Source organism: Streptomyces sp. NBC_01006 (assembly GCF_045162725.1).
In the GTDB taxonomy this organism is placed as follows: domain Bacteria; phylum Actinomycetota; class Actinomycetes; order Streptomycetales; family Streptomycetaceae; genus Streptomyces.
The window spans coordinates 7,409,663-7,523,266 of record NZ_CP108700.1; the positions used below are offsets into that span (position 1 = coordinate 7,409,663).

General features: G+C 70.5%; 104 protein-coding genes and 7 pseudogenes (2 of these 111 only partly in view). 65 read left to right on the forward strand and 46 right to left on the reverse strand.

What is annotated here, in order from left to right; all coding sequences use genetic code 11:
• The 7 genes from OG509_RS33745 to OG509_RS33775 form a co-directional block, all read right to left on the reverse strand.
• Window positions 1-302 carry the 5' end (the start) of a CBS domain-containing protein gene (locus OG509_RS33745; RefSeq protein WP_406186374.1) on the reverse strand. Its footprint begins 355 nt before the window's first position, so only the first 302 of its 657 coding nucleotides appear in the window; the start codon lies at window positions 300-302; its stop codon lies beyond the left edge, outside the window.
• A gap of 9 nt (window positions 303-311) precedes the next feature.
• Window positions 312-938 (reverse strand): CBS domain-containing protein, encoded by a 627-nt coding sequence (locus OG509_RS33750; protein WP_406186375.1) that lies wholly within the window; start codon window positions 936-938, stop codon window positions 312-314.
• 12 nt (window positions 939-950) lie between these two features.
• Window positions 951-1,556: a CBS domain-containing protein gene (locus tag OG509_RS33755; protein WP_406186376.1), complete on the reverse strand. Its 606-nt coding sequence runs from the start codon at window positions 1,554-1,556 to the stop codon at window positions 951-953.
• 249 nt (window positions 1,557-1,805) lie between these two features.
• Window positions 1,806-2,465 carry a CBS domain-containing protein gene (locus OG509_RS33760; protein WP_406186377.1) on the reverse strand — a complete coding sequence of 220 codons (660 nt, stop codon included), beginning with the start codon at window positions 2,463-2,465 and terminating at the stop codon, window positions 1,806-1,808.
• Window positions 2,466-2,519: 54 nt separating this feature from the next.
• Window positions 2,520-3,389 (reverse strand): universal stress protein, encoded by an 870-nt coding sequence (locus tag OG509_RS33765; RefSeq protein WP_406186378.1) that lies wholly within the window; start codon window positions 3,387-3,389, stop codon window positions 2,520-2,522.
• A 345-nt stretch (window positions 3,390-3,734) separates the two neighbouring features.
• Window positions 3,735-4,169 (reverse strand): CBS domain-containing protein, encoded by a 435-nt coding sequence (locus OG509_RS33770; RefSeq protein ID WP_008734963.1) that lies wholly within the window; start codon window positions 4,167-4,169, stop codon window positions 3,735-3,737.
• A 53-nt stretch (window positions 4,170-4,222) separates the two neighbouring features.
• A complete protein-coding gene (locus OG509_RS33775; RefSeq protein WP_406186379.1) occupies window positions 4,223-4,423 on the reverse strand; it encodes a hypothetical protein in 201 nt (66 codons plus the stop codon).
• Window positions 4,424-5,010: 587 nt separating this feature from the next.
• Here OG509_RS33775 and OG509_RS33780 point away from each other — a divergent pair.
• From OG509_RS33780 to OG509_RS33790, 3 genes are all read left to right on the forward strand, one after another.
• Entirely contained in the window at window positions 5,011-5,430 is a 420-nt protein-coding gene (locus OG509_RS33780; RefSeq protein WP_229334671.1) for a CBS domain-containing protein, read from the forward strand.
• A 948-nt stretch (window positions 5,431-6,378) separates the two neighbouring features.
• The gene (locus tag OG509_RS33785) at window positions 6,379-7,296 is read left to right on the forward strand and encodes an ABC transporter ATP-binding protein (protein ID WP_406186380.1); all 918 of its coding nucleotides are present in this window, start codon (window positions 6,379-6,381) and stop codon (window positions 7,294-7,296) included.
• A 47-nt stretch (window positions 7,297-7,343) separates the two neighbouring features.
• Window positions 7,344-8,114, forward strand: a complete 771-nt coding sequence (locus OG509_RS33790) for an ABC transporter permease subunit (RefSeq protein WP_406186381.1) — start codon at window positions 7,344-7,346, stop codon at window positions 8,112-8,114.
• Between the two features lie 65 nt (window positions 8,115-8,179).
• On the opposite strand, the pseudogene OG509_RS33795 reads toward OG509_RS33790, so the two are convergent.
• From OG509_RS33795 to OG509_RS33805, 3 genes and pseudogenes are all read right to left on the reverse strand, one after another.
• A pseudogene (locus OG509_RS33795) lies at window positions 8,180-8,803 on the reverse strand (transposase family protein); the annotation flags it as partial.
• A gap of 77 nt (window positions 8,804-8,880) precedes the next feature.
• Window positions 8,881-9,606, reverse strand: coding sequence for a hypothetical protein (locus OG509_RS33800; RefSeq protein ID WP_406186382.1), 726 nt, complete (start codon window positions 9,604-9,606; stop codon window positions 8,881-8,883).
• 173 nt (window positions 9,607-9,779) lie between these two features.
• Window positions 9,780-10,448, reverse strand: coding sequence for a CBS domain-containing protein (locus OG509_RS33805; RefSeq protein ID WP_373914497.1), 669 nt, complete (start codon window positions 10,446-10,448; stop codon window positions 9,780-9,782).
• On the opposite strand from OG509_RS33805, the gene OG509_RS33810 reads away from it, so the two are divergent.
• A complete protein-coding gene (locus OG509_RS33810) occupies window positions 10,447-10,680 on the forward strand; it encodes a hypothetical protein (RefSeq protein ID WP_406186383.1) in 234 nt (77 codons plus the stop codon). The two genes, OG509_RS33805 and OG509_RS33810, sit on opposite strands and share 2 nt — an antisense overlap.
• 345 nt (window positions 10,681-11,025) lie before the next feature.
• On the opposite strand, the gene OG509_RS33815 is transcribed toward OG509_RS33810, so the two are convergent.
• A complete protein-coding gene (locus OG509_RS33815; protein ID WP_406186384.1) occupies window positions 11,026-12,453 on the reverse strand; it encodes an MBL fold metallo-hydrolase RNA specificity domain-containing protein in 1,428 nt (475 codons plus the stop codon).
• A 178-nt stretch (window positions 12,454-12,631) separates the two neighbouring features.
• On the opposite strand from OG509_RS33815, the gene OG509_RS33820 reads away from it, so the two are divergent.
• The 5 genes from OG509_RS33820 (at window position 12,632) to OG509_RS33840 (ending at window position 19,181) form a co-directional block, all read left to right on the forward strand.
• A complete protein-coding gene (locus OG509_RS33820; RefSeq protein ID WP_406186385.1) occupies window positions 12,632-13,720 on the forward strand; it encodes a zinc-dependent alcohol dehydrogenase family protein in 1,089 nt (362 codons plus the stop codon).
• Entirely contained in the window at window positions 13,720-14,406 is a 687-nt protein-coding gene (locus OG509_RS33825) for a helix-turn-helix domain-containing protein (RefSeq protein WP_406186386.1), read from the forward strand. The genes OG509_RS33820 and OG509_RS33825 overlap by 1 nt, the downstream gene beginning before the upstream one ends.
• Window positions 14,403-15,155 (forward strand): HAD family hydrolase, encoded by a 753-nt coding sequence (locus OG509_RS33830; RefSeq protein WP_406186387.1) that lies wholly within the window; start codon window positions 14,403-14,405, stop codon window positions 15,153-15,155. Before OG509_RS33825 ends, OG509_RS33830 begins: the two co-directional genes overlap by 4 nt.
• The gene (locus tag OG509_RS33835; protein ID WP_406186388.1) at window positions 15,152-17,554 is read left to right on the forward strand and encodes a glycoside hydrolase family 65 protein; all 2,403 of its coding nucleotides are present in this window, start codon (window positions 15,152-15,154) and stop codon (window positions 17,552-17,554) included. The genes OG509_RS33830 and OG509_RS33835 overlap by 4 nt, the downstream gene beginning before the upstream one ends.
• Before the next feature lie 145 nt (window positions 17,555-17,699).
• Window positions 17,700-19,181: an ATP-binding protein gene (locus tag OG509_RS33840; protein ID WP_406186389.1), complete on the forward strand. Its 1,482-nt coding sequence runs from the start codon at window positions 17,700-17,702 to the stop codon at window positions 19,179-19,181.
• Here OG509_RS33840 and OG509_RS33845 read toward each other — a convergent pair.
• Window positions 19,147-20,502: a nicotinate phosphoribosyltransferase gene (locus OG509_RS33845; RefSeq protein WP_406186390.1), complete on the reverse strand. Its 1,356-nt coding sequence runs from the start codon at window positions 20,500-20,502 to the stop codon at window positions 19,147-19,149. The genes OG509_RS33840 and OG509_RS33845 overlap by 35 nt on opposite strands.
• Window positions 20,503-20,982: 480 nt before the next feature.
• Between OG509_RS33845 and ppsA the strand changes: the two genes are divergently transcribed.
• The 5 genes from ppsA (at window position 20,983) to OG509_RS33870 (ending at window position 27,659) form a co-directional block, all read left to right on the forward strand.
• On the forward strand, window positions 20,983-23,424 hold the full coding sequence (gene ppsA / locus OG509_RS33850) for a phosphoenolpyruvate synthase (RefSeq protein WP_406186391.1): 2,442 nt from the start codon (window positions 20,983-20,985) through the stop codon (window positions 23,422-23,424).
• A gap of 74 nt (window positions 23,425-23,498) precedes the next feature.
• Window positions 23,499-24,002 carry a flavodoxin domain-containing protein gene (locus OG509_RS33855; protein ID WP_406186392.1) on the forward strand — a complete coding sequence of 168 codons (504 nt, stop codon included), beginning with the start codon at window positions 23,499-23,501 and terminating at the stop codon, window positions 24,000-24,002.
• A 34-nt stretch (window positions 24,003-24,036) separates the two neighbouring features.
• Window positions 24,037-24,660 (forward strand): hypothetical protein, encoded by a 624-nt coding sequence (locus OG509_RS33860; protein WP_406186393.1) that lies wholly within the window; start codon window positions 24,037-24,039, stop codon window positions 24,658-24,660.
• The gene (locus OG509_RS33865; protein WP_406186394.1) at window positions 24,653-27,334 is read left to right on the forward strand and encodes a cation-translocating P-type ATPase; all 2,682 of its coding nucleotides are present in this window, start codon (window positions 24,653-24,655) and stop codon (window positions 27,332-27,334) included. The genes OG509_RS33860 and OG509_RS33865 overlap by 8 nt, the downstream gene beginning before the upstream one ends.
• A gap of 22 nt (window positions 27,335-27,356) precedes the next feature.
• On the forward strand, window positions 27,357-27,659 hold the full coding sequence (locus OG509_RS33870; protein WP_406186395.1) for a DUF1876 domain-containing protein: 303 nt from the start codon (window positions 27,357-27,359) through the stop codon (window positions 27,657-27,659).
• A gap of 327 nt (window positions 27,660-27,986) precedes the next feature.
• Here OG509_RS33870 and OG509_RS33875 read toward each other — a convergent pair whose 3' ends face one another.
• From OG509_RS33875 to OG509_RS33945, 15 genes and pseudogenes are all read right to left on the reverse strand, one after another.
• Window positions 27,987-28,982 (reverse strand): Acg family FMN-binding oxidoreductase, encoded by a 996-nt coding sequence (locus OG509_RS33875; protein WP_406186396.1) that lies wholly within the window; start codon window positions 28,980-28,982, stop codon window positions 27,987-27,989.
• A gap of 27 nt (window positions 28,983-29,009) precedes the next feature.
• A complete protein-coding gene (locus tag OG509_RS33880) occupies window positions 29,010-29,885 on the reverse strand; it encodes a universal stress protein (protein WP_406186397.1) in 876 nt (291 codons plus the stop codon).
• A gap of 54 nt (window positions 29,886-29,939) precedes the next feature.
• Window positions 29,940-30,827, reverse strand: coding sequence for a universal stress protein (locus OG509_RS33885; protein WP_406186398.1), 888 nt, complete (start codon window positions 30,825-30,827; stop codon window positions 29,940-29,942).
• 2 nt (window positions 30,828-30,829) lie between these two features.
• Window positions 30,830-31,498: a DUF4389 domain-containing protein gene (locus OG509_RS33890; protein WP_406186399.1), complete on the reverse strand. Its 669-nt coding sequence runs from the start codon at window positions 31,496-31,498 to the stop codon at window positions 30,830-30,832.
• Between the two features lie 13 nt (window positions 31,499-31,511).
• A complete protein-coding gene (locus OG509_RS33895; RefSeq protein ID WP_406186400.1) occupies window positions 31,512-32,168 on the reverse strand; it encodes a CBS domain-containing protein in 657 nt (218 codons plus the stop codon).
• Between the two features lie 9 nt (window positions 32,169-32,177).
• On the reverse strand, window positions 32,178-32,807 hold the full coding sequence (locus OG509_RS33900; RefSeq protein ID WP_406186401.1) for a CBS domain-containing protein: 630 nt from the start codon (window positions 32,805-32,807) through the stop codon (window positions 32,178-32,180).
• A gap of 11 nt (window positions 32,808-32,818) precedes the next feature.
• On the reverse strand, window positions 32,819-33,421 hold the full coding sequence (locus OG509_RS33905; protein WP_406186402.1) for a CBS domain-containing protein: 603 nt from the start codon (window positions 33,419-33,421) through the stop codon (window positions 32,819-32,821).
• Window positions 33,422-33,812: 391 nt separating this feature from the next.
• The gene (locus tag OG509_RS33910; RefSeq protein WP_406186403.1) at window positions 33,813-34,682 is read right to left on the reverse strand and encodes a universal stress protein; all 870 of its coding nucleotides are present in this window, start codon (window positions 34,680-34,682) and stop codon (window positions 33,813-33,815) included.
• A 110-nt stretch (window positions 34,683-34,792) separates the two neighbouring features.
• Entirely contained in the window at window positions 34,793-35,044 is a 252-nt protein-coding gene (locus OG509_RS33915) for an acyl carrier protein (RefSeq protein WP_373914477.1), read from the reverse strand.
• Entirely contained in the window at window positions 35,041-35,604 is a 564-nt protein-coding gene (locus OG509_RS33920; protein ID WP_406187762.1) for a 2-oxo acid dehydrogenase subunit E2, read from the reverse strand. Before OG509_RS33920 ends, OG509_RS33915 begins: the two co-directional genes overlap by 4 nt.
• A 229-nt stretch (window positions 35,605-35,833) precedes the next feature.
• Window positions 35,834-36,370 (reverse strand): annotated as a pseudogene (locus tag OG509_RS33925) (E3 binding domain-containing protein); the annotation flags it as partial.
• Between the two features lies 1 nt (window position 36,371).
• Window positions 36,372-37,376, reverse strand: coding sequence for an alpha-ketoacid dehydrogenase subunit beta (locus OG509_RS33930; RefSeq protein ID WP_406186404.1), 1,005 nt, complete (start codon window positions 37,374-37,376; stop codon window positions 36,372-36,374).
• Window positions 37,373-38,452: a pyruvate dehydrogenase (acetyl-transferring) E1 component subunit alpha gene (gene pdhA / locus OG509_RS33935; RefSeq protein WP_406186405.1), complete on the reverse strand. Its 1,080-nt coding sequence runs from the start codon at window positions 38,450-38,452 to the stop codon at window positions 37,373-37,375. Before pdhA ends, OG509_RS33930 begins: the two co-directional genes overlap by 4 nt.
• Before the next feature lie 25 nt (window positions 38,453-38,477).
• Window positions 38,478-40,271 (reverse strand): acetate--CoA ligase, encoded by a 1,794-nt coding sequence (gene acsA / locus OG509_RS33940; RefSeq protein ID WP_406186406.1) that lies wholly within the window; start codon window positions 40,269-40,271, stop codon window positions 38,478-38,480.
• 121 nt (window positions 40,272-40,392) lie between these two features.
• Window positions 40,393-41,079, reverse strand: coding sequence for a CBS domain-containing protein (locus OG509_RS33945; protein ID WP_406186407.1), 687 nt, complete (start codon window positions 41,077-41,079; stop codon window positions 40,393-40,395).
• 268 nt (window positions 41,080-41,347) lie between these two features.
• On the opposite strand from OG509_RS33945, the gene OG509_RS33950 reads away from it, so the two are divergent.
• From OG509_RS33950 to OG509_RS33975, 6 genes and pseudogenes are all read left to right on the forward strand, one after another.
• Complete coding sequence (locus tag OG509_RS33950) at window positions 41,348-42,250, forward strand: universal stress protein (RefSeq protein WP_406186408.1); 903 nt, start codon at window positions 41,348-41,350, stop codon at window positions 42,248-42,250.
• Complete coding sequence (locus OG509_RS33955; protein ID WP_406186409.1) at window positions 42,247-43,107, forward strand: universal stress protein; 861 nt, start codon at window positions 42,247-42,249, stop codon at window positions 43,105-43,107. Before OG509_RS33950 ends, OG509_RS33955 begins: the two co-directional genes overlap by 4 nt.
• Window positions 43,108-43,121: 14 nt before the next feature.
• Window positions 43,122-44,498: pseudogene (locus OG509_RS33960) on the forward strand (HAD-IC family P-type ATPase); the annotation flags it as partial.
• Between the two features lie 46 nt (window positions 44,499-44,544).
• Complete coding sequence (locus tag OG509_RS33965) at window positions 44,545-44,862, forward strand: cation transporting ATPase C-terminal domain-containing protein (RefSeq protein ID WP_406187763.1); 318 nt, start codon at window positions 44,545-44,547, stop codon at window positions 44,860-44,862.
• A gap of 38 nt (window positions 44,863-44,900) precedes the next feature.
• A pseudogene (locus tag OG509_RS33970) lies at window positions 44,901-45,134 on the forward strand (DUF1918 domain-containing protein); the annotation flags it as partial.
• A 69-nt stretch (window positions 45,135-45,203) separates the two neighbouring features.
• Window positions 45,204-46,937, forward strand: a complete 1,734-nt coding sequence (locus OG509_RS33975) for a GAF domain-containing protein (RefSeq protein WP_406186410.1) — start codon at window positions 45,204-45,206, stop codon at window positions 46,935-46,937.
• Between the two features lie 14 nt (window positions 46,938-46,951).
• On the opposite strand, the gene OG509_RS33980 is transcribed toward OG509_RS33975, so the two are convergent.
• The 3 genes from OG509_RS33980 to OG509_RS33990 all read right to left on the reverse strand — a co-directional run bounded on the left by OG509_RS33980 (window position 46,952) and on the right by OG509_RS33990 (window position 48,869).
• A complete protein-coding gene (locus OG509_RS33980) occupies window positions 46,952-47,644 on the reverse strand; it encodes a response regulator (RefSeq protein WP_406186411.1) in 693 nt (230 codons plus the stop codon).
• 75 nt (window positions 47,645-47,719) lie between these two features.
• The gene (locus tag OG509_RS33985) at window positions 47,720-48,364 is read right to left on the reverse strand and encodes a CBS domain-containing protein (RefSeq protein ID WP_406186412.1); all 645 of its coding nucleotides are present in this window, start codon (window positions 48,362-48,364) and stop codon (window positions 47,720-47,722) included.
• Window positions 48,365-48,404: 40 nt separating this feature from the next.
• Window positions 48,405-48,869 (reverse strand): Crp/Fnr family transcriptional regulator, encoded by a 465-nt coding sequence (locus OG509_RS33990; RefSeq protein ID WP_406186413.1) that lies wholly within the window; start codon window positions 48,867-48,869, stop codon window positions 48,405-48,407.
• 182 nt (window positions 48,870-49,051) lie between these two features.
• Between OG509_RS33990 and OG509_RS33995 the strand changes: the two genes are divergently transcribed.
• From OG509_RS33995 to OG509_RS34005, 3 genes and pseudogenes are all read left to right on the forward strand, one after another.
• Window positions 49,052-49,336, forward strand: coding sequence for an SHOCT domain-containing protein (locus OG509_RS33995; protein ID WP_267838611.1), 285 nt, complete (start codon window positions 49,052-49,054; stop codon window positions 49,334-49,336).
• A gap of 156 nt (window positions 49,337-49,492) precedes the next feature.
• Window positions 49,493-49,897, forward strand: a complete 405-nt coding sequence (locus tag OG509_RS34000) for a pyridoxamine 5'-phosphate oxidase family protein (RefSeq protein ID WP_406186414.1) — start codon at window positions 49,493-49,495, stop codon at window positions 49,895-49,897.
• A gap of 126 nt (window positions 49,898-50,023) precedes the next feature.
• Window positions 50,024-50,155 (forward strand): annotated as a pseudogene (locus OG509_RS34005) (hypothetical protein); the annotation flags it as partial.
• Window positions 50,156-50,328: 173 nt separating this feature from the next.
• Here the strand turns inward: OG509_RS34005 and OG509_RS34010 are convergent.
• Window positions 50,329-51,483 carry a tyrosine-type recombinase/integrase gene (locus tag OG509_RS34010; protein ID WP_406186415.1) on the reverse strand — a complete coding sequence of 385 codons (1,155 nt, stop codon included), beginning with the start codon at window positions 51,481-51,483 and terminating at the stop codon, window positions 50,329-50,331.
• A gap of 93 nt (window positions 51,484-51,576) precedes the next feature.
• Between OG509_RS34010 and OG509_RS34015 the strand changes: the two are divergent.
• Window positions 51,577-51,745: pseudogene (locus tag OG509_RS34015) on the forward strand (pirin family protein); the annotation flags it as partial.
• A gap of 98 nt (window positions 51,746-51,843) precedes the next feature.
• Here OG509_RS34015 and OG509_RS34020 read toward each other — a convergent pair.
• Window positions 51,844-52,497: a DUF1326 domain-containing protein gene (locus OG509_RS34020; protein ID WP_406186416.1), complete on the reverse strand. Its 654-nt coding sequence runs from the start codon at window positions 52,495-52,497 to the stop codon at window positions 51,844-51,846.
• A 190-nt stretch (window positions 52,498-52,687) separates the two neighbouring features.
• Complete coding sequence (locus OG509_RS34025; protein ID WP_406186417.1) at window positions 52,688-53,518, reverse strand: DUF2182 domain-containing protein; 831 nt, start codon at window positions 53,516-53,518, stop codon at window positions 52,688-52,690.
• A 307-nt stretch (window positions 53,519-53,825) separates the two neighbouring features.
• On the opposite strand from OG509_RS34025, the gene OG509_RS34030 reads away from it, so the two are divergent.
• A complete protein-coding gene (locus OG509_RS34030; protein ID WP_406186418.1) occupies window positions 53,826-54,557 on the forward strand; it encodes a DUF899 domain-containing protein in 732 nt (243 codons plus the stop codon).
• 305 nt (window positions 54,558-54,862) lie between these two features.
• On the opposite strand, the gene OG509_RS34035 is transcribed toward OG509_RS34030, so the two are convergent.
• A complete protein-coding gene (locus OG509_RS34035) occupies window positions 54,863-55,798 on the reverse strand; it encodes an FAD-dependent monooxygenase (RefSeq protein WP_406186419.1) in 936 nt (311 codons plus the stop codon).
• A 190-nt stretch (window positions 55,799-55,988) separates the two neighbouring features.
• Here OG509_RS34035 and OG509_RS34040 point away from each other — a divergent pair, with 190 nt between their 5' ends.
• The 4 genes from OG509_RS34040 to OG509_RS34055 all read left to right on the forward strand — a co-directional run bounded on the left by OG509_RS34040 (window position 55,989) and on the right by OG509_RS34055 (window position 60,294).
• The gene (locus OG509_RS34040; RefSeq protein ID WP_406186420.1) at window positions 55,989-56,552 is read left to right on the forward strand and encodes an alpha/beta hydrolase; all 564 of its coding nucleotides are present in this window, start codon (window positions 55,989-55,991) and stop codon (window positions 56,550-56,552) included.
• A 146-nt stretch (window positions 56,553-56,698) separates the two neighbouring features.
• Window positions 56,699-57,265, forward strand: a complete 567-nt coding sequence (locus OG509_RS34045) for a TetR/AcrR family transcriptional regulator (protein WP_406186421.1) — start codon at window positions 56,699-56,701, stop codon at window positions 57,263-57,265.
• A 108-nt stretch (window positions 57,266-57,373) separates the two neighbouring features.
• Window positions 57,374-58,831, forward strand: coding sequence for an MFS transporter (locus tag OG509_RS34050; protein ID WP_406186422.1), 1,458 nt, complete (start codon window positions 57,374-57,376; stop codon window positions 58,829-58,831).
• A 98-nt stretch (window positions 58,832-58,929) separates the two neighbouring features.
• Window positions 58,930-60,294, forward strand: a complete 1,365-nt coding sequence (locus OG509_RS34055) for a carotenoid oxygenase family protein (protein ID WP_406186423.1) — start codon at window positions 58,930-58,932, stop codon at window positions 60,292-60,294.
• Window positions 60,295-60,584: 290 nt separating this feature from the next.
• Here the strand turns inward: OG509_RS34055 and OG509_RS34060 are convergent, their stop codons facing one another.
• Entirely contained in the window at window positions 60,585-61,229 is a 645-nt protein-coding gene (locus OG509_RS34060) for an isochorismatase family protein (protein ID WP_406186424.1), read from the reverse strand.
• A gap of 53 nt (window positions 61,230-61,282) precedes the next feature.
• Between OG509_RS34060 and OG509_RS34065 the strand changes: the two genes are divergently transcribed.
• On the forward strand, window positions 61,283-61,900 hold the full coding sequence (locus OG509_RS34065) for a TetR family transcriptional regulator (RefSeq protein WP_406186425.1): 618 nt from the start codon (window positions 61,283-61,285) through the stop codon (window positions 61,898-61,900).
• A gap of 38 nt (window positions 61,901-61,938) precedes the next feature.
• Here OG509_RS34065 and OG509_RS34070 read toward each other — a convergent pair whose 3' ends face one another.
• The gene (locus OG509_RS34070; protein WP_406186426.1) at window positions 61,939-63,333 is read right to left on the reverse strand and encodes an MFS transporter; all 1,395 of its coding nucleotides are present in this window, start codon (window positions 63,331-63,333) and stop codon (window positions 61,939-61,941) included.
• Window positions 63,334-63,557: 224 nt separating this feature from the next.
• Between OG509_RS34070 and OG509_RS34075 the strand changes: the two genes are divergently transcribed.
• The 11 genes from OG509_RS34075 (at window position 63,558) to OG509_RS34125 (ending at window position 76,840) form a co-directional block, all read left to right on the forward strand.
• Window positions 63,558-64,778 carry a DUF2254 family protein gene (locus tag OG509_RS34075; protein WP_406186427.1) on the forward strand — a complete coding sequence of 407 codons (1,221 nt, stop codon included), beginning with the start codon at window positions 63,558-63,560 and terminating at the stop codon, window positions 64,776-64,778.
• Window positions 64,779-64,916: 138 nt separating this feature from the next.
• On the forward strand, window positions 64,917-65,345 hold the full coding sequence (locus OG509_RS34080; RefSeq protein WP_406186428.1) for a DUF6325 family protein: 429 nt from the start codon (window positions 64,917-64,919) through the stop codon (window positions 65,343-65,345).
• 98 nt (window positions 65,346-65,443) lie between these two features.
• A complete protein-coding gene (locus OG509_RS34085; RefSeq protein WP_406186429.1) occupies window positions 65,444-65,734 on the forward strand; it encodes an SHOCT domain-containing protein in 291 nt (96 codons plus the stop codon).
• Window positions 65,735-65,768: 34 nt separating this feature from the next.
• Complete coding sequence (locus tag OG509_RS34090; RefSeq protein ID WP_406186430.1) at window positions 65,769-67,148, forward strand: chloride channel protein; 1,380 nt, start codon at window positions 65,769-65,771, stop codon at window positions 67,146-67,148.
• Between the two features lie 10 nt (window positions 67,149-67,158).
• On the forward strand, window positions 67,159-68,721 hold the full coding sequence (locus OG509_RS34095; protein ID WP_406186431.1) for a gluconokinase, GntK/IdnK-type: 1,563 nt from the start codon (window positions 67,159-67,161) through the stop codon (window positions 68,719-68,721).
• A gap of 32 nt (window positions 68,722-68,753) precedes the next feature.
• Entirely contained in the window at window positions 68,754-69,677 is a 924-nt protein-coding gene (locus OG509_RS34100) for a cyclase family protein (protein WP_406186432.1), read from the forward strand.
• A 161-nt stretch (window positions 69,678-69,838) separates the two neighbouring features.
• Entirely contained in the window at window positions 69,839-71,419 is a 1,581-nt protein-coding gene (locus tag OG509_RS34105) for a GMC oxidoreductase (RefSeq protein WP_406186433.1), read from the forward strand.
• Between the two features lie 160 nt (window positions 71,420-71,579).
• The gene (locus tag OG509_RS34110) at window positions 71,580-72,419 is read left to right on the forward strand and encodes an SDR family oxidoreductase (RefSeq protein ID WP_406186434.1); all 840 of its coding nucleotides are present in this window, start codon (window positions 71,580-71,582) and stop codon (window positions 72,417-72,419) included.
• 39 nt (window positions 72,420-72,458) lie between these two features.
• Entirely contained in the window at window positions 72,459-73,943 is a 1,485-nt protein-coding gene (locus tag OG509_RS34115) for a cytochrome ubiquinol oxidase subunit I (protein WP_406186435.1), read from the forward strand.
• On the forward strand, window positions 73,943-74,995 hold the full coding sequence (locus tag OG509_RS34120; protein ID WP_406186436.1) for a cytochrome d ubiquinol oxidase subunit II: 1,053 nt from the start codon (window positions 73,943-73,945) through the stop codon (window positions 74,993-74,995). Before OG509_RS34115 ends, OG509_RS34120 begins: the two co-directional genes overlap by 1 nt.
• 78 nt (window positions 74,996-75,073) lie before the next feature.
• The gene (locus tag OG509_RS34125; protein ID WP_406186437.1) at window positions 75,074-76,840 is read left to right on the forward strand and encodes a cation:proton antiporter; all 1,767 of its coding nucleotides are present in this window, start codon (window positions 75,074-75,076) and stop codon (window positions 76,838-76,840) included.
• Here the strand turns inward: OG509_RS34125 and OG509_RS34130 are convergent.
• The gene (locus tag OG509_RS34130; RefSeq protein ID WP_406186438.1) at window positions 76,837-78,684 is read right to left on the reverse strand and encodes a glycoside hydrolase family 15 protein; all 1,848 of its coding nucleotides are present in this window, start codon (window positions 78,682-78,684) and stop codon (window positions 76,837-76,839) included. The genes OG509_RS34125 and OG509_RS34130 overlap by 4 nt on opposite strands.
• Window positions 78,685-78,796: 112 nt before the next feature.
• Here OG509_RS34130 and OG509_RS34135 point away from each other — a divergent pair, with 112 nt between their 5' ends.
• Entirely contained in the window at window positions 78,797-80,089 is a 1,293-nt protein-coding gene (locus OG509_RS34135; protein WP_406186439.1) for a DUF2254 domain-containing protein, read from the forward strand.
• 97 nt (window positions 80,090-80,186) lie between these two features.
• Window positions 80,187-81,521, forward strand: coding sequence for a hypothetical protein (locus OG509_RS34140; RefSeq protein ID WP_406186440.1), 1,335 nt, complete (start codon window positions 80,187-80,189; stop codon window positions 81,519-81,521).
• Here the strand turns inward: OG509_RS34140 and OG509_RS34145 are convergent, their stop codons facing one another.
• A complete protein-coding gene (locus tag OG509_RS34145; RefSeq protein WP_406186441.1) occupies window positions 81,522-81,980 on the reverse strand; it encodes a MarR family winged helix-turn-helix transcriptional regulator in 459 nt (152 codons plus the stop codon).
• Between the two features lie 213 nt (window positions 81,981-82,193).
• On the opposite strand from OG509_RS34145, the gene OG509_RS34150 reads away from it, so the two are divergent.
• Entirely contained in the window at window positions 82,194-83,159 is a 966-nt protein-coding gene (locus OG509_RS34150) for an alpha/beta hydrolase (RefSeq protein ID WP_406186442.1), read from the forward strand.
• Between the two features lie 85 nt (window positions 83,160-83,244).
• On the opposite strand, the gene OG509_RS34155 is transcribed toward OG509_RS34150, so the two are convergent.
• On the reverse strand, window positions 83,245-84,051 hold the full coding sequence (locus OG509_RS34155) for an SDR family NAD(P)-dependent oxidoreductase (RefSeq protein ID WP_406186443.1): 807 nt from the start codon (window positions 84,049-84,051) through the stop codon (window positions 83,245-83,247).
• 361 nt (window positions 84,052-84,412) lie between these two features.
• Here OG509_RS34155 and OG509_RS34160 point away from each other — a divergent pair, with 361 nt between their 5' ends.
• From OG509_RS34160 to OG509_RS34175, 4 genes are all read left to right on the forward strand, one after another.
• On the forward strand, window positions 84,413-85,417 hold the full coding sequence (locus OG509_RS34160) for a HEAT repeat domain-containing protein (RefSeq protein WP_406186444.1): 1,005 nt from the start codon (window positions 84,413-84,415) through the stop codon (window positions 85,415-85,417).
• A gap of 318 nt (window positions 85,418-85,735) precedes the next feature.
• Window positions 85,736-86,161, forward strand: a complete 426-nt coding sequence (locus tag OG509_RS34165; RefSeq protein ID WP_406186445.1) for a subtilase-type protease inhibitor — start codon at window positions 85,736-85,738, stop codon at window positions 86,159-86,161.
• Window positions 86,162-86,457: 296 nt separating this feature from the next.
• The gene (locus OG509_RS34170) at window positions 86,458-86,655 is read left to right on the forward strand and encodes a CsbD family protein (protein WP_406186446.1); all 198 of its coding nucleotides are present in this window, start codon (window positions 86,458-86,460) and stop codon (window positions 86,653-86,655) included.
• A gap of 215 nt (window positions 86,656-86,870) precedes the next feature.
• Complete coding sequence (locus tag OG509_RS34175) at window positions 86,871-87,431, forward strand: hypothetical protein (protein WP_406186447.1); 561 nt, start codon at window positions 86,871-86,873, stop codon at window positions 87,429-87,431.
• On the opposite strand, the gene OG509_RS34180 is transcribed toward OG509_RS34175, so the two are convergent.
• On the reverse strand, window positions 87,418-88,353 hold the full coding sequence (locus OG509_RS34180) for a helix-turn-helix domain-containing protein (RefSeq protein ID WP_406186448.1): 936 nt from the start codon (window positions 88,351-88,353) through the stop codon (window positions 87,418-87,420). The genes OG509_RS34175 and OG509_RS34180 overlap by 14 nt on opposite strands.
• A 361-nt stretch (window positions 88,354-88,714) precedes the next feature.
• Here OG509_RS34180 and OG509_RS34185 point away from each other — a divergent pair, with 361 nt between their 5' ends.
• From OG509_RS34185 to OG509_RS34200, 4 genes are all read left to right on the forward strand, one after another.
• Entirely contained in the window at window positions 88,715-90,079 is a 1,365-nt protein-coding gene (locus OG509_RS34185) for a lamin tail domain-containing protein (RefSeq protein WP_406187764.1), read from the forward strand.
• 120 nt (window positions 90,080-90,199) lie between these two features.
• Window positions 90,200-90,622, forward strand: a complete 423-nt coding sequence (locus OG509_RS34190) for a GNAT family N-acetyltransferase (RefSeq protein WP_406186449.1) — start codon at window positions 90,200-90,202, stop codon at window positions 90,620-90,622.
• 73 nt (window positions 90,623-90,695) lie between these two features.
• The gene (locus OG509_RS34195) at window positions 90,696-91,094 is read left to right on the forward strand and encodes a VOC family protein (protein ID WP_406186450.1); all 399 of its coding nucleotides are present in this window, start codon (window positions 90,696-90,698) and stop codon (window positions 91,092-91,094) included.
• A 92-nt stretch (window positions 91,095-91,186) separates the two neighbouring features.
• Window positions 91,187-92,158 (forward strand): arylamine N-acetyltransferase, encoded by a 972-nt coding sequence (locus OG509_RS34200; protein ID WP_406186451.1) that lies wholly within the window; start codon window positions 91,187-91,189, stop codon window positions 92,156-92,158.
• Here the strand turns inward: OG509_RS34200 and OG509_RS34205 are convergent.
• Window positions 92,151-92,798, reverse strand: coding sequence for a TetR/AcrR family transcriptional regulator (locus OG509_RS34205; RefSeq protein WP_406186452.1), 648 nt, complete (start codon window positions 92,796-92,798; stop codon window positions 92,151-92,153). The two genes, OG509_RS34200 and OG509_RS34205, sit on opposite strands and share 8 nt — an antisense overlap.
• Window positions 92,799-92,854: 56 nt before the next feature.
• On the reverse strand, window positions 92,855-93,526 hold the full coding sequence (locus tag OG509_RS34210) for a DUF998 domain-containing protein (RefSeq protein ID WP_406186453.1): 672 nt from the start codon (window positions 93,524-93,526) through the stop codon (window positions 92,855-92,857).
• Between the two features lie 139 nt (window positions 93,527-93,665).
• On the opposite strand from OG509_RS34210, the gene OG509_RS34215 reads away from it, so the two are divergent.
• The 3 genes and pseudogenes from OG509_RS34215 to OG509_RS34225 all read left to right on the forward strand — a co-directional run.
• Window positions 93,666-94,154: a MarR family winged helix-turn-helix transcriptional regulator gene (locus OG509_RS34215; RefSeq protein ID WP_406186454.1), complete on the forward strand. Its 489-nt coding sequence runs from the start codon at window positions 93,666-93,668 to the stop codon at window positions 94,152-94,154.
• Complete coding sequence (locus tag OG509_RS34220) at window positions 94,151-95,662, forward strand: MFS transporter (protein ID WP_406186455.1); 1,512 nt, start codon at window positions 94,151-94,153, stop codon at window positions 95,660-95,662. The genes OG509_RS34215 and OG509_RS34220 overlap by 4 nt, the downstream gene beginning before the upstream one ends.
• Window positions 95,663-95,702: 40 nt before the next feature.
• A pseudogene (locus tag OG509_RS34225) lies at window positions 95,703-96,107 on the forward strand (cysteine hydrolase family protein); the annotation flags it as partial.
• Between the two features lie 72 nt (window positions 96,108-96,179).
• Here the strand turns inward: OG509_RS34225 and OG509_RS34230 are convergent.
• The gene (locus OG509_RS34230) at window positions 96,180-97,214 is read right to left on the reverse strand and encodes a medium chain dehydrogenase/reductase family protein (RefSeq protein WP_406186456.1); all 1,035 of its coding nucleotides are present in this window, start codon (window positions 97,212-97,214) and stop codon (window positions 96,180-96,182) included.
• 175 nt (window positions 97,215-97,389) lie between these two features.
• Between OG509_RS34230 and OG509_RS34235 the strand changes: the two genes are divergently transcribed.
• From OG509_RS34235 to OG509_RS34265, 7 genes are all read left to right on the forward strand, one after another.
• Entirely contained in the window at window positions 97,390-98,067 is a 678-nt protein-coding gene (locus tag OG509_RS34235) for a TetR/AcrR family transcriptional regulator (RefSeq protein ID WP_406186457.1), read from the forward strand.
• A 135-nt stretch (window positions 98,068-98,202) separates the two neighbouring features.
• Window positions 98,203-99,720, forward strand: coding sequence for a peptidoglycan DD-metalloendopeptidase family protein (locus OG509_RS34240; RefSeq protein WP_406186458.1), 1,518 nt, complete (start codon window positions 98,203-98,205; stop codon window positions 99,718-99,720).
• A gap of 46 nt (window positions 99,721-99,766) precedes the next feature.
• Window positions 99,767-101,263: a hypothetical protein gene (locus tag OG509_RS34245; protein ID WP_406186459.1), complete on the forward strand. Its 1,497-nt coding sequence runs from the start codon at window positions 99,767-99,769 to the stop codon at window positions 101,261-101,263.
• A gap of 14 nt (window positions 101,264-101,277) precedes the next feature.
• Entirely contained in the window at window positions 101,278-103,302 is a 2,025-nt protein-coding gene (locus OG509_RS34250) for a family 43 glycosylhydrolase (RefSeq protein WP_406186460.1), read from the forward strand.
• A 111-nt stretch (window positions 103,303-103,413) separates the two neighbouring features.
• Window positions 103,414-104,232 carry a serine/threonine protein kinase gene (locus OG509_RS34255; RefSeq protein WP_406186461.1) on the forward strand — a complete coding sequence of 273 codons (819 nt, stop codon included), beginning with the start codon at window positions 103,414-103,416 and terminating at the stop codon, window positions 104,230-104,232.
• An 8-nt stretch (window positions 104,233-104,240) separates the two neighbouring features.
• Window positions 104,241-105,746, forward strand: coding sequence for a serine/threonine-protein kinase (locus tag OG509_RS34260; protein WP_406186462.1), 1,506 nt, complete (start codon window positions 104,241-104,243; stop codon window positions 105,744-105,746).
• Window positions 105,747-105,874: 128 nt separating this feature from the next.
• Window positions 105,875-107,401, forward strand: a complete 1,527-nt coding sequence (locus OG509_RS34265) for a hypothetical protein (protein ID WP_406186463.1) — start codon at window positions 105,875-105,877, stop codon at window positions 107,399-107,401.
• Window positions 107,402-107,451: 50 nt separating this feature from the next.
• On the opposite strand, the gene OG509_RS34270 is transcribed toward OG509_RS34265, so the two are convergent.
• Together OG509_RS34270 and OG509_RS34275 are read right to left on the reverse strand one after the other, a co-directional pair.
• Window positions 107,452-108,078: a sigma-70 family RNA polymerase sigma factor gene (locus tag OG509_RS34270; RefSeq protein ID WP_385590135.1), complete on the reverse strand. Its 627-nt coding sequence runs from the start codon at window positions 108,076-108,078 to the stop codon at window positions 107,452-107,454.
• Between the two features lie 168 nt (window positions 108,079-108,246).
• The gene (locus tag OG509_RS34275) at window positions 108,247-108,867 is read right to left on the reverse strand and encodes a hypothetical protein (RefSeq protein ID WP_406186464.1); all 621 of its coding nucleotides are present in this window, start codon (window positions 108,865-108,867) and stop codon (window positions 108,247-108,249) included.
• Between the two features lie 229 nt (window positions 108,868-109,096).
• Between OG509_RS34275 and OG509_RS34280 the strand changes: the two genes are divergently transcribed.
• A complete protein-coding gene (locus OG509_RS34280) occupies window positions 109,097-110,308 on the forward strand; it encodes an MFS transporter (RefSeq protein WP_406186465.1) in 1,212 nt (403 codons plus the stop codon).
• Complete coding sequence (locus tag OG509_RS34285; RefSeq protein WP_406186466.1) at window positions 110,305-111,366, forward strand: sugar ABC transporter permease; 1,062 nt, start codon at window positions 110,305-110,307, stop codon at window positions 111,364-111,366. Before OG509_RS34280 ends, OG509_RS34285 begins: the two co-directional genes overlap by 4 nt.
• A 6-nt stretch (window positions 111,367-111,372) precedes the next feature.
• On the opposite strand, the gene OG509_RS34290 is transcribed toward OG509_RS34285, so the two are convergent.
• Complete coding sequence (locus OG509_RS34290; protein ID WP_406187765.1) at window positions 111,373-112,536, reverse strand: acyl-CoA dehydrogenase family protein; 1,164 nt, start codon at window positions 112,534-112,536, stop codon at window positions 111,373-111,375.
• 166 nt (window positions 112,537-112,702) lie between these two features.
• Here OG509_RS34290 and OG509_RS34295 point away from each other — a divergent pair, with 166 nt between their 5' ends.
• Window positions 112,703-113,604: the 5' end (the start) of a CoA transferase gene (locus OG509_RS34295; RefSeq protein ID WP_406186467.1), read on the forward strand. Its footprint extends 913 nt past the window's final position; the window shows 902 of its 1,815 coding nt (coding positions 1-902); its start codon is at window positions 112,703-112,705; its stop codon lies off the right edge, out of view.

Genomic DNA, 113,604 nt, shown 5'->3' on the forward strand with positions numbered 1-113,604 from the left:
CAGTCCGGCCGGGCGCACACGGGGGGCGAGGACATCAGCTCCTCGGCGCGCGTACCCGCGGCCTTCTCCTCCTGCCACGCCTCCCGTTCGGGAAGCGACCGGAAGTAGTCTCCTTGGCCTGCCGACTTCGGCAGCAGGTCCCGCTCCGAGATCACGCCGAGCGGACAGCCGGCAGGGTCGACGACCGGGACGGCCGACACCTTGTGTTCCGTCAGGGTGCGGGCGATCTCCTTGAACGGAGCGTTGTTGGGGACGGTGACGACCTCGCGGGTCATCAGCTCGCGGACTTCCCGATGCTTCATGTTCTTCTCCTACCGCTCGGTTGGCGTTCGAGCGCCGACCGACACGTCGTCCTGCTCATAGTCGAGCCGGTTGACCACGTCGACGACGCCGTCGACGCTCTGGCACAGGCGCAGCACGATGGGGACCAGACTGCGTCGGCTTACGGTGCCGCTGAGGGTCACCAGCCCGTCGGCGACCTCGACGGTCAACGACGACGGGCTGAGCCCGAGGGTGTGGGTCAGCACGTCTTCGAGGATTTCCTCCTGGATCGCGTGGTCCCTGCGCAGGAAGAGCTGAAGCAGGTCGCTGCGGCTCAGGATGCCGATCAGTCGGCCGGCGGCGTCCACCACGGGCAGCCTCTTGACCTGCCGCCCCCGCATGACTCGCGCCGCGCGGACGACGCTCCATTCGGTCTGTGCGGTGACGGCGGGGCTGGTCATGAGATCGGCGGCCGTGTTCGTGCCGCTGCCGGAGCTGCGCTTGCGCAGCAGGTCGGCCTCGGAGACGACGCCCACGGGGCGTTCGGCCTCGTCCACCACGGGCACGGCGGAGATGTCGAACTCTTTGAGCAGCCTGGCGATTTCCTTGAACGGCGTGCCCCGTTGGACGCTGACGGCTGTCGGGGTCATCAGGTCGGCGACGCTGCGGTGCCCCATCGTCGGCCTCCTTCACGTGCGGACTTCGGCGTCGAGGCGCACGGCCGTGACGTCCACGATGCCCGGTACGGTGCGTGCGACACGCACCAGCACGTCCTTCAGGGCCGGGTCGGGGATGGAGCCGTCCAGGTGCACGATGCCGTCGGCCACATGCACCTGGACCATGGCCGATCCGGCGGGGATGAGCTCTGCCATGATCAGTTCGCGGAGCTCCTCGGCGATGTCGGCGTCGGGGCGTAGATAGATCTTGAGGAGGTCGCCCCGGCTGACCACGCCGACGAGGCGGCCGTCGTCGTCGACGACGGGGAGCCGCTTGAGGTGGCCGCGGGCCATCAGGCGGGCGGCCCCGGGGATGGTGGCGTCCTTGGTCACGGTGACCGCCGGTACGGTCATCAGCTGCCCGGCGGTGACTGCGCGGGACTCGTCCGCGCCCTGGGCCTTGAGCAGCAGATCCGCTTCGGACACCACGCCGGCGACCCGTCCTTCCTCCGACAGGACGGGCAGAGCGCTGATCCGCCACTGCCGCATGGCCTCCACGACGTCCTTGAACGGTGTTCTGCGGTCGACGGAGACGACGGCATGAGTCATCACGTCCTCGACGGTGCGAAGGTGCTTCATGATGCCTCCATAGCGGCGTCTTGATACATCCGATCGTGGACACCTGTGCCCGCCTGGCGGTAGGGCCGTCAGGGGATCACTTCGGGCTGATCGGCCCTGTTCTCCAGGTGACGGGCGTACTTCATGAACGGATGAAGTTGACGGCAAGGGTCCCTGGGAGGATGCGGAGAAGCGGCTGGCGGCCGTGCACCGCACGATCGGGATCCGCGCGAAGCAGGCGGAACTCTTTCCGCCCTGTGTCGCGGGGGGTCAATGCGTGGCATGGCGAGGGTCGGCAACCGGAGACAGGTCGTCGACCGCGTAGCCGAGGGCCTGGTCCACGCTGACGACCCCGTCGACCGACTGGCACGGTCGTTCGACAACCGGAATGGCCGACCGCTGTTCGACCTGGCCGCTCAGGGAGACGACCCCTTCGTTTACGGTCACGGCAACGCCTCCCGGGGTCATCCTGAGGGTCCGGCCCAATACGTCGTCAACGATTTCATCGCGGATGGCGTCATCGCGGCGGAGCATGGGGCGCAGCAGGTCGGTGCGGCTGACGATGCCCACCAGGGTTCCCGTTTCGTCGACCACTGGGAGACGCTTGACACCTCGCTCGTGCAGGAAGCGGGCCGTCTCGACGATGCCCCACTCCGGCCGGGCGGTCAGGACGGGAGTGGACATCAGATCGCTAGCGGTCCGGGCGTCCATGGAGGCACGGTCCATCGGCGCCGTGGTGTGCAGGGGGTCGCGCCCTTCGGTATCGGGCAGCCCGGCCTGCCTGCGCAGCAGATCAGCTTCCGAGACGATGCCGATCGGGTGGCGACGGGTGTCCACGACCGGCAGGGCGGAGACCCCGTTGTCGTCGAGACTCCGGGCGACCGTTTTGAGTGAGGCTTCGGGGCTCGCCGTGGCCACGTTCCGGGTCATGACGTCTGCGACAGTGCGATGAGACATGGTCCGATCTCCTTGTGAATGGGGCCATCAGTCGTGAGCGATGACCGCGACGGGCGCAGCGGCGTGGTGCAGGACCGCATGGGCCACGGACCCCAGATGCACACCCAGGGGCGAGCGGCGCAGGCGGCGACCCACAACGACCAGGTCCGCCCTCGCCGCGGCCTGAACGAGCTGCTCGCCGGCGGGCCCCATGAACGCCTCGTGGGTGACGCAAACGGACGGGAACTTGTGCCGCCACGGCATCAGCATGTCGTCGAGCATCACGGTGACACTCCGGCCGACCTCCCGCTCGTTCTCCGGGTCGAAGAAGGGCGCGTACTGGTACATGGAGGGCATCTTCCAGCCGTGGACCGCACGTAGGGCGCAGCCGCGACGGTCGGCTTCCTCGAAGGCGAAGGTCAAAACCTTGTCCGCTGCCTCATGGATGTCGATACCCAGGACGATCTCCCCGTACCGGCTGGGCTCGGCCTCCTCGGGCGCGTCCGACACGCGTACGAGCACCACAGGCGTCTCGGTGGCCACCAGTGTCGACAAGCTCACCGAGCCGATGAGGAATCCGACCAGGCCTCCCACCCCGCGGGAGCCGAGTACGAGCAGCCCGGCGTTCACCGCCTCCGCGGCGAGGGCTGCCGCTGGCCTGCCTGAGAGACATCTCGTCGAGGCCTCCAGCCCGGGATGCCGGCGTCGCACGTCTTCCAATGCGTCGGTGAGCGCCTCGTCGGCCCAACGGTCGGCTTCTTCGCTGCCCAGCCCCGGTACCGCGGGACTGATCAGCCAGTCGACAGCGTGGACGAGCCTCAGCGGCACTTCCCGCAAAGCCGCCTCCCGGGCGCCCCAACGGGCCGCAGCCCGGCTCTCGGGAGAGCCGTCGACACCGACCGTCACATGGTGCTTCATGGCGAGACCTCCTTGGGCGCCGCGGGACGGCGGCCCTCTTCCAGCGTCACCTGCGGCGCGGTGACCGAGGAGGGGCCGAGTGGCCCCATGTGGGACCGATCAGCCCCCCGCTACTCCCCGGAGGTGCGGTCCGCGCAGCCATCCAGGGTGTTCACCGCCGGACAGTCGGTCTCGGGCAGGGCGAGACCGGTGCGCTCGTCCAGCGCCTCGATGAAATTTGAGGGAGTCGAGCTGTCGGCAAACCGCCGTGCGCCGGCGCGCCCATACTCGGGAGGGTTAGTGATCCGTCGCAGGCATCGTTCTCCGCGGCCGGGACAAGGCGTGTGTGGGGGCGAAGGCACACGTTCAGGAGGGCGGCCCGGGTGGTTCCTCAAGGACGCTCCACGCGACGGGACCGAGTAGGTCCGCCACCCGTTGGAAGACGTCCATCAGCAGGTCATCCACGGTCAGCATGCCCACCACCTGGCTTCCGTCCAGCACGGGCAGGCGGCGGACCCCGGTTCTCCGGAAGGTCCGGTACGCCTCGTGGATGTCGTCGGTCGCATTCACGGTGACGACTGGGGATGTCATCACCGCATCCACCGCCTCGCCCATGTCCAGGCCCCCGGCCAGCGCGCGCAGGGCCAGGTCACGGTCGGTGACGATACCCCGAAGCGCCCCACCTTCCGTGACCACCACGGAACCGATCCCGTACTCGCCCATCTGCCGGGCCACCTCACCGACCGGTGTCCGCGGAGGAATCGTCACTGCTGGTGCGCTCATTCGATCGGATACGTTCATCGTTCAGCTGCTCCCTGAAGCCTGCAGCCCATGGGGCAGCAGGAGGCTGGAGTTCATGCTGCGGCTTCGGTGTCCACGGGCAGTTCGGACAGCCGCCCTTCCAGCATGCCGTCGGTCAGCCGCACGGCGCGATGGCCAAGGGCGTTGAGGAGCCGAACGGCGTCGTGTGGCAGGACGCAGTACTCGCTGCGGCAGTAGGCGACGACTTCGGAGCTGGGCGGCAGTTCCGCCTGGCCCGACGTGGCAGCGGGCACCCGTCCGGGTGAGAGAACCACGGCTGATCGGCGGGTGCGCAAGCGGTCACGGCCCTGCTCTCCCGAAGCTGCCGCGAAGTGCAATGTAACTCAGCGTGTCATGATGGCCTTGGCCTCGGACTTCCAGCGTCGCCACCCGGAGTTCTCCCGCTGGGACTGCGCCATCGCCGCGAAGCGCAGCGCGCGGCGTGAACGTTGAGTACGCGTATCCGCTTCGGAGGTCGTGGGTGGGGTGCTGCGCCGCCCGGGCCGGCCCGGCAGCAAACCGACAGGCACTACCTCGATGCCAGCCCCGTGTATCCGGCCGGGGGCGGTGCCGAAGCCACCCATGTGGCCGCAGGCTTTCACTGGTGGCCCGAGTTGACAGTCATCACCTCTCGTTTAGGCCGAATGGCCCCCTCAAGGGACCCGATGGTCTCAAGACCGTTCTCCAGGCCAGGCGCAGATTGGAGGAGTCCCTGTCGGGCGCTCGAGCCCAGGGCAGATGAATCGAGGAGGGGGGAACTTAGGCACAGCGTGTTCCCGGACCCTCAGAAAGGTCACTCGGAGTTCCGTGCTCTGTCACCACAACCAACCAGGAGGCGGCCGTGACGACCGCGCGAGAGATCATGCACGAGGGCGCGTCCTGCGTCCGCGAGGAGGAGACGCTCATGGACGCGGCACGCCGCATGAGCGAACTGGGAGTGGGAGCACTCCCGATCTGTGGGCCGGATGACCGGCTGCACGGCATCATCACCGACCGTGACATCGTGATCAAGTGCCTGGCCAAGGGCAAGGACCCGCACCACATGACGGCAGGCATGCTGGCCGAGGGCAAGCCGTTCACGGTCGCCGCGGACGCAGACAGCGGGCAGGTCCTGCACATCATGCAAGAGCACCGTGTCCGACGACTGCCCGTCATCGAAGACCACCGGCTCGTCGGCATGATCAGCGAAGCCGACCTGGCACGCCATCTGTCAGAAGACCAGGTTGGGCACTTCGTCGAAGCCGTCTGCGCCGTCCCTTGAAGCCCTGTGAGGGCGGGTAAGGGATCTGGGGCCCGGCCGGATGGCCGCTCACGTGCTACGCCGGGCGGCCCACCGGCGGACCCCGGAACTGCCGATAGGGGGAGAGCGTGACGGCGCGTGCGACTCCACTCGGGGAACTCGTGGCAGCTCCCCATGAACCGGTCTTTCGTGGTCCGAGCGGCAGGCTGCCGACGCGCACGACGCCGACGCCTCCTCCCCGGGATCAGGGGAGGGCCCAACCCGGACTGCGTCCCATACACACCATCCGGGTGCCTGATCTCTTCGGCTGATCCGGGCCTCTGCGATAAGCCGAGTGCCATACCCGGCTCCGTCTGTTTCGGAAGGACTCAGGAGGTCGAGCCACCGGCCCCTGTTGCGTGAGCAGAGTCCTGACCTGTTCATCACCGGGCTGAGAGACATCCTCGTACCACTCGCCCACGGGCGGCGAGGGCATGTAGCGCCGACAGTCACAGCAGGTCGTCGGCCTCGCGTCGGAGACGTGCGAGTGACTGGGGCATGGCCACGGGATGGTCGGCCCAACGCGTGAGACGCCCCTGGGCCCGTGCTGCGCGGCAAGCTACGGCCGTCGCTCCGTGGCTGTGCCGTCGTACAAGGCATGGCACCGCTTGCAGCGACGCTGTTCCGTCTGGGGAAGCCGGAGCCCGCGCGGACACCCAGCCCCCGCTCCACGGTGTCGACATGGTGTCCGCCGATCACGGCGAAACACGCCGTTGCCGAGCACCCGCGCACATGCCGGAGGCCGCGCGTAGTGGCCAGGTTGGCAAAGTACATCGCGGGCCCGAGGGCTGACTGGGGAGGCCGACGCGTTCGGCGACCGCCGGTGCCCAGGTCCGTCGTAAGCGCAGGAGCTGAGCGTCCTCCTTGCCGCCGGCTTCCGGAACCGTGGTTCGTGGGGCGGGGGCTTGAGGGCGGCGACAGACTGTTTCCATGGGCACTGGGTATGCCATCGAGCTGAGCGGGCTGACCAAGATGTACGGGGTTGTGGTCGGTGTGGAGGGGCTGACGCTCAATGTGCGGGCCGGGGAGGTCTTCGGATTTCTCGGGCCGAACGGGGCCGGCAAGACGACCACCTTGCGGTGCTTGACGGGGCTGCTGCGGCCGACTTCGGGCCGGGCGCTGATGCTGGGGCTGGACCCCATAGCTGATCACCGGCGGGTGGCACCGGAGGTCGGATACCTGCCAGGTGAGCTACGGCTGTATCCGGAGCTCACGGGCGAGCAGACCCTGGATCTGCTCTCCGCCCTGCAGGGTGTGCCGTCGCGGCGCCGCGGGGAGCTGTGCGAGCGGCTGGGGCTCGACTCGGCGATCTTGCGGCGGACGGTGGGCGAGTACTCGCGGGGCATGAAGCAGAAGATCGGCCTCGTCCAAGCGTTGCAGCACGATCCGCAGCTCGTGGTGCTGGACGAGCCCACCGAGGGACTGGATCCCTTGGTGCAGAAGACGTTCTTCGAGCTGATGAGGGAGGCCGCGGCCGGCGGCCGGACGGTGCTGCTGTCCAGCCATGTGCTGCCCGAGGTGCAACGGGCCTGCGGGCGCGTCGCGATCGTACGGGACGGGCGCTTGGTGACCGTGGAGAGCGTGGCGGCGCTCCGTGAGGCCCGGGCTCGCAGGATCCGTCTCACCTTCGGCGACGGGGCGGGGCCTCGGCCCTTGGGGCTCGCGGATCAGTGGTCGCCGCAGTGGGCGGGCGACCGGGTGGAGCTGCTCGTGCCGCCGAGCGAGGTGGTGGCCGCGCTGAGGGGCCTGCTGGCTTTGGCAGTGGCCGACGTGACCGTGGAGGAGGCGGGCCTTGACGAGGCGTTCTTGGACCTTTATCGGAACGGGGAAGCGGGAGAGGAGCTGTGAAATCCCGATGGCCGTTGTTGTGGCTGGCGCTCCACCGGCGTCGGCGGATGCTGGTCGCCCTGATGATCGGGATGGCCGTCTTCGAGGCACTGATCGTCGTCGTGGCGAACACGATTCCGCCGGGCCAGCTGTTCTCCGGGAGGGGGAAGGGGACGCCGTCGGCCTTCCGGGCGTTCAGCGGGTCCACCGGGGATGTGTCGATCGCGAGCTACCCGGGGCTGTTGGGGGCCGGCCTGGTGCATCCGTTCTGGATCGCCATGCAGCTGACGGCGATCGGCGCCCTTGCGGCGGCGGCCGTGGCCGCCGACGTGGAGTCGGGGACGATCGAGCTGCTCATCGTTCGCCCGGTGTCCCGCAATCGCCTTTTGGCCGAGCGTACGGTCGCGCTGGGGCTGGCCGCGCTGGCTCTGAACGCGGCGGCCACGCTGACGGTGGCGACGGGGGTGGCTCTGTCGCCGGACATCCATCGGGACGTGCCGCTCAGCGGAGTGTTCGCCGCCGGGGTGATGGGGTGCGGGTTTGCGTTGTGCCTGATGGGGCCGGCCCTGGCTGTATCCGCGTGGGGGCGCAGGCGGGCCCAGGTGATCGGGGCGACCATCGCGATCGGGGCCGTGGGTTTCGCGGTGGACTTCATTGCCCTGGCGTGGTCGAAGGCGGCGCCGCTCCGCTTCATCAGCCCGTTCCACTACTACACGCCGGGTGACGCACTTGCCCAGGGACACGTGCTGTGGCCGCAGTTGGGGGTACTCGTCGGCGTCGGAGTGCTGGGACTCGTTGCGGCACACGCCTTGCTGATGAGGCGGGATCTGTCCCCCTGAGGACTGTCCCGTGGACGATCACCGTGCTCGTGGCAGGGTGGCTGGTTGCCTCGTGGCTCCGTCTGTCCGGCAAGGGCGGGGTGGTGCAGCCGGGCGTGCCGAGCGTGGCGTGGTGGCCCCCGCGCCTTTCAGGTGACAATCACGCAGGATCTTCCAGCACTTCATCCGGGCGAAGACGTACTCCAGGCAGCTGCGGACTTGGCGGTGGGAAGCGTTGTGCTCTTCGTTCCAGGCTGGCAGTTCGGCCTGTCCGGGCTCTGCAGGATTACCAGCCCTGTGCTCGATGGCCACACCCGACGACCACGACGAGCGGGGTGTCCGCGTCGATGACGACCTGGTGGATGGTGGGGTATCGGCGGTTCTTCGACTGCTCGGCCAGGTCGTGATCGCGGGTGGCCAGCAAGGTGCCGTCCACGGTCAGCACGGCGTCCTTGCGGCCTGCAGTGCCCGATTGCGGCCCAAGGTCGTTGATGATCCGATCGGCCGCGGCTTCGAGATCCCGAAGAGCGGGCCGAGCTGACGCGGCCTCTGATTCGTACGCCAGTGAGCCATGACCACCAGCAGTCGGTCTTCTGCGTCGAGGTTTCAGCGCCGGTCGAGGCGTGTGCACCCTCCCGCCGCAGTGCGGCAACCAGCTTGCTGAAACAGCGCGGGCTCAGCCCGCTTAACGGGACTGTCCAGGACGGCACCGTAGCACCGTAGCCATGAGCACACCTGCAACATGGAGATCATTTTGCGAGGTCGGATCCCTCCTGCGGCTGCTGCCCTATTCGGATTGCAACTCGCGAACCCGGGCACGGAACATGCGCCAGCGCCTCTCGTTCTCATGCACAAGCGTCGCTGACTCCGCCATCAGGTCGGCTGCCCGGTCGAACAACTCAGAAGCCGAATAGAGGTAGTCAGGGGCCTTCCGCTCGCCTCGCAGGTCGGCCCGGAGCGCCGCCGGAGAGAAGTCGACCCCGGCCAGCAGGTCAAGGGCGCGGCGCAACAGCCGTGCGACCAGAGCCTGCAGTCCCGCCGACTGCCAGTCATTGGCGATGATCCGGTGCCGCTCCCCCAACAGGTCGGCAAGCGCCGGGTAGGCTGCCAGGCTTCCCGCGATCTCCCACGCCTGCTCCATCGCGTGGGCCAGCCAGGCGCCGCCCCGCTCGGTGTCTTCGGCAAGCATGCCGACTTCCCTCTTCAATTTTCGGAGTTCGGCGGGCTCGTCCTCCCCTTCCATGAAGAGGATCCCCGACTCCGCTACGAGCCCCGGTGCATTCAGGTCCTCCGGGCCGGCGAACGCAATCGTCGAAGTTTGCTCACCAGCTTCGACGTCGCTCCACCAGTCAGCCAGTGACTTCAACGCCCGAGATCGCGCCTGTAGCTCTCCGGCCTGCCGCAGTGGGGCCTGTGAGTAGTACTTCTCATGCTCTCGATGGAACCGCGCGAGGTTGTCGATCACCTGGAGCAGTGAGTCTGGAGGGGTGTGGTGCGCCTCGTCCTCAGGCATGCCAGCAGTGTGCACGAAGCCTCACGCGCACGATGCCGGGGCACGCCCATCAGAGCAATCACCAGCTCGGTCGGCCGGAGGAGGCATTGACGTGCCCCGCTCCTTACTCGTTTTCGCTGGCTGGGGGACCGCCGATAGGGCCCGTCACGCACTCGCAGATCACGTGTAGCCCGTTAGCCTCCGTCATCCAGGTCGGAGGCGAGCGCTTCCAGGCGATTGCGCACGTTCACGACTCCCTCGACGGCTTGGGCGAGGCGTGTGGCCAAGGGGATGCGGTGTGCGTCGCGTACCTGGCCGGAGAGTGTGACGATTCCTTGCGTGACATCGACCTTGACGGTCTTACGCGAGACGGGGAAGAGCTGCTCGACGACCTCGTGGCTGATCTCGGCGGCGAGTGCATCGTCGGAACGCAGGAAGACCTTGAGGAGGTCGGCGCGGCTGACGATGCCCTTGAGGGTGCCGTCGGCGTCGACGACCGGGAGGCGCTTGATGTGCCGCTCGGCCATGAGGCGGGCGACCTGGGGAAGGGTCGCGTTGGGGTGCACCGTGACGGCAGGGGTCGTCATAAGGTCTGCGGCACACGTGGAGCCGGCCTTCGAGGTGTCGGCGAGACGACGCATGTGCTCGATCATGCCGGGGCGGTGTTCGTGGAACTCCTCTTTCGGCAGGAGGTCGGCTTCCGAGACGACGCCGACCACCCGTCCCTCACCTTCGACGACGGGGAGGGCAGTGACCTTCCACCGCTCGATGGCGGTGACGATTTCCTTGAACTCAGCCGTGGGAGTGACTGCCACGACCTTGTGGGTCATGACGTCGGCGACGGTGTACGGGGTGGAGGTCATGGCATGTTCCTCAGCGGGCGTGGGCGAGCGGCTGACCGCTGCCATGAGGGGCGAACAGGTCGAGGATCCGCGTGCGGGCGGAGGAGAGGCGCTGCGCTATCACGGCCGCGACGGCGATCGAGGCGGCGCGTCCTACCGCGGAGTCCTCCTTGCAGAGCTCACGTACGGCGGTGGCGTCGATTTCGAGGCCCGGACCGGGTGGGTGGCGGTGGCGCCGCGGTGCCAGACGTAGGGCGGGACCATCCAGGACCAGCCGAGCAGCTCCCAGGAGGCCAGGGTATCGACAACCGTGGCCCTGTGCCCGGGAACGTGCATGCCGAGGTCGACAGTGCCGTTCTCGATGATCCAGAACCGGTCGGCGCGCCGCCGCTCCTCGACCGTGCGGGTCCTGCCGGGAAAGCCACCCGGCGGGAGCGAGCGAGCAGGGACTCGCGTGCCTTGGGTGCTATGTCGTTCAGCAAGGTCCTCATGGTGCCCATGGTGGTGTGCCTCCAACCCTTCCCCCCAGAGGCTCGCGCCCGGCTCAGGGGCTTCGGGAGGGCCTCGCGGTACCTAACGTAGGGCCGTGCGGCTCAGGTCAGCGGACCAGGACAGCTTCCCCGGACTTGGGTACGACGGCCGTCCAGCCGAGCTCGCGGTCGATGCGGTCCCGGAGTGTCTCGGATGCGCTTTCCTCGCCGTGGACGAGGTAGGTGGTGTGGGGTGCGGGGGCGCCGCGCAGCCAGTCGATGATCTGGCCGGCGTCGGCGTGGGCCGAGAAGTGCGGTACATCGGCGATCTCGGCTCGTACGGGGAGGTACTCGCCGAACATCTTGAGGGTGCGGGCGCCGTCCACGAGGTCGCGGGCCCGGGTGCCCGCCGCGGCGAACCCGACGATGACCACGGCGCTCCGTGGGTCGGGGAGAACCCTGCTCAGGTGGTGCAGGACGCGCCCGCCCGTCGCCATCCCGGCGGAGGAGACGATGACGACCGGGCCCTCGGCGTTGTTGATGTCGATGGACTCCTGCACCGTGCGGGCAGCAAGGAAGGGATCCGGGCTGATCGCCTGGTCGCCCTGGGCCAGGGCCTCCGGCCGCAGCTCGGGGGAGTGGGAACGAAGGGCGTCGCGGTAGACGTCGAGAGCGGCCAGGGCCATGGGGCTGTCCACGTATACCGGCACGTGGTGGGGCAGGACACCGTCCCGGCGCAGTCCGGCGAGTTCGTGCAGTACGACCTCGGTGCGGTCGATCGCGAAGGCCGGGATCACGACGGTTCCACCCCGGGAGAGGGTTCGGGTGATCACAGAGGCGAACTCCCGCTGAGCCGTCTCGTGATCATGGCGCCGGTCTCCGTAGGTGGACTCCATCAACAGCACGTCCGAGCCTGTGAACGGCTCCGGAGGGAGGAGCAGGGGGTGGCCGGGGCGGCCGAGGTCGCCGCTGACGGCGAGCGTGTGCCCGTCCTCCAGCGTGAGGTGGACCCAGGCGGAGCCGAGGATGTGGCCGCCGTGGTGCAGTTTCAGCTTCGTTCCCGCCATGATCTCGACCTCTTCGCCCACCGGCACGGGGTCGAAGTACTTGACCGTCTGGTCCACGTCGTTGTCGTCGTAGAGCGGAGCGGCGGGCCGGTGCTTGGACCAGCCGTGTTTGTTGGCGTGCTGGGCGGCTTCCATCTGCAGTTTCGCGCTGTCACGGAGGACGATTTCGGCGAGGCGGGCGGTGTGCGCACTGGTCAGGATCGGCCCGCGGAAGCCGTGCCGGACCAGCCGGGGCAGGTAGCCGCAGTGGTCCAGGTGGGCATGCGTGATGACCACGGCGTGGATGTCGGAGGCGTCGCACGCCAGCTTCTCCCAGTTGCGCCGTCGCAGGTCCGCGAAACCCTGGAAGAGGCCGCAGTCGACGAGGATGCGGGCGTGGTCGCTCTCGACCAGGAACTTGCTGCCGGTCACGGTCCGCACGCCTCCCAGGAAGCGGAGCAGAGCCGGGCGGGAGGACGAGGGCACGGTTGTCGGGGCTGTCTCGGCCATGGCGGCAGCCCTCCTTCCGAGGCGGATACCGGCCTTCACCATCGCATTTGCCGCATGGGGCGGAGAGGGGGCCGACAGGGGCAGGACAGGGACCGACCGGCCCATGCGGCGAAGCAGCTGTCGGGGTCAGCCTGGCGATGTCCCCCTTCGGACGAGACAGAGGAAGAAGGGCGATGTCATGAAGGCACTCGTCTTCCACGGCCCGGGACAGACCGCCTGGCAGGACGTGCCCGATCCGAGCATCAAGGACGCCGCCGACGCGATCGTCCGCATCGACGCGGTAACCATCTGTGGTACCGACCTGCACATCATCAAGAGCGACGTGCCCGAGGTGACCCCGGGCCGCGTACTGGGCCACGAGGCCGTCGGGACCGTGGTGGAGACCGGCGCCGACGTCCGCACCGTCCGGCCCGGGGACCGGGTCCTCATCTCCTGCATCTCCTCGTGCGGCCGGTGCCGCTTCTGCCGCGAGGGCCACTACGGACAGTGCCGCGGAGGCGGAGGCTGGGTCCTCGGCCACACCATCGACGGCACGCAGGCCGAGTACGTCCGCGTTCCGTTCGCAGACCTCTCCGTGCTCCCGCTCCCGAGCGCGGTGGACAGCCGCGACGCGGTCCTGCTGGCGGACATCTTCCCCACCTCGTACGCGGTCGGCGTGCTCAACGGAAACGTGCGGCCGGGCGACACGGTCGTGGTGGTCGGAGCGGGCCCGATCGGCCTTGCGGCCATCGCCACCGCCGGCCTTTACAGCCCCGGACGGATCGTCGCCGTCGACCTTGCGGACTCGCGGCTGGCCGCCGCCCGCGCACTCGGCGCGGACACCACCGCCAGCGCGACCGAGGAACCCGAACAGCTGGTCGCCGACCTCACCGACGGGCTCGGCGCCGACGTGGTCATCGAAGCCGTCGGCGTCCCGGAAGCCTTCGAGATGTGTACCCGCATGGTGCGTCCCTGCGGCCGCGTCGCGAATATCGGCGTGCACGGCAAGCCCGCCACCCTGCACCTCGAAGACCTGTGGATCAAGGACATCACCATCACCACAGGGCTGGTCGACACCTACTCCACGCCGATGCTGCTCCGCATGATGGCGGCCGGCCGCCTCCCCGCAAGCGCGCTGGTCACCCACCGCTTCGAGCTGGGACAGATGGAAGAGGCGTACGACGTGTTCGCACGCGCCGGTGACACGGGTGCACTGAAAGTAGTGCTGGGCAGCCCCCGGCACGACGTGGTTGCCGAGGCGGCTCAGCGCGAAGTCGAGAGGACGTGATGGTCGTGAGCAGGAACAAGTCCGGACCCGCCTCCACTGAGGTGCCCGCCGGTCGTACCGACCTGGGGCGCCGGATCGCCGCGCGCCGCCAGGAACTCGGCCTCACCCGGGAGCAGGTGGGCAAGCGCTGCGGGGCCGACGCCACGTACGTCGCCTACCTGGAAGAACACGCTGCGGCCCCCGCCATCGGCTCCCTCGCCCGCATCGCCGACGCTCTGGGAACGACCGTGGCGGAACTGACCGGCGCGACCACCGAGTATCCGCCCGGGCGGGGCACCGCTCTGCGGGACGCGGAACTGATCACGCTCACCGACGCCGAGTGCCGACGTCTGCTGTCCACCCACGGCGTCGGCAGGGTCGCGGTCTTCACTCCCGAGGGACCTGCGATTTTCCCCGTGAACTACGTGGTGGCCGGCAACGAGATCGCGTTCCGCACGTCCGAAGGCGCGGTTCTCGCGAGGGCCGCAGGTACGGAGGTGGCCTTCGAGGTCGACCACATCGACGACGCCATGAAACAAGGCTGGAGTGTCATGGCCGTGGGCGAGGCCGAGGGCGTCATCGATGCGGCGGGCAAGCAGCGTCTCGATGCCGTTGCGCGCTCGATGCCCTGGGCAGGGAGCGAGCGCACCCACTGGATGAAGATCACACCGATCCGGATCACCGGACGCCGCGTGGTGGACCCGTGAGCGCACTCCGCGCGGTCATCTTCGACACCGACGGGGTGCTGCTTGACTCGGCGGCGCTCCACGCTGCCGCCTGGAAGACGGCATTCGACGGCTGCCTGGACACCTGGGCATCGGATGGTGAGAGGCAGCCGCCCTTCGACGCCGAACGGGAGTACCGCGGCCTGGTCGACGGCAAGCCTCGCCATGACGGTGCGCTGGCCTTCCTGACAGCCCGCCGGATCGCACTGCCGGAGGGTGCCCCCGACGATCCACCTGGCTGCGGCACCGTGTGGGCGGTCGCCGCCAGGAAGGAACACGCGTTCATGGAAACGCTGCGGACCCGCCCCGTCGAGCCCTTCGATGACGTCAGGCCCGCGCTCAGCAGGCTCAGGAACCAGACCGTGCGGTGCGCGGCCGTATCGGCTTCGCGTCATGCCCGCCCCCTGCTGGAATCCGCGGGCCTGGCCGGCCTCTTCGACGCTCTGGTGGACGGGGTCGACGCCGACCGGCTCGGTCTCGTCGGCAAACCGGATCCCGCGCTTTTCCTCGAAGCCGCTGACCGGCTGGGCATCGCCCCCGCCCGCTCGGCCGTCGTCGAAGACGCGCTCGCCGGGGTGGAAGCAGGACGTCTCGGTCACTTCGGCCTGGTCGTAGGCATCAGTCGGACCCGTGCCCTTGAGGCCGAAGTGCAATTGCGCGCTCATGGCGCGGATGTGGTGTTCCCCGGCCTCACCGCCGTGGCGGAGAGAGTGTGCGGAGCAGTACCGTGAACACCTCGTGGACTTGGGCTTTCAACGACTACGACCCGAAGAAGGAGCGTCTGGTCGAAGCCCTGTGCGCACTCGGCAACGGCAGATTCGCCACCCGGGGAGCCGCGTCCGAGGCCGGCGCCGACACCATCCACTACCCCGGAACGTATGCGGCCGGCTGCTACAACCGGCTCTCCTCGAAAGTCGCGGGCAAGAAAGTCGCCAACGAGGATCTGGTCAACCTGCCCGACTGGCTCCGCCTGCGCTACCGCTGCCTGCCGGACGACGGGCCGACGGGTGCCTGGCTCACTCCCGACGACCCGAGCCTGCGGCACCACAAGACCTCGCTCGACCTCCGCGGCGGCGTCCTCACCCGCCGGATGCTCTTCCAGGACGGCCACGGCCGCCGACTCGGCGTCACCCACACCCGACTGGTCCACATGGGCGACCCGTACCTCGCCGCCCAGCGGACCACCTTCCGCGCGTACGGCTGGAGCGGAACGATCGAGGCCGAGGCGGTCCTCGACGGCAACGTCACCAACGCGGGCGTCGAGCGCTATCGAGACCTGGACGGGCACCACCTCACCGGCCACCGCGCCGGAGTCGGCGCGGACGGTGTCGCCTGGCTGTCCTGCCGCACCAGTGCCTCCCGGATCGGCATCGGTGTCGCCGTCAGGACGACGTCCCGGCCCATTGTCGCGGCGGCCATGAGCTGTACACAGGCCGCCACGACCCAGACGTTCAGGCTGCCGATCTCCCGCAATCGTTCCGCAACCGTCGTCAAGTCCGCAGGCCTGTACACATCCCTGGACCGCCCACAGGGCGACCCCCTCTCACGCGCCGTCGGGGCGGCGTCACACGCCGCCGCGTTCGAGGTGTTGCTCGCCTCCCATCGTGCTGCCTGGAATCGTCTCTGGAGCCAGGGTGAAGTGAAGGTACCCGGCGAGGCGGGGCGCATCCTTCGGCTCCACCTCTTCCATGTCCTCCAGACACTCTCCCCGCACACCGCGGAGATGGATGTCGGTGTGCCCGCCCGTGGCCTGCACGGTGAGGCGTACCGCGGTCACGTCTTCTGGGACGAACTCTTCGTCCTGCCCTACCTCACCCTGCACTTTCCAGAAGTGGCACGCGCTCTACTCATGTACCGTCACCGCCGGCTCCCGGCGGCCCGTACCGCCGCGCAGGGGTGCGGTCTTCGCGGTGCGATGTTCCCTTGGCAGAGCGGTAGTTCGGGCGTCGAGGAGACGCAGACGCTCCACGTCAATCCCAGATCTGGCCGGTGGCTGCCCGACCACTCGCACCTGCAGCGCCACGTCGGGTCGGCCATCGCGTGGAACGTCTGGCGCTATGGTCAGACCACTGGGGACACCGGTTTCATCGAAGGCCCCGGGGCGGAACTGCTGCTCGACATCGCCCGCTACTGGTGCTCCGTGACCACCTTCGACGCCGACCGTGAGCGCTACCGGATCCGCGGTGTGGTCGGCCCGGACGAGTACCACGACGCCTACCCCGAGGCGCCAGGGCCCGGCATCGACGACAACGCGTACACGAACGTGACCGCGGCCTGGACCCTTGCGCGGGCACGTGAGCTGCTCGACAGGCTGCCTGAAGCGCGCCGGAGAGAGCTGGTCGAGCAACTCGGCCCCGACGAGGAGACCTTGGACCGCTGGGAGGACATCTCCCGTCGGATGTACGTGCCGTTCCACACCGGCGTCGTCAGTCAGTTCGAAGGCTACGGAAGCCTGGCCGAACTGGACTGGCAGGCCTACCGGTCCCGCTACGGCGACATACGCCGGCTCGATCGCATCCTGGAAGCCGAAGGTGACATGGTCAACCGCTATCAGGCATCGAAACAGGCCGACACCCTCATGCTCGGTTACCTCTTCCGCCCCTCGGACCTACAGGCTCTCTTCGGCCGTCTCGGCTACCGGCTCGATGACGACGTTTGGCGCGCGACGGTCACGTACTACCTGAACCGCACCAGTCATGGGTCGACTCTCAGCAGCCTGGTGCACGGATGGGTCCTCGCCTGCCAGCAGGGCGCGGACGCTTGGCGGTACTGCGAGGAGGCCCTGCTTAGTGACGTGGCGGATATTCAGGGCGGAACCACCGGTGAAGGCGTCCACCTCGGCGCCATGGCCGGCACCCTCGACCTCATCGAGCGGGGTATCGCGGGGCTCGAGGCGGGCCCGGGGGGACTCCTCATCGACCCCGTCCCGCTCCGGGAGGTTCCGCGCTCCTCGTTCACCTTCTGTTATCTCGGGAACCGAGGCATCCGTGTCCAGCTCCTTCCCGGCAGGCTGGGCATCAGTGTGCCCACCTCCTCGCTGGCATCGCCGCTGCCGGTGTGCCTGGCCGGCGAACGGCTTGAGGCCGTTGCCGCGGGGGAGGAGCGATGGTTCCGACTGACTGGGGAATGACCCAGGCGGGCCCCGACGAGGTGCGCCGGAACGATGGAGGGCAGCGCGCCGCGCGCTGGACGGTCACGAGCCCGAGAATGGAGTCAGCCCTCAGCTGCTTCCGGAGGTGCATGGTGTGAATGCCGTACACGGACAGCGACCCCAGATGGCGGTCCCTGACCTCTCTGCCAAGCCGGATCGGCTCTTCGACAGGGAGGACGAATGGTCGACTCTGATCGCCTTCTCCAGCGATCCGCATGCGGGAACGAGGCTGGGCGCGGTCGTGGGTCGGCCGCGCCAAGGCAAGACACTCCTGCTTGAATCGGTGGCGAGGGTCACCGGCGGGTTCTACTTCTGTGGCCAGGAAGCCACCGAAGCCGAGTCCCTGCGGCGACTGGGCGAGGAGTACGCGCGATATCGGCAGGTCGTACCACCCAGTCACTGGCGTGATTGGAAGGAAGCCATCGACGCTCTTCTCGCACTGGGTGACTCGCGGGCACTTCCCGTCATCATCGACTCGTTTCCCGACCTCGTCGCGGCGAGCCCGGCGCTGACATCCGTCATTCACGGCGCCCTTCGCCGCCTTGAGCGCTCTCCGCAGGTGAACCGCGCGCGCCTGATCCTGGGAGGTTCGACCGCACCGGTCATGAACCGGCTGTTCGCGCCCGCTTCTTCGCTGGAGGCCGTATCCGGTCTGAAGCTCGACCTTCAGCCCCTGGACTTTCGCAAGGCAGCGCAGTTGTGGTGCATCGACGACCCGGAGTTGGCCTTCCGCGTGTACTCCGTTGTCGGCGGAACGCCGGCCTACCGGCATGACTACGTGGGCGAGGACGTCCCCGTCGACCGGAATGACTTCGATGCCTGGGTCTGCCGAACCGTCCTGAATCCGCGCACGCCGCTGTTCCGTGAAGCCCGCCACCTCGTCGATGAGGAGACCGGGCACCAGAGCCCCGGGGCTTGTCACTCCGTGCTCGCCGCCCTGGCCGCGGGCTGCGCGACCCAGGGGGAGATCGCCGCCTTCCTCGGGCAGCAGCTCTCTGATGCCGCTCGCGCCCTCGCCGTTCTCCGAGAGAACGGCCTAATTCGGTTGGAGCACGATGGACTGCGGCCGGCCGTCGTACGTCACCGGCCCACGGACCAGCTCCTGGCGTTCGAGCACGCCGTGGCGCGCCCGCGCAGGACCGCGCTGGAACAAGGCTCCGCCGAAGCGGTGTGGGAAGAGGCGCGAACCGATTTCAACTCCCTTGTCTCGGCTCCCCAGTTCGCTCAGACATGCAGGGACTGGGTGGTCCACTTCGCCTCCCCGGATTCCTTCGGCGCCGACCACCTGAGTGCGTCGTACGGCTCGCTCGGCGACCCTTTGTCGACGAGCGGGCACGAGGCCGAGGTCGTGGTCCGCAAACGGGACGGTCACAGGACCGGTGCCCTCCTGTCGGTGGGAATCGCGCGATGGCACACCGGCATGGACATCCACCATCTGCAACGACTGCACAGCATCCTCGGCGCACTCGCTGCCCAGGAAGAAGACGTCAGCAGAGTCCGCCCGGCCCTTTACAGCGCTTCGGGGTTCAGTCCCGAACTGCATGCGGCTGAAGCGCGTGACGAGGTCATGCTCATCGACCTGGAGCGCCTGTACCGGGGCGCGTAGCGAGGGCCCTTTCGAGGTGCCCCCGTACTTCGGCGGTCAGCGCCTCCAACTGCGCGGAAGCGGCCGGGACCGGCGCCTCGGGGTCCTGAATGCGGCGCGCGGCTGCCGGTAGCCCGGCGAGATCCGCCTCGAATCGTGCTCGGGCAGCGGCGAGCGAATCGGGCGGGCCCGTCCGTCGGCCGCCTCGCATCACGGTACGCAGCAGAGGCGTCGCGCCGGTCGGTGGCTCTTCGTCGTGCAGGCCGATCACATCCATGCACCCGGGTCGGCGGAACACCTGCTTGGGGGCAGGCGCGGTGACCTTCGCGGCCGACAGCTTCATCACCGGTTTCCCGTCGTATTCGACCAGCTTGTACGCCGCATCCAGGTACGGGGCGTCGGCTGCCACGCCCAGGCGGGTCCCGACCGCGAAGACATCGATCGGAGCTTGCTCGCCGATGAGCGCGGCGATGGCGTACTCGTCCAGGCCGCCGCTCGCGATGATCCGTACGTCCTCCAGCCCGGCCGTGTCGAGCAGGGCTCGTGACCGGTGCGCGAGTGCGCCGAGGTCGCCGCTGTCGAGACGGATCGCGCAGCCCGGGCCGCGGCGCAGGTCGGCCAGGACATGGGCGGCGGTCGCGACGCCACCCTCCGTGTCGTACGTGTCCACGAGGAGCGTGAGCGGGCCGGGATGGGCGCGGGCGAACGCGCGGAAGGCATCCTCTTCGCAGGCGAAGGTCTCGACGTACGAGTGCGCCATCGTGCCGGACGCGGGAATACCGAGCTGGGTGGCGGCAGCGACGTTGCTGGTGCCGGAGAATCCCACCAGAGCACCCAGCCGGGCGGCCTGCAGCCCGGCCCCGGGGCCGTGGGTGCGGCGCAGCGAGAAGTCCACCAGGGACCGTCCTTGCGCGGCGATCACGCATCGGGACGCCTTGGACGCGACCGCGGTCTGGTGGCACACCTGCGTGAGCAGGTACGTCTCGACGAGCTGGGCCTGCGGCAGCGGGGCGGTGACCTCCATCAGGGGCTCGCCGGCGAATACGAGGCGGCCCTCGGGAATTGCCCGGACGTCCCCGTCGAAGCAGAGGTCCAGCAGGGCGGCCAGCTCCTCAGGAGGCCTGTGCAGCGCGTGGGCGAAGTCCCGCACGTCATCCGCCGTGATGCGGAACCGGGAGAGGTAGTCCAGCGCCGGCTCCAGACCTGCGGCGACGAGGAAACCCCGGCCGGGCGGCAGATCCCGGACGAACAGGCTGAAGGTGGCCGGGGCACGCATACCTTCACGCAGGTATGACATCGCCATCGTCACCTCGTAGAGGTCGGTGGTCGTCGTCTCGGACATACCTCCAGCGTGACCGCGCCCGGCCGTCGCGGCATGGGCCCTTTGGGCCCTCGATTGCCCCACGCGGCCCTGTCCGTGGTACGGCCCGGCGGGTTCCCTGGAAAGAGGTTCCATCCGCCTGGACCAACCGCTCGGAGGTGTCTGGATGAGCATCTTGATCTTGGCGGCATGTCCTTCTGCTCCTGGGAGCCACGGCCTGTTGAGGCCCATGGACCGATCGGTCCCTCCCAGGTACGGCCCACTCGGCCCCCTGCTCCTGACCCCCTCGGTACTGCGGCCCGGGCACCGCGCAGCGTGATCGTGGAATTCGGACGCCGCTCAGGGCTCCCCTCCCGAAGAGGTGACGACGATGCAGCGCATTCGGATCCAGACCCGACCGAAGCAGCCTCACAAGCCCGCGCCGCTGGACCTGCGCAGCCCGTCCGGCCGCCCGCTGCCCTACTGAGCCCCTCGATCACCGCACGTACGACGGAGGACGTCATGGCAACCACTGGACGCGTCATACCGTTCGTAGAACTCGGCCGGCAGGACGTCGGTCGCGTGGGCGGCAAGAACGCCTCCCTGGGAGAGATGACCGCCCACCTGGCCTCTGCCGGTGTGCGGGTGCCTCCCGGGTTCGCCACGACCGCGGACGCGTACGGAGAGCTGCTGGGCGGCCACGGACTGCGCGGGCGGATCGAGGAACAGCTTGGGCGTCTGCACGAGGGGGCGGCGCTGGACGAGGTAGGTGCGGCGATCCGGTCGTTGATCCTGGCCGAGCCGCTACCTGAGGCGCTGCGCACCGAGATCGTCTCGGCGTACGAGCAGCTCGCCCGTGACCAGGGGCGGGAGGAACCTGAGGTCGCCGTACGCAGTAGCGCCACGGCCGAGGACCTTCCGGAGGCGAGCTTCGCGGGGCAGCAGGAGACCTACCTGAACGTCCGGGGGCCCGCCCAGCTGCTGGAGTCCTGCCACCGCTGCTACGCATCGCTCTTCACCGACCGTGCGATCGACTACCGGGAACGGATGGGTTTCGACCATCTCTCTGTCGCGCTCTCCGTCGGCATCCAGGTGATGGTCCGGTCTGACCTGGCAGGTGCGGGCGTGATGTTCACCCTCGACCCGGAGAGCGGCTTTCCCGAGGTCATCGTCGTGAGCGCGGCCTGGGGGCTGGGGGAGACCGTCGTCAGCGGTCAGGTCGATCCCGACGAGTACACGGTGTTCAAGCCGAGCATGAAGGACCCGTCTCTGGACCCGGTGATCGGCGCACGGATCGGCGCGAAACGCCAGAAGGCCGTCTACGCAGAACGTGGGCTGACCCGGACCGTCGACACGACCGGCGAGGAGCGTGCGCGGCGTGTGCTGACCGATGCGGAAGTTCGGCTCCTGGCCGACTGGGCCCAGACCGTCGAGGAGCACTACGGCTGCCCGATGGACCTGGAATGGGCCAAGGACGGACTCACCGGAGACTTGTGGATCGTGCAGGCCCGGCCCGAGACCGTGCAGTCCCGACGCCGCGCCTCCACCTTGCGCCGCTGCCGGCTGACCGCCACGCCGGGAGAGGCCCTGATCGAGGGCATCGCGGTCGGTGAGGCCATCGGCCGGGGCCCGGTCGTCGCCCTGGACTCGCCCGTCGACCTCGACCGGTTCCCGGCCGGCGGAGTGCTCGTCACAGGCATCACCGACCCGGACTGGGAACCGATCATGAAGCGGGCCTCCGCGATCGTCACCGACCACGGCGGCCGCACGTCCCATGCCGCCATCGTCAGCCGCGAACTCGGCGTCCCCGCCGTCGTCGGCACCAGCCGGGCCACCCAGGTGCTGCGCGACGGTCAGGACGTGACCGTCTCCTGCGCCGAAGGCGGCCATGGCCGGGTCTACGCGGGCCTGCTCGCGTACGAGGAGACCGAGACCGACCTCGCGGACCTGCCGGCCACCCGGACCCGGGTCATGCTGAACCTCGCCGATCCGTCCGCGGCCTTCCGCTGGTGGCGGCTGCCGGCGGACGGAGTGGGACTCGCCAGGCTGGAATTCATCGTCGCGCACCAGGTCAAGGTCCACCCGATGGCGCTCCTGCACCCCGAACGACTGGATGACCAAGACCGCTGCGCGATCGACCAGCTCACCGAGGGCTACCTCGACCGCGGCGAATACTTCGTCGACCGCCTCGCCTACGGAATAGCCCGTATCGCCGCCTCCCGGTGGCCTGCCCCTGTCGTCGTCCGCACCAGTGACTTCAAGACCAACGAGTACGCGCGCCTCCTGGGCGGGCGCCCCTTCGAACCCGTCGAAGCCAACCCGATGATCGGCTGGCGCGGCGCGAGCCGCTACTACAGCGACGGATACAGGGAAGGCTTCGCCCTCGAATGCCGAGCACTGCGCCGGGTCCGTGACGAGATGGGCCTGACGAACGTGATCATCATGATCCCCTTCTGCCGCACCCTCGAAGAGGCGGACAAGGTCCTGGAGGTCATGGCAGAACAGGGACTGCGCAGGGGCGAGAACGGGCTCAAGGTGTACGTCATGGCGGAGATCCCCGCCAACATCATCCTGGCCCAGGACTTCGCCGAGCGCTTCGACGGTTTCTCCATCGGCAGCAACGACCTCACCCAGCTCACCCTGGGCGTCGACCGCGACTCCGAAGCTCTCGCCCACATCTTCGACGAGACCAACCCCGCGGTCACCAGCAGCATCCAGATCCTTGTCCCGCGTGCCCAGTCCGTGGGTGCCACGGTCGGCCTGTGCGGCCAGCGGCCCAGCGATGACCCCGCCTTCACCGAGTTTCTGGTGAAGACCGGCATCGACTCGATCTCCGTGGCCCCGGACAGCTTCGCGGCGGTCAAGCAGCACGTGGCCGCCGCCGAACTGAAGCGATACGGCGCGGACCGAAGGGGCCCGTCCCAGCCCCGAAAGCCCCGAGTGGACCTGTCGTCCAGCGGATGAGAGGAGCACGCCATCGCCAGGGTGCGCGGCATTCCGGTGAAGCGCACCAAGAACGACGGGAACGGAGAATCGTCATGACCTCGAAGCGGGTACTGGTGGCCTACGGCACCAAGCACGGAGCGACCGCCGGCATCGCCGAGCAGATCGGTGTGACCCTCCGCGAGGACGGTCTCGACGCCGTCGTGCTCCCCGCCGACGACGTGGACGACGTACGCAGCTACGACGCTGTGGTGCTCGGAGGAGCCCTGTACGCAGGGCACTGGAGCCGCAAGGCCAAGCGCTGCGCCGAACGCAACGCCGACTACCTGAAGCACCGCCCGGTCTGGCTGTTCAGCAGCGGTCCGGTCGACAGTTCCGCAGAGCAGCACGACATCCCTCCGGTGCGGGCGGTCGCGCAGCAGATGGAGAGCCTGGGTGCACGCGAACACGTCACCTTCGGCGGCAGCATCACGTCCCACACTCCGGGTCTGATCGCCAAGTCGCTGGTCCGGCATGGCAAGGGTGGTGACTTCCGCAATCCCGAGCGGATCCAGACCTGGGCTCACCACATCAGCGCCGAGCTCGCCGCCCTCAACTGAGCGACTCGGCAAGGCGACAGCGCGGAGGCAGGACATGTTCGAGGCTCACCCGGAGAAGGGCCCGCTGCGACGGCTGCTCGGTCGCCGTTCGAACGAACTGCGGCGCGCCGCCGACCGTACCCGCAGCCGCTGGCTCGTCGCCTTCGCGTTCTCTCCTTTCATCGCCGTGCTCTGCGCGATCGCCATCGGGACGGCTGTCTGGAACACCGAAGTCCGCGCCGCCCGTGCGGAGGCCCTGCACCTGCATCAGGTGTCGGCGACGACGGTTGGTGAGGCCGACCGCGCCCTCCCCGCGAGAGTCAACAACGCTCAGATGGCGACGGCGCAGGCCGCCTGGCAGTATCCCGCCTCCCAGCGGCACACCGACACGGTCCTGGTCCCGGCCGGCACAGCCGTGGGCGGGACGGTCACGGTCTGGGTCGATGACTCCGGAAGGAAGGCGCCGGCTCCTCGCCCCTACGGCGAACTCGCCTCCACCGCCGTTGCCGCCGGGGCCGCGGCCTTCGGGGTGCTTGTTCTCTCCGCCGGGGGAGTCGTCTGGCTCAGGCTCCGCCGCGTCGAAGCGCGCAGCCTCGCTGGGTGGGACCGCGAGTGGGATCTCGTAGAGCCACGCTGGTCCGGCCGGCTGCGCCGGGAACCGGGAGCCGAAGATGACTGAGGCCACCACCACCCCTCTGCCCGCCGGTCAGGAACCGCTCCTGAGCCCGGACCCGCTGGAGCCTCTGCCGCTGCTGCGCCGTGAACTCCATACCGGCTCGAGCGGCCTCTCCACTCGGGAAGCGGGCCGACGCCTCGCCGTCTACGGTCCGAACGAAGTCCGCCGCAAGGCCCGTACGTCACTGGGACGTGAACTCGTACGGCAGCTGGTCCACCCCTTGGCCCTGCTGCTGTGGGCGGCCGCGGCGCTGGCGTTCGTCGCAGGCATTCCCGTGCTCGGGTGGGCCATCATCGCCGTGGTTCTCGTCAATGCGGCGTTCGCGCTTCTCCAGGAACGGCAGGCCGAACAGGCGGTGGAGACCCTGGCGAAGTACCTGCCCGAGCACGCCCTGGTGATCCGCGACGGCCGGCCCCTGGCGGTGGGGGCAAGAGAACTGGTGCCCGGCGATCTGGTCGTTCTCGAAGAGGGCGCCAAAGTCCCCGCCGACGCACGGCTGACCGAGGGAGGCATCGAGGTCGACCTGTCGATGCTGACAGGAGAGTCCACACCCGCCGAACGCCTCGTCGGCCCCGGACTCATCGGGGCGCCGCTGCTGCAGGAACCCAACCTCGTGTTCAGCGGCACCGTCTGCACCGGGGGCCAGGCCCAGGCGATCGTGTTCGCCACCGGAGACCACACGGAACTCGGCCGCATCGCCGCACTGAGTCAGCGCACCCGGCGCGACCCCAGCCCTCTGGAACAGCAGGTCAAGAAGGTCGCCTGGCTCATCGCCGCCGTAGCGGTCGCCATGGGCGGCGTGTTCCTGGCGGCCGGAGTCGCCGTGGGCCTGCCGCTGACGGACACCCTCATGTTCGCGATCGGGCTCCTCGTCGCCAACGTCCCCGAGGGCCTGCTGCCGACCATCACCCTCGCGCTCGCCGTCGGCGTACGCGTCCTCGCCCGCCAAGGAGCGGTGATCAAACGCCTGAGCGCCGTCGAAACGCTCGGCTCCACCAACGTCATCTGCACCGACAAGACCGGAACCCTCACCCAGAACCGCATGCGACTCCAAGCCGTGTGGACCCCGGAGCACGGAAGGGAGCCCGGCCCCTGGGACGGAGAGCTGCTGCGAACCAGCTCACTGTGCACCACCGTCACCCGCGACGAAGCCGGCGAACTCCACGGCGACCCGACGGAGACGGCCCTGGTCGAAGGCGCCGCCGCCCACGCCGCTCCCGTCGACCTCGACGGCCGTGACACCGGGCGCCGAGCCCTCTTCCGCTTCGACCCCCGACTGCGACTGATGTCCGTCCTCCAAGCCGATGGCGTGCAGGGGCTGCGCGTCATCGTCAAGGGAGCACCGGAGACGGTGTTGCAAACCCTGGAAGGCAGTTCGCAGTCCGCGGCCGCAGCGGCGGAGGAACTCGCCCACGAAGGCATGCGCGTCCTGGCCATCGCCGTCCGAACACTGCCGGCCGGTGCCGAGGTACCGACCCGTCGCCAGGACGCGGAGACCGGGCTCCGCCTGCTCGGGCTCGTCGGCCTGTACGACCCACCGCGTCCCGAAGTCGCCGCCGCCGTCCGGCGCTGCCACGAGGCAGGACTCCGCGTGCACATCGTCACCGGCGACAACGGCGCCACCGCCGCGGCCGTAGCCCGCGAAGTCGGCATCGGCCTACCTCGACTGCAAGTAGTGGCACAGTCCGAGTCGATCGGCGACCAGGAACTTGACGCACTCCTCGCATCGGCGGACGCCGAAGTGGTCTTCGCCCGCTCCTCACCCGAGACCAAGATGAAGGTGGCCGACGCCCTGCGCGCACACGGGCAGATCGTCGCCATGACCGGTGACGGGGTCAATGACGCCCCCGCCCTGCACCGGGCCCACATCGGAGTGGCGATGGGACTCTCCGGCACGGACGTGGCCCGTGAGGCGTCCACCATGGTGCTCACCGACGACAACTTCGCCACCATCGTCACCGCGATCGAATCCGGCCGCCGCGTCTACGACAACGTCCGCAAGTTCATCGTCTACATCTTCGCCCACCTCACCCCCGAGGTCGTCCCCTTCCTGGTCTTCGCGCTGTCGGCCGGCACGGTCCCGCTCCCGCTGACCGTCCTGCAGATCCTCGCCATCGACCTCGGCACCGAGACCCTCCCCGCCCTCGCCCTCGGCCGCGAACGAGCCGAGCCGGGCACCATGAGCCGCCCGCCCCGCCCGAGCTCGCAAGGAGTCATCTCCCGAGACATGCTCATCCGCAGCTGGGGCTACCTCGGTACCGTCTCCGCAGTCCTGGTCATGGGCGCGTTCTTCTACGTACTGTGGCGCGCGGGCTGGCACCCGGGCGACCCCACCGGCGCGGGCAGCCCCCTGCACCACGCGTACGTCACCGCGACCACGGCCACGTTCGCCGGCATCGTCACCTGCCAGGTCGGCACCGCCTTCGCCGCCCGCACCGACCATGCGGCCCTGCGCGACATCGGCCTGTTCACCAACCCCCTGCTCCTGGCCGGCATCGCCTTCGAGCTCGCCTTCACCGCGGCCCTCGTGTACGCGCCGCCCCTGCAAGGCCTGTTCGGTACGGCCGCCCTGCCGCTCGACGTTGTCGCCCTCATCGCCACCTTCCCCGTCCTCGTCTGGGGCACCGACGAACTGCGGCGCTGGGTCCGGCGCACCCACCAGCACACGACGCCCTGACACCCATTACCGGAGGCACGCCATGACACACACCGCTGAATGGAAGGTCCGTCTCTACCTCTTCGAGGAGGACCAGACGACCAAGGCCCGCCTCGAACTGGACACCGGCACGAACAAGCTCACCGGCCACGGCACCGCCCGCTGCGCACCCCAGGACAAGGACGTGCCGGAAATCGGCGACGAACTCGCCGTAGCACGGGCCATGGAGAACCTGGCCCAGCAGCTGAAACGAACGGCCTATGGAGATATGCAGGCCGTCGGGGCGCCGTCGCATGAGGAATCCCCGAAGCCGTATTCGGGCTGGCTTGATATGGAGGCCTCTTAGGTGTCCACTGGCGGCACCGGACGGGGGCGGGGGCGGTCGTCATCTATCCGTGTGCCGGGAGGGGGCGGTGGCACCCAAGGTCCGCCGGGCGGCGCGCGGCGCTTCTTCCCATCCGGTGAGTCTGCCCTCGGTGACGAGGCCGTACCACTGCTCAAACCGGCTCGTGGTGGCGATGTCCGCGCGCTCCTGAAGCCGGAGAAGCTCCTCCAGGTTGGAAGCGGTCACATGGCACCACGCTCGCGCAGGCGCCAGGGCTGCTCCGGTACGGCACGCGCGCTGCTGCGCACACCTCACCCCGTCGCCCAGCATCGGGCCTCCTTTGGCAACTCATCGGACGTCGAGGACTTCGGCTACGGGGCGCCGGGGCGTTGCAGGCCCCTGGGGGCCGTAGCCGAGCCGGATGACCATCTGGACGTGGCTCATCGCGGAGCCCGGGTCGCGCACCGTCCAGCGGAGTTCGGGCCACTCGAGCGGCTGTGAGGTCATGGAAGTGACCAGGCCGTCGGCAGTGGCCTGGAGCAGGACTCGCTCCAAGGCCTGTCCTGCGCGCAGCCAGTCCTCGGGTCCGTCCCCGGAGGTACCCAGCAGTGCGATCTGGGGTCGCCGTTCGAAGGCGGCCCACCCGCGGCCGGGTACGGACTGGGAGCGGCCGAAGTCGCGTACGGCGCCGCCCCGGCCGGACTGCTTGGGCCCGAAGGCGTAGGCCGGGATGCCGTCGGGTCGGACCTGCCCTTCCGGCGTGCCGGAATGTGTCCACGCCACCGTCTCCGCCCGCATGACGGGATCCATCTCCTCGCGGTGCTCGGAGTCGTGGATCAGGCCGAGGACGGTCTCGGTGTGCCAGGCTTCCGGGACTGCCAGACGGCAGCCCTCCAGGAGAGCGGCGGCCCGCAGACCGTCCAGCAGGGCGGGTGGTACCTCCTCCTCCCTGAACGGGAATCGGCTGGAGTGACGTCGCCGCACGGCCGGGTGCAGGGCGGCAAGAGCCCGCTCGGTGTCCGTCACTTCTGGTTTCCGGAGACTCACTGTGGCCAGGAGCCACGGGGAGCCTTCGTCGGGCAGCATCCGTACGGCAGGCTCCCAGCCCGCCCAGGCGGCGGACACCCGCAGGTTGAACAACGCGGCGGCGCAGCCCAGGTGGAGGGCGCGGTGGTCCGGGTCGGCGTGGGGCATCGCCCGGCCGGGGTCGCCGTGGAGTTCGATGACTCCGGTGTCCGGCTGGAAGACGAATCTCCAGGGTTGGGCGTTGTGCATGGACGGCGCCATGACGGCGTCCTCGATGAGGGGGAGGACTTCTGATACGTCCGGGAGAGTTGTGGTCATGAGACTTTCCTGCCTGGGCGGTGGACCTCACTCGTGGGCGACCACGGCAACCGGCGCTGCCGCATGGTGCATCACAGCGTGTGCGATCGGGCCGATGTGGGTGCCGTATGCGGAGTGGCGTATACGCCTGCCGACGATGACGAGGGCGGCGCCGGTGGCGGCATCGAGGATCTGGATCGCTGCCTGACCGGTGGTCACGCGCGGTTCGACGGCCACCGAAGGGAACTTGTCCTGCCACGGGCTCAGGACTTCGTTCATCGCCGTGCTGATGCCGTGAGCCATCTCCGACTGCACTCCGGGGTCGAGGATCGGCGCATAGCTGAGGATCGGCGGCGGAGACCATCCGTGCACGACGATGAGCGGACAGACGCGGTGGGCTGCTTCTTCGAATGCGAAGGCGAGGAGTCTGTCGCAAGGGTGGTGGATGTCGATCCCGACCACGACCGGCGCCCGGTCACGGTCACGGACGGCTGGGGTCCCCGTGTTGTCGGCTGACCGTACGAGCACGACCGGGCGCTCGGCCTCTGCGATGGTGGCGGCGCCTGTGGATCCGACGAGAAAGCCGGCGATGCTGCCGAGCCCGCGGGAGCCGAGTACGAGCATGTCGGAATCTTTCGCGGCGGACGCCAGAGCCAAAGAGGGCAGGCCCCCCACCCGGCGCGTGGAGATCTCCAGCGAAGGATGCTCGCGCCGCAGCTCGTCGGCTGTATCGCGGAGGATGCCTTCGGCCCAGTGGCGGCGTTCCTCGGTGGTCGCGACGGGCAGCGGCGGATTCTCCAGCCATTCCTCGGCGTGGACCAGATCCAGGGACGCACTCCGGAGCTCGGCCTCATGGGCCGCCCAGCGGGCCGCCGCAGTACTTTCAGGGGAGCCGTCCAGGCCCACGGTCACTTGGCTCGTCATGAGGTACATCTCCTTCGATGAAGCGGTTTTCTCGCTTCCTACGGCCTGGCTTCACTATTGGTGTGCGATGACGGCGACAGGCGCCCGGGCGTGGTGGAGGACCGCGTGAGTGATCGGGCCGATGTGCGCGCCGACGGAAGAACGGCGGATGCGTCGGCCGACGATGATGAGTCCCGCTTCGGATCCGCTTTCCACGAGCTGCCAGGCGGCATGGCCGGCCGTCGCACGCGCGGCGACGTGGACGCCCGGGTATTTTTCACGCCAAGGCTCGAGCATCTCGTCCAGGCCGGCTTTCGCGCTGATGTCGAGTTGTGCGTGGATCCTCGGGTCGTACGCAGCTCCGTACCCCATCAGCGGGGGAAGAGTCCAACTGTGCTGCACACGCAGTGTGCAGGACCGCCGGGATGCCTCCTCGAATGCGAAGGCCAGTAGCGCTTCGCAGGGCTGCCTGGTGTCGACGCCTACGACCAGCTCACGGTCTCTGTGGCGGTCCTGGGGGTGCGCAATCGCATCCTCGCCCACGCGCACCAGCACGATGGGTCGCTCTGTCGAGTGGATGACTGCCATACCGACGGAGCCGAGGACGAAGCCGGCGAGGGTGCCGAGCCCCCGGGAGCCGAGGACGAGCATGTCTGCGGTGGCTGCCACCGCAGCCAGGGTTTTCGCCGGCCGGTCGTCGAGTGACCGGGTGCTGACGCTCAGTTCGGGATGCCTGTCGCGGAGCTCGTCTGCAGCGTCGCGCAGGAGCGCCTCCGCCCACCGAGAGCGCATGTCGGCACTGGTGACGGGGGTGAGGTCGAGGGGGGACGCCCACTCTTCTGCGTGGACGAGATGGAGTGGAACCTCACGCAGGAGTGCCTCCCGCGCGGCCCAGTGGGCTGCTGCCGCACTCTCTGCCGAGCCGTCGAGGCCGACGGCGACGAGTCCGTTCATGATGGCCATCCTCATGCTTCTCTGACGGGGTTCGGCACGCGGTCGGGGGGCTCCTCTCCCCCCATGTCCAGGCGGAACGGCGGGTATACGTCGGTCATGAGACCGGAATAGGCCGCAACGCGCAGCACCCACCTGTTGAGCCCGATGACGAGGTCGAACAGATCGCGTGGGTACTTCTCGGTGAAGGCCAGCGTGACGACCGCGATGAGCGCGAGGAGACCGATCAGGCCGCCGCCCCACCAGCCGCCTCGCACGGCACCGGTGAAGAAGCCGATCACGAGGTAGTGCGGGATGGCGAGCAGCCACCACTTCACCAGGACCAGGCCCCGGGAGAGGCGCTCGGGGTAGGCGATGTCCAGCCGGGCCGGATAGTCGGGTTCGGGGCCGAGGCTGAACGGCGGGTACCTGTCGGTGCCCAGCGCTCCGTAGGCGTAGTACGACACACGCCACGACCAGCGCAACACACCGAGGTTGAAGTCGAAGAGGGGGCGCGGGTACCGCTCGATGAGGAGGATGGCGAAGAACGCGATCACGCTGATGACGACGAAGGCGATCCAAAGGAAGAGCAGCACGATGTAGTGCGGAACTGCAAGGACCCATTTGATCAGCCAGAGCCACCGGGACAAGGGAGAGTCCAGCCGGGCCGAGACCAGGACCGGGTGGAGGGCGCTTGGCATCATGAGGCTCAGCTCCTCAGGGTGCGAGGGTGTCGTCGACGGCGAAGCCGAGCTGCTCCTTCACCGAGACCACGCCGTCCACCGTGCGGCAGAGCCTTTCGATGACCGGGATGAGGCTCTTGAACTGCACCGTTCCGTGCAGCTGGACCCGGCCGTCGGTCACGTCCACGGTGATGGCGGTGGAGCTCTGGCGCAGGGTGCGGTCGAGGATGTCACTCGTGATCTCGTGGCGGATCGCATCGTCGTCACGGAGGAAGATGCGCAGCAGATCCCGCCGGCTGACGATGCCGACCAGCGTGTCCGTCTCGTCGACGACGAGGAGACGTTTGACGCCTTGCGCTTCCATCAGCCTGGCGGCTTCGGCGACGGTCCAGTCGGGTCTGGCGCATACGGGAGGAGCAGACATCAGCTCTTCGGCACGCAACCCCGCTGCCTTCTCCTCTTGCCACGCTTCCCGTTCGGGCAGCGACCGGAAGTAGTCACCTTGGCCTGCGGACTTCGGCAGGAGGTCCCCTTCCGAGATCAGTCCGAGGGGATGCCCCGCGGTGTCGACGACGGGGACTGCCGACACCTGGTGTTCCAGGAGTGTCCGGACGATGTCCTTGAAGGCGGCGTTCTGGGGGACGGTGACGACCTCCCGGGTCATCAGCTCGCTCACTTCTCGATGCCTCACGGTCTTCTCCTACCGCTCGGTGGCCGTCGGCGAGCCGAGCGACATGTCTTCATGCTCGTAGTTGAGCCGATCGATCACGTCCACCACTCCGTCGACGCTCTGGCACAGCCGCACGACGATGGGGACGAGGCTGTGTCGTACCACCGTGCCGCTGAGGGTCACCACGCCATCGGTGACCTCGACGGTCAGAGCGGAAGGGCTGAGCCGGAGTGTGCGGGTCAGTACGTCTTCGAGGATCTCTTCCTGGATCGCGTGGTCACGGCGCAGGAAGAGTTGAAGGAGGTCGCTGCGGCTCAGGATCCCGATGAGCCGGCCGGTGGCGGCGTCCACCACGGGCAGTCGCTTGACCGAGTGTTTGCGCGTGACGCGCGCCGCGCGGACGACGCTCCACTCGGGATCAGCGGTGATGGCCGGGCTGGTCATGACGTCGGATGCGGTGGTCGTGCCACTTCCGCCATCACGTCTGCGGAGCAGGTCCGCTTCGGAGACGACGCCCACGGGACGCTCGGACTCGTCCACGACGGGCACAGCGGTGATGTCGAACTCGTCGAGGAGCCGGGCGATCTCCTTGAACGGGGTGCCGCGCTGGACACTGACGGCTGTCGGAGTCATCAGTTCGGCGACGCTGCGGTGCCTCATCGTCGTCCTCCCTATGCGGGAACTTCGACGTCGAACTGCGCCGTGACGTCCACGACTCCCGGTACCGTGCGTGCGACACGCATCAACACGTCCCGCAGAGTCGCGTCGGGGACGGAGCCGTGGAGGTAGACGATTCCGTTTGCGACGTGGACGTGTACCTCGGCCGAACCGGCGGGGATGAGCTCAGCCATGATCAGCTCACGGAGCTCCTCTCCGATGTCAGCATCGGGGCGGAGGTAGATCTTCAGAAGATCCCCACGGCTGACCACCCCGACGAGGCGGCCGTCGCCGTCGACCACAGGGAGCCGCTTCAAGTGGCCGTGGGCCATCAGGCGGGCGGCGCCCGGGATGGTGGCGTCCTTGCGCACCGTCACGGCCGGTACGGTCATCAGCTCGCCTGCGGTGACGGCGCGGGACTCGTCCGCGCCCTGCGCCTTGAGCAGCAGGTCCGCTTCGGAGACCACGCCGGCGACCCGTCCGTCTTCTGACAGGACGGGCAGCGCACTGATCCGCCATTGCCGCATGGTCTCCACCACGTCCTTGAATTGTGCTCCGCGATCGACGGAGATGACGGCATGCGTCATTACGTCGTCGACGGTGCGCAGGTGCTTCATGACGCCTCCTGAAATATCAGCCCGTATTTCGATCCTCGATATCGCCGTCCTCCGGAGGTAGGGCCGTCCGGGGTCCGCTGGGGACTGACCGGCCCTGTTGGCCGCGTACTGGCGGTGCTTGAATGAAATTGACGGAAAGAGTCCTTACGGATGCGGAGAAGCGGCTGGCGGCCGTGCACCGCGCAATCTGGATCCGCGAGAAGCGGGCGGACCCTTTCCGCCTTTGCAGCGTGGCGTGCTGGTCCACGTCGGCCGTCCCGCGCATGTGGTCCCGACCGTCGGTGCCGGGAAGGCCGGCCTGCCGGCGGAGCAGGCGGCCTCCGAGATGAGGCCGATGGGGTGGTGGCGAGTGCGATGCGGCATGGCCTGATCTCCCTTGCATGCGGGTCCGTCAGTCGTGGGCGATGACGGCGACAGGTGCGGCGGCATGGTGCAGAACGGCATGAGCCACCGGTCCGAGATGCGCGCCCAGAGGCGAGCGGCGCAGATGCCGGCCGACGACAACGAGGTCCGCGCCGGCTGAAGCCTGGACGAGCTGCGGGCCGGCAGGCCCCATGAACGCGTTGTGGGTGACCCGCACGGACGGGAACTTGGAACGCCACGGCAGCAGCGTTTCGTCCAGCATCTGCGTGACACTCCGGCCGATGTCACGTTCGTTGTCGGGGTCGAAGAAGGGGACGTACTCGTAAGCGGATGGAAGCTTCCAGCCGTGGACCGCCCGCAGGGCGCAATCGCGACGGGAGGCTTCCTCGAAGGCGAACGCGAGGACCTTGTCGGCCGCCTCGTGGATGTCGACACCCACGACGATCTCGCCGTACCGGGTGGGCTCCGCGTCCGCCGTTTCATCCGATGCCCGTACGAGGGCCACCGGGGTCTCGGTGGCTGCGACCGTCGACATGCCCACCGAGCCGATGAGGAAGCCGACCAGGCCGCCAATGCCTCGGGAACCGAGGACGAGCAGCCCCGCGTCGATCGCCTCAGCGGCAAGCGCCGCGGCAGGCCTACCGGACAGACACCTCGTGGTGATCTCCACATCTGGGTGACGGGGACGTACGTCCTCCAGCGCATCGGTAAGAGCTTCGTCGGCCCACCGGTCGGCCGCCTCGTGGCCCAGCCGCGGTATGGCAGGGCTGATCGGCCAGTCGACAGCGTGGACGAGCCTCAGCGACACCCGCCGCAAGGCCGCCTCCCGGGCTCCCCAACGGGCGGCCGCCATGCTCTCGGGAGAGCCGTCGATGCCGACGGTCACGTGATGTTTCATGGCGGGACCTCCTGCGCGCCGCGGGTCTGCGGTCTGGCTCTCAGCGTGGCCTGCGTGGCCAGGGTCGGAGGAGGGGCCAAATGGTCCCTCGTGGGACCGACCAGCCCCGACTACGCCGGGGAAGTGTGCGAGGCGATGTAGTCCGCGCAGCCGTTCAAGGTGTTCAGGGCGGGATAGTCCGTCTCCGGGAGGGGGAGGCCGGTGCGGCCGCTCAGTGCCTCGACGAGGTTGAGGAAATCCAGCGAGTCCATCTCCAGGGTGTCCCGGAAGTTCTCGTCGGGCGAGAGTGCGGTCGGGTCGGCGCCCGGGACCACCTCCGTCAGAACTTCCTTGATCAATTCGAGAGCCGCATCACGGTTCACAGGTCCTCCGGTCGCTGGAGCAGTCGGTCAATTACGGTCAGGAAGCGGGCGCCGGTCGCACCGTCGCTCGCACGGTGGTCGGCGGAGAGCGTGGCCGTCACGGTCGGGTGGACCGTGAGCATTCCGTTCACGGCCACCGGCTGCTCGATGACGCGTCCCAGTCCGACGAGCGCGACCTGGGGTGGGTAGATCACCCCGAAGACGGCCTCCACACCCTGGTCGCCGAGGTTGGTCACCGTGAGGGTCGGGTCGGTGGTCTCCGAAGCACGCAGGCGTCCGCCGCGCGCCCGAGAGACGAGGTCCCTGAGCGCCTCCATCAGTTCCGGCAACGGCATGGTGTCGGCGTCCGCCAGTGCGGGCGCTGTCAGGCCACCGCCGCGCAGGGATACTGCGATGCCGAGTCGTACTCCGCTCGCCCGGACGAACGCGTCGTTCTTCCAATGGCCGTTCAGTTCCGGGACCTGGTGGGCGGCCAGTGCTACGGCCTTCAGCAGCAAGGCGACCGGCACGAGCCGCTGCGCCACCGGCTTGCCCGCATTCTGGTCGCGCATCCACGTCATGGCGGCGGCGAGGTCCACCTTCGTGGACAGGTAGTAGTGGGGGATTTCGCGTTTCGCCCGCCATCAGCGCTGCGATCGCCGCACGCGCGCCCGGAGCGGACTCGGCCGGCGATGCGAGCACCGGTTTCTCCACCGGCTCCTGCGGTTCCGCCTCACGAGGCAGATGATCCACCGCCGCAGCACGTACGTCGTCCGCCCTGATGGTGCCGTTGCGCCCTGTGCCCCGTAGGCCCCCCAGATCGACGCCCATCGACTGAGCCAGGCGGCGCGCGAGCGGCGATGCCCGCAGCCGGTGCGGCGGCTCGGTCGGTGCGTGTTCGACGTCGTAGCGGGTGATCCGCCCTCCCTTGCCGGATCCGTGGACGGTGGACAGGTCGATGCCCTTCTCCTCGGCCAGGTGCCGCACGAGAGGGGTGGATACGGCCCTCTCGGTCCGCGTGACGGGCCGACTGGGGGCGGGCTGCAGGTCGGGAGGAGGAGCCGGGGCGGGTGTGATGGGCTGCTTGGCCGCAGGGCGGGCGGGAGGGGCAACGGCCGAGTCAATGGATGCCATCGGTGTGCCGACCGGCACGGTAGTGCCTGGCTCTACCAGGAGGGCGCTGATCGTCCCCGAGTCGAAGCACTCGACCTCGATCGTCGATTTGGCCGTCTCCACGACGGCGACGACATCCCCCTTCGTCACCGTGTCGCCCGGGCCGACCAGCCACTCGACCAGAGTGCCCTCTTCCATGTCCGCACCGAGGGAGGGCATGGTGAATTCGGCCATGTCAGCTCACCGTCCGGCGGACCGCGTCCGCGATGGTCGCGACTTGGGGCAGTGCCGCCTCTTCGAGTTGTCGGGCATAGGGGATGGGTACCTCCGCGCTGCAGACGCGTTCCACCGGAGCATCGAGTTCGTAGAAGGCCTGCTCGGTGATGCGGGACGAGACCTCCGCGGCCAGACTGCCGCTGCGCCAGGCCTCGTCGATGATCACCGCCCGGTGGGTGCGACCGACGGAGGCCATGATGGTGGCATCGTCGAGGGGCCGCAGGGTACGCAGGTCGACGACCTCCGCGCTGATGCCCTCCCCGGCGAGGACGTCCGCTGCAGCCATGGCCTTGGGCAGCGAGCCTCCGTACGTGATGACGGAGATGTCCGTGCCGGGCCGGCGTACGGCGGCGGTGTCGAGGTCGACGGCTTCGATGGTGCTGTCCAGTACGCCCTCCGCGTTGTAGAGGCTGCCGTGCTCGAAGATCAGTACCGGGTCCGGGTCGGCTAGAGCAGCCGCGAGCATGTGCCGCGCGTCGTCCACGGTCGCGGGGGCGAGTACCCGGATCCCGGGGATGTGGGCGTACCAGCCTTCGAGGCTGTGGGAGTGCTGGGCACCGAGCTGCCGCCCCGCTCCGGTGGTCATGCGGATGACCACGGGGACGCCCAGTTGCCCTCCCGACATGTGCAGCAGGGTGGCCGCGTTGTTGAGGATCTGGTCCAGTGCGAGAAGACTGAAGTTGACGGTCATGATCTCGACCACCGGTCGCATTCCGCCGAGCGCGGCGCCGATGCCCGCACCCACGAACCCCGACTCGGACAGAGGAGTGTCGCGGATCCGTTCGGGTCCGAACTCCTCGAGGAGTCCGAGACTGACCCCGAAGCATCCGCCGTATTTCCCGACGTCCTCGCCCATGAGGAAGACTCGTTCGTCCTCGTGCATGGCCTCGCGAAGCCCTTCGCGCAGCGCTTCCCGGTACGTGGTCGGCGGCGGAGCCCCGGCGGATGACTTTCGCGTGCTCATGTGGTGCTCCCGGGTGCGCTCGTGACGAAGCGAAGCAGGTCCGCGACGGGCTCCATGGGCGCGTCCTCCGCCGATCGGACAGCCCGGTCGATCTCGCCGAGTACTCCCTTGTCGAGCTCCTCCATCGTCCGGTCGTCGAGCCGGCCGTCCGTACGCATCAGGTCGGCCAGCCCCTGGACGGGGTCGCGGCCCTTCCACGCCTCGATTTCGGACTTGGCCCGGTAGCGGTCCGGGTCGTACATGGAGTGGGCGCGGAACCGATACGTCTGTGCCTCGATGAAATGCGGTCCGTTGCCCGCGCGTACGGACTCCACCGCCCGCCGCACGGCTGCTTCGACTGCGAGCACGTCCATGCCGTCGACCGTCCAGGCAGGCATGCCGTAGGACGCGGCGCGCATGGCGAGGTTGGTCTGCGCGTGCTCCCGGGCCAGGCTCGTCCCCATGGCGTACAGGTTGTTCTCGCAGACCAGCAGCAGGGGCAGCTGCCACAAGGCCGCGAGATTGGCCGTCTCGTGGAACTCGCCTTCGGCGAAGGCGCCGTCGCCGAAGAAGCAGCAGGTGACATGAGTGCTGCCGCGCATCCGGTCGGCGAGGGCGAGCCCCGCTGCCAAGGGCAGCCCGCCGGCCACGATGGCGTTGCCCCCATAGAAGCGGCGGTCCGCGTCGAACAAGTGCATGGAGCCGCCGCGCCCGCGGCTGCACCCCGTGGCCTTGCCGTACATCTCCGCCATCACGGCCTCGGCGGGAACTCCCCTGGCCAGTGCGTGCCCGTGCTCGCGATAGGTGGACACCACGGCGTCCTCCTCGCCCAACGCCTGGTTGACGCCCACGGCGACGGCTTCCTCGCCGATGTAGAGATGAACGAAGCCGCGGATCTTCGTGCTGCTGTACAGCTCGACGCACCGCTCCTCGAAGCGGCGGATGGTGAGCATCTGCCGGAGCAGGGAGAGGTGATGGTCGGGTGAGGGAAGGCTGTCGGGAGCGCCGCGCGCGGGGGCCGAGCCTGCCTTCCTGCGTCCGCTCTTGCGTGCTGCCCGACGGGCTTTCCCTTCCGTCTGCGCGCTGGTGCTGCTCATCGTTCCGCCTTCTCTCGCGAGCGGGTCATCCGGGGTTCTCAAGCGTGGACAGGTCCCCTTCGGGCAACCCCAGTTCCCGGGCCCGCAGCAGTCGGCGCATCACCTTGCCGCTGCGGGTCTTGGGGAGGTTCTGATCGAACTCGATCTCTCTGGGGGCCACTGCGGGGCCCAGCCGCCGGCGTGCGAACGCCAGAAGCTCTCGCTTGAGGGGCGCGTCGGGGACGACCCCCGGACGCAGGGAGACGAAGGCCTTGACGACGGCTCCGACGACCGGGTCCGGGCGGCCGATCACGCCGGCTTCCGCGACGGCGGGGTGCTCCATCAGCGCGCTCTCCACCTCGAACGGGCCGATGAGGTGCCCTGCCGACTTGATGACGTCATCGGCGCGGCCGACGAACCAGAACCAGCCGTCCTCGTCGCGCTTCGCGAGATCGCCCGTGAGGTACCAGCCGTCCGCGAAGCACGCCGCGTAGCGTGCCCCCTCGTTCAGATAGCCCCGGAACATGGAGGGCCAGCCCGGACGGAGCGCCAGCTCTCCCTCGACACCCGCTTCGCCGATCACGCGCACGCGCCCGTCGGTGATCTCTGCGCGGCCGTCCTCGCCGCGTTGCAGTAGCGCGGCCTCGACTCCGGGCAGTGGGCGCCCCATCGAGCCCGGACGGATGTCACTGGAGGCAAAGTTGGCGATCATGATGGCGCCGGTCTCCGTCTGCCACCAGTTGTCATGAATGGGCAGACCGAGGACATCCTGCCCCCACAGCACGGCTTCGGGGTTCAGCGGCTCGCCCACGCTGGCGATGAATCGGAGGGCCGACAGGTCGTACGGCCCCGGGAGCTCCCGGGTACCCTCCCTGGGCGTGGCGCGCATCAGCATGCGGACGGCCGTCGGGGCCGTGTACCAGACGGTGACTCGCTCGCTGTCCAGGATCCGGTACCACCGGTGTACATCGAAGTCGCCCTCGTCCACCACGACCGTCGCGCCGTGGGTGAGCGGGGCGATGATCCCGTACGAGGTGCCCGTCACCCACCCGGGGTCCGCCGTGCACCAGTAGACGTCCTCCTGGCGAAGGTCGAGCGCGAAGGCCGCCGTCGCGTGGTGGGCCACGACCGCCTCGTGCACATGGACCGCGCCCTTGGGGGCACCGGTCGTGCCGCTCGTGAAATGCAGCAGCGCCATGTCCTCCGGATCGGTGGGCGGCACGACGTACTCCTGCGGGGCATGCTCCATGAGCTCGGCGAAGGAAACGGTCCCCGGGGGTGGATCAGTGACCGGACCCACGAGCAGGACATGGTCCAGATGGGGCAGGCGGTGCCTGTTCTCCTCGACCTTGCGCCGGTACAGCGCCTCGGTGGTGACAAGGACCCGGGCATCGCCCAGCTCCAGCCGCTGGCGCACGGGCTCGGGCCCGAAGGCCGAGAAGAGCGGGCACAGCACGCGCGCGCTGCGCAATGTGCCCAGGACAGCCACATACAGTTCAGGGCAGCGGCCGAGGAGCGTGAAGACCCTCTCCTGCCGGCCCACGCCGAGGGTTGTGAGTGCGTTGGCGAAGCGGCCTGTGAGGCCGCCGAGCTCGCCATATGTGAGGTGGGTGACGGTGTCGTCGGCCGCGATGCAGCGGAGGGCCTCCCGCCCGCCGTGACCTGCCGCCAGGTGTCGGTCGACGGCCTCGTATCCGATGTTGAGCCCCTCTCCTCCGGGCAGCCCTGACAGCCAGGATCGAGCCTCGTCCCAGGTGAAGTCCGCGCGGGCACGCTCGTAGTCCTGGAGCATGAAGACGGCGTCCGGTCTGGGCTCTTTGCGGATGATCAGGTGGTCCATGACCGGGTCCTCGCCTCGCCTTGGAATCATCAAACAGACACCGTCACGCTTTGTGACGGCGGCAAACGCGGCTGCGCGGGCTCCAGGCGTCCCCCGGACGGTCCACGCTCGGCCCTCACGGTCACCAGGGCATCCCAAGGGGGCTGCGTGGCGGGGCAGCGAGCGGGGAGTCATCGACGCGAGCGGTCAGTCGGGGGACGACCCCGACCACGCCCTCGAGCTGACCGGTGAGGCGGACCAGGACCGGAACCTGGCTCTGTCTCTCCAGCCGGCCGTCCAGTGTGACGATGCCGTCCAGGACGTGGACGGTGACTGGGCCCGCGCCCAGCCCCATCGTGTCCGTGAGTATCTCCTCGACCACGCGGCGCCGTATCTCCGCGTCCGGTCGCAGAAAGAGCATGAGGAGATCACGACGGGTGACGATGCCGACGAGGCGGTCCTCCTCGTCCACGACCGGCAGCCGCTCGATGCCTCGGTGGGCCATCAGGCGGGCGGCGCCTGCCGCGGTCTCCTCCGCGTGGACTGTCACTGCCGGCGCGGACATGACCTCACCAGCGGTGAAGGACACCTCAGATGCGAATGTCCCTCGGCCGCCGGGCGCATCGCTCATCAGCGGATGCTCCGCCGTTTGCCGGACGATCAGGTCGCTTTCGGAGATGACGCCCAGTACCCGGTCCTCTTCGTCGAGGACCAGCAGTCCGCTGATGTCGTGCTGAGCGAGCAGCTTCGCGACATCCTTGAAGGAGGTGGAAGTGACGACCGAGACGACTTCGTCGGTCATCAGGTCTCCTACCTTGATGTGCTTCATGAGGCACCTCCCGTCGTCCCGGCGATCCGCACGGACGTGAAGGCCGGGGGTCGCTTGAGAACCACGATCCACCGACCCCTACCAGAGGAGGAGGGCCGAATGGTCCGGAGCCGGGACCGATCGGACCTGCCCCCACACATGCGGGCGCCTCTTTCCTGCTGAACCGGGACCTTTGGTCCCATTCGGGGACCTGGGCGGCCCTCTTGCTGCGGGAGTCCGCTGTGCCAGCGTGAGAGCCGGACCCTCGGCGGCTCTTTGAGGAGGAACCATGGAAGGCACCACGAGCAGCTCGGAACTGGGCTCCGTCGTAGTCGGCGTCGACGGCTCCGAGCCGGCCCGCCAGGCAGCGCTGTGGGCAGCGGCCGAGGCCGCGCGCCGCGAGCGCCCGCTGCACATCGTGTACGGGTCCGACACCGACGGCCGGGTCCTTTACGTTTCGGCGGAGACCATCGAGCAGGTCCGCCAGGCGGGCCGTGAACTGCTGGACACCACCGCCACCGCGGTGGCGGAGCAGTTCCCCGGCCTGCAGGTCAACACCGAGTTCAGCCGCAGCGCACCGGTCCCGAGCCTCCACCGGTCCGCGGGCCTCCACGGCACCATCGTGGTCGGCAACCGCGGCGCGGGCGGATTCAGCTCACTCATGCTCGGCTCGGTCGGGCTGAAGGTCGCTGCGGGCGCGAAGACGCCCGTCATCATTGTCAGAGGCATCGACAACGGCGCCGAGACGGGTGTGGTGCTTGCTGCCGTCCGCGATGAACACGACCTCGAATCCGCACGGTACGCCGCACGCGAGGCCGAGCTCCGCAAGGGCTCACTGCGGCTGCTGCACGTGTGGAACATCCTGCAGTCCGTCGGCATGGTCGCGACCATGCTCGACGACGTGGACCAAATCGCAGGCGAGCACGTCCATCACCTGAAGGCAGTGGGGGATCGGATCCGCGAGGAGTTCCCGAGCCTGACCGTGCAGGTGGACGCCGAGAAGAGCGTGTCCGTGGCCAGTGTCCTGGTCGAGGCCTCGCGCCGGGCGGACCTGCTGGTGATGGGCGGCCGACGCTCCCCCAGCTACCTCGGACCCACCCTCGGGCGTGTCACGCACACTCTGGTCCACCACGCGAACTGTCCCGTGCAGCTCATTCCGCGCCACAGCCAGGAGCACGGGAGCGAGTCGTGACGGCCCCGGGCGACCACGATGAGATCGTCGTCGGAATCGACCCGGCCAGGGACTGGCGAATGCCCCTGGCCTGGGCGGTGGATGAGGCCAGTCGACGCCGGATCGGACTGCGGCTCGTCGCCGCCGTATCCCCGCAGCACGACACGCAGCACGTCGACGGCACGCCCCGCAGCATGGCCCTGCACCAGGCCGCCTCGGAGGCCCTCAGCGCCGCTGCCGCCTGGAGCAGGGAGCGCCACCCGGAAGTCGAACCGGTCGCGGACCTGGTCGAAGGGTTCCCCGTTGCGGCGATAGGCCGAATGTCCAGGCAGGCCCGCATGATCGTCCTCGGTTCGCGCCACCTGAGCCGTACCTCGGAGTTCCTCAGCGCCGGCTCCCTCGTGGTCCCCGTCACCGCGCAAGCGCAGTGTCCGGTCGTGGTCGTGGGCGACGCCGAGCACGTGACACAGCAGCCGCCCTACCTGGTGGTGGGCATCGACGGTAGCGAATCATCGAAGGCGGCGCTGGCGCTGGCGTTCGAGGAGGCCGATCTCAGAGGAGCCAAGCTGCGTGCCGTTTCCGTGTGGCAGGCTCCGGTCTTCCTGCTCCATGACGAGGAGGTTGCGCTCCAGGCGCAGCGACGGATGTTGTCGGAGACGACGGCAGGCTGGTCGCAGAAGTACCCGGACGTCGTGTTGACACACGAGATACACATCGGACACCCGGTGGAGGAGCTTGCCGGTGCCGCCGAGCATGCACTTGCCGTGGTCGTGGGCCGGCGAGGCAGGGGGGGTTACAGCGGGATGCGGCTCGGTTCGGTCGTCCACGGGCTGCTGCACCGGGCGCACTGCCCGGTGATCACGGTTCCCGTCGTGTGAGGACTGCCGTGACGATGTCCGCCGCTCAGCAGGCGTCCGCTCCCGCAGGGCCCCACAGGGGGCTGACTGAGGCGGAGGCGGCGCGTCGGCTCGCGGAACACGGCCGCAACGAGGTGGCGGCCGCCAAGACCGTTCCGCTGTATGCCAGAGTGCTCGCGCAACTGAGGGATGCACTGATCCTCGTGTTGCTGGGAGCCGTCGTATTGACCCTCGCGATCGGCGACCATGCCGATGCGATGGTCATCGCTCTGGTGATCGTGGTCAACACCGCCGTCGGCGTCGCGCAGGAGGTCCGGGCCGACAATGCCGTGGCAGCCCTGTCCGCCCTGTCTGCCCCCAACGCCCGGGTGCTCCGCGACTCCGCCCCGGGGGAGGTTCCAGCCGCAGAAATCGTTCCCGGCGACGTACTGCTCCTCGGCGAGGGTGACATCGTCGCCGCCGACGCCGAACTTGCCGAAGCATCAGCCCTGTTGGCGGGCCGGCTGCTCGTGTGCCTGAAAGGCGCGCCGGAAGTAGTGCTGGACACAGCCATCCTCGGCGAGAGGCCCGATCTGCTCCACGGCGCCCGGCAGGAAGCAGCACTGCTGGCCTCCCACGGCTATCGGGTCCTGGCCGTCGCTACGGGCATACGGGACGACGTGCCGCGCCACGCCGCCGAAGCGGAATCGGGGCTGCGCCTGCTGGGCCTCGTAGCGATCCGCGACCCGCCCAAACCCCACGCAACCGCCACGCTCGCCGCCTGCCGCGCGGCAGGCATCACCCCGGTGCTCATCACAGGAGACCACCCCGCCACGGCACGGGCGATCGCGACACGCGTCGGACTGCTGGACGACGACCACACTGAGGAGCGCGTCGTCACCGGGCCGGACGTAGCAGCCGGACGGATCACCGACCTCACCGGCGTCAAGGTGTTCGCCCGCACCACCCCGCAGCAGAAATTGGACATCGTCGAGGCATGGCGCTCGCGTGGCGAGATCACCGCGATGACCGGCGACGGAGTCAACGACGGCCCGGCCCTCCGGCAGGCCGACATCGGCGTCGCCATGGGCCGACGCGGCACGGAGGTCGCCCGGCAGGCCGCCGACCTGGTGCTCACCGACGACGAGCTGTCGACCGTGGTCGCGGCCGTGGAGGAGGGACGGCGGGTCTACGACAACATCCGCCGCTTTCTCATTTACGGGCTGGCCGGCGGCGCGGCAGAGATTCTCGTGATGCTGGCCGGCCCCCTGCTGGGACTCGCCCTGCCGCTGCGGGCGGGGCAGATCCTGTGGATCAACCTCCTCACCCACGGACTGACGGGTGTGGCCATGGGAGCCGAGCCCGTCGAGCCAGGAGCCATGCGCAGGCCCCCGCGGCCACCGGGCCAGCAGATCCTCGGTGACGGAGCCTGGCAGCGGCTGCTCCTCCTCGCCGCTGTGGTCACCGCGTCGAGCCTCGGTGCCGGGGCCGTCGCGCGGCACTTGGGGCCTGCCGTGGCAGAGCGTCCTGTTCCTCGCCCTCCTGGCAGCCCAGCTGGGTGTCGTGCTGGGCCTGCGAACTCGTCTGCTGACCCGCGAGAACCTCTTCCTGCCGTTGTCCGTACTCGCGTCGGTGCTGCTCGCCGCGGCCGCGCTCTACGTGCCGTTCCTTCAGGCGGTGCTGGACACCGAGCCCCTCGGCTGGACCGGCGTCGGCCTCGCGGCAATCGCCGCCATCACCGCAGGCACCGCGGCCCGACTCTCGAGAACCGCATTCCACAAGGAGACAAGACGATGAACCCTGACACCACCGGAAGTGGCATCCATGCACACCTGGGGGACCAGATGGTCGTGGGCGGCCCCACTGTCGGCAAGCCCGGCCGTGACGGCGAAGTCGTCGGACTGCACCATGACGACGGCACTCCGCCGTATGACGTCCGCTGGTCGGACACCGGCCGCGTCACGCTCTACTTTCCCGGTCCGGATGCCCACGTCAGGCATTTGGGCGACGCCGAAGGAAAGCCGGCAGACCGCCAGACACAGCGGCGGCCGCACACCTCTCCGAAATGAACCCATCGCAACGCGGGGCTACCGTGGTGGGAGACGTCAGTTCCGTTCCCGCGTGCCCCTGGAGGTGCCATGGTCGGGGAGGGCCACGACACCCCACGCGCCCAGCTGCCTCGACTCAGGCTGGATGAACTGCTCGACGAACTTCAGGTGCGGATAGATGAGGTATGCGGTACCCGGGACCACCTGAACGGTCTCCTAGAAGCCGTGATGTCGATCGGTCATGAACTCGACCTGCCCCAGGTCCTGAATGGGATCGTGGAAGCCGCAGTGGTACTTGTGGACGCGGAGTACGGGGCCCTGGGAGTGATCGGGGACGACCGGACACTCGCGGAATTCCTCCCGGTCGGCATCAGCGACAAGCTGCGTGCCCAGATCGGTGATCTGCCTTCCGGACACGGCATCCTCGGAGAGCTGATCCGGCACCCGCAGCCGCTGCGCCTGACGGAACTGTCCGACCATCCGGCCTCGTACGGCTTCCCGGACCACCACCCACCCATGCACACCTTCCTCGGAGTGCCCATCCGGGTGCGCGAGGAGGTGTTCGGCAACCTCTACATCACCGAGAAGCGGGGCCGGGCGGACTTCGATGCCGAGGACGAGGCCGTCCTGTCGACCCTGGCTGTCGCTGCCGGAATCGCGATCGAGAATGCACGGCTCTTCGAGGAGGTCCGGCTCAGGGAACACTGGCTGGAGGCCAGCTCCGACTTCACGAACGAGCTGCTGTCCGGCTCCTCCGAGACCCAGGTACTGGAAGGGATGCTGGAGCGGGCCTGCGAGATCACCGTGGCCGACATGGGCGTCTTCTACCTCGTCGGCCCGGGCGGCGAGCTGCGCGGCTCGCTGGCCCTCGGCGAGGGAGCCGAGGCACATCGGGGCATCGTGCTGCCGAGCAGTGAGGGCACCCTCGCCGCAGCGGCCCTCGCCCAGGACGGATTGATCACGGTCCCGGACGTCGAGAGCGACGAGCGCGTGACCGTACAGCCGGAGCGGTGGAAGGGCTTCGGGTCCGCGGTAGCGGTCACGGTGGGCACAAAGGAGCGGCTGAGCGGCGTACTGATGCTGGCCCGTCGACGCGGTCGTGCACCGTTCGCGGCTACGGAGACCTTGGCCTTGCCTGGCTTCGCGGGGCAGGCCGCGATCGCCCTGGAGCTTGCCGATCGCCGGCGGGACGCGGAGCAGATGAGTCTGCTCGAGGACCACGACCGCATTGCCCGGGACCTGCATGACCTCGCGATCCAGCGGCTGTTCGCCACTGGAATGACCTTGCAGAGCGCCCAACGCTTCGTGGAGCACCCCGAGGCGTCCGAGAGATTGAGACGGGCCATTGACGACCTCGACAGCACCATCAAGATCATCCGGTCGACCATCTTCGGCCTTCGAGAACACGAGATGCCGGATGCGGAGCCGAAACTCAGGCTCCGCGCAGTCCGAGCGGTTGACGAGGCCGCTGCCGTGCTGGGCTTCGCCCCCGCCTTGCGGATGGAGGGACTGGTAGAAACCGACGTGCCAGTGTCAGTGGCCGATGAGGCGCTGGCCGTGATCGGTGAGGCGCTCAGCAACGTCGTTCGGCACGCACGTGCCCAGCATACGGAAGTCTCCATCGCGGCGGTCGACGGCGTACTCGTGGTCACCGTGACCGACGACGGGGTCGGACTCCCAGAACATGGGCGCCGCAGCGGGCTCCGCAACCTGGCCGAGCGGGCAGAGAAGCTGGGCGGCCGACTGACCGTCTCGACACGAGGCGCGGCGGGACACGGCACCCGCCTCGAATGGACGGTTCCCTTGCCCAGGGCCGATGCCTGACCCCGTAGCGGTTGTCAGGGCTTGCCCGCTTCGTGCTCGTGTACTTGGGCGGCGATGACCGCGGCTTGGACCCGGCGTTCGACGCCCAGTTTGCCGAGCAGCCGGGAGATGTGGTTCTTGACGGTCTTCTCGGACAGATAGAGCTGCTTGGCGATCTGCCGGTTGGTCAGGCCGCTGCCGATGAGTTCTAGGACGGCCCGCTCGCGCTCAGTGAGCCCGGTGAGGCGCTCGTCCTCCGGCGGCTTGGCGGCTTCCGGGTCCCGCAGTGAGTGCATGAGCCGGGCGGTGGTTGCGGGGTCGAGCATCGACTGCCCCGTTGCGACCGTCCGCACGGCGGCGACCAGGTCGGATCCCTTGATCTGTTTGAGCACGTAGCCGGCGGCGCCGGCCATGATCGCGTCGAGGAGGGCGTCCTCGTCGTCGAAGGACGTGAGCATGAGGCAGGCGAGCTCCGGCATGCGCGAGCGCAGCTCGCGGCAGACGGTGATGCCGTCGCCGTCCGGCAGCCGTACGTCCAGGACCGCCACGTGCGGCCGCAGGGCCGGACCCCGGGCCAGAGCCTGCTCGGCGGTGGCGGCCTCGCCCACCACTTCGATGTCGGGTTCGGCGTCGAGGAGGTCGTGCAGCCCCCGGCGGACGACCTCGTGGTCGTCCAGGAGGAACACCCTGATGGGCGCCTCCGCAGAAGCAGCCGGTGTATCGGACATCCACGCCCCTGAGGTCTGTGTACGTCTCAGTCGCATTGTCGCAGAAAGGGTCGGAAAGTACCTGTGGGGAGCGGGTCACGCAGCCGTACCGACGGGACCTGCGAGCTCCATCCGCACGTCCACGACCCCTTCGACGGCGCGGACAGCACGGGCGATCAGAGGTGCCAGGGCTCGGTCCCGTAGGTCGCCCCGAAGGGTGACGACGCCCTCCTCGACCGTGCAGTCGATGCCTACCGGGGGAGCCAGTTCCGCGAGGACGGCATTGCGGACCTCGTCTTCGATCTCCTCGTCGGGCCGCAGGAACACCTTGAGCAGGTCACTACGGCTGACGACGCCCTCCAGCAGGCCGATGGCATTGACCACCGGCAGCCGCTTCACGCCCTTCCTGGCCATGATGCGGGCGGCTTCGGCGATCGTGGCGTCCGGGTGCACGGTGACGGCAGGACTGGACATGAGCTCCTCGGCGAGCACCGCGCCGGCCTTGGATGCCTCCTCCAGCTGCTCGGGCAGTCTCGGGTCGTCCTGCCGGAACTCCTCCTTGGGCAGAAGATCGGCCTCGGAGACGACGCCCACGACCCGGCCCTCTCCTTCGAGTACCGGCAGTGCGCTGACCTTCCACTGATGCATCAGCTCGACGATCTCCTTGTACGAGGCCTCGCGGCCGATGGCCACGGCGGTCTGGGTCATGACATCACTGACGGTGTACTGGGATGCGGGCATGGCCGGCTCCCTCGCATGATCTCGACGGGGAGGATCCGGTTCACAGCGAGCTGCCGCTGCCGTGAGGCGCGTAGAGGTCGAGGAGCCGGACCCTGGCGGCCACGAGCCGGTGGGCGAGCACCTGACCCACCCAGTGGTCCATTGCGGAGCCGAATCGGGGGTCGGCCTCCATCATCGTGCGCACGGCGGCCGCATCGAACTCGTGGGCGAGTACAGGGCTCGTCGCCTCCGCACCGAAGTGCCAGGTGTAGGGAGGGAACAGCCAGGACCAGCCGACCAGCTCGCCGGAACCAAGAGTCTCGATCACCGCAGCCTGTCTGCCGGGCACGTGGACGTCGAGGCCGACCGTGCCGGATCGCACGATCCAGAACCGGTCGGCGTGGCCTCCCTCATTGAAGAGGCGGGTACCTACCGGAAAACCGACCTCACGCGCGATGTCCGTCAGACGGGCGCGGTACTCCGCCGACAGGGCGGTGGCGATCCGGGTGGGGGAATGTGTGCTCATCGCGGCCTCCGTTCGAGTCCGCCTTCAGTCTGGGACACGGCAGGGCTGCGGGGATGGGCCGATCGGCCCTGGTCGTGACCCCGACCGGCCCATGCCCTGACGCCGCAGGCCGGTGGACAGTAGGAACACGCGGGACCTGCCCTGTGGCCGAGTCCCAAGCCGTTGCCCCAGGAGCGTGAACCATGTTCTGGTACGAACACGGAATGGGCGGATGGGGCTGGGTCGCCATGTCGTTCAGCATGGTCCTCCTCGTCGCTCTGGCCGTCATGGCAGTCGTTCTGCTCCTCCGCAGCGTCGACCGTTTCCCCTCAGGCCCGGTAGAGCCCCGCGCTACGCCTTCCGCCAAGCAGGTGCTCGCCGAACGGTTCGCCCGAGGGGAGATCGACGAGGAAGAGTTCGAACGGAGTCTGACCGTGCTGCGTGAGCACGGGCCTGGTCGAAGCCGGCCCGGACCGGGGGAGGGCTGAACCCGGCCCTACGAGAGGGAGGCAAGGCGCGTCAGGAAGCCTCCCGGTCTCGCGATCAATCGGGAAGAGGGAGCCGACCAAGGGGCGCGAACGATGAACCACGAAGCGACGCGGCGACCAGATCTCAGCGGCCCGGATGGGGCGCCGACTCGGAGCATGAAGCCGTTGGACCGAAGCGAAGCACTGAGCCTGCTCGGCACGGTATCGCTGGGACGCATCGTCTTCACCGAGCATGCTCTCCCGGCCGTGAGGCTGGTCAACCATCTCGTGGACGGGGAGGACATTGTCGTCCGGCTCCAGGACGGCGGAGCGCTCGCTTCGCTCGTGGCGACGCCCGACGCCCCCGGGGTCGTTGTCGCCTACGAGGCAGATGTCGTAGACCCCGAGACCCGCCTCGGCTGGAGCGTCGTCGTCACCGGCTACGCCTCTCTGGTCGCAGAGGAGGACGGGGCGGACCCGTACGCGGCGTTGCTCGTGCCGTGGGTGCGTCAGACGATGACCAGGGCCCTGCGCATCAGGCCGGATCTTGTCACGGGCTTCCTGCTCGACGTGGCCGAGTAGTCGCCCCCGGACCCCTGGTCGGCGGCTTACGTGTGAAGTAGAGGCCGACGGGCGGACCTGGACTGTCGGTACCCGTGAGGTAGGGGCGCTCGCGGGATGCTGTGGGCAGCGGCGAGAAGGAGTGCCATGCCCCAGCGTCTGAAATCTGCCTTCGAGCCACCCGCTCTGGCCGGCTACCAGCGCAGCTGGCTTCGCGGCGACCTGCTGGCGGGTATCACCGTCGCCGCGTACCTCGTGCCCCAGGTCATGGCCTACGCGCAGTGCGTTGATCTATTGGGTACCCGCGTCGCCACTGGTCGTTCATGTTCTCAGTGTGACTCCGCCGGGGCAGCGCGCACCGGGATTTCTCGGTGGTCTGCGTGCCGGTGCCGCGTTGAGAGGCCCCTGGACCGTGCGGCCTGCTCTCCATTCCAGCTTGACTAAGGAAAGCGTCACGCTGCCAGGCCGACGTCCAGGATCTTGGCCGCTTTGCCGATGGAGCCGGGCATGAGGTGGCGGTAGATCTTGAAGGTGATGTCGAGGCTCTTGTGGCCCATCCACTCGGCGACGTCGGTGATGGGGATGCCGTGGGTGAGGCAGTTCGACGCGAAGAAGTGGCGGAGGCTGTAGATCACCATGCCGTCAGAGACGTCGACTTCGCCTGCGCGCTTGATGCGCTGCCACTGGTTCTGGAGGTAGTAGGCGAGGAACGGCCTCGTGGGGTCCATGGGGTGGCGCAGCAGGTAGCCGTCGACCGTGCCGTGCTTGTCGGCGTACCACTCGATGGTTTCGCGGACGCGCGCCGGGAGGGGGACGTCGCGGTAGTCGGTGGGTTTGCGGTGCTTGAGGCGGCCGTAGGCCTTGGTGGTCTGGTTGACCTGCTCGGTGATGCGGTAGACGTCGCTGGCCACGAGGTTGTTGAGGTTGACGGCGAAGGCTTCGCCGTTGCGCATGCCGCAGCCGCTCATCAGATCGGCGATCAGGAGGAACCGGTCGTCGCCGGCGGTGCGTATGTCGCGGAGCTGCGCGGGGGAGGGGATGACCGCGCGCTCGGGGTCGTACTGCGGGGGCTTGACGCCCCGGAACGGGTTCTCGGTGTAGATGCCGAGACGGTAGGCGTCCAGGAGGACGGACTTGACCTTGTCGAAGGCGTTGGACCGGGTGGCGAGGCCGGCGCCGTTGCGTTCCACGGTGCGGATGAAGCCGTCGACGACCTTGTGGTCGAAGGTGCTCATCCGGCGGCTGCCGAGGGTCGGGAGGATGTGGTGCTCGAGAAGGGACTCCAGGGTGCGGAGCGAAGACTCGGCGAGGTCGCGCTGGCCGGCCTTCCACTCCGCGGTGTACTCGCGGAAATGCATCGCGCCGTACTTCTGGATGCGCTCGGCCTTGCTCCGGCTCCGGGGAGCTGCCTTCTTCTCCTGGTAGACCGTGGTGAGGCGGGCGATGGCCTTCTCCTGGGCGGAGAAGCCCGCCTCCTCGGACTGCTTTCCGGCCGCGTTGCGGTAACGGAGAGTGTATTCGTGCGGGCACTTCGACCAGCGGGACTGCGGGTGTTCGCAGTCCTTGTAGAAGGTGCCCATGCCGTGGGGCAGAGACTTCGTTGCCATGCGGTGCGGGACTCCTGGGGCGCCAATGCTGGCCTTTTGCTGACGCTGGAGGGTCTTATACGTTCCTGACCTGCACGAAGACGGATATCTCGTGTGACGTTCTGGAACTGGATCGGGCGCAGCCAGGCGGACATCGAGGAGTTCCGCGAGGCCTGGACCAACGGCTCCCTCTACGGCGAGGTGAAGGGCTACGACGGCCCCCCCGATCCCTGCCCCGCAACTCCCGCCGGTCCCGCTGAAAGCACGCGGACGGGTGCGCTGATCTGCGCTTTTCTGGGTCACATCGACCAGTCGGGGTCGGCCGAGGAGAGGTCGCATCCCACGCGGAGATCATTGTCCGTCGGACGGGAGCAGCCGGTTTCAGTCGGGGCCCGTCCAGTCGAAGGTGATGTGCTTGCTGGACTGGCCTTCGCGGCTCCAGCGGAAACCGAAGGCGTCGGCGCGGTCCGCCGTCGAGCGGCCCCAGGTCGCGATCTGTCCGGGCCCGGTCTCGCAGCCCGGAAGGTTGGTCGACTGGACTCGGGCGCCTTCGGGAGTCGTCGGTCCGGTGAGCGCCTGCGCGCTCGCCTCGACCCGGTCGGGAATCGTGGCCCGCCAGCCGCCGAGGTCTTCGTCGACCTCGATCTCGATGGGGGCGAAGTCCATGCCCCGCATCTCGGCGTCCATCATGCTCACCATTTCGGCAGGCCAGCTGCCGGCCTGGCCGCCGAAGATCATCTGTAGTGCTTCGCGCTGCGTGCCGTCGGCTCGCTCGTCCAGGAATACCGCGGCGAACGTATCGGTGTGGTCGGCCCACACATTGCCGACGAAGGAGCTGAGCATCAGCACATTGAGGCCGTCCAGTCGTACCTCGCCGTAGTTGCCCTCGCGTATGTGCCAGGCCAGGACGCCGTCGCATTCGCCGTAGGTGGGCGCCTGGGCGAACGAGCAGGGGCAGGGAACGTTGCACCTGCACGTATCGAACCAGTCGCCGGCCGCGTGCCATCTCGGAACGGTCGCTGCCGTCTCAGACATCTCCTCGCCTCCTCGCGGCCCGTACGGACGGGAAGCACGGTCGGCGATTGCCCCGCCGGACGTCACTCCAGGCGCTCGGCCGTACGGGTCATATCAATTCTCCCCCCGCTGCCACGTCGGCGAAAGCTCAGGCCGCCCGATGGAGGGGTCCGCTGTACGGGTCGCTTCCCGCGGGGTACGCAGCGACGGCTCACCCTGTCCAGCGGGCCATCTGGTCCATGGGGGGACCGGATGTCCCCAGGCCGGGCAGCAGCCAGTCCTGGAAGGGGGCGAGCACGGCCAGGACGAGGAAGACGAGGCCGACGGCCCAGGCGAGCCAGGGTCCCTGCCGCCAGAGCTTCTCCAGGAAGATCACGGCCGCCAGTCCTGCCATCGCGGCGACGTTCATGACGCCGAGCGGGATCAGGACGATCATCAGGCCCCAGCAGCATCCGACGCAGTAGAGCCCGTGGTGCGTGCCCACCCGCAGGTCTTTCGCCCAGGGGCGGTAGCGCGAGTACTGGAGCAGCTGGAACATCGGGTTGCGGCAGTGACGCAGGCAGACCCGTTTCAGGGGCCCGAACTGCTGAGCCGCCGCGAGGAGGAACACCGCGGCGCCTATCCAGCGGCCCGCCCCGGGATTGCTGTCCACCAGGTGCCCGGTCGCGGCCAGGGCGCCGTACGCGAGCAGCCCGAATGCGGTCCAGGCCAGGAGGTAGCCGCTGACGAACCCGGCGATCCTCAGGGCGCGGGCAGGGCCGGCCGAACGGCGGTTGATACCGCGCACCCAGGTGATGGCGACGGGTGCGACGGACGGCAGCATCATCGCCGCCATCATGACCACCCACAGCAGCAGGAAGAGGGGGAGCGCCAGGCCCATGGTGCCGGGCTCCATCCCCATGCGGCGGGACTGGCCGATGGTCAGTACCCACGCCAGCGCGGCCAGCAGCACCATCAGGAACCACGCGACCGCCAGGTCCCGCGCGGGTAGCAGGACTCCGGGCCGCGTGGGTGCCGGAGGGGCCGGACGGAGGTGCGGCACGGGAACCTCCCAAGGACGCGAGCTGCCCCGGCCGCCTCGGTCACCCGTGCCACACCTCTGGCGGTGGTGCACCGTCGACAGCCGACGGTCCGACGACATCTCCAGATCTCCAGCAGATCACAGAACCGGAAGGGCCAAAACCCGGGAGGCCGCAGGGCCCCCAGCTGGTCGCGAAGGTCCGACGCCGCGCGCGTACGGTGGACGTAGGGCGACGGGTAACGCCGGTGCAGGCGCTGACGGCAGCCGCTGCGGGCGACCGCCCGCCGCGCGTTGCGGTGTTCTGCTGCCGCACAGGAGGGAAAGGCACATGCCCGAACACAGAGTCGGCACACAGGAGGAATTCGAGGCTGCGCGAGCAGAGCTGCTCGTGGAGGAGAAGGACCTGACCCGGCGCAGTGACGCGCTCGCGCAGAAGCGGAGGGAACTTCCCCGGGTGCGGGTCGAGAAGGACTACAGGTTCGAGACCGAGGGCGGCACCAGGTCGCTCGCGGACCTCTTCGACGGGCGCTCGCAGCTGCTCGTCTACCACTTCATGTTCGGACCGCCGTACGAGGCCGGATGCCCTGTCTGCTCCTCGATCGCGGACACCCTCGATCCCAACGCGGTCCACCTCAAGGCCCGTGACGTGACGCTGATCTGCTCCTCGCGGGCGCCGCTCGACAAGCTCCTCCCCTACCGGGAGCGGATGGGCTGGAGCTTCGACTGGGTCTGCGCCGGCGGCAGCGACTTCCACCGCGACCTCGGTTTCACGCACACGGCGGAGGAGTTGAGACCGTTCCTGGAGGGCGGGGTTCCGCCGACCGTGAGCCAGATGGCGCGGGCGTGCGGCACGGACGTGCTCGGGTACGTCACCGAGGGACCCGGGTTGAGCTGTTACGCGCTGTCGGACGGCATCGTCTACCGGACGTACGTCACCACCGCGCGCGGCCTCGAACCCGCCATGGCCTACTACGGCCTCCTCGACCGGACACCGCTGGGCCGCCACGAGGTGGGCGAGGAGACGCACTGGCTGCGCCGCCACGACGAATACGAGGTATGAGAGCCTCACGATCGTGGCCACTGACACCGAGGTAGGCGAGCTGTTGCACCAGCGCGGCTGGCGGACGGCGTTCACGGTCGCTGGAAGGGTGAACGCCAGCTCTGGACACCGCAGATCAAAGCCCTGGACGACCGGTACGGGGCCGCGACCGTCGACGACGACGGCCGAGCACTCGACCAGTTCCACAAGCTGCCCGGTCCCGATCTGTGGTGGTGGCGGCGACACCCCCGCATCCTCACCGGAGCCCTCGGGAGATCACTCCGCTCGGCCGGCGCCATCGGCACCGACCAGGACACGGTGTGACCTCAGCCGGCAGCCCCTCGGCGCGGGACCGTCCAGGACGAGTGGGTGTTGACCTGTGCAACGGTGGCCTGGGACAGCGTTTTGTAGTGGGTCGCGATCTGTTCGGCCTGCCCGGCGGGCAGCGCTCCGCCGTGCTCCTCGGCTCGCGCGATGATCTCTTCCGGACCCAGGTTCCGGTTGGCCAGTACGATGGCGTCGACGGCGGGCCGGCGTATCCGGTCGTAGCGGCCGAGCGCCGCCACGGGGTCGTTCTCCCGGGCCAGGCACCAGGCCAGCACACGGGTGTCCACGATGGACTGTGATCCTCCGTTCATGCCCATGGGGAACATCGGGTGTGCGGCGTCGCCGAGCAGGGTGACCCGCCCGAAGCTCCAGCGGGGCAGGGGATCGCGGTCGAGCATCGGGTACTCGAAGATCGCCGAGGAGTGCTCGGCGAGCGCCGTGAGGTCGATCCACGGCAGCTTCCAGGATGCCAGTCCGGCGCGGGCCTCCGCCGCGGTGACGCGTCGGCCGGGGCCGTCCGGAGGCGGGGCGGACGGCCCGTGCCGCACCTCCAGCACCCAGTTCATCAGGGGGTCGCCGGCCGCGGTCGCGGGGTCCTCGATCGGGTAGGCGACGAACTTCGCGCCGGGGGTGCCCCCGGCCACCACGATCGAACGGCCGTCGAGGACGTGCGGGTGGTGGGCGACCCCGCGCCACATGTGGACGCCGTTCCCCCTCGGCGGGCTCTCGTGCGGGTAGAGCTGGGCGCGGACCGCGGAGTCGATGCCGTCGGCGCCGACCAGCACGTCGGCGTCGTCGACCACGGGCAGGCCGCTCGACCGGTCCAGGAAGTGGGCGCGGACGCCGTCCGCGGTCTGCTCGAATCGCCGGAAGAGCAGGCCGGTACGGACCGAGTCCGGCCCCAGCCGCTCGCGCACTGCCGCCAGCAGGAGCAACTGCAGACGGCCGCGGTGGACGGAGTACTGCGGCCAGTGGTAACCGGCCGCGCGTCCCAGCGGCTCCTCCCAGACGGCCTCGCCCGTCCGGGGTTGACGGCCATCGCCCTGGTGGGCGTGCGGTGGGCTGCGGCGGCTGTGTGACGGGGGTCATGTTCGTGGGTTCGAACTTCGGCTTCGGGCGTATCCGGTGATCGCCCCCGCCAACCCGCTCCGCGGCCTGACCGCCGACGCGCCCTACCTGGCGAGCGTCCTGCGCTCCGTCAAGGGCCCGGTCGTCCTCGTCGGCCACTCGTACGGCGGTGCGGTCATCACCAACGCCGCTGCCGGCAACCCCAACGTCAAGGCCCTCGTTTACGTCGCGGCGTTCGTGCCCGAGAAGGGCGACGCGCTGATCGGCCTCCTCGGCAAGTACCCGGGCAGTGAGATCCCGGACGCGATGAATGAGGTGCCCTTCCCCAACCCGGACGGGACCACGGGCAAGGACATCTACCTCAAGGCCGACAAGTTCCGCAGCGCGTTCGCAGCGGATCTTCCCCGGTCGGTCACCAACGTCATGCAGGCCGCACAGAGGCCGGCCGGTGCCGCCCACCTCACCGAGCCCACCCAGGCGGCCGCCTGGCACGAACATTCCCTCGTGGGGGCTCGTCGCGGCGGCGGACAAGGCCATTCCGCCGGCGCTGCAATGCTTCGAGTACGAGCGTGCCGGTACGCGCCGGACCATGGAGGTTCCCGGGGCGTCCGCACTCCGTGATGGTCAGCCACCCCGGCACGGTCGAAGACCTGATCAAGGCTGCCGACCGCAGTACCCGCTGAATCCGTTCCGTCGGTCACGGCGGCCCGTCCCCTCGCGGATGGGCCGCCGTTGACACTCAAGAGTGTGAGTGGTTGAGTACTCACATGAAGAACGAACGACCCCGCCAGCTGTCCACCGCCGAGGAGCGTCGCGAGACGGTGCTGCGCACCGCCATCGGTGCCTTCGCGGCGCGCGGCTACTGGGGTACCACCACGGCCGAGGTGGCGAAGGCGGCCGGCATCTCGCAGGCGTACGTCTACCGCCTGTTCCCGAGCAAGGAGCAGCTGTTCACCGCCGTGGTCGGGCACTGCTTCGTGCAGGTCCGGGCCGGTCTGGAGCAGGCGGCGGCCGAGGCGAAGGGCAGTTCCGCCGAGGTGGTGCTGGATGCCATGGGGGATGCCTACGCACGGCTGATCACGGACAACGCCCTGATGCTGATCCAGCTGCACGCCCAGGCCGCGGCCGTTTCCGAGCCTGCTGTACGGGAGGCGGTCCAGCAGGGTTACGCGCGGCTGGTGGAATACGTGCGCGGGGCCTCCGGGGGCACCGAGGAGCAGGTCCAGCAGTTCTTCGCGCTCGGCATGCTCTGCCATCTCATCGTCTCCATGGGGGCCGACGAGGTGGATGCCCCCTGGATCAGAACGCTGTCCGCGGGCATCACGCACTACTGACCTCCGGCGCGGGCCGCGCAACCGCGCGGTCGGCCGCTCGGCGGGGCATCCAGCCCCGCCCTTTCTCAGGCGTCATGTGTGAGTGGTTAACCACTCAAGGGGGAAGCAATGAAGATCGCCGCCACCACCCGGAACCCCGGTGGGGCGCTCGCCGCTCTGGCGGGGGCGCAGTTCACCGTCATGCTCGCCACCTCGATCGTGAATGTGGCCCTCCCGCAGATCCGCGACGGCGTCGGACTGTCGGACGGCGGCACGACGTGGGTGGTCAACGCCTACGGCCTCGCCTTCGGCGCACTGCTGCTGGCCGGCGGAAGGATCGCCGACCTCCTCGGCCGGCGCCGGGTGCTGCTCGGCGGGCTCGCGGTGTTCGGGGCCGCCTCGCTGGCGGCCGGGCTGTCCGCCTCCTCCACGGTCCTGATCGCGGCTCGTGCCGCGCAGGGCCTGGGCGCGGCGGCGATCGCCCCGGCGGCGCTGGCCTTGGTGATGGACCTGTTCCCGCCAGGACCCGGGCGGGGGAGGGCGCTCGGCGTCTGGGGCGCGGTGTCCGGTGCGGGAGGCGCGGCCGGAGTCCTGCTCGGTGGTGTCCTCACCCAGGCGTGGGGCTGGCGGTGGATCTTCTTCGCCGTCGCCCTCGGAGCCCTCCTGGTGCTTGCCGGTACCGCCCTCGGCGTGCCGCGGACGCCCGTCACCGGCAGTGGCCGGTTCGATCTGCCCGGCACCGCCGCCGTCACCCTCGCGCTGACCGCCCTGGTATGGGGGCTGACCGGCGCCCGCCGCTCGGGCTGGACGGACACCGCCGTCCTCGGAGCCTTCGCCGTCACCGCCGTACTGGGGGCCGCGTTCCTCCTGATCGAGCGCCGCCACCCCGATCCGCTGCTGCCGCCGCACCTGTTTCGCACCGGTCGTGTCACCGTGGGCAATGCGCTGATGGCCCTGCTGGGTTCGGTGTGGATCGCCCTGTTCTTCTTCCTGCCGCTCTACCAGCAGCAGGTCCTCGGCTCCAGCCCCCTGGTCACCGGCCTGGGCCAACTCCCGCTCGCCGGAGCCAACATGCTCGGCTCTGCCCTCGCACCCCGGATCTCCCGCCGGATCGGCGCCACCGCGACGGTGACCGGCGCCCTGCTGACGGAGGCCGCCGGACTGCTGTGGCTGTCCCGGATCAGCGCCCACGGCAGCTACCTCGCCGACGTCCTCGGCCCCGCCGTCCTCATCGGTCTGGGACTGAGCGTCGCGTTCTTCCAGCTCACTGCCCTGTCCGTGGAGGGTGTCGGTCGGCAGGACGCCGGGCTGGCCGGCGGCCTGGTGAACACCACCCGGCAGGTCGGCGGGGCGATCGGCCTCGCAGTCCTGGCCACCCTCGCGGGCACCGCCACCACCCGTGCGGGCGCCCACCAGCCACATCTGGAGGCGCTCACCGCCGGCTACCGCACGGCCTTCGCCATCTCCGCCGCCGTCCTCGCGGCCACCGCCGCCCTGGCCCTGTTCCTCGTACGCCGCACGGAGACCGTCCCCTCCGGCGCAGGCGCGAGCCCAGCCGCGCAGCCCGCCACCGGCGGCCGCCACTGACCCCCCGACCGATTCAGGACCGACAGCACATCAACCCGTCCGTCCCCCTCATCCGTCATCCGTCATCCGTGATCCGTCACCAAAGCGAGGTTCCTGTCATGACCACCGCCAAGCCCTACCTGATCGGCCACTACGCCCCGGCCGTCGACGAGCTGACCGCCACCGAGCTCACCGTCGAGGGCAGCCTGCCCCGCGAGCTGACCGGCCGGCTGATCCGCAACAGCCACAACCCCAAGCCCGGCGTCACCCCCACCCACTGGTTCAAGGGCAGCGGCATGGTCCACGGCATCCGCCTGCGCGACGGCCGCGCCGAGTGGTACCGCAACCGCTGGGTACACACCCCCGCCCTCGACGGCGCCCCCTACATGACCGACCACGGCCCCGACCTCACCGCCAGCACCGCAGGCACCCACGTCATCGAACACGCCGGACGCCTCCTCGCCCTGTGCGAAGCCAACCTCCCCTTCGAACTCACCCCCGACCTCGACACGGTCGGCGCCTACGACTTCGACGGCAAACTGCGCAGCGCCATGACCGCACACCCCAAGACCGACCCGGCCACCGGCGAGCTCCACTTCTTCGGCTCCTCACCCATCCCCCCGCACCTGATCTACTACGTCGCCGACGCCACGGGGCAGATCACGCACAGCTTCGAGGTACCGGGGGCGACCGCCTCCCTCAAGCACGACTTCGCCATCACCCGCCACCACGTGGTCTTCATCGAGGGCACCGTCACCTTCGACCCCGCCGAACACTCCGGCATCCCCTACTCCTGGAACGACGCGCAGCCCGCCCGGATCGGGGTCATGCCCCGCGGACCGCAAGGCGCCTCGAAGATCCGCTGGTTCCCGATCGAGCCGGGCAACATGCTGCACGCCGCCAACGCCTACGAGGACACCCAGGGCCGCATCGTCCTGGAAGGCCCCACCGTCGACCGGGAAGGCTTCCAGCTCTCCTGGAACTGGTGGGTCGGCGCACCCGGCCGCGGCACCGAACCCAACACCCGCTCCCACAACCGCCGCTGGACCATCGACCTGACCACAGGGCGAGTCGACGAGCAGACCATCGACGACCTCGCCACCGAATTCCCCACCCTCAACGAGGACTACCTCGGCGCCGAACACCGCTACCAGTACGCCGTCTCCTTCCCCGACCAGGAAGGCCAAGGCAGCTACGGCATCGTCAAATACGACCGCACCACCGGTGAGCGCCTCATCCACGACGCCGGCGACGCCCGCCTCCCCAGCGAAGCCGTATACGTCCCCGCAGCCGGCGCCACCCGCGAAGACGACGGCTACCTGCTCACCGTCGTCTCCGACCTCAAACAGAACGCCTCCCAACTCCTGGTCCTGGACGCCTCCGACCTCAACCGCATCGCCACCGTCCACCTCCCCCGCCGCGTCACCGGCGGCATCCACGGCTCCTGGATCCCGGACGCCGACGCCGACGGCTCCGACAGCTGAGCCGACCGGGCCCCGGGGGAGTCCGTCCACCCAGGGGCCCGGTCCTGCGTAGGAGACGGCCAGGCCGTACGGTGCGAGCCCCGCCGCCACGTCGCCTGATGCCGTGTCCGCCGCGGCGCACCGCGAGCGGAAGGCCCGCCGTCCGGCTGTGGGCGAGTGTCGAGGCGATGTCCTCGGGGCCGCGTACGCGCAGCACGGCGGCGGGCCGGCCTTGGCGATGGGCCGGCCCGCGTGCGGATGCGGCCGATGTCCAGCTCGTACACCGACCGGTGCTCGGGGTGCGTGCCGGATCAGGAAGCCGCGGCGGAGCGCTTGCCGTGCTCCATGCCGTTGAAGAAGGCGCGCGCACTCATGCCGAGGGCGGGCACGTTCTCCGTCATCAGGCGCAGCCGGTGGGGCGCGTCGTGGAACTTCGGGTCGAGCTGGAACTCGGCGGCGAGCGAGAACCAGGTGACCGGCACCGCGCCGGCCTGGACCATGCGCTGCACGGCGGCCTCGTGGGTCTCGGTGGTGAGGCTGGCGGAGGCGTCGACGGCGACGTGCACGCGGTAGCCCGCCCGCAGACCGCCGAGCACGGTCTGCAGAACGCAGCCGTCGGTGGCGATGCCGCCGATGACCAGGTTCGGGCGGTTCTCGGCGCGGACGGCCTCGGCGAACGCCTCGTCGAGGAACGCGTTGAGGTCGCAGGCCCGCTCGATGACCGGCTGGTCGCCGAGGACCTCCATCAGTTCGGGGTACAGCGGGCCGGACGGCTTGCTGGGCAGGCCGTTGGTGACCACCAGGCCGCTGCCGTACCACTTGGCGGTCTTCGCGAGGCCGACCACGTTGTTGATGTGCCGGCCCAGGTCGTGCGAGCCGAGGACGTTCGCGAAGCCGACGGCGTAGTCGACCAGGACGACGGTGGTGTTCTCCGGGGAGAGGGGCTCAAGGGACATGGCTGTGCTTCCTTCCATGGCGGGGACGCGTGGCGGGGAGCCCGCCTTGTTTCGTGGATACCCCAGAGATCGAGCAGAGCTCGGCGGCAGCCCCCGAGGCCGCCGCGCCCGCCAGGAAACGTACCCGCGAGCCCGAGGCGCGCAGGGCGGCCATCCTCGACGCGGCGCGCGCCGCGTTCGCCGAACGCGGCTTCGCCAAGACCACCATCCGCGACGTCGCGAGCCGGGCCGGTGTCGGCCACAGCCTCGTGCTGAGGCACTTCGGCACCAAGGAGCAGCTGTTCCTCGCCGCGGTGCCCAGCTCCGGCAACCTCATGGCGGAGATCGCCGGCGACCCCAAGACCCTCCCCGTGCGGATCGCCCGGTCGTACGTACGCCCTATGACCGAGAGCGGCGGAGGCGACCCGTTCGTCACGCTGATCCGCTCCGTGGCCTCCGACGAGGACACCGCCAAGCGGCTGTTCGCCGCGATGCAGGACGAGAGCCTGGAGATGTACCGCCGTGTGATCCCGGGACCGGAACTGGAAGAGCGTGTCGGTTCGGTCGGCGCCTACCTCATCGGCGTCACCTTCTCCCGCTACGTGTTCAGGAGCGGCCCGCTCGCGGAGCTGTCGGACGAGGAACTCGTCCGACAGCTCGTGCCCAACCTGCGTGCGATCCTCCTGAACTGACCCTCCGGCGTTGGCGTTGGGATCTTGGGTCGGTTCGGTCAGTGGTCTCCCGTGGCCGGGGTCTTGGGCAGGAGCATTGCGGCGGTGAGTCCGACGAGCCCCAGGACGGCGAGTGTGATCATCGCGGCGGCGTAGGCGCTGGTGGTGAGTTCGGCGACGAGGATCGTGCCGGCGACGGCGGTGCCCAGTGAGGAGCCGAGGTTCGACACGCTGCGGGACAGGCCGGAGATCTCGCCCTGCCGCTCCTCGGGGAAGCTCGATTGGACGACGTTGACCGACGGGGTCAGCATCAGGCCCAGGCCCAGGCCGAGCAGGAGGAGTCCGGGGGCGAAGGCCCACGCGCTCGGGAAGCTGTTGACCATGGCGATCAGAACGACGATGCCGGCGACCGCGACGACGAATCCTGCCGTGATGAGCGTGCGCTGGGGGCGCCGTTTCGCGAGGCGCTCGGCAGCCAGGGACGTGGCGAGCAGGCCGAGGGTGGCCGCGGTGAAGATGACGCCGGTCTCGACGGCGTCGTAGCCGCGTACGACCTGAAGGTAGGCCGCCACCGTGAACGAGGACCCCATGAGCAGCAGCCACTGGACGTTCTGGGTGACGAGGCCGAGGTTGGAGGTGCGGTCGCGGAACAGGCTGGTGGACAGCAGCGGCTCCTTGCCGGCCGCCTCGCGGGCGCGTACGTGGCGGAAGAACCACAGCAGCGTGAGTGCGCCGAGGGCGAGCAGGCCGGTCATCAGCCAGACGTTGTTGTCTGCGGCCAGGATCCCCATGACGACGAGGACGAGGCCGGCGGCCGAGAGGACGGCTCCGACGGTGTCGAAGGGGCGCGTCGGATCCGGTGGCAGGGGGTCTTCGATGTGGCGGCTGAGCACGACGATCAACGCGATCACCAGGGCCTGGAACACGAAGGCGGCCCGCCAGCTGAGCCATGAGGTGATGAGCCCGCCGATCAACGGACCTGCCGCGGCGCCGATGCCGCCCAACGCCATGATCGCCCCGAATGCGCGGGCCCGGGAGGCCATGTCCGTGAAGAGGAGTGTCGTGAGGATGTACACCGGCGGGATGAGCAGGGCCGTACCGACACCCTCCAGGATCGAGTTGCCGAGGATCAGGACGCCCAGGCCCGGGGCGGCGGCGCTCAGCAGGGCGCCGATCCCGTACACGACGAGACCGGCCAGGAAGCAGCGCTTGCGGCCGTAGCGGTCGGTCAGCTTGCCGCCGGGGATCATCAGCGCGGCCATGACGAGCAGGAAGATCGTGATCGCGATCTGCACGCCCTGCACGGTGGTGTCGAGGTCCTCGCTGATGTCATTGATCATCACGTTCATGTTCGAGCCGGCGAAGCTGCAGATGAACTGCGCGAGCGCGAGCGGGGCGAGGACCCGTCGCTGTGCCGCCGACGGGCGTATCGACGTACCTGCGTCATGGCCCACGCTCACAGGGTGCGTCGGCCCGAGGCAGTGCGCATGCGGAGGGGCCGCGCAGGCGCCGTTCGGGCGCTCCGGGGAGGCATTCACCGACCGGTCCGGGCGATGCCGTGTCGTGGGGCGTGCGAGGGGCGAGATCTGAGACGTTGCACCAGCGTGCGTCTCGTTCCGCCCGTGCGCCCTGAACCGGCCGATGTCCGGAGGGGAGCCCTGTCGCTGCTGGAGTACCGATGGCCGCCGTCACCCGACCGATCCCGCTGCGCCGCAGGCCGCGCCTGCGGGCCGAGCTGTCCCAGCTGTTGTTCGCCGCGGCGGGGGCGGGCCTGGGCCTGGTCCTCCCCAGGATCACGGGCGGGCCCCAGGTGTCGGGTCCTCACGCGAACGAATTGCTGATCGGACTGGGCTTCAGCGTGCTGGGAGTGACGGCGGTGATCTTCTCCCTGCTGTTCCTCGTGGTGCAGTGGGCCCATACCTCCTTCACGCCGAGGCTGACCCTCTTCGGCAACGCACCCTTCGTGTGGCGGACCTTCTCGTTCGCGATCGGCCTGGTGGTGTTCTGCCTCACGGCCGCGCTGGTGATCGGTACGAGCACCCGCGTGTCGACCGCGGTGCCGGGCGCAGCGGTCGTGCTGCTGCTGGTCCTGCTGGCGCTGCTGCGGACGCTGCAGCTGAAGGCGCTCGCATCGATCCAGCTCGCGCCGGTCCTGCACGTGGTGACCGAGCGCGGGCGCCTCGTCATGGACGCCCTCCGCAGCGCCGCGTCCGGAGCCGCGGCCCCCGTGCCGGCCGCCGCACTGCCGCCCCTGAGATCGACCGTCAGCTGGCCCAGGCCCATGACGATCCTGCAGCAGGTCGACATGGAACGCCTCCTGGCCACGGCCCGCGCGGCGCACGCGGTCGTCGTACTGCGCGCGATTCCGGGCACCACCTTGTCCTTCGGGGTGCCGGTCGCCGACATCCACACCGCCACGGAGCTCACCGCGGACCCGGCCCCCGCGGTCCTGGCCGCATTGGTCACCGGGGCCGAGCGGACCTTCGACCAGGACCCCCTGTTCGCCTTCCGGCTCCTGGCGGACATCGTCCTGCGGGCCCTGTCGCCGGCTGTGAACGACCCCGCCACCGCCGTACAGGGCCTGGACTGCCTCGAAGACCTCCTGACCGGACCGGCCGGCCTGCCGGCCGGTCCCCTCCACGTGGCCGACCCCGACGGGCACGTCCGCGTCGTCGTCGAACTTCCCGGCCGGGACGAATACCTGCACACCGCCCTCGACGACGTCGTCTCGGCCTCGGCCCATGCACCGATGGTCCTGCTGCGTCTACGGACCCTGCTGCTGCACCTGGCGGCAGGACAGCCCGCCGACCGCGAGGACCTCGTCCAGCGCCGGCTGGCCTGGGCCGAGCAGGAGCTGGCCCGGCGCTACCCGACGCTGTGGGACGAGGCCCGTCCGTAACCCGCGGAAGTGCGCAGCCTCCGGCAGGATGCTGCAATGGCTGTGGTGGGCTGTCCGTCGCCGTGTGTCGTGGCGTGCACCCCTTGACCAGGGGCTGTGGGCACGGCCCGGACTTCAATCCGCTCGTGAGGAGTGGCCATGAGCGCCGACATCGAAGACATGGGCCCCATCGACTACCTGATCGTCGAGTTCCGGGGCAACCGCATGACGGGCGAGGGCCTGCCGCTGCTCGTCGACCTCGTCGAACGCGGCCTCATCCGCATCCTGGACTTGCAGTTCGTCCGCAAGGACGTGGACGGCTCGGTCGTCGCGGTCGAACTCAGGGATTTCGGCGACGAGGCCGATCTGACCGTTTTCGAAGGCGCGTCGTCCGGACTGCTCGACCAGGGCGACTTCGACGAGGCGGGGGCAGCACTGGAGCCCGGCAACTCCGCCGCGATCCTCGTGTACGAGAACGTGTGGGCCGCCCCCTTCGCCCGGGCCCTGCGTCGCAGCGGCGCCCAGATGGTGGCGAGCGGACGCATCCCCGTACAGGCCCTGCTGGCCTCGCTCGAGGCGGGCGAGTAGACGTGACGGCCTCCGGCGCTCCGGCACCCGCTCGAAGACCCGGGCCGTGCCATCAGGTTGCTTCGGCCCACCCGTACACCCCTGGGAGATGAACGAACATGCCCGGACTTCTTCGTGGCGTCGCCCGTACAGCCGTGGTGGCCGGAACCGCCACCGCGGTATCGAACCGCGTCTCGCGGCGGCAGGCGGGCCGATGGTCACAGCAGAACGAACCGCAGCAGGCGGCTCAGGAGCCGCCCCCGCCCGCCGCGGCGCCGGCGCCCGCCGCAACCCCCGGCGACGACATGAGCACCAGGATCGAGCAACTCAAGCAACTGGGCGACTTGAAGGCCCAAGGTCTGCTGACGGACGAGGAGTTCGCGGCCGAGAAGGCCAAACTCCTCGCTTGACAGGGACGTCCGGAACCGAGACGGGACACACCGCATGACGGCGTCGGATCCACACCCGGCAGGGCCTTCCGAAGCGACACAGCCCGAAGAGGCGGACCGGCTGCGTGAACTGCTGCGCAATCCCGGCTACTTCAAGGCACTCGTGTTCTGCGCCCTCATCGGCATTCCGGTGTCGCTGGTCGCGTTCTGGTTCCTGGTCGCACTCCACGAGCTGGAACACCTGATGTGGGGCGGCTTGCCGCAGGCTCTGGGGTGGAACGTCCCGCCCTGGTGGTGGCCGTTGCCGTTGCTGCTCGTGGCCGGTACGACCGTCGGGCTCGTGGTCACCCGCCTGCCCGGCACGGGCGGCCACGTCCCCGCCTCGGGACTCCATACGGGCGGCATCTCGCCCGCAGCCCTGCCCGGCGTGATCCTCGCCGCGATGCTCAGCCTTCCCTTGGGCGCCACGCTCGGACCGGAGGCCCCGTTGATCGCCCTCGGCAGCGGTTTGGCCCTGGTCTTCAGGGATCTGGCGCGGGTGCCGGCGACTCCCCAGAGCACGGCACTCCTCGGCGCGGCCGGAGCGGCGGCAGCGGTCGCGGTGATCTTCGGGAGCCCACTGGTCGCGGCGGTGATCCTCATCGAGGTGGCCGGGGTGGGCGGGCCACAACTGTTCGCGGTCATGCTGCCCGCGCTGCTGTCGAGCGGAGTGGGCGCACTCGTGTTCACCGGCATCGGCCGCTGGACCGGTTTCGATGCGCCCACCCTTTCCGTGAAGGTGGGCGTGCCCACTCCGCGGCTCGATGTCGCGGACGTGTCCTGGGCGGTGCTGATGGCCGTGGCCATCGGTGTCCTCGTACATCTGATCATGGAAGGCGGGCGGCTGACCGCGCGGTTCGTCGCGAAGCACACCGTCGCCCGTACCACCCTGTGCGCCCTGGCGGCCGGCGTCTGCTCCGCCGTGTACGCGCTCACCACCGGCCGCTCGCCCGCGAACGTGGCCTCCTCCGGCCAGCAGACGCTGAGCCAGATGGCCGCCGATCCGCACCAGTGGGGGGTCGGGGCGCTGATCGCGGTGGTGCTCTGCACCAGCGTCGCCTATTCCCTGTGCCTGGGCAGTCTGCGGGGCGGCCCCGTGTTTCCGTCGCTGTTCCTGGGTGCTGCCGTGGGTGTGCTGCTCGCGCCCCTGCCGGGCCTGGGGGTCGTACCGGCAATGGCCGCGGGCATGGCGGCCTCGACGACCAGCGCCTTGCGGCTGCCGGTCAGCAGCATCGTTCTCGTCGTCCTGGTGCTCGGCAGCGTCGCCATGACCCCCGTGGTGATCCTGGCGGCCGTCGTGGCCTTCGTGACGACCCAGTTGCTGCCGCGCGGTCCCACGGGCGTGCCCGCGGAAGCACCCGGCAAACGGCCGGACGGGTCCGTTCGTACCGCGTGAAGGAGGCCGTATGGCGCGTCACCACGCGAGGGCCGAGCCGCGAGCCCGTGCGGCGGGAGCGCCGGCATTCGTGGTGCTCGTGACCGGCGTGGCGGGGTCGGGGAAGTCCACGGTGGGCCTGCTGCTGGCCGACCGGCTCGGCTGGGCCTACCAGGACGCGGACGATTTCCACACGCCGGCGAACCAGGCCAGGATGGCGGCCGGGGAGGCCCTGTCCGAAGCGGACAGACGCCCTTGGCTGGCTGCGGTCGCGGCATGGATCGACCGGCGGATCGCGGCGCGGGAACCCGCCGTCATCGCCTGCTCCGCGCTCAAGCGCGCCTATCGGGACCAACTGGCCGCAGGACGGCCCGAAGTACGGCTGGTGTACCTGCACGGTTCACGGCAACTCCTCCGGTCCCGGCTGCTGTCCAGGCACGGCCACTTCTTCCCCGCCGAGCTGTTGGACAGCCAGTTCGCCGATCTCCAGGAGCCGGAGCCCGAAGAGCACGCCTGCGTCGTGGATGTCGACCGGCCACCGCAAGCCGTGGTCACAGCCGTCGTCGCACTGCTCGGCACCGGCACCGGCACCGGCAATGGCACCAGCACCGGCAATGGCACCAGCACCGGCACCGGCACCAGTACGGACACCGAGGAGCCACACATGCCCCCCACGGCATCAGGAGAACAGTGGCGGCTGCGCCACGGCGCGCACGAGGCGGTGGTGGTCGAGTTGGGCGGTGCCCTGCGCCACTACGAGGTGGCCGGGCGGCCGCTCCTCGACGGATTCGCCGCCGACGAGCAGATCACCGGCGGTCGCGGGCAGCTCCTCGTGCCCTGGCCGAACCGGGTGGGCGGCGGGCGCTACCGGTTCGGCGGCGACGAGGACCTGCAACTCCCGCTGACCGAACCGGAGAACGACAATGCGATCCACGGCCTCCTGAGGTGGGTTCCGTGGCGGCTGCTCGCCCGCAGCGAGGACGCGGTCACGGTGGGCACCAGCCTCTTCCCGCAGCCGGGATATCCGTACCGGCTGGAGGTCCGCGCCGAGTACCGGCTGGGCCCGGAGGGGCTCGAGACCACCGTCACCTCCACCAACCCGGGAGACACCGCCGCGCCCTACGGCGTGGGCCAGCACCCCTATCTGACCGTGGGCACCGACCTGGTGGACACCGCGCTGCTGACCGTGCCGGCCGGCCTCCGGCTCAGCACCGACGAACGCGGCCTGCCGATCGGCGAGGAGCCGGTCGAGGGCACGGCGTACGACTTCCGCACTGCCCGGCCCATCGGCGAGCAGCGCCTGGACACCGCGTACACGGGTCTCGACCGGGACCCCGCCGGCCACTGCACGGTCCGGCTCGCGCATCCGTCGGAGCGTCACGGCATCGACGTACGGCTCGTCGACGGCATCCGGTACGTGCAGGTGTACACCGGGGACACGCTGCCGGAGCCCGGGCGGCGCAGGCGCGGTGTCGCCATCGAGCCGATGTCCTGCCCGGCCGACGCCTTCCGCAGCGGGACGGCGCTCACCGTCCTGCAACCGGGCGACAGCCACGTCTTCCGGTGGGTCCTGGCCCCGTGGGGGTCCTGGTGACCCCGCACACCGGGCCGTCGACGCCGCAGCCCATGACAGGCGACGCCTTCCGCGCGTTGTACGAGGAGCTGCGCGAGCGCAGCCCCCGTGCCCCCGACGACCGGCGCGGTGCGCTCGGCCACCTGACGCCCGAGCGGGTCGTGGCCGCCGCCGCCGAGGTCCGCTCCGGACGTACGGTGTCCCTGGCCGCGCCCATCGAAACCCTGCCCGGCCCGGACAACCCCGACCCGGCACGCCACCGTATGATCGTGCCCGCTGCCGGTGAGACCGGTGAGACCGGCGGCGACGGGCTGCACTTCGCACGCGACCGATTCGCGATGAACGTGCACGGGGACGCGGACAGTCATCTCGACGCGCTGTGCCACGTGCTGTTCGACGGTGAGCTCTACAACGGAGTGCCGGCGAGCAGCGTGACGTCCGAGGGCGCCGGCGCGCTCTCCGTCGAGGTCGTCCGGGGCGGCATCGTCGGCCGTGGCGTGCTCCTGGACGTTCCGCGGCTGCGGGGCGTGCCCTGGCTGGAGCCCGGAGAGCACGTGACCACCGCCGACCTCACCGCGGCGGAGGCGGCCCAGGGGGTCCGGGTCGGGCCGGGCGACGTGCTGTTCGTACGGGTGGGGCACCGCCCTCGGCGCCAGGAGCGCGGGGCGTGGAACGCCGCGCAGGCCCGGGCCGGCCTCCATCCCGAGGCCGTACGGTTCCTGGCCGATCGGCAGGTCGCCGCACTGGGGTCGGACGGCAACAACGACACCGCGCCCAGTGCGGTGGCCGGCGTCGACTTTCCCGTGCACGTGCTGGCGGTGCACGCCATGGGAGTGCATCTGATGGACTACCTGCAGTTCGAGGAGTTGACCCGGGAGTGCGCCCGCGAGGGCCGGTGGTCCTTCCTGTGCACGGTGGCGCCGCTCAGGCTCCCGTCGGCCACAGGCTCGCCCGTCAACCCGATCGCCGTCCTGTGACCGGCCCGTAGGGGGCCGACCGCACGGCCGCATCGTGCGGTCGCCGTACCCGGGAAGGAGGGATACGTTCGAAGGGGTGGGGTGGCTGCCGTGTCCCGGCAGCGCGCAGACAGAGGACCCGGTGACAGTGCGGGCCCGCGAGCGCAAGGACGGTGGTCGCCGTGGGCGACACCCCGCACTACGACGTCGTCATCATCGGTACCGGCGCCGGCGGCGGTACGCTCGCCCACCGGCTCGCCCCGTCCGGAAAGCGGGTACTCATCCTCGAACGCGGTGACTACCTGCCCCGCGAGCGGGACAACTGGGACTCCACCGCGGTGTTCGTGAAGGGCAAGTACCGTGCCCCGGAGTTCTGGCTGGACAAGAACGGCGAAGAGTTCCCGCCCGAGGTCAACTACTACGTCGGCGGCAACACCAAGTTCTACGGCGCCGCCCTCTTCCGGCTGCGGCCCGAGGACTTCGGCGAGCTCCGCCACCACGACGGGCTCTCGCCCGCCTGGCCGATCCGGTACGAGGACCTGGAGCCGTACTACACCGAGGCCGAGCACCTCTACAAGGTGCACGGACGCCACGGGGAGGACCCCTGGGAGGGGTCGTACAGCGCCCAGTACGCCCATCCGCCGGTCGAACACGAGCCGCGGATCCAGCAGCTGAGCGACGACCTGGAGAAGCGGGGCCTGCACCCGTTCCACCTGCCCATCGGCGTCGACCTGAGCCAGGACGAGAACGGGCGGGCGACCAGCTCCAGCGTCTGCATCCGCTGCGACCGCGTGGACGGCTTCCCCTGCCTGGTGCGCGCCAAGTCGGACGCCCAGGTGATCTGCGTGGAGCCCGCCCTGCGGCACCCGAACGTCGAGATGATCACCAATGCCCGGGTGGTCCGGCTGGAGACCGACCCGACCGGACGCACCGTCAGCACGGTCGTGACCCGGAGCGAGGACGGGGCCGAGACCCCGTACACCGCGGACATCGTGGTCGTCGCCTGCGGGGCGGTCAACTCGGCGGCGCTGCTCCTGGCCTCGGCCAACGACCGCCACCCCGGCGGGCTGGCCAACAGCTCCGACGTGGTCGGCCGGCACTACATGCGCCACAACAACCTTGCTCTGATGGCCATTTCGAAGGAGCCCAACCCCACGAAGTTCCAGAAGACCCTGGCCCTGCACGACTGGTACCTCGGCGCCGACGACTGGGACTACCCGCTGGGCGGCATCCAGATGCTGGGCAAGTCGGACGCCGACCAGATCCACGGTGAGGCGCCCCGCTGGGCGGGCGCCGTGACCCCGGACATGCCCTTCGAGGTCATGGCCCACCACGCGGTCGACTTCTGGCTGTGCGGCGAGGACCTTCCGCTGCCCGACAACCGGGTCACCGTCGACGGCGACGGCACCATCCGTCTCGTGCTCGACGAGAAGAACAACATCGAGGGGCTGAAACGCCTGCGGCACAAGCTCCAGGGCATGCTTGGCCATCTGGGGATGCACGAGCACCATCTCCTGTCGCGCAGCATCTACCTCCACAAGGGCATGCCGATCGGCGCCACGGCGCACCAGGCCGGCACCGTACGGTTCGGCGACGACCCGGCCACCTCCGCCCTGGACGTGAACTGCAAGGCACACGACCTCGACAACCTGTACGTGGTCGACACGAGCTTCTTCCCGAGCATCGGCGCGGTCAATCCGTCCCTCACGGCCATCGCGAACGCCCTGCGGGTGGGCGACCACCTGGTGGAACGGCTGAGCTGACCCCGCGGGTTCCTCCGACCGGGCGGCGGTGCTCGGCCGCGTGGCCCAAGACCGCCTCGCCCGGGACGCCGATCTCCCCGAGGGGTGATTTGGTGGCGTTCGGGCCCTGCCGGGCCGCGGGCCGGCGCACCGGACCGGGCATTCGAGGAGGCAGTCGATCGTGAGTTCCACCGAGGGTGTACCGCGGGGAGTGATCCCCGCTCACCTGCTCAAGGGTCAGAAGGCACTGGTCACCGGCGCCAACAGCGGGATCGGAAAGGCCACGGCCATCGGCCTGGGCCGGGCCGGCGCCGACGTGGTCGTGAACTACGTGGCGGGCAAGGAGGACGCCGAGAAGGTGGTCGAGGAGATCGCCTCGTTCGGCGTGCGCGCCGCCGCGTACGAGGCGGACGTGTCCCAGGAGGACCAGGTCGTGGCCATGATGGACCGGATGGTCCAGGAGTTCGGCACGATCGACATCCTGGTCGCCAACGCCGGACTGCAGCGCGACGCCCCCTTCGAGGAGATGACGCTCGCCCAGTGGCAGAAGGTGCTGGACGTCAACCTCACGGGCCAGTTCCTCTGCGCGCGGGAAGCGACGAAGGAGTTCCTGCGGCGCGGCGTCGTCCCGGAGGTGTCCCGGGCGGCCGGAAAGATCATCTGCATGAGCTCCGTCCACCAGATCATTCCCTGGGCGGGGCACGTGAACTACGCCTCCTCCAAGGGCGGCGTGCAGATGATGATGGCGACGCTGGCCCAGGAACTCGCGCCCAAGAAGATCCGCGTGAACGCGATCGCTCCCGGAGCCATCAAGACGCCGATCAACAGGGGCGCGTGGGAGACGGAACAGGCCAGGCAGGACCTGCTCAAGCTGATCCCGTACGAGCGCATCGGCGACCCCGAGGACATCGCCTACGCCGCCGTGGCCCTCGCCTCCGACCTCATGGACTACGTCGTGGGCACCACGATCTACGTGGACGGCGGGATGACCCTCTTCCCCGGCTTCGCCACCGGCGGCTGAGCCCCCTCCGAGCTGTCATCCCGAGCGCCGAAGGAACGCATGCACACCACGCTCCAGCTGCTGGCGGCGGACGACCCCGCCCAAATGCTCCCGGCCAGGGAGCTCATGGCGTTCACCCTCGCCTCCCACATCATCCTGGTGCCGATGGGAGTGGCGCTGCCGCTCATCACCCTCGTCATGCACCACCGCGGCCTGCGCAGGAACGACGCCACGGCCCTGCTGCTGGCCCGGCGCTGGTCGGCCGTGATGGCCGTGCAGTTCGCGATCGGCGTCGTCACCGGAACCGTGCTGTCGTTCGAGTTCGGCCTGCTCTGGCCGGGGCTGATGGGCAAGTGGGGCGATGTCTTCGGCATCGGTTTCGGTGTCGAGGCCTGGGCCTTCTTCCTCGAAGCGGTGCTCATCGCCATCTACCTGTACGGCTGGCGCAGGCTGAAGCCCCGCACCCACTTCCTGCTCGGTCTGCCGCTGCCGGCGACGGCGCTCCTGGGGGCCTTCGGGATCCTGGCCGCCAACTCGTGGATGAACACCCCGCAGGGGTTCACGCTCGACTCCCAGGACAACCCGGTCGACGTGAACGTCTGGAAGGCCATCTTCACCCCGATGTTCGGACCCCAGTACTGGCACTTCGTGGTGGCGATGCTCGTGACGGCGGGCTACGTCGTGGCGGGCGTGTACGCGGTCGGATGGCTGCGCGGCCGCCGGGACCGCTACCACCGGCTCGGCTTCACGGTCCCCTTCACCCTCGCCGCGGCGGCCACTCCGGTGCAGTTCATGCTGGGGGACTCGATCGCCCGGCAGGTGTTCCGGAAGCAGCCCGTGAAGTTCGCCGCGATGGAGATCGTCTGGGAGACCGACACCCACGTCCCGGAGTACCTGTTCGGCCGGCTCCATCCGGACGGCACCGTCTCCGGCGGCATCAAGGTCCCCCAGCTCGACTCCATCCTGGCCGGGTTCAGCCCGGCCACCAAGGTGACCGGGCTGACCTCCGTACCGGCGAGCGACCGCCCGAACGCCACTCAGGCCACGATCGCCCACTGGGCCTTCGACATCATGGTCGTGATCGGAAGCCTGCTCCTGCTGCTCGCCCTCTGGTACGGCCTGGTCTGGCTGCGCCATCGCCGGCTGCCCCGCTCCAAGTGGTTCTACCGCAGCGCGGCCTGCGCCGGCGTCGGCTCCGTCGTCGCCGTCGAATGCGGCTGGATCACGACCGAGGTGGGGCGCCAGCCCTGGATCGTCTACCAGAACATGCGCGTCGCGGAGGCCGTGACCTCGACCCGCTCCACCACCCTCTGGATCATGTTCGGGCTGGTGGTCGTGGTGTACGTGGCCATCTTCGGGGCGTTCCTCACGGTGCTGCTGAAGCTGCGCGACCGCTGGCGCCTGGCCGACGAGCAGGCGGACGGGCGGCCGGGCGAAGCACCGGAGGCGGACACCCCCTACGGTCCGCGCCCTCCTGTCCCGGCCGGTGACGCCCCGTCCTCGGGAGACAGCGGCTCCACTCCGTCCGGGGGAGGTGGTACGTGATGGCAGACCTCGTCGCCTTCGTGATGCTGCTCGCCGTGGCCGCGTACGCCTGCGCCGGTGGGACCGACTACGGGGCGGGCTTCTGGGACCTGACGGCCGGGGGAGCCGAGCGCGGCAAGCGCCCCAGATGGCTGATCGACCACGCCATGGCGCCCGTGTGGGAGGTCAACAACGTCTGGCTGATCTTCGTCCTCATCCTCATGTGGACCGGATTCCCCGTGATGTTCGAGACGGTGTTCACCGCGATGTGGCTCCCCCTGGCGCTGGCCGCCCTCGGCATGGTCCTGCGCGGCGCCGGGTTCGCCCTGCGCAAACCCAGTCGTCGCCTCGCCCGGCGGCGCCTCTACGGCGCCGTGTTCGCGATCGCCTCCCTGCTCACCCCGTTCTTCCTCGGGGCGGCCGTCGGTGGCGTCGCCTCCGGCCGGGTCGCGCCGGGTACCGAGGCCTCGGCGGACGCGTGGGCCAACCCCACGTCCCTGCTGTTCGGGCTGCTCACCGTCGCCGCGACCGCACTCCTCGGCGCCGTGTTCCTGGCCGCGGACGCCGCGCGCTTCGACGCACCCGACCTGGTCGGCTACTTCCGGCTCCGCGCCCTCGGCAGTCTCGCCGTGGTCGCCCTGTTGGCCGTGGGCGTGCTCCTCGTCACCCACGGCGACGCCCCCTACGTCTGGCACGGACTGACCCACGGTGCGGGGCTCGCCCTCGTGATCGTGGCCGCGGTGTTCTTCGCGGCCACGGGACTGCTCGTGCTGCGCGGGCAGACGCACTGGGCCCGCTTCAGCGCCGTCGGCATCGTCGCCGCGGCCGTCTTCGCCTGGGGCCTCGCACAGCGCCCCTACCTCATCCCGACGTCCCTGACCGTGGCGGATGCCGCGGGCGATTCCCAGACGCTGGTCTGGCTGTCGGTGGTCAGCCTCGTCGCCGTGCTGCTCGTCGCCCCGGCCGTCTTCTTCCTCTACTGGATGGACACCCATGGTGAGCTGGAACCGCTCGCCGAGTCCGACCTGCGCCGGGCCGGCCCCACGAGGGGTGACGTGGTCGACGGCGACTGAGCTCCACCGGCAGGAACGGGGCCGCCGGAACCTCGTCGAGTCCCTCATCGCGCCCGTGCGGGGAGGAAGGAATCCGCTGTGAGCGAGAACGACGTCCTCCTCGGCATCGCCCTGACCGTGGCCCTGGCCGCCGCCTGCCAGATCCTGGCCGGCAAGCTGCGCATCCCGGCGCTGATCCTGCTGCTGCCGGTCGGGTTCGCCGCGGGCGCCATGACCGACGTCATTCACCCGGACCAGCTGATCGGGGAGGATTTCTCCGCCCTCGTGTCGCTGTCGGTGGCGGTGATCCTCTACGACGCCGGTCTCGGCCTCGACCTGCGCAACCTCACCGGCCAGACGCGCGCGATCGTGGGCAGGCTGCTGCTCTTCGGGGTGGCCATCACCTTCCTGGCCGTCTGCGCCGTCGGCCCGGCCCTGTTCAGCATGTCGCTCAGGGTGGCCGCGATGGTGGGCATGATCCTCGTCGTGTCGGGGCCCACGGTCGTGGGGCCCCTGCTCCAGTACGTGCGGCCCACGGACAAGGTGCGGCGCCTGCTGATCTGGGAAGGGACGCTGACCGACCCGATCGGCGCCATCCTCGGCGCGATCGTCTTCCACGCCATCGACACGACGCACCGGATCGACATCGGCCGGGGCTACCAGGTGGGCCAGTTCCTCCTCAGCATGGCGGTCGGCCTCGTCGGCGGATGCGTGGGGATCGCGCTGCTGTGGCTGACCCTGCGCGTGCTCCGGCTCGGTGAGGCGCTCGGCACGCTGGCGCAACTGGCCACGGTGATCGCCGTGTCGGCGGGATGCGACATCGTCCGCGACGACACCGGGCTCATCGCCGCCATCGTCATCGGGATGGCCGCCGCCAACATCCGGCGCTTCGACATGCCCGCTCGCCGCCCCTTCTTCGAGACTCTGGTCCAGCTGATCATCGGACTGCTGTTCATCTCCATCTCGGCCAGCGTCACCCCGGCCTCCCTGAAGCCCGTGCTCCTGCCCACGCTCATCCTCGTCGCGCTCCTCGTGCTCGTGGTGCGGCCGTTCGTGGCCTTCGTCGCCACCATGGGAAAGGACATGACCAAGGGGGAACGGGAGTTCACGGGCTGGATGGCCCCGCGCGGCATCGTCGCGGCCTCCACCGCCGCCGCCTTTTCCGCGAGCCTCGTCGAACTGGGACTGCGCGGCGCATCCAAGATCCTTCCCATCACCTTCCTGGTGATCGTCTCCACGGTCGTGCTGTACGCCCTGACCGCGGGCCCCGTGGCCCGGCGGCTCGGCGTCGTCCAGCCGAACCTCACCCGGCCGCTGCTCGTGGGGGGTGCTCCGTGGGCGATCGCGCTGGCACGAGCGCTGCGGTCGGCGGGGCTGGACGTACAGATGTGGGCGGGACTGGGCGAGGAACGCGAACGGATCAAGGACGCCGGAATCAAGCTGGCCAGGGGAGACCTGCTGGCGACCGCCACCAATCCCCGGGCCCGGCTGGAGGGGGTCAACGCCGTCTACCTGCTCACCGATGACGACGACTTCAACGCGCTCGCCTCGGTGGTGGTCGAGGACAACGTCGAGGGCCCCGTCTACCGGGTGGGACCGCCCCAGGAGGGCCACGGTGTCGTCGCGCCCTACACGGGCGGCGCCATCCTGTTCGGCGGCTCACTCGTCAGACACGTCCTGGCGGAACGGTACGAACAGGGCGCCCGGTTCCTGGTGCGGCCCGCCTCCGATCCCGTCCCGCCGGGGCACGAAACGCTGTTCGTGGTCACCGCCGGCGGCCGGCTGGATCCGGTCGACGAGACGCAGCCCGTGACCCCGCACGACGCCGACCTCCTCGTTCTGCTCGGCCCCGTTCCAGCGGCCTAGTCACGGTCCTGTTGGGAGCGGTTCAGCCTCTCGTCCAGCGTGATGGCCGCATCGATGAGCGCGAGATGGGTGAAGGCCTGCGGGAAGTTGCCGAGCTGGCGGCCCGTCAGGGCGATCTCCTCGGAGAACAGGCCCAGGTGGTTGGCGTACGTCATCATCTTTTCGAGCACGAGCCTGGCCTGATCGGTCCGCCCGGCCCGTGCCAGGGCGTCGACGTACATGAAGGTGCACAGGGAGAAGGTCCCTTCGGAGCCGCGCAGACCGTCGGGCGAGGCCTCGGGGTTGTAGCGGTAGACCAGGCTGTCGGTGACCAGCTCCCGGTCCATCGCGTCCAAGGTGGACCGCCACATCGGGTCGTCGGGCGTGATGAACCCGACCGTCGGCATCCGCAGCAGCGAGGAGTCGAGCACATCGCTCCCGTAGTGCTGGACGAACGCCTTGCGGCCCGGGTCCCAGCCCTTCGCCAGGACCTGCTCGTAAATGCTGTCGCGCTCGGCGGCCCAGCGGCCGCTCTCGGCCGGCCGGCCGTGTTCGACCGCCAGCCGCAGCGCGCGATCGAACGCGACCCAGGACATCACCCGGCCGTAGGTGAAGTTCTGGCGTCCGCCGCGGGTCTCCCACACCCCCTCTCCGGCCTGGTCCCAGTGGTCCACGAGCCATGCGAGCAGCGTGCGCAGCGACTTCCAGCCGTGGACGTCCAGGTGGATGCCGTGCTGGTGGGCGAAGGAGATGCTGTCGAGCGCCTCACCGTAGATGTCCAGCTGCAGCTGTGTCGCCGCCCCGTTGCCTATGCGCACGGGGGCGGATCCCTGGTACCCCTCCCAGTGCTCCAGGGTCTCTTCGTAGAGATCGGAGGAACCGTCCACCCGGTACATGATGTTCAGCGGTCCCGTGTCGGTGTCGCGACCGGCCTTCTCCTTCACCCGGTCGCTGAGCCAGCCGATGAACGCCCTCGCCTCATCGGTGAACCCCAGCCCCAGCAGGGCGTACACGGAGAAGGACGCGTCACGGATCCAGGTGAACCGGTAGTCCCAGTTGCGCTCGCCGCCCAGTTGCTCCGGCAGCCCCGCCGTGGGGGCCGCCACCAGGGCGCCGCTGGGCGCGTACGTCATCAACTTCAGCGTCACGGCGGAGCGCTCCACGGTCTCGCGCCACCGGCCCGTGTACCGGGACTGGCGCAGCCACGACCGCCAGTACTCCCGGGTTTCGGCGAAGAGTTCCTGGAACTCGGCGACCCGGATCTCGCGCGGCGGCCCGTCCGCAGCCGACTCCATGACCAGCCCCCGCTGCTGTCCGGCCTCCAGCCCGAGCTCGACGCGCAGGTCGTGTTCGCCGGTGACGGTGTGCACCAAGCGGTCGTCCTCGGGCTCCCGCACCACGCTGAGGGTGAGTTCCAGGTCCTCCGAGGCGAAGACCGCCCCGTTCTCGGTGACGTGCAGCGTGTGCGGCTTACGGCCGTAGTCGAACCGCGGTGCGATGTCGACCTGGAAGGTCATGGTGCCCCGTACGCAGCGGAGCATACGGACCAGGCGGTGGCGGTCGGTGGCTGTCGTCCCGGTCACCGGCATGAAGTCGACCACCTCGCCGGCACCGGTCTCGGTCATGAACCGCGTCACGAGAACCGCGGTGTCCGGCAAGTACAACTGCTTCGTGGTGTACGTGCTTTCCGTCGGCTTGACGGTGAAATGGCCGCCCTTCTCCCAGTCGAGAAGAGCACCGAACACGCTGGGCGAATCGAAACGCGGACAGCAGAACCAGTCGATCGTTCCGTCCGTGGTCACCAATGCCGCAGTCTGCAGATCACCGATCAGGCCGTGGTTTTCGATCAGCGGGTAGTCAGCCATGGGAAAGCCCCTTCCGACGCCACCCCATCAGCGTAAGCACAGGATTGCGTGAGAGCCTCCCGAGCGGTCGGCCCCTGCACCCGCCGGGAAACGGCTTTACCATCGGACCGTGATGTCCTGGGCGGCGCGCTTCCGGTTGCGTCAGTACGCCAAGGCGAGCCTGTGGATCGTCCCCCTGTTCGGGCTTCTGCTGGGGGCGCTGCTCGCCGAATGGGCCGCCCGCGCGGAGGGAGCGGGCTGGCTGCCGGGCACCTGGCAGTACTCCGCCTCGACGGCGAGCACGGTGCTCGCCTCGGTCGTCGGGTCCATGGTCGCGCTGCTCGGGTTCGTCGTGACCATCGGCGTACTCGTCGTCCAGCAGGCCACGGGAACCTTGTCCCCGCGCTACATGCGCCTGTGGTACCGCGACCGGCTGCAGAAAGCCGTGCTGGCCACGTTCACCGGAACATTCGCGTTCGCCTACTCCCTCTTGCGCGGCATCGAGTCGGACTCCGTCCCCGACCTGGGGGTGACCCTGTCCGGCGTGGCCGTCTCCGTCAGCCTCGTGCTGCTGCTCATCTACCTCAACCGGTTCACCCACAACCTCCGGCCCGTGGCCATCGCCGACCTGGTGGGGCGTTTGGGCGAGAAGGTGCTGGCCCAGGGGACGCAGCACCTCCATCGCCATGCGGTACGCGAGGGGGCTTCCCCGCCGGATGCCGGTCCGGTGACCCCCATCCGCTCCGAACGCGGCGGAGTGATCCAGGCGTTCGACGCGGCGGGGCTGATCGCCGCCGCCGTCCGCAACGACTGCGTCCTCGTACTGGCCCACCAGATCGGCGACTTCGTACCGCCCGGCACCACCCTGGTGGAGGCGCACGGCTCCGCGCCGCCGCCCGACCCGCGGCGGGTGACCGGACTCGTCGCCCTCGGAACCGAGCGCACCATCGAGCAGGACCCCGCCTTCGCCCTGCGCATCCTCGTCGACATCGCCATCCGCGCCCTCTCTCCCGCCGTGAACGACCCCACGACCGCCGTGCAAGTGCTCAACCACATCGACACGTTCCTGCACACGGTCGGCCGAGCCCGGTTGCGCGAGCAGTACGTGCTCGCCGACGACCAGGGCCGGCCGCGGCTGGTGCTGCCGGGCCGCAGCTGGGAGGACTACCTCCGGGTCGGCGTCACCGAGATCCGCGAGTACGGGGCCACGTCCCTCCAGGTGTGCAGGCGGCTCCGCGCCCTGCTGGAGGACCTGCTGGAGACTCAGCCGGCCGAGCGTCTGCCGGCGGTACGCGCAGAGCTCGTTCTCCTCGACGAAGCCGTCCGGCGGACGTTCACCGACCCCGCCCGCCGCGCCAGTGCGCAGACCGCCGACCGGCAAGGCATCGGCGGTGGGCGGCGCCCGCGGAGCGAACCCTCCCGATGAGCCGGCCGTTCGCTCGTTCGGATGCGTAACGCTCGCGCCCGGCCTCTCCACGGGGTCTGCTGCAAGGTGAACCCTAATGGGCAGGAGAGGACGTGTCATGACGGACGAAGGTGCCACCGCCCCCGGCGGGGAGCCCGCACGCGAGCCCGGATCGGACGCGGAGCGCTCTGAACTCGAACGGCTGCGCACCCGGGTGGCGGCGCTGGAGGCCGACAAGGCGGACCGCGCGACCCATCATCGGTGGAAGTCGTTCTTCGCCGCCCTGCTCATCGTCATCGGCTGTGTGCTCGCCCCGCTCGCGGCCGTCGCGGCGTGGACGTCGAGCGTGGTCGGCGACACGGACCGCTACGTGGCGACGGTCGCCCCGCTCGCGTCCGACCCGGACATCCAGGCCGCGGCGGCCAACCGGGTCACCAACGCGGTGATGGAGCACATCGACCTCAAGTCCCTGCTGGAAGGCGTGGGGCCCGACGACCGGCCACTCGTGGAGAAGGCACTCGGCAAGCTCGGCGACTCGCTGGAGAACGCCGTCCGCAGCTTCGTCCACGACAAGGCGCAGGACGTCATCGCCTCCGAGACCTTCGAGCGGATCTGGACCGAGGCCAACCGCCGTATCCACACCGCGGTGGACAAGGCCCTCACGGGCAGCGGCGGGGGCGCCGTGAAGATCAACAACGACTCGGTGACCGTCGACCTGGGCCCGGTCGTCGACCAGGTGAAACAGCGCCTCGTCGACGAAGGCATGACGGTGGCCGCCAAGATCCCCGAGGTGCACACCGACTTCACCGTCCTGCGGGCGGACGACATCGGCAAGGTCAAAACCTACTTCCGCCTCCTGCAGATCGCCGGCAACTGGCTGCCGGTGCTCTCGGTGCTGCTGATCGCCGCCGGTGTGCTCCTCTCCCGTCACCGGCGCCGCGTTCTCGTGACGGCGGCACTCGCCTTCGCCTTCGCCGTCCTCCTGCTCGGCGTCGCGTTGACGATCTTCCGCGTGGTGTACCTGAACGCGCTGCCGGACAGCGTCTCGCAACCCGCGGCCGGAAGCGTGTACGACGCGTTGACGCACTACCTCCGTACGACGGTCCGGATGGCCGTGGTGCTGGGCGTGGTGATCGCGCTGGCCGCCTGGCTGACCGGCCCCGGCCGCTGGGCCACGTTCGTACGGCAGATGTGGCACTCGGGCATCGGCGCGGCCCGCTCCACGGCGGACCGCGCGGGCATGCGGACCGGCCCGGTGGGCCCGTTCGTCCACCGCTACCGCAGGTGGATCACCTGGGTCCTGCTCGCCGCGGCCGTGCTGACCTTCGTGCTGTGGAACTACCCGACCGGCTGGGTCATCGTCGGCATCGCGCTCGTGTTCCTCTTGGTGATGGCACTGGCGGACTTCCTCGCGGAGAACGAGAGCGACCGCCCCTCCGGGCACGCGGCATGACTACGCGCGGGCGACGTTCGCCGTGATCAGGCGGAGCAGGTGTTTGGCGGTGGCGTCCTGCTCCGGGGTCAGGTTCATGGCGTCGCCGATGGCGAGCGGGACGGTGTGGGCCCTGTTCTGGAGCTCCGCACCCGCCTCGGTGAGGCGGACGGCGACCGAGCGCTCGTCGTCGGCGCGCCGCTCGCGCAGGACCAGGCCGTTCGCTTCGAGGCGCTTGAGGAGCGGGGAGAGCGTGCTGGACTCCAGCTGCAGCGCCGCGCCCAGGTCCCGTACGGAGAGGGAATCCCGCTCCCAGAGGGCGAGCATCACCAGGTACTGCGGGTAGGTCAGGCCCAGCGCGTCCAAGAGGGGCCGGTAGCGCACCGTTACCGCACGCGAGGCGGCGTAGAGGGCGAAGCAGAGCTGGTCCTCCAGCCGGAGCGAGCCGTTCTCCGGGTTCTCGCTCGCCGCGTTCTGCATACGCCGCCCCTCTGCTCGTTCCGCTGCCGCCGCCGGCGGACTGCCAGCTCCCGATCCTACCTCTCAGGGTGCGCGCGACTATAGCGTGCACGATTGAGTTGTGCACGACTTAGTCGTGCAGTATGTTTCTGGTACGCCCTGCCGGACGGCGGGTACTGCGATCGTCGAGAACTGCTGCCCGCCTTCGACGTCCCACGAACTGGAGAGCCCGACATGACCGAGAAGAGTGCCCCTCCCGTCCTGGAACCCGCTGCGACCGCGCTCGCGGAGGCCACGGCGAAGCCGCCGTTCCTCTTCCAGCTCCCGCCGGCCGAGGGACGCAAGGCCGTGGACGAGATCCAGTCGGGTGAGATCGCCAAGCCCGATGTGGACGAGGAATGGGTGACCGTCCCCGGCGGCCCCACCGGCGAGGTCAAGACCCGGATCGTCCGCCCGGCGGGGGCGTCCGGCGCGCTGCCGGTGATCGTCTACATCCACGGCGCCGGCTGGGTGTTCGGCAACGCCCACACCCACGACCGCCTCGTCCGCGAGCTCGCGGTCGGAACCGGCGCCGCCGTGGTGTTCCCCGAGTACAGCCTCTCGCCCGAGCACCGCTACCCGGTCGCGATCGAGCAGAACTGGACCGTCGCCCGCTGGGTCGTCACCGACGGGGCGGCGCACGGCCTCGACGCCACCCGGATCGCCGTCGCAGGCGACTCGGTCGGCGGGAACATGAGCATCGCCCTGACCCTGATGGCCAAGGAACGCGGGGGACTGGACCTGCGTCAGCAGGTCCTCTTCTACCCCGTCACCGACGCCGCCTTCGACACCGGCTCCTACCAGCAGTTCGCTTCGGGCTACTACCTGCGCCGCGACGGCATGCAGTGGTTCTGGGACCAGTACACCACCGACCCCGCCGAGCGGGCCCAGATCACCGCCTCCCCGCTGCGCGCCACCACCGGGCAACTCACCGGCCTGCCCCCGGCCCTGGTCATCACCGCGGAGGCCGACGTCCTGCGCGACGAGGGCGAGGCCTACGCCGACAAGCTGCGCAGCGCCGGCGTCCCCGTCACCGCCGTCCGCCAAAAGGGCGTCATCCACGACTTCGTCATGCTCAACGCCCTGCGCGAGACCCATGCCGCCGAAGCCGCCATCAGCCAGGCCGTCAAGACCCTGCGCACCGCACTCGGCACCGCCTGAGCAGTCCGGATCGCGCCCGGCACACCCTTCGCCGGGCTCCCGGTCCGGCGGGGCGGCGCTGGACGGAGGACCGCCCCGGCGGGGCTCAGGCGGTGTGGCCGACGAGGAGGTCGGCGAGCTTGTTGAGGCGCTTGACCGTGCGGTCCTCCGTGGCGGCCGGGGCCGGGGCGACCCGCTCGGAGCGGTCGTAGTACGCGCCGTTGACGATCTCGGTCGCCGGGTCGCAGAGGCGTACGACGTGGGCCGCGCCCTCGGCGGCGGGCGCGCCTTCGTGTCCGTAGAGGGCGAGGAGGCCGGTCTCGCAGATGCCCGGATCGACGGAGACGGCGGTGACGCGCGGGTCGGCGGCGAAGACGGTCAGCGCCAGCTGCGACTGCGCGTACGCGGCGAGACGGGCGTAACGGCGCATGCGCTGCGGGTCGTTCCACTGGATCGCGCCGGTGCGGTGGAGCGAGGAGGAGACGTTGACGACCCGGCCGCCGGGATCGCTGGTCAGCGCCGGCTCCAGCAGATTGGTGAGGAGGTAGTGGGCCAGGAAGTTGACCTGGAAGGCGATCTCGTTGCCGTCGCCCGTGAGCGTGTGCCGTTCGGGGGCGGCCATGGCGGCGTTGTTGACCAGCGCGTGCAGCAGGGGGTGACTCCGTACGACCGCGTGGGCCATGGCCTCGACCTCCTCCAGACGGGAGAAGTCGGCGGCGAGCGGGTGCAGGAGAGCGCCGTCGATGCCCGCGGTGGCGATCAGGCGGTCGGCGGCGGCCCGGGCCTCCTCGTGGGTGCGCCCGTGCAGGAGGACGCGGGCGCCGCTTTCGGCGAGCGTGCGGGCGGATTCGAAGCCGATGCCGGAGGTGGCCCCGGTGACGAGGACGGTACGGCCGGACAGGGTGGTGGACATGTGTGATTCCTGGATGCAGGCATGACTCATACGCCCGGCACCCGGCGCGGAGCGCGGGGCGGGAGCTCAGGTCATGCGGGGGAGAGGCCGGATTCAGACGGCCGGGCGGGCGGAGGGCGCTGCCGGCTGCACCGGATTCGGTGGCCGGTCCTCGTGGCGCGGACCGCTGTTCATGGACCCATCCCAGCGCATCGCCTCGGCTCCGGGCAAGCAGCCGAGCCCGGCTTTGACGGGCTTCTGACGGGCTCCTGACGTGCGGTGATGCCGCAGGCAGGCGGCCTCGTTTGACCTTGACACGGTGACAAGGTCTTCATTGAGGTCGGGTACGGCCCTGCAAGGCCGGCCGTGAGGGGAGCAGGCGTTGTTGATCGGCGAGGTGGCCAGGTGGTCGGGGGTCAGCGCCCGCATGCTCCGGCACTACGACTCGCTGGGCCTGGTGCGGCCGACGGGGCGCACCGGGTCCGGGTACCGGGAGTACTCCGACGAGGACATCCGGCGGATCTTCCACGTCGAGAGCCTGCGCTCGCTGGGTCTGTCGCTGCGCGACGTCGCACGCGCGCTGGACGACCCTGGCTTCCGGCCCTCGGACCTCGTGGGCGACCTCATCCGCCAGACGCAGGAACGCATCGCCGTCGAGACGGCGCTGCTCACGCGACTGCGCCGGATCGGCGCCGCGGAACCGGCCGGCTGGGAGGAGGTTCTCCAGACCGTCGCGCTCCTGCACGCGCTGGGATCGGAGAGTGCCGGGAAACGCCAGCGTGCGGCGCTGGCTTCGGTCGAAGAGGCGCCGCTGCCGGTGGAAGCCCTCGTCGAGGCGGCGCTCGGCGAGACGGATACGAACGTCGCAGGGGCGCTCCGCTGGGCCGTGGCCCAATCGGGCGATGGCGCGTTGGAACTGCTGGCGCAGGGCCTGGCCTCGCCCGTGGCCGAGGTGCGGGAGCGGGCGGTCCGGTGCATCGCCGAGATTCAGGGCGAACAGGCGATCACTCTGCTGCAGGGCGCCCTCACGAGCTCCGACCCCACGGTCCGCAGGCATGCGGCCCTCGTGCGAGGAGCGGCCGGAGCAGCCGAGGCGATCCCCGCACTCGTCGACCTGATCGTCGAGGGCACGAACGACGTCGATGCGGCCGACGCGCTGAGCGCGCTGGCCGGCCGCCCCGAGTTGGCAGATCGGATCGCCACCGCACTCGTTGCCCGCGTCCCGCACGGCCCCGACGCGTCACCCGCACGCCGACGACTGACCCAGGCCCTCGCGGACATCCCGGGAACCACCGCCACCCGCGCCCTCACCGACCTGTCGCACGACGAGGACCCTGCCGTCGCGCTCACCGCGACGTACGTCCTCACCCTCCGTGCCGCGCGATGACGGACCGTGCGCAGCCGCATCGATCCGGTCACCCTGGCGGGCCGTCCGGTGAACCGAGAGTGGCCACGACCTGGGCGGCAGTCGCGGGAGGTCGCGTCACGCCGGTCGACGCCCCGCGCTCCCGCAGGGCGTGGGCCTGCGGCCACCCGGCGGGAGCGGTGCGAATACCCCTCACGTAACCGATATTCGAACGAACTGTCCGTAAATCGACCGCTGATGTGCGGCAGGCCTTCATGCCTGGCAGGCTCGGCCCCAGTTGAGCGCTGCATGAAAGCCGTAGCGCACCAGGAAGCCTTCGAATCGAAAGCGAGTCTTCTCATGCGTCACCGCTTAGCCACCGTCTCCGCCGCCGCACTCCTCTGCTTCGCCGGTGTCACGGGCGTGGCGGAGGCGAGCCCTGCGAGCCTGTACGGCCCCTCCGCCATGGTCTTCACCGTCACCCAGGGGGACGATGCCGCCACGGGTACGGTCCTGCGGGCGACCGTCCTCAGCTGCGCCTACGCCGCCGAGGGCACGCACCCCGCCCCCGGGGCCGCGTGCGACGCCCTGGGCGCCACCGGCGGCGAGTTCAACCGCCTGCTGGCCGCTCCGAATCCGGACCGGGTGTGCCCGATGATCTACGCCCCCGTCACCGTCACCGCGGACGGCGTATGGCGTGGTGCCCACGTCGCGTGGAAGCACACCTTCTCCAACGCGTGCGCGATGGCGGCGACCCTGAACGGCAACCCGGTCTACGCGTTCTGACGGGCGAGGGGACGGTGGCCGCGCGCCGGCGCCCGGGGGGACGGGACGTCGGCGCGCGGCCGCCGATCGCGGCGGGTTGCCGCCCCGCTCGAAACGGCAACCCGCCGATGTTCACGCGTATGGCCCACGACCGAAGGCTCAAACACGAAGGCCGGGAGAAAATGCGTCGCCCGTCCGGCTCCCGGCCGGCGCCTTCCGGGTATCCGCGGCAACCGCAGGCGCCGCCGCGCGCGATAGTCCGATATCGCCTAGTTTGGGCACCGTCGAGATTCCATTCCCACACCAAGGAGTTCACCATGGCTGACAAGGGAAAGATGGACCAGGCCAAGGGCAAGGCCAAGGAGACCGTCGGCAAGGTCACCGGCGACGACCGGATGAAGGCCGAGGGCAAGATGGACCAGGCCAAGGGCAAGGCGAAGGAAGCCCTGAGCGAGACCGAGGAGCGTGCCCGCGGCATCCAGGACTCGCTGCGCGACAAGAACGACAGGGCCTGACGCCGCCCGGCGAGCCCCTCGCGGCTCGCGGGTGAGCCAGGACGCGGCCCCCGGCGCCTCGGCGTCGCGGGGCCGTTCTCGGACCCCGGGCCACTGCGAGGGGAACGGCCCTCGGCGCGGGGTGCGCGTTTGTTCAAGAAGCCGGCACGGAGGTGGTTCCAGGATGGGGGCGTCCCGGCAGCCGCCGGGCGGTACCTCGTGAAGGGACGCATCCCGTGTTCGACACGCGCAAGGCGACGTTCGGCGTCGTCGCGGCAGGAACGCTCGCGGCTTCCGTGCTCCTCGGCGCACCCGCCGGTGCGGCCACCGCCCCCGCCGCGGACGCCACGGCCCGGTACGCCTCGTTCGAGGGCCGGACCCTGGACCTGTCCGGCGACTGGGGCGACGCCAGGGTCTGCATGGTGTGGCAGGGCCGCGGGGCGGTGGAGTGCTTCCGTACGGCCGCCGAACAGGAGGCGCGGGCAGGGCAGTTGCGAGCCACGGCCACGACGCGGCAGGTCCTCGCCGCCTGCTCCACCCCGCTGGACCTGTACCAGTACACGGACAAGGGGGGCCGCGACCTGAAGTTCTACGACCGCGGGTACTGGCAGAACCTCTCCGCGTACAGCTTCGACAACGCCACGTCCTCCTACTGGACCGGCGCCTGTACGGCGCACCTCGCGGAGAACGCGGGCGGCGGCGGGTACTGGTACCCGGGCAACACCGGCCCCAACCACATCGAGAACTCGATGCGCAGCGGCTGGGACAACCGGGTCAGCTCCATCAAGATCGACTGACCCGGCCGGGCAGCACGATGCTGGTGACCTGCCCGGTCACCCGGTCGACCCCGGCCGGGCCGGGCAGGTCGGCACCGCGCTCCGACCGGAACCGCCGCGGCGAGCGCCCGCTCATCGCCTTGAACTCCCGGTTCATATGGGCCTGGTCGCTGAACCCGCAGGCCGCGGCCACGTCCGCGAGCGGGCGGCCGCCGTGGTTGACCAGCCACAGGGCGCGCTGGAAGCGCAGCACGCGCGCCGCGGTCTTCGGCGTCAGACCGATCTGCTCCCGGAAGAGGTACTCCAGCCGCCGCTTGCCGCGGCCGGTGCGTACCGCCAGCTCCCCGACGGGGAGGCTGCCACCGCTGCGGACCAACTCCCCCCACGCATGGCGCAGCGGCTCGGCGGCGCGCGCACCGGTCGCCTCGGTCCAGGTGCGGAGCGTGTCGTCCAGCAGGGCGAAGCGGAGCTCCCACCCGACCGCTTCGTACAGGGCCTCGGCCAGCAGATCGGCCCGCCGGCCGAGGAGTTCGCCCGGCTCGGCCATCCGGTCGGCCAGGTCGCTCATGGGCTGCCCGAGGAGCCCGAACGCCGCCCACGGCGCGAGGAGCACCTCCACGCCCTCCACCCGGCCCGCGTGTTCACCGAGCGTGGGCCGGGTCTGGAGGCCGGAGAGCAGCGCGGAGTAGGGGCGGGCGGTTGCGTCGCGCTGCGTGCCGAGCGTCACCCACACCGGGTCGGCGAGGTTGAAGACCAGCGAGACACAGGCGTCCGGCACCTCCAGCCGCCGGCGCCCGTACCCGAGGTCCATGCGGTAGCCCCGGTATCCGCGCACACCCGGCCGCAGCCGCGGATGAGGCAGGCCGCGCACCACTTCCCACGTGCCATGGGGGCAGGCGTCCCTGGCGAGGGCCCGGGACGGGGGAGGTAAGCCGGACGGCATGTCATGCCTCCTTCGGCCCCGGGGCCGTTCGGTGGGGCCCGGTGAAGCGGTGTGTCTCGTCTGCACGGTGTACGCGGGCATCGGTGCCCCGCCACCCGCCGCTCCATGCGCCGCGCCCCCGGAAGGGCTCGATTCCGACGCCGGGCGCACGTCCGACGGCGGGCGCACGGTGCGACGTGCCGTTCGGCATGCGTTCACGGGACAACCCGTCGGGCGACGGCGGGCGTTCGGGGTCGGCCGGGACCCTCGTGTGGCCCCAGCCCCACTCCCCACTCCTCCCGGGACGGTCACCGTGCTCGAAGCAGGCACATCCCAGGGGCGTCTTCGCCCCGCCCCGCTCCACCTCGCCGTCGCGGGCTGCATGCTGGCGGCCGCCGCGCTGCTGTTCGCGCCCGCGGCGCACGCGGCCCCTGCCGACGACATCCGCATCAACGAGGTGGTGACCACCGGCAGCGTCGACGACTCGATCGAGCTGTTCAACAAGGGCACGGCCACGGTCGACGTCTCGGGCTGGATCCTCAAGGACGACGACAAGAGCTCGAAGTTCAAGATCCCGTCCGGGGCGGTGCTCGCCCCCGGGGCGGCCCGCGCCTTCGACGTGGACGCGGCGTTCGGCCTCGGCTCCAGCGACAAGGCCCGCCTCTACCTCCCCGACGGCGCCACCCTGGTCGACAGCTTCGGCTGGAGCAGCCACTCCAGCCCGTCCTGGTCGCGCTGTCCCGACGGCACCGGCGCCTTCGCCAAGGCGGCCCTGACGCTCGGCGCACCGAACGACTGCGGCTCTGGGGACGGCGGCGGTACGAACCCGGTGGCCTGGCCCGGCGGCAGCTCCGTGGCGACGGCCGACGGTTCGAACGTCTTCGGCCAGGACCTCAGCGGCCTGTACCAGGAGGGCTCCGTGCTGTGGGGCGCCCAGAACTCCGGCAAGCTGTGGCGGCTGGTCCGCGACGGCTCCGGCGGCTGGCGCCCGGACACCGCGAACGGCTGGTCCTCCGGCAAGACCCTGCGCTACCCCGGCGGCGCCGGCAGCCCGGACAGCGAGGCCGTCACCCTGACCGCCGCGGGCGCGGCGGGCGGTGCGTACGTCGCGAGCGAGCGCAACGGCGACGCGTCGGGCACCAGCCGCCTGTCCGTCCTGCGCTACGACGTCACCACCGGCGCGGGCAGTGCCCTGACGGCCACGAAGGAGTGGAACCTGACGGCCGGCCTGCCCGCCGTCGGCTCCAACCTCGGCTTCGAGGCGATCACCTGGATCCCCGACACCACCTTGACGGCGGCCGGCTTCGAGGACGAGTCGACCGGCGCGGCCTACGATCCGAGCCGGTACGGCGCGCACACCGGCGGCGTCTTCTTCCTCGGGGTCGAGGGCACCGGCACCGTCTACGGCTACGTCCTGCAGGACGGCGGGGCAGCGACCCGCCTCGCCACGATCGCCAGTGGCATGTCCGGCGTGATGGAGCTCCAGTGGGAGCCGCAGGCCGCACGGCTGTGGCTGGTCTGCGACGACACCTGCGACGGCCGCCACCGGACCATGAAGATCGGCGCCTCCGGTGCCTTCACCCTCACCGCCACCTACGACCGCCCGAGCGGCATGCCGGACCTCAACAACGAGGGCTTCGCGCTCGCCGGAGCCGACGAATGCGTGGGCGGCGCCAAGCCCGTGTACTGGTCCGACGACAGCAACACCGGTGGCCACGCACTCCGCAGGGGCACCATCGCCTGCTGATCCCGGCAGCCCCCCGCGGGCCTGGTCCTCCTCCCCGCCGGCACACGGGACCTGACGGCAAAGGGGCCGGATCGGGCTCGTGGAGGCGGGGAGCCGGCGGCGGCGTGCGATCCTTCAGCCATGGATGTGATCTTTGCCGAGGACGAGAGTGCCGTACGCCGCTGCTGGCCCGTCTTCTCCCAGCTGCGGCCCCTCTTGGACGAGGACGGGTTCGCCGAGCGCTGGCGTACGCAGACCGCGGAGGGCTACCGGATCGTCTACCTGGAGGAGGACGGCGAGGTGTGCGTCGTCGCGGGCTTCCGCGTCATGCACACGATGATCTCGGGCCGCATCCTGTACCTGGACGACCTCGTCGCCGACGAGGCCCTGCGCGGCCGGGGCCTCGGCAGCCGGATGCTCACCGCCCTGAAGGCCATCGCAACGGATGAGGGGTGCGAGGAGTTCCACCTCGACACGGGCCACCAGCGCCACGCCGCGCACCGGACCTACCTGCGCAACGGCTTCCGGATCGACGCCCATCACGTCTCCATGAACCTGCGCTGACCGCGGCCCCGACCTGCCACACCCCGCCCGGGCCCTCTGGCCCGGGCTCAGGTGCGCCCGTACCCTCTGCCCCATGATCGATTCACGTACCCATGTCCGCGTCGCCCGCCCCTCCCTCGACCTGGAGGCCGCCGAGCGGTTCTACGTCGACGGGCTCGGCCTGGAAGTGCAGTGGCGCAGTGCCGAGCGCACGCCCGGTGAACACGACCTCCTCATGGTCGGGCCGGCCGCGGGCGGTTGGCACTTCGAGCTCACCCACGACCCCGATAACCCGATCGTGCCCGCCCCCACCGTGGACGACCTCTTCGTCGTCTACCTGGGCGGGGCGCCCGACGAGGAGTTCGTCCAGCGGCTCGTCGAGCACGGCGGCACGCGCGTGGCCGCCCACAACCCCTACTGGGACGAGTACGGAGTCACCGTCGCCGACCCGGACGGTTACCGGCTGGTGCTCTGCTCCCGTACCTGGCCCTGACACGGCCCAGGGAAACCGGGGATCCCGGGGACGTGACATTCTCTTCCCCGGGCTCTCCGGCCATGTCCGGTTTTGTATGCACCATGTCTGCCATGACGACGAACGACGATGCCACGGCCTGGCAGGGCGGCAGCCTCGACCTGGATGCGTACCTCCGGCGTACCGGCTATGACGGAGAGCTCGTGCCCACCCTCGACGTTCTGCGGGCGCTGACGCGTGCGCACATCACCTCGATACCCTTCGAGACCGTCGAGATCGTGCTCGGCCGGCCGATCTCCCTCGAACTGCAGGACCTCCAGGACAAGTTGGTCCACGGACGCCGCGGCGGCTACTGCTACGAGCACACCGTGCTGCTCGCGGCGGTGCTGGAGCGGGTCGGCTTCCGGGTGACCGGGCTCGCCTCGCGGGTCCGTATCGGTTCCGAGGGCGTGGTCCGTGCGGCCACGCACGCGATGCTGCGGGTGGAGACGGCCGAGACCCCTGAGACCGGCAAGGTGTGGGTGTGCGACCCCGGTTTCGGCCGCAATCCCATCGAGCCCATCGAGCTGGTGGACGGCGCCGAGACCTCGTTCGGCGGCTGGGGCTTCCGGCTGGAGGGTTCGACCACCGAGACGGGCGACCGTCTGTACGCGATGCGGACGCGGGGTGCCGACGGCTGGTACGACCTGCACGCCTTCACCGTCGACCAGCGGTATCCGCAGGACTGGATCGTGGCCAACCACTTCCTGTCCACGCACGCGCGTTCGCCGTTCGCGGGTCGGCTCCTCGTCCAGCAGATGCGCGAGGGGGAGCACGTCTTCCTCGACGGCAGCGTCCTGACCCGAACCCAGCCCGACGGCACGGCAACCGCGCAGACCTACACCCCGGAGGAGATCCCGGGCCTCCTGCGCGACCTGTTCGGCATGGAGGTGCCGGAGTCCGACCGCGACGAGCTCATCGCCCGCGTGTACGTGGCCCGTCAGGCCGTCGCGATGTACCCGACGACCGTGCAACCGTCGACGCTGCCCCTCCAGCAGCCGCGGGCTCACCGCGCCGGACGCCGGAGGGTGACGCCGGTCAGCTGAGCCCCGGGGCGCGCCCGGCCGGCCCCTCGGGGTCCCGGTCGGGCCGCTCTCCCTGCTGCACGGCGGGTTCGGGCCAGGTGCGGCGGATCTGGGCGTCGGTCATCGCCGAGGTGTGCGCTGCCGGTGCCCGGTCCAGGCCGAACCCGATCAGCAGGGCCTCGGCGTAGCGGCGCCAGGCTTCGGGGTCGATGTGGTGGGTTCGGTCGGCGACGGCGCCGATCATGTACAGGAACGCGTACACGTCGGCGCCGGCGAAGTCCTCGCGGACCGCGCCCGCCGCCACGGCCCTTTCCACCAGACCTTCCACGTGGACGCCCAAGTCGTCGCGCATCCGGGAGACCGGCCCCGCCTCGATGCTCGCGTGGCCGAGGATGACCTCCAGTGCGCGGTCCCGGGCCCGCCACCCCGCCGCCTCGATCAGGTAGTGGCGCAGCGCCTGCCCCGGGTCCGGCTGCGCTTCGGCCGCTGCCGCGAGGTCCAGGAAGGTCCTGAAGCGTTCGGTGAACAGGGCGTCGATCAGCGACTGCAGATCGGGGAAGCGCCGGTAGACCGTGCCGACCCCGATGCCCGCCTCGCGGGCGATCTCGTTGAGGGTGACGGCGGCGCCCCGCCGCGCGAACATGTGGTCGGCCGTCTCCATGATGAGCTGGCGATTTCGTTCCGCGTCCGCTCGCAGCGGGCGTTGCGTTTCCCGGGTCACACCGGGACATTCTCCATCACGGCCGGGGCGCGTACGTACCTGGCCAGCAGCAGTGCGCCCGTCACGACGCTCCACAGCAGCCACGAGTAGACGCCGCCGCGCTCGAACACACCTGCCGTACGTGCGGACATGCCGACCAAGGCCTCGCTCAGCAGGCCCAGTACGCCGACCGCGATGCTGAAGACGCGGTACGCGGTGGGCAGTTCGAGGCTCCGTAGAGAGCCCGCCATGACGGCGACCGTGTTGGCGCACAGGATGCCGACCGCCGCGCCGCCGACGTGGATGGCCAGGCTGTAGCCCGGGGCATCCGCGGAGCCGTGGAACAGGCCGACCAGGACGAACGCCCCGCCGTGCGCGATCGCGAGGGCGAGGACGACGCGCCGGGCGCGGCCCTCGACCAGGCGGGCCAGCAGGACCACCGCCGTCGCGAACAAGATCCCCTGGATCGCGAACGACACGTTCATCAGCTGATGCGCCGGCGAACAGATCTCGCGCCCCTGGAACCGCGTACCGCAGTCGGGCACGCCGAGATCGCTGATGTAGTTCGTCGCATAGCTGTACGTCGGATCGGTCCAGGCCGCCGAGGCGATCGCTTCGGCGATCACCCACTGCGCCGCGTTCACGACCAGGACGACCGCTGCCAGTGGCAGCCAAACCCTGCGCGGCATCGGGAATCCTCTTCCTCTTCCTCGTGCTCTTCGTCGACGAGCGAGCCACCACCGTAGCAGTAACTGGATAATTCAATCCACTTAGTGGAATTCGGCAAGTAACTTGGCGAAGTTGCTTGCCGAGTTCTACGGTGGGGACATGACCACGAATCCCGGGCCAGAGGGGTCCGCTGCGACCGCGCAGCGGCTCAACGACGCGATCAAGCGGCTTCGCGCCCGCCTGCGCGCGGAATCGGGGCAGGACGCGACCGGCCTGACCGTCACGCAGCTCACCGTCCTGGCGAGTGTCGTACGGGAGGGCCCGGTCACCGCGGCCCGGCTCGCTTCGCTGGAGCACGTCAGTCCGCAGTCCATCGCGCAGAGCCTGGCGGTCCTCAAGGCCGCCGGCCTGGTCCACGGCGAGCCCGACCCGCAGGACGGCCGCCGGAAGCTGATGAGCGCCGACCCCGCCGCCACCGAGCTGATCGACAGGCTGCTCGCGGGTCGCGCGGCCTATCTGGCCCGTGCCATCGACCGGCTCGTCCCCCCGGACCGGCTGGCGGACGTGGAGAAGGCCGTCGAGCTGCTGGAGCGACTGGCCGCGGCCGACCTGAGCGGCCCGGCCGACCCGAGTGACGGCAGCATATGAGGACCGGTACCCGCCGGGCCGCCGCGACGGCATCCGGCCTCGCCCGCAAGCCGTTCGCGTGGACGTTCACCGCCCCGCTCTACGTGGGCTCCGGTCTCAACGCCATCAACAGCTCCATCATCGCGACCGCCCTGGTGCCGATCGCCGCCGAACTGCACGTCCCGGTGGGCAGCACCGCCGTGCTGATCACCTCGCTCTACCTGGCCAGCGCCGTCGCCCAGCCCACCGCGGGCAAGCTGGCGGAGGTCTTCGGCGCACGCCGGATCTTCCTCGCCGGCATCGTCCTGGTGCTGTTCGGCGGCTTGGTCGGTGGCCTCGGCCGGAACCTGGCGATGCTGACCGTCGCCCGCGTCCTGGTCGGCATCGGCACCTCGGCCGCCTTTCCCTGCGCGATGGTGCTGATCCGGCGCCGTGCCGACGAGGTCGGCCTCGACACCCCGCCGGGCGGGGTGCTCGGCGGCCTCGCGATCGCGGGCATGGCCACCGCCGCCGTCGGACCGCCGATCGGCGGCCTTCTGGTCGGCACCGCGGGATGGCGCTGGGCCTTCCTGATCAACATCCCGGTCACCGTGATCGCGATGGCGGTGGCCGTGCGCTGGCTGCCCAAAGATCCCGTGCCACCCGGGAATCCGGTGTTGCCCGCGGATCCCGCGAATCCCGCGCCCGGCCGCGGGCAGAACCGTTTCGTTGAGCTCGCCGGCCGGATCGACCTGCCCGGCATCCTCGGCTTCGCCGCGTCGATGAGCGCGCTCGTCGTCTTCCTGACAGGCCTTCCGCAGGTCCGGTGGGCCGTGCTCGCCGCCTTCGCGCTGGTCGCCGTACCCACCGTCGTATGGGAGCTGCGGAAGGCGTCGCCGTTCTTCGACTTCCGGGGTCTCGCCGCCAACGGCGCCCTCGCCCGTACGTACCTGCGCCAAGCGCTCATCCTGCTCGGCGTCTACTCCGTGATGTACGGAATGACCCAGTGGATGGAGGCCGCACACGGGCTGTCCACCCTGGAGGCCGGACTCCTGCTGCTGCCGATGGGGGCCGTGTCCGCGCTGTTCTCGCGCCCGCTCGCCCGCCGCAACCTGGTGCGCGGACCGCTGATCGCCTCGGCGCTGACCATGCTGCTCGGCTCGGTCGGCATCATGCTGCTCACCTCCCACAGCCCCGCGATCGCCATCGTGCTCGTCACCCTGGTCTTCGGCATCACGACCGCCACCACCACGGTCGGGAACCAGACCGCCCTCTACCTCGCGGCGCCGCCCGACCAGATCGGCACCGCCTCCGGGCTGCTCCGGACCTGCGGATACCTCGGATCCATCACCTCCGCCGTGATCGGCAGCCTCGTCTTCCGCGACGGGGCGAGCGACCACGGCCTGCACGTCCTCGGCCTCGTGCTGGTCGTCGCGGGCCTCGCGGCCCTGCTGCTGGCCGTGTTCGACCGCCGGCTGATGGCCCGCGGGACGAGCCGCCCGGCCGCCCGTACCTCCCGTACCCCGAACGTCGAGGAGACCCCCGCGTGAACGCCACCGCCCTTCCGAACCTCGTACCCGAGCGGACCGCCCTGCTCGTCATGGACTTCCAGAACGGGATCGTCGCAACGAGGACATCGCCACCCGGATCGACGAGCGGATCGCTCCCGAGGACGGCGACATCGTCGTACGCAAGGTCCGCATCGGCGCGGGCTCCACCACGGACCTCCACCGGCAGCTGCGCGACCGCGGTATCGACACGCTGGTCCTCACCGGGATCAGCACCAGTGGCGTCGTCCTGTCCACGCTCATCGACGCCGCCGACCGCGACTACCGCGTCCACGTCCTGTCCGACGGAGTCGCCGACCGCGATCCCGAGGTCCATCGGGTGCTGCTCGACAGGGTGTTCCCGGTCCGGGCCGATGTCATCGACACCGTCGGGCTGCGCGCTCTGCTGCCGTCCGGTGCTGGGCGGTACCGGAGATGCCGATCGTGAACGCGACGGGCAGGGCTGCGGCCTTGGCGAGCAGTGGTCGGGGGATGGTGCGGTGCGCGGCGCGTTGCCGGATCAGGGGACCAGGACCACCTTTCCGGCGACCGTGCCCGACTCGGCCAGGCGCATCGCCTCGGCGGCGCGGGCCAGCGGGATCTCGGCGGCGACCTTGGCCGTGATCTCGCCGCGCTGCAGGGCCGTGAACACCTGGGTCAGGTCGGAGCGCAGCCGCGCCCGGAAGCGGTTCTTGGCGTAGGCGCGCCCGGCCCACACGTTGAAGAAGTACGCGCGGCGGCCGTTGGGCAGCGCGTTCCACACCCACACCCGGCCCAGCAGCTTGAGCACCGGCCACGAGCCGGAGCCCTGGTCGTCGCGGGTGGCGGCGGTGCCGTACGAGACGAGGGTGCCGCCGGGGGCCAGCAGCTGCCAGGAATCGACGATGCCCTCGCCGCCGACGTGGTCGAAGACCGCGTCCACCCCGCCGGGCACGAGGGCCCGTACCCGTGCGGAGACGTTGCCCGAGCGGTAGTCGATGGGGGTCACCCCGAGTACGCGCAGTCCGTCGTGGTGACGGGTGGACGCGGTGCCGATCACCCTTGCCCCCGCGGCGAGCGCCAGCTGGACCAGGATCGAGCCGACGCCGCCGTTGGCGCCGTGGACCAGGACGGTCTGGCCGGCGCGCACCCGCGCCTTGCGGTGGAGCATCTGCCAGGCGGTGATGCCGTTGACGACCGCCGTCTCGGCGTCCACCGCGCCGACGCCGTCGGGGACCTCCACCACGTCGGCGGCGTCGAGGGCGATGTGGCTGGCCCATCCTCCGGTCTTCGTCAGGGCGGCCACCCGCCGGCCGAGCAGGCCCGAGCCGACGCCTTCGCCCACGGCCAGCACCGTGCCGACCAGGTCGTATCCGGGGACGAACGGGAAGGGGGGCTGGTCGTAGTACCGGCCGCGGCGCATCTGCTGCTCGGCGAAGGAGACTCCCGTCGCCTCCATCGCGACGACCACCTGTCCGGCCGCGGGCGCCGGGACCGGGCCCCGGTGCAGCTCCAGACCCTCGGGCTCGACCTTGCCCGGCAGAACGATCTCGACGCGCTCGGCGGTGTTCACCATGACCTCCAGAAGGGGCTTGCTGTTTCGGCTTCTGGTGTTCGTTAGAAGCTATAACTAGAATGAGCAGGTGTATCGGGGATGTCAAGCGAATCGTTCGTCCGATCGTGAGGGGACTTGCCGATGGTGATAGCTTCTAACTCATTGGTGACGTGGCAGGCGACGAGAGGTGGCGGGCATGGGCACGACCGGACGTACGGAGACCCCTCGCGAGCGGTACCGGCAGCAGGTGCGCGAGGAGGTCAAGGAGAAGGCCTGGCAGCAGATCGCCGGCTCCGGCGCCTCCGCGCTGTCCCTCAACGCCATCGCCAAGCAGATGGGCATGAGCGGACCGGCGCTGTACAGGTACTTCGCCAACCGCGACGAGCTGATCACCGAGCTCATCCGGGACGCGTACCGCAGCCTCGCCGACGCCTTCGCTGCCGCCGCCGGTGACGGCGACGCCGACGGGGGAGCGGGCCGGCCCGGCCTCGCCGCACTCGCGCGGGTCCTGCGCCGCTGGGCCCTGGAGGACCCGCACCGCTACTTCCTCGTCTACGGCACCCCGGTACCGGGCTACCACGCGCCGCAGGACACCACCGCGATCACCGCCGAGATGATGTCCGTCCTGCTCGACGCCTGCGCGGCCGCCGAACAGGGGGACGGAGCCGGGGACTTCGAGCAGCACCTGGCCGGCCACCGGGACTGGGCCGGCAGTCACCCCGACGCCCCGCCGGCCGCCCTGCGCCTGGCGCTGGCCTTCTGGAGCCGCCTGCACGGCGTGCTGTCCCTCGAACTGGCGGGCCACTTCACGGGCATGGGCCTGGACCCCGCCCGGCTCTACGCGTCCGAGGTGGACGCCCTGACCACCGGCTGACCGCAGGCAGGGGGCGTCCCGCCCTACCCGAGCCGTGCTCGCGTGTCATTCCGGAATGTTCCGGATCCCCTGGTCCCGGGCCGTTGCTACGTTCCCGTACGTCCCGGCTCGACGACCCAGGGGGAGGAACGTCACGTGGTTCTCGGTCTTTCGCGACGCGCGTTGGGGCTGGTTCTGGCGGCGGCGGCTGCCGTACTGCCGCCGCTCGTGGCCCCGTCCACGGCTGCTGCCCGGGCCGCCGGCTTCGTCGCCTCGTGCCCGAATTCCGGTTGGATAATCCAGCACTACAGCCAAGAGCACAACGGCATAGACATCGCGAGCGGCTACGGCACCCCGATCTATGCCGTGGGCGACGGAGAGGTGCTCGTCTCGGGTCCCGCAGACGGCTACGGCCAGTGGATCCGCATCCTGCACGGCGACGGGACGATATCCGAGTACGGGCACATGCAGCGGCGGGACGTCGCCACCGGTGACCACGTCACGGCCGGTCAGCAGATCGCGCTCGTGGGCAGCGAAGGCCAGTCCGAGGGGCCCCACCTCCACCTGCGGATCTGGGGCGACCCGAACGCGAGTGTCCGCACCGACCCCGAGCCGTACCTCGCGGAACGCGGGGTGACCTTCCCCTGTGTGCCGGGCCAGGGCCCCGGACCCGGGCCGGCCCCGGTGGTGCACCCGGTGGAGTCGGGCCGGGTGGTGTCGGCGCGGTCGGCCGACGGCCGGCTGGAGGTGTTCGCGGCGGCCGCCGACGGCGTCCACCACGCCTGGCAGACCGCCGTCAACGGCGGCTGGTCCGCCTGGGAAGCCCTCGGCGGCCCCGGCAACGCCGAACTGGCCATCGCTCCCAACGCGGACGGCCGGCTCGAACTGCTCGCCCTCAACGGCACCACCTTCCAGCACCGCTACCAGACCGCGCCCTCCGCGGGATGGTCGGGCTGGGAGGGCTTCGGCGGTGGCGGACACGACATCGCCGCCGGCACCAATGCCGACGGCCGGATCGAGGTGTTCGCCTCGGGTCCGGCGGGGATCTTCCACCGGTACCAGAACGCGCCCAGCGGCGGCTGGTCCGAGTGGGAGCCCACCGGCGGCGGTCCGGCGCAGGGGCGGATCGAGATGGAGAAGTCCCCGGACGGACGGCTGGAGGTGTTCGCCGTCAACGGGGACACCTTCCAGCACCAGTACCAGACGGCCGTCAACGGCGGTTGGTCCTCCTGGGACAACTTCGGCGGCGGCGGACGCGATCTGACCGTCGACCACAACGCCGACGGGCGGCTGGAGGTCTTCGCCTCGGGTCCCGTGGGTGTCTACCACAAGTACCAGACCAGTCCGAGCAGTTGGTCCGAGTGGGAGCCCTCCGGCGGGCCCGCCGACTCGCAGCTGACGAGCGAACGAACCGCCGACGGCCGGGTCGAGGTCTTCGCCGTCAACAACACCGTGGCCATGCAGACCTGGCAGACGGGACTCAACGCCCCGTACAGCCAGTGGGCCGAATTCGGCGGCGGCGGGACCGAAGTCACCGCCGCCACCAATGCCGACGGGCGCATCGAGGTCTTCGGGACGAGCGGCGCCGGCGTGTTCCACAAGTGGCAGACCGGATTCTCCAAATGGTCCGAATGGGCGTGGGTGACCGACACCGCCGGTCCCGCCGTCAACTGACCCGAGCTCACCGCCCTGCACCCAGCACGCCCGAAGGGGGAAGCAGTTGTCCAGAACCCAGCGCTCCTTACCCACCGGAACGACGCCGTCACCGCGGAGCCGCGCCGCCCGCCGCCTGGCCGCACCGGCGCTGGCCGTGCTGCTCGGCGCGGCGGGACCGGTCGCCGGGGCCTCGCCCGCATCCGCCGCGTCGAGCGATCTGTGCGCGCAGACCGGCTACAACGCGGGCTTTCGCGGCGACGGCCTGGTGACCGCCGTCGCCGTAGCCCTCGCGGAGTCCAGCTGCAACCCGTCGGCGACCAACGTCCAGAACAATCGGCCCCCGTCCAGGGACCGCGGCCTGTGGCAGATCAACGACTACTGGCACTCCGAGGTCGACGACACCTGCGCGTACGACGCCCAGTGCAACGCGAATGCCGCCTTCAAGATCTCCGCCGGTGGTACGAACTGGGAGCCCTGGTCCACGTACACCGCGGGCGTGCACTGGCGGCACATGGACGAGGCCCGGGCCGCGGTGGACCGGCTCGGTCACCACGAACCCGGACCGGGCCCGCTGACGTACCCGGCGGAGTCGGGCCGGGTGGTGTCGGCCCGGTCGGCGGACGGCCGGCTGGAGGTCTTCGCGGCCGGGGCCGACGGCATCCACCATGCCTGGCAGAACACGGTGAACGGCTCGTGGTCCGAGTGGGAGGCCCTGGGCGGCCCGGGCGGTGCGGAGCTGGCGATCGGCCCCAACGCCGACGGCCGGCTGGAGTTGTTCGCCATCAACGACAACACCTTCTCCCACCGTTACCAGCTCCAGCCCTCGGGCGGCTGGTCCGGCTGGGAGTCCTTCGGCGGGGGCGGCAAGGACATCGCGGTCGGCGCGAACGGCGACGGTCGGCTGGAGGTGTTCGCCTCCGGTCCGGTCGGGGTGTTCCACAGGTACCAGAGCGCGCCGAGCGGCGGCTGGTCCGAATGGGAGCCCGCCGGCGGCGGTCCGGCCAACAGCCGGATCGAGATGGAGAAGTCCCTCGACGGGCGTCTGGAGGTCTTCGCCCTGAACGGCGACACCTTCCAGCACCTGTACCAGACGGCGGTCAACGGCGGCTGGTCGGCCTGGGAGGACTTCGGCGGCGGCGGTCGCGACCTGACCGTGGACCACAACCAGGACGGCCGCCTGGAGGTCTTCGCCTCCGGACCGGTCGGCGTCTTCCACAAATACCAGACGGGTGCGTCCGGTTGGTCCGGCTGGGAACCCACCGGGGGTCCGGCCGACTCCCAGCTCACCAGTGAACGGTCGCCGGACGGCCGCGTCGAGGTCTTCGCCATGAATGCGACCACCGCCCAGCACATCTGGCAGAGCGGGGTCAACGCCCCGTACGAACAGTGGGCCGAGTTCGGCGGTGGCGGCAGCGAAGTCGCCGCCACCGCCAACGCCGACGGCCGCATCGAGGTGTTCGGCACCAGCAGCGCCGGCGTCCACCACAAATGGCAGACCGGATTCACCACCTGGTCCGAATGGGCTTGGGTGAGCGGCACCTCCGGCCCCGCCGTCAACTGACCCCGGAGGTGCCCGTGCATCCGATCAGCAGACGGCGCGTGTTGCGGGGTGCGGCCGCCGCCGCGGGCGCGCTCGCGCTGCCGGGGACGGGCAGCGCGGCCGCGACGGTCCCACCGCACCGGTGGATCGGAGCCGGGCCGTTCACCCACGTCCACGATCCGTCCGTACCCGGCAGGCAGCGTTACCTCAACGACCACACGCTGATCAAGGCGTCCGGGCGATGGCACCTGTTCGGCATCGTCGGCGACAGCGCACGGCCCGGTGAGTCCCCGGACAGCGCGGCCGAGGTCACCTTCGCCCACGCCTCCGCCCCGGATCCGTACGGGCCGTGGACCACGCACCCCGACGCGCTGACCGTCGACCGGTCGTACTTCGGCGAGGAGCACCTGTGGGCCCCGCACGTGGTCGAGGCGGGCGGGACGTACTGGATGTTCTACGCCGCCGGCGGCCGCAGCGGCGCCGCGATCAACCTCGCGACGTCCACCGATCTGTTCACCTGGACCCGCGTCCCGTCCGGCCCCCTCTTCCGAGGGCTCGCGGCACGCGATCCGATGGTGCTGCGGGTCGCCGACGAGTGGGTCATGTACTACACCGAGCTGTCCGCCCCGCACGGCCGCCACATCGTGGCCGTACGGCGCTCCGCCGACCTGGTGCACTGGAGCGCGCCGGAGACCGCCTTCACCGACCCGAGCACCGACGCGACGCTCTCGGTCACCGAGTCTCCGTGCGTGGTCGAACGGGACGGCTGGTACCACCTGTTCATCGGACCCCGCGGCGGCTACGAGGGTACGGACGTGTTCGCGTCCCGGGACCCGTTCCGATTTGGCCAGGGCGATTACGCGGGCCACGTCCCCGGCCACGCCGTCGAGGTGGTCTCCGACGGGCAGGACTGGTACGCGAGCGCCGCGGGCTGGTTCCGCCAAGGCCTGTACGTGGCACCCCTGCTCTGGCGGGACGACGCACCACCGCCGTGGCAGAGCATGGACAACCCGGTCGCCGCACTCGACGTGGACGGCCGGCTGACGGTGTTCGCCCTCGACGCAGGTGACCGGTCGATGCTGCGGCGCGTCCAGCTCGACCCGGAGTCCGACGCGTGGGCGCCGTGGGAGTCCTTCGGCGGGCCGGCCGGGGCGGTCCCCACCCTCGGCCGCAACGCCGACGGCCGGCTGGAGGTCTTCTCCCTCGCCCCGGGCGGCGCCAACCTGCACCACCGGGTGCAGCGGCCCGACGGCGGCTGGTACGACTGGGAGGAGTTCGGCGGACCGGCGGGAGCCGCCCCCGCCGTCGCCCGGGGTGCCGACGGCCGGCTGGAAGTCTTCGCGCCGGCCCCCGGCGGCGCCTCCCTCGCACGGCGGCGACAGTGGTCGCCCGGCTCGCCGACCTGGGACGCGTGGGACGGGGGGTTCGGCGGACCGGTCGGCGCGCCCCCGGCCGTCGCCGCCAACGCCGACGGCCGGCTGGAGGTGTTCGCCCTCGCCCCGGGCGGCTCCGCGATCCACCACCGCTGGCAGGAGGCCCCGGGCGGAGCCTGGGCCGCGGGATGGCAGGCGTTCGGTACGGCCGCCGGCGGCGCGCCGCGCGCGGCACGGGACGGTACGGGCAGGCTCACCGTCGCCGCCATCGCCCCCTCCGGCCTGGCCACGTTCCACCGGCGCCAGACCGTACCCAGCGGCGGCTGGGGCGACTGGCAGCACCTGTTCGGCTGGTCGGCGTCGGCCCCGGCGCTCGCGCCCAGCGCCGACGGCCGGCTGGAGGCCTTCGCGCTGTCGCCCGGCGGTTCCCGGCTCGGCCACCGCTGGTACGCCGACTCCGGCGGGACCTGGGCTCCGGCCGAGGAGTTCGGCGAGCCCGGAGTGCCGCTCGCGGCCACCCCCACGGCCGCGGCCGACGCCACCGGCCGCATCCACGTCTTCGCCGTCACCGCCGATGGCCGGATCCGTACCCGGGTCCAGGACCGGCCCAGTGGCGGCTGGGGCGCGTGGAACGCCTTCGGGGAACGCCTGGTGGCGCCGCTCCCGGCAGGCTCTCCCGGGTACTGAGGCCGCGCTCGCGCGGCCCGGGAAATGGCCGGAGTACCACCCTGTGGTCAGGCCGCCAACCGGTAACGTTCCCTGTACGACGTCTTGTCAGCACGTCGTACAGGGGGAGTGGTGAGCGGCATAGTCGTCCATCTGCCGCAGGGGAGCGGCGGCGGCGCCGACGGGGAGCCGGGCGGTGGCGCGGTGACGTTACGGCTCGGGCCGGGCGAGGTCGCGCGGTTCGGGCGCGGTTCGTCGGCGACCCCAGTCGAACTGCGGCTCGCCGACGAGGCGATCTCCCGGCTGGCCGGGGAGATCCGGGTCACCGACGACCACTGGCAGCTGACCAACCACAGCACCACCCAGAGCTATCTCGTGGAGAACCCGGAGGGAGCCGGCGAGTACCTGCGGGTGTCTCCGCGCCGGGCCGGGGCGCCCATCCCGTTCGAGTTCTCCCGGGTGGTGCTGCCCACGCGCCGCGGCACCACCGTCTCCTTCCAGGTGTTCGCGCCCGACCACGTCTACCTGGACCCGCCCGGTGCGGGCGGCTCCTGGGCGAGCCGCACCGTCACGGCGTACTCCCTGGACGAGACGGCCACGTACTTCCTGGTGCTCGTCGCGCTCTGCGAACCCTGGCTGCGCGACCGGTCGCCGGTCTCGGTGCCCACCACCCCGCAGGTCGTCGAGCGGCTGCGGGGCCATGCCACCGGCGGCAGGCTGACGGCGCGCGCGGTCAGCTCGCACATCGACTACCTGGCCGACGAGAAGCTCCGCATCGGCGTCGCGTCCGCCGCGCTCGAAGCGGGTGCGGGCGGCGGTGTTGGTGGCGCGGACCGCCGCAACGGCAAGCGGGACGCGGTCGTCGGGCTCGCGCTGAAGTTCGGCATCGTACGGGAGGAGCACCTCGCGCTGCTGCCGCCCCGGGCCGAAGCGGGCGCGCGGGGGCGGTAGGCGACGTGATGCGCGTGCAGGGTCCGGACGGTCCGGGCGCCTCGTGGGACAGCACCCACACCGAACTGCTGCCCGCGGGCCACCGGGTGGGCGACTGGGTGGTCACCGAGCCGATCGGGTCCGGGGGTTGGGCCACCGTGTACGCGGGCCGGCCGGCCGACGGGCGCGCGGTGAGCGCCGCCGGGCCGGGGCGGGGTGCGGCGGTCACGGAGCCCGCCGAGGTCGCCCTCAAGATCATGCCGACCTCCGGACTCGCACCGCGCCAGGCCCGCAGCGTCGCCGAGGCGGCCCGGCGCGAGGTCGAGATCGGCGTACGGGCGGGGCATCCGCGGCTCATCCGGCTGCTGGACAGCACCGTCCTCGGCGCACCGGACCACCCGGCGCTGGACGGCGCGATCGTCCTGGTCATGGAGCGGGCGAAGGGCAGCCTGCGCGATCTGCTCGACGCCGGGGTGAGCGAGGCCGAAGGTGCCCGGCTGATCGCCGGGATCTGCGAGGGGCTGGCCCATCTGCACGGCGCCGGCTGGGTGCACGCCGACCTCAAGCCCGAGAACGTCCTCATCGGCGAGGACGGTTCGGTCAAGCTCTCGGACTTCGGGCTCGCCGCCGAGCTGACCACCGGTACGCACGGGCACGGGCCCCCGATGGGCACCTTGGACTACCTCCCGCCCGAGCGCTGGAGGGCCCCGCTGGGGGAGTTGGGCGTGGAGATCCGTCCGAGCGCCGACATCTGGGCCCTGGGCATCGTGATCCACGAGGTGTTCGCCTCGGGCGCCCCGCTGTTCTCCGGAGCCACGCCGGTGGCGCGGGGCGCCGCCGTACAGGAGTACGCGGCGGGGCGCGCGCCCCTGCGCATGGCCAACGGGGTCCCGGAGTTCTGGCGCGCGCTGGCCACCGACTGCCTCGCCCCGACGCATGCCGCGCGCGCAGCGCACACCGCCGAGAGCCTGCTGGAGCGCATCGCGGACCGGCAGGCGGGTCGGACCGCGGCCCCGACCCGGACGCGCCGCCTTCGGCGGGCCACGCGGATCGCCCTCTTCGCCCTCGCGGCGTGCGGTGCGGTCGGTTCCGCGATCTGGTCGTTCGCGGGGCACGCCGGCTCGGAGGGGGACGCCGCCGCACAGGTCGGGACGGCCGAACCACCGCTCCATGTACGGGTGTTCAACGCAGAGAAGGCGTGCCAGGAGCGTACGGACCGGGACCCGCAGTGCAGTCTGGGCCTGGCGATCGACCCCATGCGGCCGTACATCGCCGGGAACGTCGTGCCGCTCCGCGTCTGGCACGCCGATGTTCTCGACGCCGACTGCCAACTGCTGCGCGGCGAAGTGGTCATCGACGAGTCGGACACCCGCTCCACGCACTGGTTCCGGGTCCGCCTGCCGAATGCCGACCCGAATGCCGACCCGAATGCCGACCCGAGCGCCGACCCGGGTGCCATCGCCTGGCTGCCGGCCGTACGCACGAAGGACCGCCCGTCGCTCCCGAGGTGTCCGGCCCCTGCGGCCGCTCGCTGACCCGGGCGCCCGGAACTCGTCGAGTGGCTGACAACTCCCCGTGTCCAGTACACAATTGGGCAGGCTGACGTCGGGGGGCGGTCATGGGTCAGGCATCGCGGGCATCACAGGTGTCGCGGGCATTGTGGGTGGGGACACCCGTTCTTCTGGCGGGGCTCTTCTTCTGGTGGGCCTCGTACGCCACGACGATCATCGTCTGGGAGGGCCGCAAGCTCCTGTCCTGGCTGGCCGCGCCGCTGCTGCTCGTCGCCCTCCTCCTGCTGGCGGGGCTGGCGGTGAAGCTCGTCCGGCGCAAGAGGGGCGCAGGCGGCGGCGGGAGTACCGCGGTGGTCCTGGGATGGCTGGGCGCCGTCCTCGGGCTGGGCATCGGGATCTGGTGGCTGGTGTACGGGTCGTACCTCCAGGACCGGGCGTACATGCAGAGCGTGCAGATCGTGAGCGGGCCGGTGCCCGAACTGGCGGCCCGCGCACCCTATGTGGTCGGCAAGGCGCAGGCCGCCCCGCACCTCGGCGATGTCACCGGCGAGATCTCCGACATCACCTACCTGCCCGACTCGGACCGGTTCGCGACCCTCGTCGAGCGGCGCGGCTGGCTCTCCGGGTACGAGGTCGGCCTTGAGCAGGACATCCCGCTCGGCGGCAACAGCCGCAGCCAGCAGCGCTGTTCGTTCGACATCGACAAGGCCGACGCGCGGATCGGCGGCTGGTTCGGCCACAACCTCGGCCGACAGATCTCGGCCAAGCAGCGCTGGGTGCGCTTCGACGCCGACGACGCGTACGTGACCTGCTCGGGCGACACCCCGATCGTGGTCGTCCCGCTCAAACGCCAGACCGGGATCCTGGTGGTGACCGAACGGCCCGCCGGACTGGCGCTCTACGACGGGCGGACCGGGAAGCTCACGATCACCAACGATACGGCCGGGGTACCCGGCCCGTCCTATCCGCTCAGTCTCGCGGCCCGGCAGCGGGAGGGGACCGCCGCCGTCGGCAGCTTCAGCGACTGGTGGTTCGAGCGCAGCGGTTGGGACGCCTCCGAGGACGGGGCCAATGCGGGCAACGAGTCGGAGTTCACCCTCCAGTACCGCGACGCGAGCGGGCGCAGCGCGTACGTCACCCCCCTCACTCCCCAGGGTGAGGCCAGTTCGGTGGTCGCCGTGTCGACCGTGCCGACCCGCCACCAGGGTGGCGGACTCGCCCCGATGACCGTCCACCGGCTCGATCCGACGTGGTCGTCGCCGCAGGCGCTCGTCGCGCTGATCAAGGCCGAGTACCGGGACGTCTGTTGCTACAACGACGACCAGGTGTTCGAGGTCGTGCCGACCGGCGGCAGCACCTGGACCGCCACGATCGGCAGCGCGCAGAACATCCGGTACCGGGTGGAGGGCCGGGGCCAGGTGGGCGGACGCGAGGCGACCTGCCTGAAGGCCGCCGACGGAGCCCTCATCAAGTGCGCGTACGCGGCGCCCGGATCGCCGGAGGAGCAGGAACTCCAGCGCAGGGAGCAGGAGAAACAGAAACAGCAACAGGCGGGCCAGAGCCCGGGCGGCGCCGCCAAGGACCCGGGCGATCTCACGGCGTACACCCCCGAGCAACTCGCAGACCTCCAACGACGTGTCTCCGATGAGGTCATCCGCCGGCTGAAGGGCGGTGGCTAGACACCCCACAGGGCCGGGGCAGGAGCTTCGGAGCCTGCCCCGGCCGGGGGTCAGGCGGCGGCCGGAGCTTCGGCCTCGGCGTCCGTGAGGAGCTCCACGAGCGAGGTACGGGCGCGCGCGACGCGGGAGCGGACCGTGCCGATCGGGCAGCCGAGCGCGCTCGCCGCCTCGGCGTACGGGAGCCCCAGCACCTGGGTGAGGACGAAGACCTCGCGGCGCTCGGCGGGGATCGTCCCCAGCAGCTCCGCGAGGGCGATCCCGTCCTCGAAGCCGGGCAGATCGCGCGGCTGGGCACGTTCGGCGGCGGTCTGCCAGTCGTCCCGGTCCGAGATCTTGGGGCGGGCCGCCTTGTGGCGGAGGCTGTCGATGACCGTGCGCCGGGCGATCGACAGCAGCCACGTACGGGCGGAGGAGCGGCCCTCGAAGCGGTGCAGGCTGCCCAGGGCGCGCAGGAAGGTCTCCTGGGTCAGGTCGTCCGCCGACTGCGGATCGGCGCTGAGGTAGGCCACGTAGCGCCGGACGTCGCGGTGCAGGGCGCGTACGAAGCGGTCCACCGCGTCGGGGTCGCCGTCCCGCGCGGCGAGCGCCAGCAGGGTCGTCGACTCGTCCGGGCCGCCGGTGTGGCGTGCGGGTGCCGTCTCGGCGGCGGTCGGACGGGGAAGCAGGGCAGGGGTCATCGCCTGATGTCCTTCTGGGAATCCGGGATCCGGATCCGGCGCCGCGTGCGCACTGGATGGCGGGGCGGGCCGGTGAGCGGGCCGGTGAGGGGTACGGCCCGCCGGACGGCGAGGCCGATGACCGAGGCGCGCAGCGGTGCGGCTTCGCGCGCGTCGGTGAGCCGGCTGTCAGATGACAGCGGTCCCGGGAGGCGGACCCCGTGAGGTGATGGCGTGGACGAGCAGGAGACCGCGCAGCGGTCGGGTGCGGAGGTCGGGGCCCACGCGCGGGTGCGGCCGGCCGGCGGGCAGGGGGAGCCGGAAGGTCCAGCGCAGCGGTACGAGCAGCAACCCGGCCAGGGCGCGCAGGACGCGGAACGCGCCCTGTTCCCCGTACGCGAGCCAGAGCCCGCAGAGCAGGGCGGCGAGGAGGTGCGCGGCCAGCATGCCGGTGGGTGACGTGGAGCCGATGTCGTGCCCGGCGGCGGGCATCGGCATGTGCATCTGCATCTGCGTCTGCACGGTCATGCCGCCGTCGGTCATCGCGTGCGCGGCGTGGTGGGCGTGCCCGCCCGTGCCGGGCGGCGGTGGCGGGTCCATCGACGGGCGGGCCGCTGCCTGGGCCAGTGCGAACCCGGTGTGCAGGGCGGCCTGGACGCCGACGGTCGCGGAGGTGACGGCCAGGAGGCCGCGTTCGCGCTCGGCGAGGATCCACGCGACCGCTCCGGTGGCCCCCACGGCCGCTGCCATCGCCCACCAGGGGACGGTCGTCCCCGACATGAGGAGGTGGCCGAGGGATGCGAGCAGCACGCAGATGGCCGCGAACAACGCGGCCCTGAATGCGCGGCAACATCGACCGGGAGTCATGGCGGGCTCATCGTCGCACCCCTCTGAAGACGGCCACAGAGGGGCGCCGGGAATTGGCACGACCGGACAAAACCATATGTGTCGCACGCCACAACAGGCCTTGGGAACCCACTGGTTCACTGCTCCGACTCCTGCCCTGGACCGAAATGGCGGCCATGGGAACGGAGTCAGCGTGGGGGAGCGGACGGCATCGGAGAAGACCGCCGGGGCGGCGGCTGACGGCCGGCTGACGGCGCTGCTCACGTGTGCGATGGCCTTCTCGATGCTCCAGCTCTTCCTGCTCGGCGCGTTCGGCCCGCGCCTCGTGGACGAACTGGGGGTCTCACCGACCGTCCTCGGCCTGACGACCACGATCGGCTTCGGAACGGCGGCCGTGCTCTCGCCGGTCGGCGGCCGCATGGTGGACCGGACGGGCCCGCGCCGCTGCCTCGTCGTCCTGCTGCTGGTGTCCGCGGCCGCGCTCGGGCTGATCGGCGCAGCGCCCGGCCCGGGGTTCCTCCTCGCCGCCGTGGCGCTGGGCGGACTGCCGCAGGCGCTCGCCAATCCGGCGACCAACAAGGCGATCCTGGCCGCCGTTCCGCCCGCCCGGCATGGATCGGTGACCGGTATGAAGCAGTCCGGCGTCCAACTCGGCGCGTTCGCCGCCGGGTTGCCGCTGGCGGCGCTGGCCGGAAGCGTCGGCTGGCGCGGCGCCGTATGGACGGCCGCCGCAGCGGCCGCGCCGGCCGCCCTCTGGGCGCACCGCGCCCTGCCCGCGGATCCGCCGGCGAAGGCCGCGGCTCCGGTCGCTTCGCTCGTCCCGAGAGGCGCCATCGCCTGGCTCGCGGTCTTCTCCCTCTTCCTGGGCTGCGGAATCGCCTCGGTCAATACGTACGTGGCCCTCTTCGGCGTCCGGAAGCTCGGCATGGGGCCGACCGAGGCCGCGGCCCTGGTGGCGGTCCTCGGTGTCGCGGGCATCGCCGGCCGGGTGGGCTGGTCGAAGGCGGCCCGGCCGGGGCGCGCCGAGTGGCTGCCCGGCGCGCTGGCGGCCGGCGCCGTACTGGCCGCCTGCCTGCTGGCAGCCGCGCTGTACGCGCCGCCGCTGGTCTGGGTCGCGGCCGTCGCCGTCGGGGTCTTCGCCGTCTCCGGCAACGCCGTCTCGATGGTGCTGGTGATGCAGCGGGCCGCGCCGGGCCGGGCCGGCCAGGACTCCGCGCTGGTCGCCGCCGGGTTCTTCGCCGGGTTCGCGGTCGGGCCGCCGCTGTTCGGACTGCTGGCGCAGGCGGGCCGGTACGGGCCGGGCTGGCTGCTGGTCGCCGCCGAGTTCACCGCGGCCGCCGCCGTCGCGACGGCCTGGGCCGTACGGGAACGGCGGCGCGGCCCGCGTACGGAGGTCCCGGCGTGACACCGGCGAACTGGGCCGGGCGGGCGCTGGCCGACGTACTCGACCGGGCCGCCGCCACCCGTACCGAGACCGGCGACCGGTTCCCGCTGTACGCCGACCCGGACACCGGCCGCTGGACGACCACCGGCCGCGGTGCGTGGACCGGCGGGTTCTGGGCCGGGCTGCTGTGGCTGCGGGCCCGGCACACCGGGGACGCGGGCGACCGGGCGGCCGCCGCCGCGTGCACGGCACGGCTGGCCGACTGGGCCGAGGCCGACACCGCGACGCGCGGGCTGATCCTCTGGTACGGGACGGCGCTCGCCGGCGGTGACGCCGGGGCTCGGGAGCTGCGGACTCGGGCGGCCAAGGCCGCGCTGGCCGCGCTGGACCCCGAACTCGGGCTGGTGCCCTGGGGGTCGGCCTTCGGCGGCCCCCGGCTGCTGGCCCGGGTCGACGGCGTACCCGGCATGGTGGCGCTGCTCGCCGCAGCGGGCCCGGACGGCGAACGGGCCGCCGCCTCCCACCTCCACCGGCATCTCGACCTCTGCCTCGGCGCGGGCGGACGCACCGTACCGGCCTGGGAGTTCGACGCCGAGGCGGGCTGGCGGGCGTGCGGGGAACCCTCGGCGGGCTGGACCCGGGGCAGCGCCTGGCTGCTGCTGGCGGTGGCCGACGCCCTGCACCGCCCCGAGATCGCCCGGAGCGCCCCGGACCGGCTGGAGGCGGCGGCGCAGCGGCTGGCCGACGCGTGGACGCGGCCCTGCACCCCGTTCGTTCCCCTGGCGGACGAGGCGCTGCCCGCCGGCCCTCTGGACACCTCCGCCGCCGCCATCGCGGCCGTCGCCCTGCTGAAACTGGCCCGGGTGCCGGGCTGCCCGGCCGCGTCGCAGTACGCGTACCGGGCCGCCGCGATCCTGGAGCGCCTGGTGGGCGAGCACCTGACCCGGGGCATGCTGCTGGACGGCTGCTACGACGCCGGGAAGGGCATTGCGGTACGGCACGAGCTGGTGTGGGGCGACTTCTTCCTGGCGCTCGGCCTGGCGGCGCTGACCGGGCTGGTCGAGATCGGGGACGTTTAGAGGGCTCTACGTCTCGTACTTCTCGTACTTCTCGTACGTACGGAGTACCCGGCGGGCCACCGAGGTGATGTGGAGCTCGTCCGGGCCGTCGAGGATGCGGGCCGCGCGGCCGGTGCGCAAGAGCGCCGGCAGCGGGGTGTCGGGGCCGAGCCCGGCCGCTCCGTGCACCTGGATGGCCGCGTCCGCGACCTGCTGGAGCATCCGGGCCGCGGCGACCTTGGCCAGCCCCACCTCCACGTGTGCGTCCAGGCCGGCGGCGATCTTCGCCGCGGCCTCGTGGACCAGCGGGCGGGTGGTGCGCAGCGCGAGCAGCGCCTCGAAGACGTGCTGCTGGACGAGCTGGTGGCCGGCCAGCGGACCGCGGGATCCCGTACGGGAGTTGGCGCGTGCGCACATCAGGTCGAAGGCGCGCTGGGCCTGGCCGAGCCAGCGCAGGCAGCGCAGGGTGCGGCCCAGCTGGAGCCGTTCCGCGGCGATGGCCAGGGCTCGTCCGCGCCGGCCGAGGAGATGGTCGGCGGCCACTGCGACCTGGTCGAAGTCGATCTCCCACTGGCCGCAGGCCCCGAATACGGGCAGTTCGCGTACGACGCGGAAGCCGGGGGAGTCGGTGGCGACCAGCAGGAGGGACAGGCCCTCGCGGTCCCCCCGCTCCCCGTCGGTCCGGGCGAGGACGGTCACCAGATCGGCCCCGGCCGCCCCCGAGACGAACCACTTGCGGCCGCTGACACGCCAACTGCCGTCGGGCTGCACCTCGGCGCGGGTCGCGGTACCGAACGGATCGGTGCCCGGGGTGTCCGGTTCCGTCATGGCGTAGCAGGCGCGCAGCTCCCCGGCGGCCAGCCGGCCGGGGTACCGGTCGCGGACCCGGTCGCCGCCGTGCTTCCACAGCATGGTCGCGTCGAGCAGGGGTGCGGAGCCGAGAGCCGCCGGTCCGTGGTCGCTCGCCCCTTCGGCCTCGGCGATCAGCGCGTACTGCGCGAAGGGGAGCCCTTGGCCGCCGAGTTCGGCGGGGAGCGGCAATGCCCAGAGGCCCTCCTGCTTAGCCTGGGCTTGCAACTCCCGGAGGGCCGCCGCGGCGTGCGGCCCGCCCGCGTCGAGTACGGGCTCGCAGGGCATGACCCGGCTCCGGACGAAGTCCGCGACCCGGTCTCTCAACTCACCGTCGATCAAGGTGAGTTCGGAATGGGTGTGACTGCTGTCTCCGTGGCTCTGCACCAGTTTCCTCCAACGTGCCGGGAACCCGTGGGAACGACAGTCCGACTGCCTCCCCGAGGAACTGGTCGGGTGCGCACCCGACCCGGTTCCCGCGATCAGCACATCCGAGAAGAGGAGAGGCATGGCTTCACCAGCCGTCACCCGCACGGTCCGGCCGCTCGAAGGACTGCACCTCGCCGCCTCGGGACCGCCCGGACTGACCGGCCCGGCCCTGGAACACCTGGTGCTCCTCGGTGCGAGAGCGGGGATGGGAGCGAGACCGGAGCCGGCCGATCCCCGTGACGGCCGTACGGCGCGCATCTCCTTGTCCGGCAGCGAATTCGACCGGCAGGACGCGACCGTCAGCTGGTCGAGGCACCGGGCGAGCGGTATGACCGACGAGGCCACCGTCCAAGCGGCCACCGGCATCATGGCCGTGCACGGGCGGCGCGACGGCGCGCCCCGCGGCCTGGCCGTGGACTACGCCGCCACCGCCACGGGCGTACTCGCCGTACAGGGGCTGCTCGCCGGGCTTCTGGCCCAGGCTCGGGGCGGCCGGGCCGCCGGGGTGGCCACGAGCGCCGACCGGGCCGGGCTGCTGGCGGTCTCCCAGTACCTCGCCGCGGCCGGGGCCGACGAGGGCGAGGCGGCAGAACTGGCCCCCGGTGGGCCGCCGTTCACGTCCGCCGACGGCATCCTCTTCGAGCTGGAGACCCTCGACCCGGGCGCCTGGGCCGCGTTCTGGCGGGCCCTGGAGGCCCCCTTCGGCGCCGTGCGCGCCGGGTGGCGGCCGTTCCAGTTCCGGTACGCCACCGCCTGCGCACCCTTCCCGACGGCCCTGCACGGCACCACCCGTACGCACACCTGGCGGCGGATCGAGGCGGCGGCCGCGGCCTCCGGCGCCGAGGTCTGCCGACTGCGGACCCTCGCCGAGCGCGCGGCCGAACACGACGGCGCCGCGCCCTGGACCCTCGCCCCGTACGGATTCGGCCACCGGCCCCGCGCCACGCACCGCAACCCCGTGGCCCCCGCCCCCGCCCGGCC

Excerpts from the sequence above, each read along its gene's own strand:
- OG509_RS33750 (WP_406186375.1), bottom strand. The coding sequence starts at position 938 with ATGGGGCACCGCAGCGTCGCCGACCTGATGACCCCGACAGCCGTCAGC.
- OG509_RS33755 (WP_406186376.1), bottom strand. The coding sequence starts at position 1,556 with ATGAAGCACCTTCGCACCGTCGAGGACGTGATGACTCATGCCGTCGTC.
- OG509_RS33760 (WP_406186377.1), bottom strand. The coding sequence starts at position 2,465 with ATGACCCGGAACGTGGCCACGGCGAGCCCCGAAGCCTCACTCAAAACG.
- OG509_RS33765 (WP_406186378.1), bottom strand. The coding sequence starts at position 3,389 with ATGAAGCACCATGTGACGGTCGGTGTCGACGGCTCTCCCGAGAGCCGG.
- OG509_RS33770 (WP_008734963.1), bottom strand. The coding sequence starts at position 4,169 with ATGAACGTATCCGATCGAATGAGCGCACCAGCAGTGACGATTCCTCCG.
- OG509_RS33785 (WP_406186380.1), top strand. The coding sequence starts at position 6,379 with ATGGGCACTGGGTATGCCATCGAGCTGAGCGGGCTGACCAAGATGTAC.
- OG509_RS33790 (WP_406186381.1), top strand. The coding sequence starts at position 7,344 with ATGCTGGTCGCCCTGATGATCGGGATGGCCGTCTTCGAGGCACTGATC.
- OG509_RS33800 (WP_406186382.1), bottom strand. The coding sequence starts at position 9,606 with ATGCCTGAGGACGAGGCGCACCACACCCCTCCAGACTCACTGCTCCAG.
- OG509_RS33810 (WP_406186383.1), top strand. The coding sequence starts at position 10,447 with ATGGCATGTTCCTCAGCGGGCGTGGGCGAGCGGCTGACCGCTGCCATG.
- OG509_RS33805 (WP_373914497.1), bottom strand. The coding sequence starts at position 10,448 with ATGACCTCCACCCCGTACACCGTCGCCGACGTCATGACCCACAAGGTC.
- OG509_RS33815 (WP_406186384.1), bottom strand. The coding sequence starts at position 12,453 with ATGGCCGAGACAGCCCCGACAACCGTGCCCTCGTCCTCCCGCCCGGCT.
- OG509_RS33820 (WP_406186385.1), top strand. The coding sequence starts at position 12,632 with ATGAAGGCACTCGTCTTCCACGGCCCGGGACAGACCGCCTGGCAGGAC.
- OG509_RS33825 (WP_406186386.1), top strand. The coding sequence starts at position 13,720 with ATGGTCGTGAGCAGGAACAAGTCCGGACCCGCCTCCACTGAGGTGCCC.
- OG509_RS33840 (WP_406186389.1), top strand. The coding sequence starts at position 17,700 with ATGGCGGTCCCTGACCTCTCTGCCAAGCCGGATCGGCTCTTCGACAGG.
- OG509_RS33845 (WP_406186390.1), bottom strand. The coding sequence starts at position 20,502 with ATGTCCGAGACGACGACCACCGACCTCTACGAGGTGACGATGGCGATG.
- ppsA (WP_406186391.1), top strand. The coding sequence starts at position 20,983 with ATGGCAACCACTGGACGCGTCATACCGTTCGTAGAACTCGGCCGGCAG.
- OG509_RS33855 (WP_406186392.1), top strand. The coding sequence starts at position 23,499 with ATGACCTCGAAGCGGGTACTGGTGGCCTACGGCACCAAGCACGGAGCG.
- OG509_RS33860 (WP_406186393.1), top strand. The coding sequence starts at position 24,037 with ATGTTCGAGGCTCACCCGGAGAAGGGCCCGCTGCGACGGCTGCTCGGT.
- OG509_RS33865 (WP_406186394.1), top strand. The coding sequence starts at position 24,653 with ATGACTGAGGCCACCACCACCCCTCTGCCCGCCGGTCAGGAACCGCTC.
- OG509_RS33870 (WP_406186395.1), top strand. The coding sequence starts at position 27,357 with ATGACACACACCGCTGAATGGAAGGTCCGTCTCTACCTCTTCGAGGAG.
- OG509_RS33875 (WP_406186396.1), bottom strand. The coding sequence starts at position 28,982 with ATGACCACAACTCTCCCGGACGTATCAGAAGTCCTCCCCCTCATCGAG.
- OG509_RS33880 (WP_406186397.1), bottom strand. The coding sequence starts at position 29,885 with ATGACGAGCCAAGTGACCGTGGGCCTGGACGGCTCCCCTGAAAGTACT.
- OG509_RS33885 (WP_406186398.1), bottom strand. The coding sequence starts at position 30,827 with ATGGCCATCATGAACGGACTCGTCGCCGTCGGCCTCGACGGCTCGGCA.
- OG509_RS33890 (WP_406186399.1), bottom strand. The coding sequence starts at position 31,498 with ATGATGCCAAGCGCCCTCCACCCGGTCCTGGTCTCGGCCCGGCTGGAC.
- OG509_RS33900 (WP_406186401.1), bottom strand. The coding sequence starts at position 32,807 with ATGAGGCACCGCAGCGTCGCCGAACTGATGACTCCGACAGCCGTCAGT.
- OG509_RS33905 (WP_406186402.1), bottom strand. The coding sequence starts at position 33,421 with ATGAAGCACCTGCGCACCGTCGACGACGTAATGACGCATGCCGTCATC.
- OG509_RS33910 (WP_406186403.1), bottom strand. The coding sequence starts at position 34,682 with ATGAAACATCACGTGACCGTCGGCATCGACGGCTCTCCCGAGAGCATG.
- OG509_RS33920 (WP_406187762.1), bottom strand. The coding sequence starts at position 35,604 with ATGACGTGGATGCGCGACCAGAATGCGGGCAAGCCGGTGGCGCAGCGG.
- OG509_RS33930 (WP_406186404.1), bottom strand. The coding sequence starts at position 37,376 with ATGAGCACGCGAAAGTCATCCGCCGGGGCTCCGCCGCCGACCACGTAC.
- pdhA (WP_406186405.1), bottom strand. The coding sequence starts at position 38,452 with ATGAGCAGCACCAGCGCGCAGACGGAAGGGAAAGCCCGTCGGGCAGCA.
- acsA (WP_406186406.1), bottom strand. The coding sequence starts at position 40,271 with ATGGACCACCTGATCATCCGCAAAGAGCCCAGACCGGACGCCGTCTTC.
- OG509_RS33945 (WP_406186407.1), bottom strand. The coding sequence starts at position 41,079 with ATGAAGCACATCAAGGTAGGAGACCTGATGACCGACGAAGTCGTCTCG.
- OG509_RS33950 (WP_406186408.1), top strand. The coding sequence starts at position 41,348 with ATGGAAGGCACCACGAGCAGCTCGGAACTGGGCTCCGTCGTAGTCGGC.
- OG509_RS33975 (WP_406186410.1), top strand. The coding sequence starts at position 45,204 with ATGGTCGGGGAGGGCCACGACACCCCACGCGCCCAGCTGCCTCGACTC.
- OG509_RS33980 (WP_406186411.1), bottom strand. The coding sequence starts at position 47,644 with ATGTCCGATACACCGGCTGCTTCTGCGGAGGCGCCCATCAGGGTGTTC.
- OG509_RS33985 (WP_406186412.1), bottom strand. The coding sequence starts at position 48,364 with ATGCCCGCATCCCAGTACACCGTCAGTGATGTCATGACCCAGACCGCC.
- OG509_RS33990 (WP_406186413.1), bottom strand. The coding sequence starts at position 48,869 with ATGAGCACACATTCCCCCACCCGGATCGCCACCGCCCTGTCGGCGGAG.
- OG509_RS33995 (WP_267838611.1), top strand. The coding sequence starts at position 49,052 with ATGTTCTGGTACGAACACGGAATGGGCGGATGGGGCTGGGTCGCCATG.
- OG509_RS34000 (WP_406186414.1), top strand. The coding sequence starts at position 49,493 with ATGAAGCCGTTGGACCGAAGCGAAGCACTGAGCCTGCTCGGCACGGTA.
- OG509_RS34010 (WP_406186415.1), bottom strand. The coding sequence starts at position 51,483 with ATGGCAACGAAGTCTCTGCCCCACGGCATGGGCACCTTCTACAAGGAC.
- OG509_RS34020 (WP_406186416.1), bottom strand. The coding sequence starts at position 52,497 with ATGTCTGAGACGGCAGCGACCGTTCCGAGATGGCACGCGGCCGGCGAC.
- OG509_RS34030 (WP_406186418.1), top strand. The coding sequence starts at position 53,826 with ATGCCCGAACACAGAGTCGGCACACAGGAGGAATTCGAGGCTGCGCGA.
- OG509_RS34045 (WP_406186421.1), top strand. The coding sequence starts at position 56,699 with ATGAAGAACGAACGACCCCGCCAGCTGTCCACCGCCGAGGAGCGTCGC.
- OG509_RS34050 (WP_406186422.1), top strand. The coding sequence starts at position 57,374 with ATGAAGATCGCCGCCACCACCCGGAACCCCGGTGGGGCGCTCGCCGCT.
- OG509_RS34055 (WP_406186423.1), top strand. The coding sequence starts at position 58,930 with ATGACCACCGCCAAGCCCTACCTGATCGGCCACTACGCCCCGGCCGTC.
- OG509_RS34060 (WP_406186424.1), bottom strand. The coding sequence starts at position 61,229 with ATGTCCCTTGAGCCCCTCTCCCCGGAGAACACCACCGTCGTCCTGGTC.
- OG509_RS34075 (WP_406186427.1), top strand. The coding sequence starts at position 63,558 with ATGGCCGCCGTCACCCGACCGATCCCGCTGCGCCGCAGGCCGCGCCTG.
- OG509_RS34080 (WP_406186428.1), top strand. The coding sequence starts at position 64,917 with ATGAGCGCCGACATCGAAGACATGGGCCCCATCGACTACCTGATCGTC.
- OG509_RS34085 (WP_406186429.1), top strand. The coding sequence starts at position 65,444 with ATGCCCGGACTTCTTCGTGGCGTCGCCCGTACAGCCGTGGTGGCCGGA.
- OG509_RS34090 (WP_406186430.1), top strand. The coding sequence starts at position 65,769 with ATGACGGCGTCGGATCCACACCCGGCAGGGCCTTCCGAAGCGACACAG.
- OG509_RS34095 (WP_406186431.1), top strand. The coding sequence starts at position 67,159 with ATGGCGCGTCACCACGCGAGGGCCGAGCCGCGAGCCCGTGCGGCGGGA.
- OG509_RS34100 (WP_406186432.1), top strand. The coding sequence starts at position 68,754 with ATGACAGGCGACGCCTTCCGCGCGTTGTACGAGGAGCTGCGCGAGCGC.
- OG509_RS34115 (WP_406186435.1), top strand. The coding sequence starts at position 72,459 with ATGCACACCACGCTCCAGCTGCTGGCGGCGGACGACCCCGCCCAAATG.
- OG509_RS34120 (WP_406186436.1), top strand. The coding sequence starts at position 73,943 with ATGGCAGACCTCGTCGCCTTCGTGATGCTGCTCGCCGTGGCCGCGTAC.
- OG509_RS34130 (WP_406186438.1), bottom strand. The coding sequence starts at position 78,684 with ATGGCTGACTACCCGCTGATCGAAAACCACGGCCTGATCGGTGATCTG.
- OG509_RS34135 (WP_406186439.1), top strand. The coding sequence starts at position 78,797 with ATGTCCTGGGCGGCGCGCTTCCGGTTGCGTCAGTACGCCAAGGCGAGC.
- OG509_RS34140 (WP_406186440.1), top strand. The coding sequence starts at position 80,187 with ATGACGGACGAAGGTGCCACCGCCCCCGGCGGGGAGCCCGCACGCGAG.
- OG509_RS34145 (WP_406186441.1), bottom strand. The coding sequence starts at position 81,980 with ATGCAGAACGCGGCGAGCGAGAACCCGGAGAACGGCTCGCTCCGGCTG.
- OG509_RS34150 (WP_406186442.1), top strand. The coding sequence starts at position 82,194 with ATGACCGAGAAGAGTGCCCCTCCCGTCCTGGAACCCGCTGCGACCGCG.
- OG509_RS34155 (WP_406186443.1), bottom strand. The coding sequence starts at position 84,051 with ATGTCCACCACCCTGTCCGGCCGTACCGTCCTCGTCACCGGGGCCACC.
- OG509_RS34165 (WP_406186445.1), top strand. The coding sequence starts at position 85,736 with ATGCGTCACCGCTTAGCCACCGTCTCCGCCGCCGCACTCCTCTGCTTC.
- OG509_RS34170 (WP_406186446.1), top strand. The coding sequence starts at position 86,458 with ATGGCTGACAAGGGAAAGATGGACCAGGCCAAGGGCAAGGCCAAGGAG.
- OG509_RS34180 (WP_406186448.1), bottom strand. The coding sequence starts at position 88,353 with ATGCCGTCCGGCTTACCTCCCCCGTCCCGGGCCCTCGCCAGGGACGCC.
- OG509_RS34185 (WP_406187764.1), top strand. The coding sequence starts at position 88,715 with ATGCTGGCGGCCGCCGCGCTGCTGTTCGCGCCCGCGGCGCACGCGGCC.
- OG509_RS34190 (WP_406186449.1), top strand. The coding sequence starts at position 90,200 with ATGGATGTGATCTTTGCCGAGGACGAGAGTGCCGTACGCCGCTGCTGG.
- OG509_RS34195 (WP_406186450.1), top strand. The coding sequence starts at position 90,696 with ATGATCGATTCACGTACCCATGTCCGCGTCGCCCGCCCCTCCCTCGAC.
- OG509_RS34200 (WP_406186451.1), top strand. The coding sequence starts at position 91,187 with ATGACGACGAACGACGATGCCACGGCCTGGCAGGGCGGCAGCCTCGAC.
- OG509_RS34205 (WP_406186452.1), bottom strand. The coding sequence starts at position 92,798 with ATGGAGACGGCCGACCACATGTTCGCGCGGCGGGGCGCCGCCGTCACC.
- OG509_RS34210 (WP_406186453.1), bottom strand. The coding sequence starts at position 93,526 with ATGCCGCGCAGGGTTTGGCTGCCACTGGCAGCGGTCGTCCTGGTCGTG.
- OG509_RS34215 (WP_406186454.1), top strand. The coding sequence starts at position 93,666 with ATGACCACGAATCCCGGGCCAGAGGGGTCCGCTGCGACCGCGCAGCGG.
- OG509_RS34220 (WP_406186455.1), top strand. The coding sequence starts at position 94,151 with ATGAGGACCGGTACCCGCCGGGCCGCCGCGACGGCATCCGGCCTCGCC.
- OG509_RS34230 (WP_406186456.1), bottom strand. The coding sequence starts at position 97,214 with ATGGTGAACACCGCCGAGCGCGTCGAGATCGTTCTGCCGGGCAAGGTC.
- OG509_RS34235 (WP_406186457.1), top strand. The coding sequence starts at position 97,390 with ATGGGCACGACCGGACGTACGGAGACCCCTCGCGAGCGGTACCGGCAG.
- OG509_RS34260 (WP_406186462.1), top strand. The coding sequence starts at position 104,241 with ATGCGCGTGCAGGGTCCGGACGGTCCGGGCGCCTCGTGGGACAGCACC.
- OG509_RS34270 (WP_385590135.1), bottom strand. The coding sequence starts at position 108,078 with ATGACCCCTGCCCTGCTTCCCCGTCCGACCGCCGCCGAGACGGCACCC.